Source organism: Bacillus sp. EB01 (assembly GCF_000613125.1).
In the GTDB taxonomy this organism is placed as follows: domain Bacteria; phylum Bacillota; class Bacilli; order Bacillales; family Cytobacillaceae; genus Bacillus_D.
The window spans coordinates 4,983,392-5,098,734 of record NZ_HG964497.1 but is presented as its reverse complement, the minus strand read 5'-3'; the positions used below and the strand labels follow the sequence as shown (position 1 = coordinate 5,098,734).

Here is a 115,343-nt window from a genome sequence, read left to right as displayed (position 1 = left end):
AATAGCTGGTACTGCAATTGCTGCGATAATTCCCAAAACAACGATAACGGCCAACAGTTCAATAAGCGTCAAACCACGTTGATCTTTCATTTTCTTTTTCAAAGCTTTGAACATTTTCCCCGCTCCTTTTAAGGTCTTAAAACCTATGAAATTAGTACCTTCTCATTATACAACAGATTAATTAAGTAAAAAATGGATTTTTGTAAATATATCACTATTTTTAGTAGTTCTTGTCAAATTGATTAAACATCTCGAACATTGGAACCATAATGCTCAAAACAATGGTTCCTACTAACCCTGCCAGTACCACAATCATTAGTGGCTCTATCAGCGACTTCAAGCGGTCTGTCCCTGTATCTACTTCTTTTTCGTAGAATTCTGCCACTTTGTCCAGCATTGCATCAAGGGAACCGGTTTGTTCCCCTATCGATATCATTTGCGTGACGAGAGGTGGAAAGGCCCAGTGCTCATCCATAGGAATTGTCATCGATTGCCCTTTTTCTAAAGAATCCCGTGACTTTTTTACTACCCTTGCAATGACTTCATTTTCAACTACATTCTCAACTATGGACATCGCCTGCAAAATCGGAACTGAACTGGAAAATAACGAACTTAATGTTCTTGTTAATCTTGCCAAAGCTGCTTTTTGCAGAAGCTTCCCGAAGATTGGCATTCTCAGTAACGCATAGTCAAGATAATACTTCGTGTCCTTGTTCCTCTTCATAACAAGTAACGCCCCGCTAACAAATACACCAAGCAATAAAAGGAGCCACCAAAATTGTTGAACAAAATCGCTTGCCGAAAGGACAAACTTTGTAATTCCCGGCAATTCCGCATTCATCCCATCAAACATGTCTACGAAGGTTGGGACGACTGATACGAGGAGAAAAATGACAACCCCAACCGCTATAAAGCCGATGACAGCAGGATATGACAAAGCGGAAACTATTTTCTGCTTAGTATGATGCTGTTTCTCAAAATGCTGGGCTAATCTTTCAAGCGTCCCGTCAAGGTTACCACTCGCTTCTCCAGCCCGGAGCATATTTACAAACATCGGGGTGAATATCTTCTTATGCTTCGTTAATGCCTGCGAAAGCGGGTGTCCTTCCCGCAATTCCGATTCAATCGAAAGCAGTGCTTTTCTTAGCGGTTTGCTTTCAGTTTGCTGAGAAAGAATGGCTGTCGCATCAACCACTGTTACCCCTGCTTTTAACAATGTTGCAAACTGGCGAATATAAATAACAAAATGCTCTAGCTTTACAGGATTCCCAATTGTAATATCCTTTGTCAGAAGTGTTTCTGGGACTTCGCTTATATCAACAACCCGGACCCCATCTTCCTTTAATTTAAGAAGTGCTTCGCGTTTTGAAACAGCATTGATAACACCCTGCCTTGAGCCGCGCCTGTCACGGCCCTCATATTTAAACCTGGCCATTGAAAATCAACTCCTGCAAGTAAGGCTCTGCGACATCCTTGAGGATAGTCCCCCGGTCAATCAATTCTTTAATAGAAGAATCGAGAGTATGCATCCCGAGGGCACGTGAAGTTTGCATAATACTCGCTATTTGGTGAATCTTTTCATTGCGAATCAAGTTGGCAATCGCCGGGTTGTTAACCATGATTTCAGTTGCGGCCCTCCGCCCTGTCCTATCTGCAGTAGGAAAAAGCCGTTGAGAAATAATTCCGACAAGTACTGAAGCAAGCTGTATCCGTATTTGTGGCTGCTGGTTGGGTGGAAATACATCGATAATCCTGTTGATTGTTGCCGGTGCACTTGATGTGTGCAGTGTCCCGAGGACAAGATGACCTGTTTCCGCTGCTGTGATCGCTGTCTGGATTGTTTCAAGGTCGCGCATTTCTCCTACCAGGATGACATCAGGATCCTGCCGGAGCGCCGCGCGAAGCCCATTGGCAAAATTGCCGGTATCGAAGCCAACTTCCCGTTGATCTATAATGCAATTTCCATGCTTATGCAAATACTCAATCGGATCTTCAAGGGTAATAATGTGATTCCGCATTGTCATGTTCATGTAATGAATCATCGAAGCAAGAGTTGTTGACTTCCCGCTGCCGGTTGGACCAGTTACAAGCACGAGGCCCTGCGGCTTTTCCATCAACTTTTTCAACGTATCGGGCATTCCCAATTTTTCAATGGTTGGTATTTTAGATGGCACCGTCCGTAAGGCTATGGCTATACAATTTCGCTGATGGTACGTATTTACCCTAAACCGGGAAACACCTGGTACACTATAGGAAAAATCAAGCTCCCCTTTTTCCTTAAAAATTTGCCACATTGTCTCCGGAATAATTGCCTTAGCCATGCTTTCTGTATCAGCCGGTTTAAGTGGCTCTTTGCCATACCTCTTCAAGTCGCCATTGATTCTTAAAATTGGCGGAACACCTACTGTCAAATGAACATCTGATGCCTTGTGTTCAGAGGCGGCTCTAAGAATCTGGTCTATTTGGTCCTTCATGTTGATCTCCTACTCCAGGATCGCCACTCTAAGTACTTCCTCAGTTGTTGTCAATCCTTGTTTTATTTTTAGCAGGCCATCATCTATTAGAAAAATTGTTTTATTTTTTATGGCAATTTCCTTGAGGCGCTGGATTGATTCCCCGTCCATTATCAGGCGTTTCATGTCGTCATTAATTGGAAGAACCTCGTGCAGTGCAATACGCCCCTTATAGCCGGTCATATTACAGGATGAGCACCCTATTCCACGCGGAACCTTTTCAATTCTGATCCCGCGTTTCGTGAAAATCTCAAGTTCCCGTTTCGACGGTTCGACCATCTCCGCACAATCTCGGCAAACCTTCCTTACAAGGCGCTGTGCTACTATCCCGCTCAATGATGCAGCAACCATGAAGGGCTCTACACCCATATCAATCAGCCTTGAAACCGTACCTAACGCATCATTCGTATGAAGGGTGCTTAGAACAAGATGTCCTGTCAAGGAAGCACGGACAGCAATATCGGCTGTTTCTTTATCCCTGATTTCCCCAACCATTATAATGTTTGGGTCTTGGCGAAGAATAGAGCGCAAACCGGCTGCAAATGTCATCCCGACATTCTGGTTTACCTGGATTTGATTAATTCCTTCAAGCTGGTACTCGACCGGATCCTCAACTGTAATTATATTAACGGCTTCACTGTTCAGCTTGTTTAGAGCAGCATATAGTGTTGAAGATTTACCCGACCCGGTCGGCCCGGTTATTAATACAATCCCAGTAGGCCGCTCTATCATCTCGATGAATCGTTTGTGATTAAGCTGATTGAAACCAAGCTTGGCCAAATCATTCAAGGCGCTTCCCATATCAAGAAGCCGGAGGACAATTTTCTCCCCATAAACAGTTGGAAGCGTGGAAACCCGTAAATCAATAGGATGAAAATCAATATTCAGCTTTATCCGCCCATCCTGAGGGATCCGGTATTCAGTAATATCGAGATTGGACATAATCTTGATTCTTGCAGCAAGAATGTTTTGCATGTTTTTTGGGAGAGTTCTCTCCACCCGTAATACTCCATCTATCCGGTAACGAATCACTACTTTTGTTTCATGCGGGTCGATATGGATATCACTGGCTCGTTGAACAGCGGCATTGATTAGAATCTGGTTTACAAGCCTGACGATTGGTGAATCAAGGTCAGTAACATCATCACTGGCGGTTCCATCCCTGGTCGGAAGCTCGCCAAGAAGTTCTTCAAGACCTTCATCCGTATTGTAATATTTATTGATAGACCGAAGAATGTCATCCTTCGTGGCAATAGCTGTTTCAATATGAAAACCAGTCATTAACCTAAGATCATCAATGGCTAAAAAGTCCATCGGGTCCGACATTGCGATAAAGAGTTTGTCCCCATCTTTTTTAAGAGGTATGATTAAATGCCTTCTTGCTAGCTCCTTTGGAACAAGACTAAAGAGATTTTTATCAAATGGATAGTTAAAAAGGCTGATATGGGGAATACCCAACTGGAACTCCAGCACTTCAATTAGCTGATGTTCAGTAATATATCCACGCTGCACCAATGCTTCTCCAAGCCTTTGTTTCGGTGCTTTATCCTTTAAAGCAGCCTGAAGTTGTTCTTCTGAAATAATTCCTGCTTCGGTAAGCAGATCTCCGAGTCGTTTTCGTGCTTGTCTCATTCAACATCCCTGCTTATTGTTTATTTAGGTTGCTCGTTTGGCTTGCCCCAAAGACCGCCATCATCGCCACTTTCACTAGGCTCCTCAATCGGAGTATCACCATCATCAACTTCAACTGGCAATGTTGATGGGTCAGAGACAGCAGGATCACTTGCCCCTTCTGAAGGTGGAGGCGTAACTGTAACGGGATTCCCTTCAACCGGGTTTGTTCCAGGAGCTGGATCTGTCGTCCCATCAGGCTTTGGGCTAACGGGATTTGTCTGAACTGCAGTCAGCGCCCTAATCTCTACCCTAGGTACAGGAGGATAATAATCCTCGGAGATTGCAACTGTGTCAATCAGTGTTCCATTGCTGTACACTTCTCGGTAAATGGTAATGATTTTTCCTTCTTTACCTTCTTCTTCAATCGTTACCTGGCCAGTTGTTAAAAGAGGACTGTTTTGAATAATCGTTTTTGGCTTAAATGCCTCTTTTCCTTCTGAAACAGCCTTATATTCAAAAAGGAATGGCGTTCCAGTTATGGTTGCATTAAGCCTGTCTCCAGCAAATTCAAAATCCAATTTGAATTCAGTCTCATTTGGGTTATAAAAAGAGAAATCAATTCCCCGCTCCGGCTCAACTCGTGCTTCCGAACCGAGATCGCTATATTCCGGGAGTTCTTTACTAATATTTCGTTCAATTAGGTCAAAATTAGTTCCGAGCACCGCTATGTACACTGCAGATGCCATCATACTGAGCGCGTTGGGTGAAAGGCTCTCCAACTTCTCATTTTCTATATAACGAAGGAATGAAAATTCTGAACCTGCTTGAATTGTAATTCCTTGAAAAGCTTCAACAGCCATTTCGAGTTCGTGGGAAACCTCTTTGACGTTTACAGTACCTGTAGAAATGACTTCAGTTTTCTGAATTTCTCCAACAATAAATTCAGCAAGCTTTATAACCACTTCCCCAGACTGTAAAGACGATGCCGGTTCTACAAGTTTTGCATGAAGGTCATTAAGGTTGATTTCCTTGCCTATAAGCTGGGGAGAAATCATAGTAATCCATTCTAGAATTACCGATTCGTCTACACTGGCAATCAGTGCATTTTGCCGGCCATTGACTAGTGATGTAACGGTTCCTTCAAAATCAAAAGAGAACTGTTCTTTATCCAACTCTATCATTTTTTCTTTGTAAACTAATTTATACTCAGTATTTGCCTGCCACTCTGCCAGGCCAGCCTTTAGCAAATCTAATGCTTCTTTTGGGGATTTCCCTTCAAGGTTAATTGTTCCAACTGCAGTTCCCGGCAGGTATCCTTCGCCACCAGCGAAAAGTGAACCGAAGGCTTTAGCTCCATAATTGGAAAACCCAAATACATAAGCAGAACAAAGGAACATGACGATAAAAAGTTTTACAAATTGCTGGTTTTTTTTCAAAGGAAAAAACCCCTTCCTATTGGGTACCCAAGTATTTCACTATTATGTTTCAGCCTGCTTTATTCCAGCGGCAACCTCAAGTACAGCGGATAAGTATTCCTCTTCGACTTCTATCATAGATCCCTGCACTTCTTTAGATTGATTCGGATCAACAATATCGAATTCCAGCATCGGGAGGGTTTCATCAACAGAACCTGGTTTTTCCTCAGAGATGATAACAGATGGTTCTACCGGAGAAGCTTCCGTACTTATATCGAACCCAATATCATCAAGAAAGGAGACTTCAACCTCATTATCCATGCTCGAAACAGCAATTTCTGATAGGTAAGAAATTTGATAGAGGTCATTTTCATCTATTGATATTTGCAAATCTTCTCCCACCTGAGGAATCTTAGCAGCGATTAAGACATCCTCCCTCTTATCCTTAAAAACTACCTCGTCTAGTTCAGGCAAACGGTGATGGTCATCAGTAGTTTCTTTTTGTATCTGTGGATTCCATCCTTCCACTTGTACTTTTTTAGTATAAAGAAAGTCTCCTAGCTTTCCATTCATGACATAAGCAATTAATCCAGAAAACAAAAACAGCAAAAGGGCCATTTGCCATAGTTCAAATATCCCGTCTCCAAGAGCGGTTACAATGGCCAAAAACGAGGCAATTAGTGCAGTAACAACCTTTCCTTTCGCCGTTAATCCGAGCGGGAGCAGGTATAAAATGGGGATGAGCAATACGAGCGACCCTATACCAAAAACAAATACTTCCATAAAAATCCCCTTTTCCCCTAAAATATACTGCTAGATTTTTCAAATGTTTGCAAAATACCACTGAAATATATAAAATATGACATTTTCCACTTCCAGATTATTGTATAATAAACTTACTAATTAAAAAAGAGGGTGAAGGCCAGAGTGAACAAAAATTCCTTAAATCAAGAGGGATTTACGTTATTAGAAGTTCTCTTATCAATTGTCCTATTAACGATAATAATGACTTCCTTCCTGGGCTTTTTTACCCAGTCGGCGATCTTTAATAAAAAAAATGAGCAAAAGCTAGATACGATGCAGACAGCACAAAGAATTGTAAATATGATTGAAATTAATATAGAGAAACAAGATTTAATTGTTTTAAATTTAATTGATGCCAATGGAATCGTTTTAAATAAACCAAAGTCTTTAACTAAATTGGAGCTTGAACAATATTTAGGTGAACCAATAGCTAGCGACTATACTATTAGTGCTTTGATGGATAATAGTTCGTTTACCATTAATAGTACTACCGAGAATCTAATCATGTTTAAGGTTATTGTTCAAAATCCAGCTGATAGTAATGATAAATCGGAAACATATACTTATATTCGAAGGTGAGCCATGAAAAATGATAGAGGGGTAACCTTAATTGAACTGTTAGCAGCTTTATCACTAATTCTAGTGGTATCCGGATTATTATATGGGGTTTTAATTGGTACAAATAAAAACTATGACACCATCTCCGAAAAAGGAAATCTAAATCGGGAAGCGAACTTAATCTTAGCAACTATAAACAATTACCATCATAAACAAGAACTGCACACTGTTGAAGCTGATAAGTCTGAAACATATGTACTAAAATATGATCCATTACTCAAAAAGGGATTCATTGGAAAGTCATCTGCCACTCTCGTTCCATTACAGCCTGACACGATGACTGTATATGTGGAAATTGATGGTGCAAGCTTTTCTGGAGAAAAGAAGATCAACACCGCTGATCCGCTTTATATTTACTTAAAGGTAGAAAATCATCAAAATCAAACCTACGAAATTGAAACTATTATTAAACAATATTAAGGGGGAAATGTATGAAAAGTGAAAGAGGCTATGCCTTGTTAATAGTTATGATAATAGCTACCTTAACAATGATCTTTGCTCTTTCTCTAAGTGGTTTGGCATTATCAACTAGAGCCCAGCTAAATAAAACAGATAACATTAACAAAGCTACGGACTTAGCAGAAATGGGAGTAACATATTATCAAAAAGTTGTAGAAAAACACGTTAATACTGCTAAAAGCACAGCAGCAACTAAAACTCAGCAAAACTTTTCTGGAAAAACACCTACTCAACAACAACGTGATGATTATTTGGATCAAATCTTCAAAAGTGAATTAACAACCCTCTTACAAACAAATAATGCTCAAGTAAATGTTGATACACCCAATAATAATTTTCAAATAACATTTAAATCCCTTACTCCAAATCCTGAAAAACTAAATGAGTTGATAATAAAGTTTGAAAGTATGGGAGAAACGAACAATGAAAAATTGCCTTTAACGGGGTTCTTTACTATTAAGAAAAGTACAACAAAAAGCAGAGTCGGTGAACTAACTCCTGTCCCTTCTCATTACAAAATTATTGAGAACTATCCAGTAGAACTCTTAAATAAACCACCGAAATTTAAAACAAATAACAACTCTACTTACTTTAAAGGAAAAGTAACAATCCAAGGGAATCGGATATTAACAGTAAATGGAGAGGCATATTTTAAAGACTTGGAACTCCAGGGTTCTGCAGCCATACAAATTAATGGAGATGCAATTTTCGAAAAAGAAATAACGGTAATTGGAAACGCCTATAAAATATGTATCACTGGAAAAACATACTTGCTGGATTCAACAAAGGCTAAGCTTATTTCCTATCCTATCCCTAGAAATACTTGTGCAAAGCCAGACACAAGCGAATGGTTTTTTAATCCAAATGAAGGAATAAAAGTAACATACTGAAAAAGGCTAAAGGCGGACAAAATCCGCTTTAGCCTTTTTGCTTTATAAAAGCCCTTTATTTCACATACGCCGCAACCCTATTCCTGCCAGCCCTCTTTGCCCCAACATAAAGGGCACGGTCGGCATGCCGGAGAAGTGCCAGTGCATCATCTGCGTCATTAGGGGCAGATGCAATCCCAAACGATGCAGTGATCTTTATTGAAAGCTTCTCGCCCTCGATGTTTTCTGTCAGGATAAACGGCCAGCTTGCAATTGACTGTCGGATAAGTTCTGCTAGATTGTACGCCTCCTTGGTAGTTGCCTCTGGCAGGAGTATGACAAATTCCTCCCCGCCATAGCGAGCGACAGTTCCGGCTTCCCCAACAATCCTTTCGATTCGGGACGCTAATTCCCTTAATACTTCATTTCCGCTTTGGTGTCCATATGTATCATTAACCGATTTAAAATGATCTATGTCCAAAATAATCAAAGCTAAACGTTCACGACTGTGCTGTAAAAGCAGATTAAATTCCCTGTTAAGTACCCTTTCAAAATACCGATAGTTATGAAGCCTGGTAAGGGAACAACGCTCACTTTCCTCTTTGGCCTGTTCATAATGGCGGGCATTTTCGACAGCTATGGCATAGTGCGAGCAAAGGATATCGACAATTATAAGGAGCGACTTTTCATAGGCGCGCTTTCGTCTTGATGCTAACACAAGGATGCCCATTGTTTTGCCATTTTTCATCATGGGCACTCCAAGTATGCTTTCCGCGTCATCCGGAACATGGGAACTAACAATATGGGACCATTCCTTTTTAGTTCCAAAAAGGACCGGCTTTCCTGTTCCCCAAACGGTGCCGCTGATTCCCTGATTTTTCTTCATTGCAAATTGGCGATTCGGAAGGACAGTCCCATTCTCGATTCTTCTTACCATCACAAGCTGGTCATTTTCCTGAACTTCGATGACAAATGCATAATCAATCGGGAGCATGCCTGAAAGCTTTTGTAAGAAAAGGTCGGTTACTTCATTTACCTTGCTTTGCTCGGCAAGCTGGTGGCCAATTTCAGCGGCCTTCTGAAGGTATTCGTTGATAACTTGTGTTCTGGAAAAAGCCCTCAGGAGCAGCGCGACGCTAGCAAATGGACCGCCCATTAGTATTAGCGCAGACGATTCCATATCTAAATGAAGCTTATAAAGCACAAATCCAAGCGGGAATGTAATCATCGTGGTTATCGATTCCCAGACGAAATCTTTACCAAAATAAGACTCCTTGGATTTATATACAACTCTTTGGAAAAACATAATAATCAGTTGGTGAAGTACATAATAAAAGAATGCATATGCCAGAGCTATCCAAATTGGATTTCCGCCATCATCAAAGTTTGGTTCGATTTTTCCTCCCATACTAACGTAAACGAGACCGCTGCACAGTGATACTATAAAAAACATTAACGAGTTAAGGGGCAGTCTGAATAGGCCTTCTTTTGGAAGCTTAAGTTTTAAAAGAAGAACAAGTACGGAAACCTGTACTGTTATCATCTCAACGAAAAGGCCATAGCGAAGAAAAACAGCGATGGATACCCATTGGATTAAGAAGACGGGTGTACCATTAATGATCATCGGCATAGAGGCAACTATGGAAGCAAGTGCAAGAAATCCGATAATATCAAGTATGTTTATATCGGCCTGAGGTGGAAAAAAAGTGTATGTAAGTACAAGACCGGGAGGAACGAGCAACAGCCATAACAAGAATATAGCTTTTTTAACCTTTGAATTTACGCTCAATTCCATCCCCCCCTTTTTAACAAATAATCACAATTTTTTAAAATCATTTTATCAAACTTTAAGAAGCTTGTCACAATAATAAGTTTGAATTACAAAATATATTTTCCTAAATATTGGCGAATCTCAGATATAAAATAAAGCGAACCAGTAATGACCAGTACATCATTACCATGAAGTTTTTGCTTTTCATGAAAAATTACACTCTTCCAATCATCTACTGCCGAGTTAGTAGATTTGGTTCCTATTTTAAATAGTTCATTCGCAGTTGCCGCACGCGGGAAGTCAAATGATACAAAAGTAAGGGTTGATGAGACCTCTTCCAGCTGGGCAATCATACTGTCGAGCGGCTTATCTTTCAGCGCAGCAAAGACAATACGGATTTGTTCCTTTCTGAAACGGGATGACAGCTCCTCGACAAGTGCTTGAACTCCTTCGGTATTATGGGCACCGTCAAGGATAATGAACGGATTCTCTGAGACAATCTCCAGCCTCCCCGGCCAAAAGGCATCCTTCAAGCCTTGCCTGATTGCCTGCTCGTTTGCCTTTACCATACCCTGTTCATTTAAATATCCGACAGCAGTTACAGCGAGTGCGGTGTTGGCAGTTTGATGCTCACCAATCATAGTAATTTCCAGGTCATCTAGCTTTCCAAATGGACTTGAGACTGTGAACCGTTCACCACGCTTTGCCCTGCCATGGCCACTAATCATAATCTCATTACCAAGTCTAAATAAGCTGGAGTCCTTGGTTTCAGCTTGTTCTTCCAAGACCTTAAGGGCATCCGATTGAAGGGTTCCTGTAATAGTAGGAATGCCCTCTTTAATAATTCCAGCTTTTTCAAAAGCTATTTCCTCGTATGTATTTCCAAGAATCGCAACATGGTCCAGGCCAATATTTGTAATAATTGAAACCATTGGTTTCAGGATATTTGTCGAATCGAACCTGCCTCCAAGCCCGACTTCAAAAATGGCAAGATCAATTCCCTCGGTCTCGCCAAAATAGACAAATGCCATTGCCGTGATGATTTCAAATTCGGTCGGCCCGCCAAGTTCTGATTGGTCAAGCTCATCAGCCAGCGGCTTAATCCTGTTTGCCAGTTGGAGGATTATTTCGTCCGATACCGGCTGTCCATTAACGCTAATCCGCTCGTTAAAGGTCTCAATGTATGGTGATGTAAAGGTGCCGACAGTATATCCCGCTGCCTCGTAAATCGACCGGAGAAACGTAACAGTTGAGCCTTTTCCATTCGTACCGCCGACATGGATTGATTTCACCTTATTCTCTGGATTGCCTAGCCTTTCCATCATCCATTCCATTCTTGATAGGCCTGGTTTCATGCCCAGCCTCAGTCTCCCATGGACCCATTCGAGTGCTTCATTATAGGTTTGAAACATAGTAATGCCTCCATTTGCAAACATACCGAAGACGAATTCCGCTACGGAATCCGTCTTCAGATTGTCTATTTAAGTCTTATTACCCGCGAAGCTCCTTGATCCGAGCTTCTACGATTGCCCTCTTCTCGGAGTAATCAGCTTCTTTGGCGCGCTCTTCTTCAATCACGTGAGCAGGAGCTTTTTTAACAAAGCCTTCGTTGCCAAGCTTCTTCTGAACACGTTCAACTTCTTTATCAAGACGGGCCTTTTCTTTTTCAAGACGGGCGATTTCTTCCTCGATGTTGATCAGTCCTTCAAGCGGGAGGATGATTTCAACACCGGTAATTACCGCTGTCATTGCCTTGTCAGGAGTTGCGAGCTCGGTGCCAATCTGCAGCTCTTCAGGATTACAAAAACGCTCAATGTAGGCGCGGTTCTTGTCAACCATAGCCAGATAGCTGTCGTCCTTCGCTTTAACAAGCATTTTGATTTTTTTGCTTAAAGGTGTGTTCACTTCGGCCCTGATGTTGCGGACCGAGCGGATGATTTCAACGAGCAGCTTCATTTCTTCAGCCGCGGCTTCATCTGTCAGTTCAGGGTTTGCCTTTGGCCATTCGGCAGTCGTAATTGACTCGCCATTGTGCGGCAGGTGCTGCCAAATTTCTTCTGTGATGAACGGCATGAAAGGATGCATCAGCCTCATTGTGTTATCAAGAACGTATGCCAAAATTGAGCGGGTTGTCTTCTTGGCAGCCTCGTCTTCCCCATAAAGAGGAAGCTTTGCCATTTCAATATACCAGTCACAGAAATCATCCCAGATGAAGTTGTACAGCGCACGGCCGACTTCACCAAATTCATAGCGCTCTGACAGGCGGGTAACAGTTTCAATTGTTTCATTCAGCCTAGTCAGAATCCACTTATCGGCAGTCGATTTTTCACCGCTGAAGTCAATCTCAGCGTAAGTCAGCTCTGCCATGTTCATCAATGCAAAGCGCGACGCATTCCAAATCTTATTCGCAAAGTTCCAGGTTGCCTCAACCTTTTCCGTGCTGTAGCGAAGGTCCTGGCCAGGCGAGCTTCCGGTTGAAAGGAAGTAACGGAGTGAATCGGCACCATACTGGGCGATTACATCCATCGGGTCAACACCGTTTCCAAGCGATTTACTCATCTTGCGGCCTTCCGCATCGCGAACGAGACCGTGGATAAGAACATCCTTGAATGGGCGCTCTCCGGTGAATTCAAGGCTTTGGAAAATCATCCTTGATACCCAGAAGCCAATGATGTCATAGCCGGTAACAAGCACATCGGTTGGGAAGTAACGCTTGTAGTCCGCCGCTTCCGTATCAGGCCAGCCCATTGTCGAGAATGGCCATAGAGCTGAGCTGAACCATGTATCAAGAACGTCCTTGTCCTGTGTCCAGTTTTCTGAATCTGCTGGTGGATTTTCACCAACATAGAGCTCACCAGTTTCATTATGGTACCAAGCAGGAATTCGGTGGCCCCACCAAAGCTGACGTGAAATACACCAGTCACGGGTATTCTCCATCCAGCGCAAATAGTTATTTTCAAAGCGGTCAGGAACAAAGTTTACTTTGTTTTCCTTTTGCTGAAGTGCGATGGCTTCGTCAGCTAGCGGCTGCATTTTAACGAACCATTGTGTTGACAGGTAAGGCTCGACAACAGCATCGCTCCGCTCGGAATGGCCTACCGAGTGAAGGTGATCTTCAATTTTGAACAATACACCCTGCTCTTGAAGGTCTTTGACAATCTGCTTGCGGCATTCGAAGCGGTCCATGCCCTGATATTTACCTGCGCGTGCATTCATCGATCCGTCTTCGTTCATAACAAGGATACGCTCAAGGTTATGCCTGTTGCCAATTTCAAAGTCGTTCGGGTCGTGTGCCGGCGTAATTTTAACAGCACCTGAGCCAAATTCCATATCAACATAATCATCACCGACAATTGGAATCTCCCGGCCAGTGATTGGCAGGATAACCGTTTTGCCGATGAGATGCTTGTAGCGGTCATCTTCAGGGTGAACAGCTACCGCAGTATCGCCAAGCATTGTCTCCGGACGAGTCGTCGCGATTTCAATGTGGCCGGAGCCATCAGCCAAAGGATACCTCATATGATAAAACGCGCCCTGGACATCCTTGTGGATAACTTCAATATCTGAAAGGGCAGTTTTTGTAGCGGGGTCCCAGTTAATAATATATTCACCGCGGTAAATTAGGCCTTTTTCATAAAGAGCAACGAATACTTTTTTAACAGCATCGGAAAGCCCTTCATCAAGAGTGAACCGCTCACGGCTGTAATCAAGGCCAAGCCCAAGCTTTGCCCATTGCTCGCGGATGTGGCCGGCGTACTCTTCCTTCCATCTCCACGTTTCTTCAACAAACTTCTCACGGCCAAGGTCATAGCGTGATTTCCCTTCGCTGCGAAGTTTTTGCTCAACCTTTGCCTGCGTCGCAATTCCGGCATGGTCCATTCCAGGAAGCCATAGTGTATCATAGCCCTGCATCCTCTTCATCCTGGTGATGATATCCTGAAGGGTTGTATCCCATGCATGACCAAGGTGAAGCTTACCGGTAACGTTTGGCGGCGGAATAACCACTGTGTATGGCTTCTTGGTTTCATCATCCTTCGCCTCGAAAAACTTGCCCTTCACCCACCACTCGTAACGACCTTGCTCAATTGATTGCGGATCGTACTTCGTCGGCATGCTAATTTCATTTTGATCCATTTTGATTCCTCCTTATAAAAAGCTGATTAAAAATAGCTCTGATGGTGATTCCACTCTGTTTGAAAAATAAAGGGAGAAATTACCTTTAAATCGGTAAATATTCATATTTCCCTATTAATAAGGGGAGTTTTTCCGCTTATTTAATTAAAACGCAGGGATTTTGCCTTCTTTTGAGAGGTTAAGGGAAATATCTCCCCTTATTTCTGCTTCTTAGGATCCCCCTGCATACAATAGCGGTAAATTCTCCCTCTAATAAATTCTCCACCTCTACGTTAATCAAAAATGAATACAAACAGAGCCAAAATAAAAAACTCCACTCATCCCTAATAAAAGGACGAATGGAGTTCGCTCGCGGTACCACCTTTTTTCCGGCATAAAAAAGAGCCGGCTCTCATGTTTTTAACGGAGTTGATCCGTCTTCCACTACTGGGCACTAGCCGTTGGCGGAAGAAGCTCGAGGGTGACCTTTCCAATGGGCAGCCTGGGAAACCTTTCAGCTGGTAAGTCTCCCTCTCTGGAAAGCATGCGGGTCATTGTACTTTTCCCTGTCTTTGCTTTTAGTTATTAATTTATTTTATATCATATCCAAAAAACCTAGCTTACGTCAATCAGGATGGCCAATTTTTTTAAATTGCATGCGTTTTTTGCGAAAATGGGCATTCACCTATCAAGCTTTCTCATCATACACTTTATAAAGTGAAACTTCCATTAGTATGGCTTTACCACGACTGGTATTCAGTTGAAGAAATTTGGGTGGTTTTTTTAAGCAAAAAGGGGGAAGTGCGGTGAAAAGGAGAAGATTCAACATTTATACTTATCCTCCGTGGGTGAGGACAATTAGAGCGGTTGCAGCCCAGTTCAGCATCCCATTCTGTATCTTTCAAGGAATTCGGACGATTCTGCTGCCAACGACATTTGATGTACTCCTGCTAGCGGGATTAATTTTACTAGCAACTGCCTTATACCTTGAAATCATTTAAGGAGCCAAGTGATGTGGTCACTGGGCTCCTTCTTTTTGTGCCTCCGCCTGGCGGTCCATTTCCGCAAGCCGGATGACAAGATATTCGGTATTTTTCAAATGCCAATATTCCTTTAGCAGCCTTCTGGAAAAGGCATACTCGTTCCGTCCTTTCTCATTGTTAAAATACGCTTCCGCTACTCTTGTGATTTGAAGCGGATGCGCCAGGTAACTATAAAAAAGCAGCTTCTCGTCAGGCTTGAAGGGAAAATACTTAAAATAGTGGGTTGTCGTTGCAACCGCCTCTTCATTTTGCTTCGGCGTGGTCCTGAGCATCTTTGAGATGAACGGAAGTAAATCATGGATAGGCGAACCTAAGCCAGCTCTTTCAAAGTTTATAAAATAACCATAGCCATTCTCGTTATAAACAAAGTGCTCCGGCTTTAATTTTCCATGGACAATGACCATCCTGGCCTTTTCATCATCCTTAGTTTTTTCCTGCCATTCCTGAAGCTTTTCCTTTGAGTATTTCACCGCCTGGCTGATTTCATTGTAATAAAGGCAGAACTGCAGCTCAAACGGCGACATATAGGTTCTCTTTTCGCAAGCTTCAATGAATCCATCCAGGAACTCCTGATTTTTATCATAATGGAGGGTCATTTTTTCAAAATGTTCCGAGCGCTCTTCTTTATCCACCTTTACTTCTCGTGCAGAAAGAGTGTGAAGGCGGGCAAGTTCGCGGACCATCTGCATACTTCTTTCCCTGTATGCCTGCTGCGCCTCGTTCGGCAGCCATGGCATCAGATAATAAAGCCTTTGGCCCGACAAGATTCCATACCTGCCATCAAGAGCCGGATAGATAGGAACAATTCTGTTATAGCCGCGCTGATAGAGGTACTGGACATGCTTGATGAAATCGATCCCTGTATGCGCATCGATAGACTTAAGAGCAAATGACCCTTTGTTGCTGTATATTTTTTTGATATTGCCGAAGTCCTCTATAAAATAAGGTTCAATCCCGTATTGCTGCAACAATGGCGCGAATTCCCTCAACCGGTTTTGTTCATTCATCGGAATTCAGCTCACTTCCGGATTGTAAAATAACAAAACAGTGAGCGAGCATGGTGCCCGCTCAACTGAGATTGCAGTTATTTCTTTGCAAATGCTTCAGGTATATAAAGCACTTGCCCTTCAAAGACATCCTGGTTTATTTCAAGGTTGTTATAGCGGAGTATATTTTGAACCGAGACGCTGTACCTGTCTGACAGGCTGTCAAGAGAATCGCCTTTTTGGACTATGCATACCTTCAACTTTGCATGCCTCTCCTGTTCGTCCCTGCGGGCAAAAAATTCAGTCAGTGACATGCTGTTCTTCTTGGCCTTCTTCTTTTGAACAGGTGGAGACGATGACGATTCATGCTCGACTTCCTCTGTTTCCGCTACCGGAGCGGCAGGCTGTTCAACCTGGGCTGCGCCTTCAGATTCCATCTGGTCTACTGCAGACTGCTGATCCTCAGAATTAGATATGACGTCTTGCTGCTGAGCTTGTTCATGTGCTGCTTCAGGCTGGAAGCCCTGTTGATTATTTACTTCTGGATACTTGGTTACTCCAGGCTGACCGCCTGTTTGGTACTGGGTTGCCTCTGGGTATTGAGCTGCCCCTGGCTGTTGCTGCACCTGCGGTTGAGGTACTGGCGGCTGTGCTAGAGGCTGTTGGAATGGCTGAGCCAGTCCTGGCTGCATTTCGCCCCTCCCTGCCACAGACTGTGCTTGATTCCAATACGACGCAAACGAAGGATTGAATGGAAATGCAGAGAATGTCGCCAGTTCATCGGGATTTTCTTCCGGCATTCTTCTGGCTTCCGCTTCAAAAACCAACTCCTCGTCTTCCTGTTCTTCTTCTTCCTCTTCTTCTTCTTCCTCTGCCGCATATTCTTCTTCGAGTTCTTCCTCAGTCTCGTATTCACGGAGCTGAGCTTCCAGGAAAATTTCTTCTGGCTCCTCTTTCACTTCAGGCTCTCCCGCATAGATGCCGCTAATAATCAGCTCTGCAGTCAGTTTCATGCAGCTTCTTTCCGTAAAAGAATAATCAAATGAATCCACAATTACATCAATATCATAGATGCTTTCAATCCGATTTACCGGAATGGTAATGTCAACGGGGAACCTGTGAGCAAACTCCCAAACCCCCTCCTCACGCCACGCTGCGGACTGGACATATCTTAGAGCCGGCTCAGCTTCATCATATTCCTGCGGCCCATCCCCGTTGCACTCATATTCTCCTGTCAAATCAAGCGCACCACGGATGCTGATGTATCCGTCGCTCTCCTGGACTGTTATGTCCGGGCTCAGCGAAATCGAGACAAGTTCATCGACTTCCTGTCCTTTCCGAAACCATAAGGATTCTTCTAAAGTAAATCGCAAAGACGATTTATTCTCCTGAGACAAAGCGACTCCTCCTTTCATCTCTTTCGTAAAAAATCACCATGTCACTTACACTCTATGAAAATTTTTGGGCGATTATGATTAAAACGAGGAGTCTGGCCCAGGCAAATGTTAAATACCTTCCGTCATAGTGGGATAGGTTGTGATGGAGAGATAAAAACCGTCTTAGTGCATTTTGTTATTGAAGACAATTGGGATTGAGAGGTGCGGGGGGGTTGTAGGTTTCGGGTTGTGGCTAGTGAAAAGTAGTCACGAATTTGTTGCTTTGGTGGTTAGAATTAACTAAATAATTTATGATACCTACCTGACAGTAACTAATCCCTGCACGGCAGTAACTATTTTAGAAAAGGAAATGGCTAGTGATAGAGTGTGAAAACTAACTAAATCCGATGACTAACCGTTGACTATATTCTAGTAAAAAAGAATATGAAACCTGCCTGACAGTAACTAACCCCTGCACGGCAGTAGCTATATCAGAAAAATATTCACTAGTGAAAAAGTGTGGTTTTCCATTCTGAAAACTGAATTTAAAATCAAAAGCCACCCTACCCAACAGCCAAAATAAAAAAAGCACCCCCGATCCAAAGAAAGGGAATGCCTAACTAATTTATTTTAGCTTCGAAAATGCCACTTCAGCAGCTTGAATGGTCTTTTCGATGTCTTCGTCGCTGTGAGCGGTAGACAGGAACAGACCTTCGAACTGGGATGGTGGCAGGAAGACGCCCTGGTTGGCCATTTCCGCGTAGTATTGCGCGAAGAATTCAAGGTTCGATGTCTTGGCAATGTCATAGTTGGTGACTTTTTCGTTTGTAAAGAAAATGCCGATCATAGAACCTGCACGGTTGATGCAGTAAGGGATGCCATGTTTCTCGGCAGCCTCACTCAGGCCTTTTTCAAGCATATCAGCCTTGCGTCCAAACTCTTTGTATGTTTCAGGAGTCAGCTGGCTCAAGGTCGCATAACCTGCAGTCATTGCAAGCGGGTTGCCGGACAGAGTGCCTGCCTGGTAAATTGGGCCGGCTGGCGCGATTTGCTGCATGATGTCGGCACGGCCGCCGAATGCACCTACCGGAAGTCCGCCGCCGATAACCTTGCCAAGGCATGTCAAGTCTGGTGTAACGCCAAAGTACCCCTGTGCACAATTGTAGTCAACGCGGAATCCAGTCATAACTTCATCAAAAATCAACAATGAACCATATTGAGTGGTGATTTCCCGCAAGCCTTCAAGGAAACCTGGCAGCGGAGGAACAACGCCCATATTGCCTGCAACCGGTTCAACGATTAAACCGGCAATGTCTTCGCCGAATTGTTCAAACGCATAGCGGACTGCTTCAAGGTCATTGTAAGGAACTGTAATTGTATTCTTTGCAATGCCTTCCGGTACGCCAGGGCTGTCAGGCAACCCAAGTGTCGCAACACCGGAGCCTGCTTTAATCAGCAAGGAGTCACCGTGGCCATGGTAGCAGCCTTCGAACTTAAGAATCTTGTTTCGGCCAGTAAAACCACGTGCTAGGCGCAAAGCGCTCATTGTCGCTTCAGTTCCGGATGAAACCATTCGAACGATTTCGATGGAAGGAACACGGTCAATAACGAGCTTTGCCACTTCGTTTTCCATCAAGGTCGGAGCGCCAAAGCTTGTACCAAGCTCAGCAACTTGCTTGATTGCTTCAACGACTTTATCGTTTGTATGGCCAAGAATCAGCGGACCCCAGGATAATACATAATCGATGTATTCATTGCCATCAATATCGTAAATTTTAGAGCCTTTACCCCGCTCCATGAAGATCGGTTCCATATTGACCGCCTTGAACGCGCGGACAGGGCTGTTAACACCGCCTGGCAAAAGTTGTTTCGCTTCTTTAAAAGCTGCAATTGATTTTTCGTAAGAGCGCATCACGGTTCCCTCATTTCTCTATTTAAGGATAGTCACTACATTGTCCAGCTTCAGTGCCCGTAGAATAAGCACTTCCGCTTTTCTATTCTTTCAGCCATTTCGCTGCGTCTTTGGCAAAGTACGTTATGATCAGGTCAGCGCCGGCGCGTTTCATCCCGGTCAGCATTTCAAGGACAATTGCTTTTTCATCGATCCAGCCTTGTTGGGCCGCACCTTTGACCATCGAATATTCGCCGCTTACGTTGTAGGCAACAACAGGCAAGTTGAAGTTATTTTTCACATCGCGGACAATGTCCAGATAAGACAGAGCCGGCTTGACGATAAGGAAGTCCGCTCCTTCAAGGACATCGGATTCTGCTTCGCGCATAGCCTCAATCCGGTTGGCAGGGTCCATCTGATAGGTTTTCCTGTCGCCAAATTGCGGTGTGCTTTCTGCTGCTTCACGGAATGGCCCGTAAAAAGCAGATGAATATTTAACAGCGTAGCTCATAATCGGAACTTCAAGGAAGCCAGCTTCATCAAGCCCGGCACGAATTGCAGCCACGAAGCCGTCCATCATATTGGAAGGAGCAATGATGTCAGCGCCTGCTTTTGCCTGGCTGACTGCTGTTTTGACAAGCAGTTCAAGCGACTCGTCATTCAGGACCCGGCTTCCTTCAACAACTCCGCAATGGCCATGGCTTGTATACTCACACAGGCATGTATCCGCTACAACTAGCATTTCTGGGTGGCGTTCTTTAATGAAACGTGTTGCTTCCTGGACAATCCCATGGTCGTGGAATGCTCCGGTTCCGCATTCGTCCTTATCCTGTGGAACACCGAACAGGATGACCGATTTGATTCCAAGCTCAACGACTTCATCAATTTCGGCACCAAGCAGGTCCATTGATACCTGGAACACTCCTGGCATTGAGGAAATTTCATTTTTAATATTCTCGCCTTCAATGATGAACATAGGGTAAATGAAATCATCGACATGAAGATGGGTTTCCCTGACAAGTGCCCTCATATTCGCGCTAGTGCGCAGGCGGCGATGACGTGAAAATTGAAGTTCCATAATTCTTACCTCCGGACTATTTCTGGTAAAACCAGAATCGTATTCTTTTTCTATTGTACTAGCTTATTGAACGCTTTCCAAATATTCGATGGTACTCTCAACCATATTCGCAACTGTATACTGCTCCGGCGACGCATGGACAGTAAAGCCAAATTCAAGCAGCCGCTGATGGGTGACAGGCCCGATACATGCCACAATGCAGCGGTCAACCTCATCCCGAAGTCCATACTCTTCAACCGCTTCCATAAAATGATTCACGGTCGAAGGGCTAGTGAACATGAGAATATCAAGTCCACCCTCAGAAAGGGCTTTTTTTAGGTTTAGTTTGCTCGGTTCAGGAAGTAACGTTTCATATACAACGATTTCATCAGCATACGAGCCGTTTTCCCTGATTGTCATCGCAATAAGTTCCCTTGCCAGATTTCCTTTTGGAATCAGGACCCGGGAACCCGGATTAATATGGGCGATGAACTCTTCGGCGAAAACCTCCGCAACGTATTTGGAAGGTACAAAGTGCGGTCCAAGACCTTTTTTCTCCAAAAGAATGCCTGTCCTTTCCCCGATTGCGGCAACCTTTGGGAGGTGTGCAGGCGATCCTTCCGGGAAGAAAGACAGGAAAGTTTCGACGGTCGTATTGCTTGTAAAAACAATCCAATCATACGATTCCAGTGAATTTAGCACTTGCTTGAGGTTCCCATCCAAGCTAATTGGCTTAAAGGAAATAAGAGGGATTTCGACTGGAATCCCTCCGTACTTTTCAATGAGCCGTGAAAATGATTTGGCCTGGCCGGCCCCCCTCGGTATCAATACTTGTTTACCTGCCAGGGGCTCCGAGGTAATCATTCACTTTCCAGCTCCTCTTTTACTTTATCAATAAGTTCTTTTGCGCCTTTTTCGATCAGGAGGCTGGCAGCCTTTTCCCCAATCTCTTCTGGGTTTGTGCCTGTAACTGTGTCTTTGTAGACTTCTTTGCCATCTGGAGAAGCGACAAGTACGTTAAGTGAAATTTCTCCGTCTTCTTCAGCAGTTGCAAACCCTGCGATTGGCACCTGGCAGCCGCCTTCCATCTTTTGCAGGAAGGAGCGCTCAGCACGCACAGCAAGCGCAGTCTTTTTACAGGTGAATTTTTCAAAAATCTCGAGCAGTTCAGTATCATCTTCACGGCACTCAATTGACAATGCACCCTGGCCAACAGCCGGAATACAGGTTTCGGCATCGATGAATTCAGTGACTACTTCCTTTGCCCAGCCAAGGCGGGAAAGCCCAGCTGCAGCGAGAATAATAGCATCGTATTCGCCGTTATTCAGCTTCTCGAGGCGTGTATCAACATTTCCGCGGATCCATTTGATCTCAAGATCCGGCCGCTTTAAAAGCAACTGCGAGCTGCGGCGCAGGCTGCTTGTTCCAACAACCGCACCTGCAGGAAGGTCCATTAATTTCACGTGGTCTCTTGAAATTAGAGCATCACGATGATCTTCACGGAACGGGATGCAGCCGATTGTCAAACCTTCTGGAAGGACAGCAGGCATATCTTTCATGCTGTGAACGGCCATATCGATTTCTTTATCAAGCATGGCCTGTTCGATTTCTTTTACAAAAAGGCCTTTGCCACCCACTTTTGAGAGCGTAACATCAAGGATTCGGTCCCCTTTTGTGACAATTTCCTTCACTTCAAATTCATACGATGGCCCCGCAATTTCCTTTAATTGCTCGATAACCCAATTTGTCTGGGTAAGCGCCAATTTGCTGCGTCTGGAACCTACTATTATTTTTCTCATATGATGCCTCCTAATCTACGAATACCAAAAGTGGAATGACGACAATTTTCCAAAAAGGAAGAAGTTGATCAACACAAATAGGAAAGCGGCTATATTCCATATCGCAAGCTGCCTGCCTGCAATGTTTTTTACAATTCTCAAATAAAGGTAAACACTATACGCTCCAAGCAAGATGAAAGAGCCAAGCACCTTGGAGTCATACCAGGGCATTTCCGGCACCTTCCAGTATGCCCAATGAAGCCCGAGAATCAGGCTTAGAAGAAGCATAGGTACGCCAATCACTGCATGAAGATAGCTGAATTGTTCGAGCTTGGAAAGATCCGCGATACGGATGAGCCTGGCTCCCCACTTTTTTCTTTTCAACAAATCATACTGAATCATGTAAAGCAGGGAAAATACAAATGACATAGTAAATGCCCCGTAGGACAAAATAGCCATCGTTATATGGATAAGGAGTAGCTCGGAAATGAGCTGCTCGCTAATCAAATGAGATTCATACTGGTCCGGTGTGAAAATATGGATGACCATGATGATGAAACCAAGTATGTTCGTGAAAAATACGATAAAATCCATTTTTAGAAGCCTGTTAATTCCCAGTGAGAGCGTTATCAGTACCCATGTGTAAAAATAAAGGCCCTCGGATATCGTCAGGACAGGAAACCGTCCGGTATTGACCATATAAAAAATTAAGAAGCCCGTTTGCAAAACCCATACAAATGCAAGTAACCAGAAGGCAACCTTATTCGCCTTCCGGTTATGGTGGATAAAATCAAAGAAATATAACAGCACGCTTAAGGCATATAGGATAACCGTCAATTCGTGCAGTCGCGTCATGTGGATGTCAAACATAGACATTACCCCTCTTATGACTGAAAGGAAGCCTGCGGTGCATGAACCAAATCTTTCGCGGTTTCGGCTGCTTTCGATTGTTGTTGCTCCTCGACAAGCTCTTTGATATTAAAGATTGTCATGAACAAATCGAGAGCCTCATCGGCATCAGGGCGCGCGGCCAGTTCTTTTGCCTGGAGGATTGGATCTTTAAGCAGCTGATTAATTATGCTCTTCGTATGCTTGTTCAATACCTTTTTATCCCTATCGGAAAGGTGTGGCAGTTTGCGCTCGATACTGACCATAGTTTCGGACTGGATTACATGGGCTTTTTCCCTAAGCGCCGAGATGACGGGCACAACTCCAAGCGTGTTCAGCCACTGTTTAAAATCAACAATTTCCTTCTCAATCATCATCATGATGGCCGCAGCAGCTTTCTTCCGCTCCTGAAGGTTAGCCTCAACAATTCCCTCAAGGTCATCAATATCATATAAAAACACACTATTCAATTCGGAAATGCGAGGGTCGAGGTCGCGCGGCACTGCGATGTCAACCATGAACAATGGCTTCCCTTTACGTCGCTTTTCAACCTGTTCCATCATTTCCTTTGTAATCACGAAATTACTTGCACCAGTCGAGCTAATTAAAATATCGGCTTCAACAAGTGAATTTTTAAGTTCGAAAAGCTGCTTTGCCTGTCCGCCAAATTTTTCGGCCAGTACAAGTGCTTTTTCATAGGTCCTATTTATGACTGTCACGCCGCCAACGCCAGATCCATGAAGGTTCTGCGCAGCGAGTTCACCCATTTTGCCAGCTCCGAAAATCAGGACATGCTTATCTTCAAGCGATCCAAAAATCTTCCTGGCAAGTTCAACTGCTGCATAACTTACTGATACCGCATTGGCACCAATATCAGTTTCAGCATGGCCACGTTTGGCAACGGTAATAGCTTGTTTAAACAAATGATTGAATACAGTCCCTGTCGTCTTCGCCTCTTGTGAAAGAAGGAAGCTCGACCTTACCTGTCCAAGGATTTGGGTTTCGCCAAGAACCATTGAGTTCAAACCGCAGGAAACATTAAAAAGATGTTCCACGGCTCCATCACTTTCATATATGAATAGGTATGGCGAGAATTCAGCCTGCTCCAGCCCAAACCAATCAGCGAGGAATTCTTTTATATAGTACCGTCCAGTATGGATCTGGTCCACAACTGCATATATCTCTGTCCTGTTGCATGTTGACAAGATGACGTTCTCGAGAATGCTCTTTTTGGCGTTCAGGGCGGCCGTCGCCTTCCCAAGATCATTCGGATTGAACGTCAGTCGCTCACGAATTTCAACAGGGGCGGTTTTATAATTTAGTCCTGCCACTAAAATATGCATGTGTTAACTAACACCCCCAACTTTATCACGTAACTAACTACTGAGATTATATCATGGCCAATTTAGCAGCCAACCTGAAAAATGTGAACAGAAAGCGAAACTCTATGTTAATATTAAGAATAAATTAATCAAAAATTAATAGTTCGTCCCTATGTACATTAGCAAATTTAGCTAGTTTTTTCAAGGATACCTTACTGGAAGCGATGTGAATGAATGAGAACGCAGCAAATATTCCCCGGGGTTATTCTAATCGGCTTCGGAGCTTATTTCTTTTTGGAGCAATCAGGCTTCACAGCATTAAAACAATTCTATACATGGCCTACTCTTCTATTGATTGTCGGAGTTGCTTTTCTCTGCCAGGGCTATTTGGCCAAAGACCATACCTCAATCTTGCCAGGAATCATTCTGGCTGGCTTTGGGCTCCATTTTCATGTGGTAGGGAAGCTCCCATTTTGGCCCCCGCATATCGGGACATTCTTGGCCATTATCGCAGTTGGCTTCTTGCTCCAATACCAAAAAACAGGTAAAGGGCTACTAAACGGCCTCCTATTTCTGATCGTTGCAATCCTGCTTTTGTTCACTGACAAGGTCGGGGTTTGGCTTAGCCTTGTCGAGAGCAGCATTTCACTGATCTGGAAATTCTGGCCGCTTCTTCTCGTCCTTGCCGGGGCGTGGATGGTCCTATTCAGGAGAAAGTAAGCCAAGGTCGTTATATGACCAAAAGTCTGTGAGAGTTCATGTTAAATACATGGCTCTCTTTTTATTAGTGACTTTAAATTCCAGCAATCAACGATAGGTTACTAAGAGCTGCTATCAGTAACTTTATGAAGAGCTTGGCCATCAATAAAGTTACTTAGAGCTTCTATAAGTTACCTTACGATGTGCTCAGTTACCTACAAGGTCACTTAGCTTTTACTTTACCGCATACACCCGTTGATTATTCTATGAAGCTTTCCTTTATGGACCCGCTACAACCTTCTTGCTTAACTCCAAAAAATAAAAGCTGGAGGCAGGCCAAATATGGCTTCCCCCCAGCTTTTTTTATTATTCGCTATTCGTCCTGTTATCTTCTTTCATATAGCTCTTCAGCACTCCCCAGGCTTCATCCCTTCCAAGTCCAGTTTCGGACGAGAACAGTACCATTGGGTCATTAGGGTCGGCATTCAAGGTTTGCTTGACGACCTTCAGATGCTTTTGCCATTTTCCCTTTGGGATTTTATCAGCCTTGGTCGCAATAATAATGCATGGAATGTTATAGTGCTTTAGAAATTCATACATCGTTACATCATCCTTTGAGGGCGGATGGCGAAGGTCGATAATTTGGACGACCGCCTTCAGCTGCTCACGGGACGTGATGTATGTTTCAATCATTTTCCCCCAGGCTTCCCGTTCCGTTTTCGAAACCTTGGCATAGCCATAGCCCGGTACATCAACGAAGTGAAGGATTTCATTGATTAGATAGAAATTCAGCGTCTGCGTTTTCCCTGGTTTCGAGGAAGTCCGCGCCAAATTCTTCCGGTTCAGCATCTTGTTTATAAATGAGCTTTTCCCGACATTCGAACGGCCGGCTAAAGCAAACTCTGGCAAAGCCGAATCAGGATACTGATCCGGCTTGACCGCGCTTATTACTATGTCTGCACTTGTTACCTTCATGCTTTTCCTCCATCCGATAGCGCATGCTTCAGCACCTCATCGACATGGGAAACGAGAACGAATTCCAACTGGTTGCGCACACTTTCTGGGATATCATCAATGTCTTTTTCATTGTCTCTCGGTAAAATAATCTTCGTAAGTCCGGCACGATGAGCGCTTAGGGTTTTTTCCTTCAATCCGCCAATTGGCAGTACGCGCCCCCTCAAAGTAATTTCGCCTGTCATCCCGACTTCACGGCGAATCGGCTTACCCGATAATGCTGAAACAAGCGCAGTTGCAATTGTAATCCCCGCGGAAGGACCGTCTTTCGGAACAGCGCCCTCTGGAACGTGGATATGGATATCATGTTTTTCATGGAAGTCTGGATCGATTCCAAGTTCGGACGCATTTGAACGGATATAGCTAAACGCAGCCTGAGCACTTTCCTTCATAACATCCCCAAGCTTTCCTGTTAAAACAAGCTTGCCTTTTCCAGGGGAAATTGACACTTCAATCTGAAGTGTATCGCCGCCCACAGTTGTATAAGCAAGACCTGTCGCAACACCAACCTGGTCCTCAAGCTCAGCCTGACCATAACGGAAAACTGGTTTGCCAAGGAATTCCTCAAGATTTTTTTCCGTAACAACAACCTTTTTCTTTTCACCAGCAACAATAATTTTTGCGGTTTTCCGGCAAATCTTCGCCATTTGGCGCTCAAGGCTGCGGACACCCGCTTCTCTTGTATAATAACGGACAACCTTCAGGATGGCCTCCTCCCTAATCTGGAGAGTACCTTTTGAAAGACCGTTTTCTTTAATTTGCTTTGGAAGCAAATGATCCTTTGCAATATGGACTTTCTCAACTTCCGTATAACCAGCTATCGTAATGATTTCCATCCTGTCACGCAATGGACCCGGAATGGTCGCAAGGTTATTGGCGGTCGCGATGAACATAACTTTGGAAAGATCATATGGCTCTTCAATGTAATGATCGCTAAAATTGAAGTTTTGTTCAGGGTCAAGCACTTCAAGCATGGCCGCTGATGGATCCCCGCGGAAATCGCTCGACATCTTGTCGATTTCATCGAGAAGGAAAACCGGATTGATTGTACCAGCTTTTTTCATGCCTTGGATGATGCGTCCTGGCATTGCCCCGACATACGTCCGTCTGTGGCCGCGGATTTCGGATTCATCCCGGACACCGCCCAAAGAAACACGGATGAAATTGCGGTTAAGCGAGCGGGCAATTGACTTGGCCAGACTCGTCTTCCCAACTCCCGGAGGTCCCGCAAGGCAAAGAATCGGCCCTCTCAGAGAATTAGTCAGCTTTTGGACTGCCAGATACTCAAGGACACGTTCTTTTACTTTTTCGAGCCCATAATGGTCTTCATTGAGAATTTCTTCTGCTCTTGCGATATCCAGGTCATCTTCGGTCCTTTTTGTCCATGGAATCACAACAAGCCATTCAATGTAATTACGGATTACAGCGCTTTCCGCCGAGCTTGACGGTACTTTTTCATAACGGTCCAGTTCACGGTATGCAACAGCCTGGACTGATTCCGGCATCCCTGCCATCTCAATTTTCTCTGTGAGTTCGGCAACTTCACCAGTTTTTCCTTCTTTGTCACCAAGTTCTTTCTGGATGGCCTTCATTTGCTCACGGAGGTAGTATTCCTTCTGGGTGCGTTCCATTGACCGTTTGACACGCTGGCCAATTTTCTTCTCGAGGTTAAGAACTTCCTTCTCATTGTGGATGATATCGACTACCTTGCTCATCCGTTCCTTCACATCAATCGTCTCAAGAATTTCCTGCTTATCCTTCAGCTTGAGAGGAAGATGGGATGAAATGATATCCGCCATCCTGCCTGGCTCTTCGATGTCTGTAACGGACGCATATGTCTCCGCGGAAATCTTCTTTGACATCTTTATGTATTGTTCAAAATAATCAAGCATTGTTCTCATTAATGCCTGATCTTCAACATCCTTTGTTTCTTTGTCTTCAAACTCCTCAACAGTTACAGAGAAGTATTCTTCCCTGTCATAAAAGGAGACAATCTTGGCACGCTTTAGCCCCTCCACGAGAACACGGATCGTTCCGTTTGGCAGCTTTAGCATTTGCTTTACTTTTGTCAACGTACCCATGTTATATAAGTCATCTTCAGACGGCTCGTCTATCGAAATATCTTTTTGGGTTGTTAAAAATATTAGATGGTCATCGACCATTGCCCGTTCGAGCGCTTGAACCGATTTTTCACGGCCAACATCCAGATGGAGCACCATTGTTGGATAGACCAGCAGCCCTCTAAGCGGCAGGAGGGGGACTTGTTTCTCATTCGTTTCTGCCATTACCCATGCACCTCCAAAATGCATTCATTTATCCCTTTTTAGGGGGAATTTGTCTTTGTTCAATTCTATCTTATTTAAGAAAACGTGTCTAATATATCATCCCTAATCCTTTTAGGTTTAGGCAAGTGTACCCGCCTTCTTAGTATCCTGTTCGAGTTAGTATTTATGTTGTTTCTATTAAAAAATTCTTTTAGAAGAAGACGGAGGGCATTCCTCTTATAAGACTTCCTTGAATCTCCATTGTTAAATACACATTGGGCCGTCAATTATGAGAAGTCTAATCTCAGTTAAAAAAGGAACCTCGGCCAAACGTATCCGAAGTTCCCTGTTCATTTGAGATCTATACAGATTCCTTTTTGGACATTTGAACGGCTGCGGGGATGACAGTTCCGTCCCCTTCAGCAATCACATGAGTTCCGCCACTTTGTGGGACGGCGTTATTTGAAGAATCTTTTTTGAGAGCAAGATCGATTACTTCATTAAAGTGTGTGACCGGTATAATTTCAATACCATCTATCTCATTGAGGATAGACTGCATGTTCTCAGCAGGGACAATCACAGTTTTGGCACCAGCTTTTTTGGCAGCGACAACCTTCGCAAAAACGCCTCCGATTGGTTTTACATGCCCATGGATGGAAATTTCACCTGTCATTGCCACACGGTTATCAACCGGGATTTTATAAATAGCAGAGTAAATTCCAGTTGCCATCGCAATCCCTGCGGAAGGCCCGTCGATTGGGATGCCTCCGGGGAAATTCACATGAATATCAAACTCATCCGCCGGAACTTCCATTGTTCTTAGGACGGTAATAACATTTTCAATCGAGCCGCGCGCCATACTCTTGCGCCGAATCGATTTTCCCTGGCCGCCAATGCTTTCTTCCTCGACAATCCCGGTAATATTGATTGAACCTTTTTCTTTTGCCGGAATGACACTCACTTCAATTTCTAAAAGAGCACCTGAATTAGGTCCGTAAACCGCCAGCCCATTAACAAGCCCTATCGCAGGCAGGTCGTTGATTTTCCGTTCCATTCTCGGTGATGCCTGGCTGGAATGGATAACCCACTCAATATCTTCGTCTTTAATTTCTTTCCTGTCCTGGGTAATGGCAAGCCCGGCAGCTGTTTGAATCATATTGACTGCTTCACGCCCATTTCGTGCATAATTTGAAAGGATTTCAAGGCCGCTTTCATTGATTGCCATCTCAACCTTGTCCGCAGCTTTTTTCGCAACGGTCATGATTTCGTCCTGGCTTAACTCTCTGAAAAATACCTCCATACAGCGAGAACGGATGGCAGGCGGTATTTCATTTGGGGTCCTCGTCGTTGCACCAATCAGCCGGAAGTCAGCCGGAAGGCCATTTTTGAAAATATCATGTATATGGGTTGGAATCGAGGGGTTTTCTTCGTGGTAATACGCACTTTCAAGAAAAACCTTTCTATCCTCAAGCACCTTTAAAAGCTTGTTCATTTGAATTGGGTGCAGCTCGCCAATCTCATCAATGAAAAGAACTCCACCATGGGCATTGGTAACTGCACCCTGTTTTGGCTGCGGAATCCCGGCCTGCCCCATTGCCCCTGCTCCCTGATAAATAGGGTCATGGACAGAACCGATTAGAGGATCGGCAATGCCTCGTTCGTCAAACCTTGCTGTTGTCGCGTCAAGTTCTATAAAGACGGAGGATTGCTGAAACGGTGACTTTTGGTTTCGCTTTGCTTCCTCCAATACAAGTCTCGCTGCAGCAGTTTTACCGACACCCGGAGGACCATACACAATGACATGCTGGGGATTAGGTCCGCAAAGTGCTGCCTTTAACGCTTTAATTCCATCTTTTTGACCTACAATATCATCAAAGGAGGCCGGCCTTACTCTTTCCGCAAGCGGCTCTGTCAGAGAAATCGATCTCATTTTGCGGAGCTGTTCCATTTCCTTCTTAGATTCTTTATCAATAGTGACCTTTTGAGTACGTTGATTCTTTAGCAAATTCCAAAAATACAGCCCGATAATGATTCCGAAGAAGAGCTGTACAAACAAGGCGATTCCCATCCAACTCATCCTTTTCCCTCCTGAACAATACGTTTTCCGTTACTTGTTAGTATTTCCGTTGAAGGGTTCGAATAAACAAAAAGTTACTGAATATTGGAGTGGTAAAAAGTGAGGTTTACAAAGACAGGAGTATGACCCTGCGGAGACCAAAGATTTATAACGTTCCTTGTACAGAATAAAAGAAACACCGTAAGCAGCTAACCTGTTTTTTTGGAGGAACTAGTGTCGAGGACATTTCACTGTCTAAGAAATTGAAATTGTCCGTCGAAAACATATTTCAAGGACATTTCACCCTTAAAAAAATTGAAATTGTACTTGAAACCCTCTTTCAAGGACATTTCATTCCAAAAAAAGTTGAAATCGTACTCGAAAACATATTTCAAGGACATTTCACTCCTTCAAAAATTAAATTCGCACTCGGAAAATTTTTTTCAAGTACACTATTGTTTCTTGAGCCAGCCAGGTACATTTTAAAAAAGCCATTGCCGAAAACAATAAAAAGCTGCCCGGCACAGTGGCCGGACAGCAGTATTTACGTTTAGGCGGATGTACGCTCTTCGTTGATGACGGTGCCTTCCTCATTGACAAGCTTTGGAACGCTGTTGTCTGTGACTGTTTCCTTCGTGATGATACATTTTGTAATATCATCGCGGGAAGGAAGGTCGAACATGACATCCAGCATGATTCCTTCAATGATGGAACGCAAGCCGCGTGCCCCTGTTTTACGCTCAATTGCTTTTTTAGCAATTTCCACTAGGGCACCCTCTTCAAATTCAAGCTCTACCTCATCAAGCTCAAGCATCTTCTGATACTGCTTAACTAGAGCGTTTTTTGGTTTTGTAAGGATTTCAATCAGCGCATCTTCGTCAAGCTGTTCAAGGCTCGCAATAACTGGAAGACGGCCGATGAATTCAGGGATAAGCCCGAATTTCAACAAGTCTTCTGGAAGGACCTTAGAAAGCAATTCCTTCTGGCTGACTTCTACCTGCTTTACATCAGAGCCGAAACCGATGACCTTCTGGCCTAGGCGGCGCTTGATAATCGATTCGATTCCATCAAAAGCTCCACCGCAAATGAACAGAATATTTGTGGTATCGATTTGGATGAACTCCTGGTGAGGATGCTTCCTGCCTCCCTGTGGAGGAACGCTCGCAACAGTTCCTTCAAGGATTTTTAGAAGCGCCTGCTGAACACCTTCACCTGAAACATCTCTTGTAATAGATGGATTTTCAGATTTACGTGCAACCTTGTCAATTTCATCAATATAAATGATCCCTTTTTCTGCCTTTTCGACATCATAGTCGGCAGCCTGGATCAATTTCAGCAAAATGTTTTCGACGTCTTCACCGACATAACCTGCTTCAGTTAGCGAGGTAGCATCTGCAATCGCGAACGGTACATTCAGGATGCGGGCAAGTGTCTGAGCGAGGAGAGTTTTCCCGCTGCCAGTAGGCCCAATCATACAGATATTGCTCTTTGAAAGTTCAACATCATCGATTTTGCTATTGGAGTTAATGCGCTTGTAGTGGTTGTAAACTGCCACAGAAAGCGACTTTTTTGCCTTTTCCTGACCGATGACATATTCATCAAGGATTTCGAGGATTTCCTTTGGCTTAGGAACATCCTTGAACTCGACTTCCTCTTCAGTGCCAAGCTCCTCCTCGACGATTTCAGTACATAATTCAATGCACTCATCACATATATATACTCCAGGACCAGCGACAAGCTTGCGGACCTGATCCTGCGTCTTGCCACAGAAGGAACATTTTAACTGCCCTTTTTCATCATTGAATTTGAACAAATCTTTCACCCCTCTAAAACGGATTCTCTTATTAATAAGCTGCTTATTTGCAGGCTTAAATTTGAAATTTGGGAACAATCTTACAAGCAAAAGGCGTTATGTATTGCATTGTACCACATGATACATGCTTTCTGGAAATGATAACTCTCGCCGATTCCGCCTAAAATCTTCCACAAATTCCGAAATAACCTGCATGGCCAAACGGTATCTCTTGTCCAGCTTCAGCACTACCGTGCGCTTCCGCTTTCCTATGTACTTACTAAAGCTTAACCACATTTAGCATGAATTAAGCCCAATGCCTAAAAACTTTTGATATGTATAATAGATGAAACTTAAGATTTCCGCTGCTGGCGTGGAGCCTTCAGCTTCAATCGAACTGCTGAATTTCTTTAATCCACTTTTTCAATATAAAGTTCTACTCTTATTATAATATGTAATCGCTAAATTGTATAAAACAAGGCACGATAAATCGCGCCTTGTTTTTTTATGTTATATAGAATTATTCAGCAGCAACTGTTTTGCTGTTTTCAACCAGGAAGTCAACTGCCTTATTTTTGTTAAGGTCAGACTTGATGCCTTCAGTTCCGCCAAGAGCCATGATGATGTTCTCTGGAGTCATGTTGTACATCTCGGACATCTTAGTTAGTTCTGCATTAACATCTTCTTCGGAAACTTCGATGTTTTCAGCTTCAGCAATTGCGTCAAGCACAAGGCTTACACGGACACGCTGTTCAGCATCACTCTTCATTTGTTCGCGAAGAGCTGCTTCATCCTGCCCGGAGAACTGGTAGTAAAGCTCCATGTTCATTCCTTGCATTTGCAGACGCTGTTCGAATTCTTGAAGCATACGGTCTGTTTCGTTACGGACCATTGCTTCTGGAACTTCGACTTCTGCATTTGCAGCAGCTTTTTCTACAACAGAATCGCGGACATGATGCTCTTTTTGATGTCCTTTGTCATGCTCAAGGCGTGAACGGATCTTAGCTTTCAACTCATCAAGAGTTTCAACTTCATCATCTACATCCTTGGCAAACTCATCATCAAGTGCAGGAAGTTCCTTTGACTTGATTTCATGAACAGTTACCTGGAAATTAGCTGCTTTGCCAGCAAGTTCTGCAGCATGGTATTCCTCTGGGAATGTTACTTCAACATCCTTTGATTCACCAGCAGAAACGCCTACAAGCTGCTCTTCGAAACCAGGGATGAATGAACCAGAACCAAGCTCCAGGGAATAGTTTTCAGACTCGCCGCCTTCAAATGCTTCGCCATCAACGAAACCTTTGAAATCCATTACGACAGTATCGCCTTCTGCAGCCGCGCCTTCTTCTTTAACAACAAGCTCGGAATGACGTTCCTGCATAGTCTTGATTTCAGCGTCAACGTCCTCTTCGCTTACAGTTGTATCAAATTCAGTTACTTCAAGGCCTCTGTATTCGCCAAGTTTTACTTCAGGCTTTACTTCAACAGTAATTTTGAATACTGCGCTTGAGCCTCTTTCGAACTTCTCAACATCAACTTCAGGACGGTCAATTGGCTCAATGCCAGTTTCGTCAAGTGCGGAAGAATAAGCTTCCGGCAAAAGGTAGTCGATAGCATCCTGGTAGAGTGCTTCAACTCCATACATTTTTTCAAAAAGCGGACGAGGCATTTTTCCTTTACGGAAGCCAGGCGCGTTAACTTGCTTTACAACTTTTTTAAAAGCAATATCAAGAGACTCCGCAACTTTTTCTTCACTTACTTCTACAGTAAGGACACCGCGGTTCCCTTCTAATTTTTCCCAAGTAGCAGACATTTTGTTCCCTCCAACAATCTATTTCCTAATTTACCAATGGTAGAATCGCTCGCTATGTAAGGCATAAGCTGTTTTTACACATTGCAACCACTACATTATAACATACGATTTTGTTCTTTCAACTCTGGGGCCTAAATTATAGGATAAGAAATTTCCTCCACTTTTCTAATCCAACTGGCAGCTTCACTCACATGCTCTGCGATTGTACCGTATTTTTCGGCTAATCTCTCAATATCAGGCTCATTGCCAAGGTAGAGGAGTGCAGTATATTCAAACGCTGCAGCCCACGCAGCTTGATCGGCCGGTAATAATTCGAATGGATACACAGCAAATGCGTGTCGTGCCAACAGGCTTAATGCACTTTCCAGCAAAAGCGGGTCCTGATGCTCAAGAGCCTTGATTAGCTGAACTCCCGCCTCATTATCGTTTGGCTGGGAATGGGGTGGCTTAAGCTCTTCTGGATTTATTTTTTCCAGCATCCCAAACTTCCTTACATTGATAACATTCGTGACTTCCTGCTCTCGCAAGATATTCAACAGCATTGTCTTCAGGAATGGATGGCCCTCTTCGGCTGATAGGAAAGTTGAAATTTCCTCTACAAACGGGCGGATGTTCTGGTTGGAAAGTTTCCCGGCAATTCCTACCTGCTCGTTCAAGTCCGTTTTCGAGAACAAATCCAGGTCTCCCGGTTTGAGTTCTTCCTGATGAGAAGTTTCTGCTTCCATCTCCTCAAGAGGTTGGACAGGTTCCTGTTCCGAGAGCCTCTGACAAAACTGGAGGATTGTGATGAAATGCTCTTTCTTCTCAGCTGGCACCTCCTTTTCCTCAATTAATGCTTCCAAAATTTTCGTGATTTCTTTATATTCATGAAGCTGAATAAGAATCGTGATATACATTTCTACGATCTGAAAATAATCTCCCTGACCGACTATAAGCATTTCCTTGCATAGTTCCTTTGCCTTGTTCAGTGCTCCCGCCTCAAAATAAGCCAGAACGAGCGCGGCCATAACATCCTCATTATCGGAGTCAAGTTCATACCCCTGCTCGAGCAGCTCAATTGCTTCCCGAAATTGTTTATCCTGCAGAGCTTCAATCCCTTTTTCGACTAACCGCCGTTCAACATTTGGAAAAAGGACAATATTGTCTCCATCTTCCTTTTTCATAAAAATCATCCTTTAAGTCATACATGCTTTAGTTGAAAAAAGTTTAGCATGGAGTTTGTAAAAATACAATTTATAGCAGGAGTAACATATATCAAATTTATCTCTTCTATATAGTATTTCAATAAACGTTCCCTACTAACTTCCGAAAAAGATACTTTTAAGCGTAGTATCACGTATAGCTTCTGAAATTCCTTACCCACGGCAAGTTCAAGTAACTATTTTGAGATAAAGAAAAAGCCGGCAGCCTCGTTTTGAGGTTACCGGCTAGTATAGCGTCCCAGGAGAGATTCGAACTCCCGACCGCACGCTTAGAAGGCGTGTGCTCTATCCAGCTGAGCTACTGGGACATGATAAAAAAATAAAATAAAGTTTATTTTACACAAACTGTCTTGATACTATCCCACCCCTGCCTCAGAAAGTTAATTCAAGGAGTCGCTCGGCAGGTGCGCTGATGTTATTCAAAGAAGCATATTCAGCGAGCTGAGTACTGGGACATGATAGAAAAGTGAATCCGTTCGTTTAACGAACATTTTTAATTATAGTAGCCAAGTAAGCAGTTGTCAACAAGTTTTCTCAAAGTTTCTTCAACTGGAAATTTAACGGAAAAAGCGGTGCTCGGTTTGCATCCGCTTTTTCCAGTCTTTTACTGTTTTAAGAGGAATTGCTGTTTGAATTCGGGAAGTTCGCCTTTTTCCAAATCAAAAACATTGACCACTACATGGTCCTCATGAATGCCCAGGATCAGGTATGTTTTCTCCTTAAGCCCTCTTGGCAGCCTGATGCTTCCCGGGTTCACGAACAGGATGCCTCCTGACATTTCTGCACCAAGAAGATGTGAATGTCCAAAGCAGACAATGTCTGCGCCTGCCTCGCGAGCTTTGTACAACAGGCTCATCAATGTCGATTTGACGGAGTATAGGTGCCCGTGTGTCACGAGAATTTTTCTGCCGGCTACCTCAACGATTTCTTCATCTGGATAGCCAGGGTGGAAGTCGCAATTTCCGCCGACGGCGACAAACCCCTTCAATGCCTCGTCATCCTTTGGCAATTCGGAATCACCGCAATGGATGAACACATCCACATCGGGGTGCCTGTCCTTAAGCGTCCTCATCGGAGCTGCCGAGCCATGGCTATCACTTAAAACCAATACCTTTTTCATGCCAAATCAGCACCATTCTTCGAATCAAGCACCACTCGAAGCTTCGATAAGGCATTAGCCCGGTGGCTGATCGCATTTTTCTCTTCCTTTAAAAGCTCAGCCATTGTCCGGCCAAGGCTCGGCACATAAAAAATTGGGTCATAGCCGAAACCGTTTGTGCCGTGCCGCTCTGTAAGAATGATGCCTTCGCATGTACCTTCTACGGTAATCGTCTCTTGTCCTGGAACTGCGAATGCCAGGGCGCAATGGAAGCGGGCAGTACGGTTTTCTTCGGTAGTACCATTTAATTCTTCGAGAACCTTATCAATATTGGCCTCATCGTTTTTCGCTTCTCCTGCATAACGCGCTGAATAAATACCAGGTCGGCCTTCCAGCCCATCGATTGCAAGGCCTGAATCATCACCGATTACTGCCTTACCCAGCTTCTTGGAGATTGTTTCTGCTTTGAGAATCGCGTTTTCTGCAAAGGTCGTTCCTGTCTCTTCTACATCAGGCGCATTTGGAAAATCCAGCAGCGTCAGGACTTTAATGCCCTTTTCTGCAAAAATGGCTTCGAATTCCTTCGCCTTTCCGGCATTTTTGGTTGCTATGATTACTTCTTTCATAGGATCTGCCTCCTAACTACTTTGAAATCCTAGAGTCTATTTTACCCGAAATGTCTGTGCCAAGCGCAATTCTTTGCTGCTCAAACAATTCAACCAGCCCAGCTTCTGCGGCCTCAAGCATTTGATTTAGCTGTTGCCGTGAAAAAGTTGACTCCTCTCCAGTTCCCTGGAGCTCAACAAATTCACCGCTTCCGGTCATGACGACATTCATATCAACCAATGCTTTTGAATCTTCTACATAATTTAAATCAAGAACAGCATGTCCATCCTCAAGAATTCCAACGCTTGTAGCCGCGAGGAAATTGGTTATCGGAAATGGGGTCAGACCCCTTTTTTGGGCGAGACCGTTGAGGGCTAGCGTCATGGCTATAAATGCTCCGGTAATGGAGGCGGTTCTGGTTCCCCCATCTGCCTGGATGACGTCGCAGTCAATCCAAACTGTTCTTTCGCCAATCGCCTCAAGGTCAACAACCGCCCTGAGAGCGCGCCCGATCAGGCGCTGGATTTCCATCGTCCGGCCGGTCACCTTGCCCTTGGACGATTCACGGATGTTGCGCTGCTCCGTGGCCCTGGGAAGCATGGAATATTCAGCAGTAATCCATCCCTTACCTGCGCCGCGCATAAACGGAGGGACTCGTTCCTCGATGCTGGCTGAGCAAATGACTTTTGTGTCACCAACGGAGATTAGAACGGACCCCTCTGGATGTTTTAAATAATTGGTTTCAATATGTATATTGCGTAATTGAAGTGGTTCCCTGCCATCGTATCGCATATGAAAGTCCTCCCTAATTTAGCTCTTAAATGAGTGTCGACCCATTTTTCAAAAAAAGAAAGAAGAGGCGGCTTTTGGGCTGCCTCTTTGATTTTCTCTATATAGTATAACAAATATTGTTTTTTAGAAACTACCAGTATTGACTTTTTCAGGGCGCGTGACCGGCGCTGTCAATTTCTTTCCATCTTCTTGGACGAGTTCGGCCTTGCCATCAACTAGGATGGATACTTCCTTGATGCCATCCAGCTCTGTGAGGGAGAGGACAAGGGCATCCATGAGCTGTTCGGAAATGATTTTTTCTTCAAAGCTGTGGTAGACCGCTTCATTGAAGTTGAGCGTGACTTTTTCGCCTTCAATTTTTGGATCGTCGAGAAGTTTTACCTGGTTCATGAATTCACTTTCAAGGCTGGTTGTTGATGGTCCTTTCGCTAGCTCCTGGACAGCAGCTTCTATGTCGCTGGCGACTGAATTGCTAACGCGCTTTGTCACAGGTACATAGTAGTAGGAGCCTTCTTCGCCGCCAACATAGTAAACTGTGACCGGTCTGGTGTTCATGATATCCGTTACGGTTGAGGAGTCGAGGTTAATACCCGAATCCCTTGACAAGGAATCGCTAATTGGTGTGCCATTGACTGGCATTTCAGTGAGCTCGTGCCCGTTTAGCTTCAGCTTGACTTTGTCAACTGAGTCAAACTGGGTCAATGTCCAGGTGACAGACTGCAGGATTTTCAATTCATCTTCAGGCTGGTAGTTCTTGAATTCCTTTGAAAAATTCACTGTGGCAACTTTGTCATCATTGATGTCGACTGATATGTCTGTGTCCGCTGGAAGGACTGCCCGGAAGCCATTCGGCAGCATTTCAGATACTGGTCCGTTTTCAACAAGGTATTCCAAAGCCTGTCTGGCGATTGAATTTGTTTTTGGCAGCTCGAGTGCCTGGGAAACCACGAAGCCATTTTTATCGATCAAATAGAGCTCTGTTTTAAGAGTGCCTTGTGTTTCTGCCGATTCACCTTCTTCTGGTGTACCTGTTACCCCTTTTTCATTTTCAAAAGAAGTGCTTTTTGGCGGGTCAATCTTTTTGACCGTTTCATTTCCGAATAGGCCGCACCCTGATAGCAAAATCGAAGTGACCAGCACAGCCGATGCCAGCACCTTAGGTTTAGTTGTGGACATGAAAATCCCTCCCGAGACAGTTTGTACTACATGTATACGAGCCCCGGGAGATTTTAGACCAAGCCTTGAAAAATAAAACAGTGGGTTGCTGCTTACAATCTTTAAAAATTGCATTAGTAAAAGTGAAGCTGTGGTTAAGCACACTTTATTACTAGTCGAGACTTTTGATTGGTTAGTTTTCACTAGCAGTACTCGGACACTCACTAGGTAATCAACAGTAAAAACTAGTAGGTCTCCGAGTAGTACTACAAAGGGCTACTTTTCTGAACCACACTTTATTGCCAGTCGAAATTCTTGGTTGGTTAGTTTTCACTAGCAATACTCGGACGCTCACTAGGTAATCAACAGTAAATATGTCTAGTACTACAAAGGAATACTTTTCCGAACCACACTTTATTGCCAGTCGAAATTCATGGTGGTTAGATTTCACTAGTAGTACTCAGACACCTACTAGGTAATCAACAGTAAAAACTAGTAGGTCTCCGAGTAGTACTACAAAGGACTACTTTTCTGAATCACACTTTATTGCCAGTTCAAAATCTTGGTTGGTTAGTTTTCACTAGCAGTACTCGGACATTCACTAGGTAATCAACTGTAAACTAGTAGGTCACCGAGTAGTACTACAAATGACTACTTTTCTGAACCACACTTTATTGCCAGTTCAAATTCTTGGTTGGTTGGTTTTCACTAGCAATACTCGGTGACTCACTAGGCATCCGACAAAAATTTAGTTACACAAACAACTACAACTTGAACCACCTATAATCTCAGATTGAGCCACCAAAAAGAAAAGCCCCCGATTGGGAGCTTTAAGAATTAATCCAATTTAATTGTTTTGACACCAGTTACCTCATAGCCAAGCCATTCTGATGCTATTTTTGAAAAAATAACATCAGAACCGGTTGTGTAAAATTCATGTTTCGGAAGGTCATTATCTTGGTCGATCAATCCGCGATAATCTAGGATTGTGCTCACTTCTCTGGCTGTTTCGTCGCCGGAGCTAATGACTTTGACATCCGTACCCATATACTGCTTGATTAACGGTTCTAGCAACGGATAATGGGTACATCCAAGGATGAGCGTATCGAGTTTTTGTCCCTTTAAGGGCTCGAGAGCCTCGGCGACAATCCGTTCGGCAAGCTCGCCTTTCACCTCGCCGCTTTCTACAAGCGGAACAAATTTCGGGCACGCATGGCTGACGACGGACACTCTGCTGACGAGTGACTTCAATGCCTTTTCGTAGGCGCCGCTTTTTACCGTGCCAATGGTTCCAATGACGCCAACATGATAGTTTTCGGTATTTTTAATTGCTGCCCTGGCCCCTGGATAAATTACCCCAACTACAGGGATATCCAGTTCCCTGCGGATATCGTCGAGGACGGCCGCTGTAGCTGTATTGCAGGCAATGACAAGCATTTTTATGTTTTTGCCCAGTAAAAAACGCGTCAGCTGCCAGGTGAATTTCCGGACCTCCTGGACTGGCCGCGGCCCATATGGGCATCGTTTTGTGTCACCGAGATAAATAATTTGTTCATTTGGAAGCTGGCGTATGACTTCCCTTGCTACTGTCAAACCGCCTACCCCCGAGTCAATAATTCCGATTGGCTGTTTCAAAACCCTCGCCTCATTTTTCCCGCATTTCCTGATGCAATTTTGTCATGTTGTGCTGGAGTACAGCCACTTCTTCAGTAGTAAAGTTTTTTAATGTATCGGTCAGGTATTCCTGCCTTTTTTTAATAACTTCATCGATGATCCGCCCGCCCTCTTCAAGCAGATGGATCCTTACGACACGCCTGTCCTTCGGATCTTTAACACGAACAACAAGTTCATTCTTTTCCATCCGGTCAACGAGGTCAGTGGTGGTACTGAATGCTAAATACATTTTATTGGATAGTTCGCCGATAGTCATGTCGCCATCTTCAAAAAGCCATTGGAGCGCGACGAATTGCGGCGGGGTGATGGTATAGTTGCTGAGCATTTCCCTGCCCTTTTGCTTTATGATACCTGCTATATAACGAAGATCCTTTTCAATTTGAGCAACGATAGCTGGATCCAATTTTTCAGTCCGAACCTGTTCCATTTCTCAACCACTCCCATAAAAAGCCCTGAAGGCTGTTATCCACAATTTCTGCTTACGTTTATTTTCTACTTTTTTCACCAAAAGTTCAAGGAAAACAACAATCCTAGTATAGCATGTACCATTTATAAAAAAATGGAGACCGGCCTCCATGATGGATGCCGGTCCTGATTAGAGCTCGAGCTCTCCCATTCGCAGAAGTTCAACTACTGCCTGTGAACGCCCCTTAACCCCGAGCTTTTGCATTGCATTCGTCATGTGTTTTGTATGCATAACTAAGGGTGTAAGACACCCAGAGGGGTGCGAATCTCCACCTCACCTTCTTTGTTCACATTAATAACTTCTACTATTTGTTTCAACACCAGTTGAAGTTCATCCACTTCTGAAAATTCCAATTTAACAAGTTTTTCTAAGGCTTCTTTTATTTTCTGCTTAATTACCTTCTCATTAACTTCCTGGGTATTTACTTCCGATAAATTCTTCAACCGATTTTGGAGTTCTTTTATCTTTAAGTCTAACTGCTCCTTTTCAAAAACAAATTGCTCTTTATCAACCTCACCTAATTTGAAGTCATTCCTTAATTCGAATAGAAGCTTCCTATTCCTATCTAGTAAGCGTTGGTTTTGTTTAATTTGTTTTTCATTATCTAGGATTCCGGAATCATTTTCGACCTTAATATTTGAACTAACCTCATCAACATTTATTAATGTGCTTAATGATGATTTAAGCTCATGTAACAACGCTTTCGTTAGTTTCTCAAGGGGTATCCAGTATCCATTCGGACATCCTTTTACCCCCATCCTCCTCCGAGATGAGCAAATTAGGTATCTATATTCGTTCTTCTGACCGTCCATACGTTTCTTTCCAGATTTCATTGAAACGAAATTTTTACCACAATGAGCACACTTTATTATGCCAGAAAAAGGGTTAACCTTAACATTACGAACCCCTCCGCGTTTACCACCACCCCTCATTAATCTTATTTCTTGGGCCTTGTCAAACAGTTCCTCATCTATGATGGCTTCCCAGTTGCTTTTTTCAGAATGGTGCCAGGAATCTTTTTCAACTTGGACCAACTTGTTTATCCTGTTATGCATATCGTCCATGTCTTGATATTTTTTCACCTTATATTTGCCAAAGGCATGTAATCCCTTATAGGCCTCGTTTTGTAAAATCCTTTGAACAGTTGTAAGTCCCCAAACTCCTCCCTTAGGAGAAGGGATTCCTTCATCATTTAGATAATTTACAACTGATTTCTCACCCATATTATTGTAAACATACAGGTCATAAATTTTACGGACAATTGAGGCCTCATACTCCATTACCTCCAAAGTCTTCTTTCCATCGATTAAAACCTTTTTATATCCATAGGGTGCTATGGACCCTGTAAAGTTTCCCTGTAAGGCAGACTCCCTGATTCCGCGTTTGGACGCGATACTAATTTGCTCTGATAGTTTTTGGTTTACCGCAGATATGATTGTAAAAATCATCTCATTATCACTTTCACCAGAATCATAGATGTCCTCAATACTTATTAGTCTAAGACCTAGACCATTAACCAATTTGCGTTTCAAAGAGATGGCGTCAAGCGAGTCACGGGAAAATCGCGAAAGTGAAGCGAAAATTATTGTTGAAAAATAACCATTACCTGCATCCTCGAGAAGTTGCTTTATTTCCTCACGTCCAACAATACTTGTCCCGGTAGACCTGTCCTCATAAATATATTCAGGTCTAACTTCAAGGCCGGCATCCATAGCTTTTTGAATACATAAGGACTTTTGATGTTCTGGAGAATCTTTTTGTGACGTTTTTAGTGTAGACACTCGAACATATATAGCTGCAATGTTATTCCTAATCTTCATTGTTTTTATCCCCCAAAAGTAGTCTATAGTTATTATAAGGCGTCGGGACTGTAAAATTTTAGGACCTTTTGATGGCTGATTTTACAATCCCAACCATTAATGTTTTTAATTGTTTGTGATGTTTCTAAGAGTTAGCTTGTTAAATCTTGGTTTGAATTAATCGGACTGGTATATGAGAGATTCTTGTTTTGCGATAAAACTTTATCGATGGTTTGCTTAACAAGCTCGTTCACAACTTCATCAGATGATTTACCGTTTAAACTTGGTAATATCTTAATCTTGAACACTTTTTTTACCACAAAAATCACTCCTCTCTCATACACCTATATGCCTTGGAATCTTTGTCCTATTCAATTCCTATACGTACGTTAAGCACCTCTTTTTCGCTCCTTTAACACCTTAGTTACGGTCTGCTTAACTAGTTCCTGAACTATTTCTTCTGAAGATTTTCGATTAATACTTGGAACAATTTTAATTTTCAAGGTCTTCTTACCCATGTTAAAATCCCTCTCCCTATGAACCTTTTTGGTTCGATTATTTTTTCATTTGTTATGTAGTTGCTTCCTTTGGCTGATGGCTGCTTTCTTCTTGTTGTTGTTAGTATATAAGCGGAAAAATGCATAAAAAAGAGTTGAAATGGTCTTTTTTGCGGTGTATATATACTTACTCTGGAAAAAAACTTTTTCAATATTGAATTTGGAAATTAAAAATGATAGCTGAATATTCTATAAGAAAAAAAACCAATTGTTCTTAGCCAGAACCCTTATGGCTCTAGGAACAATTGGTTTTTCTTGTTGTATCCCTATGCATATGTTTTTTTTATTTGTTGTAACCACATGCCTATACTTCTGCAAATTATTTTTCAAAAAAGGGCTTCCGTATTGTTGAAGGATATCTCGAAATTTACTAAAACAATTTAACAAGCGTAAAAGAAATTTCATTATTTTTAAAAAGGAGGAAAAATCGTGAACGACGACTTTCTGGAGGAGCTATTGAACAATAAGATTATTAAGTTTAGCAGTAATAGAATGCATAAAATATATTATGACATGAATACAGGCACTGAAGTATTTAGAGAATTGAACGTTAGACCCGATGATAAATTATCCCGTAAAGAATCAATTGAATGGGCAAAAAGGAAAAGGGAATGGGAACTGGCTGTTGAATTAACAAAAAAGCGCGGTTTTGTACAAATGAAACGGGCAATGAGGGATGTTACCGGAAGGGCAAGGCAGTATCACTCTCATTTATTTATGAAGTTGATTCCAATTGTATCTTTTGACGAAAAGCCATTGTCTCTGAATGGCAAGTCATTAAATCAAACTAAAATTGCTAAATATTTAGGAGTACAACGAAAGGTTGCTTCAACATTTATTAGGAATATGATTGAACTAGGTATTTTAGAGGAGTGCAAAGGGGGAACAAAAAACGAAATTTTTTATAAACTATGTTCAAAATACATCATTAAAGGGGAATTTGAAGAACCGGAAGAGTATTCTGTTAAGGTATTGCAAAAACAATTAAAACATTATATTGATTTAATTGAAGAAGAAACTGAAAGGTACAAGAAGAAGGAGCGTAAAATCAAAAGAGATTTATATCCATTAAGCCTTCTTTTAGCTCTTCTTCCATATGTTCATTATCAATCCCATATTATTTGCGAAAACAGCAAAGAGGATTTTTTAAAAGAACACACAACCATAAGCGAGGCAATAAGACATAACAAACGGCTAGTAAAGAGGTTAACAGATAAAAAAATATGGAATGAAATGTCCGGACAAAATGTGAAGCAATTGTCGGTTAGGGACAAGCAGAAATTCAACATTTATTTTGAAATACTACTTAAAACAAATGTGATTGCCCTGTTCCAAGGGAGTAACAAAATGTATATAGTGAATCCGAACATTGTCTTTGTCATGTCTTACTTTAAGGATGAAACCTGGACTGAAACACTAAAAAGCTTATTTACCATTGTTGAATCGTTTTGATAAATAGCCTATATGGCTATTTTTTCTTTTTGCTGTCGGGATAATCGGCATAATAACGTATAATATTTATTCTGAAATGTCCGGTGTCAATCGATACAAGGAAGAGAGCCAATTCTTTATGAGTAAATTCTCTTCGCTTTCTTAAGTGCTCTCTTTTTTCTTTTGAATACCTGGTCCCCTTTGGGTCAATTTTATACCTTAACTGTTGTAGTTCATTATCCTTTTTGATTTTCAACTTATTTTGTCCATTCTTATCTAATGGAAATGTTTTTATTCTGTTTGTCAATTCCTTATTTAATTGGTTATATGATAAAGAAGCATATTTTTTCAACCTTTCAGCAGCATACACTTTTCTTGCAGAGTGCGTACTGTATGTCTTACCATCCCTGCTTACTCCTGCGCGTTCCGCAGCGGCACTTATAATATCCTGAACATGTTTAATAGCATTTGTTCTTCCTTTATCATTTCCTTCTCTGTCTTTTACCTGAATAACATAAGCCCCTCCTCTTTTACCTTCGGTTCTATCCTTCAAAAGGGCAGTAGTTTGTTTATCATCCACTCTGACCCATCGCTCTAGACCGCCTTTCCCTTTAATGTAAACGGTAGCTGTTCCGTCTTGACTGAATGTGATATGTTCCTTTTTCATCTTCATAACTTCATGAATTCTGCAGCCCACGCCTCTTTGGATTTGATGAATATCAGCAATTAATTCTTTTTGGGGTGATTTGGAGAGATAGATTTGATTTTGCACTTTTTCAAAATCATGGGAGGTTGCTTTTAAACATCTGGACTCATCGCTCTTACGTTTAATACCTGCGATATTTTTCATTTGAATTAAATCGTTTTTATTTCCTAATTTTAACCCTCTATACACTCCTGATTCCTTTGCTATTGATTGTAATGCATGCAGAGCATGCGGGAACCTTGATAATGTAAAGGCGGAACCGCCTTTCACCTTCATTATATTTTTATCAATCATTTGTTGCATGTACTCGATTCCATGACGGGGTTTCGCTCTGGTTATATCTTTTAATCCATGTGTTTCCTGCAGCCATTTTTCAAATGTTTTCATAATGTCACTATACGTCTTCCAAGTTGCATGTGAATTGTTCACTTTATATGGTTTATTTGAACTATCTATAAACGTTATCTGTTTACTTTTAGCCCACTCAAAAACACGGTCTATTTTTGATTCAAAGTGCTTCTCCAAATACCACCACCTCCGTAAAAGAGAAAAATTAAAATGCGGGTATTTCTAAGCTCTCAAACTGCAAGAAAACGCTCGGTTCCCCACCCTTCATTGGGTGGGGAACCTTACATGTTTTCTTTTGTTTGAATCGCTAAGAAATACGGGGCACTCCTGTTTTTTGCCAAAAAATCATGGCAAAAAACAGTCGTTTAGACCTCCGAGGGAGGTTCTATCGGTTTTTCATTCGAAAAACGATAGAACCCCCTCGACCAGCTAGCTAATGAAAGATATAGCTCCTTTCGCAAGGCTTACTCGATGTTTTCGCTTAGGCACTTATTTCATCCTGGATGAAATAAGTGCCTAAGCGAAAACTTGCCGTCTCCCCAGGGTTAGTCCTCAATAGATGAAGCTGACCCTATCGGCTTACTGTCGAAGCTCGCTCATGTTCAATAAGCCGCATACGCGACAAGGTTTAGAAATAGGTCCCTTAACGCGGGATATACGTTATTACGTTATTACTTTTTTACCTGATTACTTCATATAAGAACATAGTTATTGCACTGAGTTAACTTACAGATGTTTTCCTCCAATCATATTTTTTATTTTGTTAATTCTTATTATTTTCCTTTGAATCTCCTTTTCTTTTAGATTTATGCTGACCGAATTTTTTTAGAGCCCCTTCTATTTTTCAAAAGCTCTAGCATACCCATTTATTTGTCTTTGACAAATTTTTTTTGGTTTAGTTAATTTAATTTTAATTGATTTTATTTTTAAAGGTAAAAATATCCTGATTTTCATACTGGCCAGTTCAATCCCAATTAAAAAGATTACCCTTTCCAGGGTAATCACTGTTTATTACTATCCATAAAAAGTTCCTCCAACAAAACATGAAGAGATATATCTTCATAATTTTCCTCTTTTTCCATTTCTTCTATAAGTTTTAATGCCAATTCATAATATAATTCTTCGTTATAATTAGGTTTTTTAACGCATTCGATTAGCCAGTTTCTAAAACAACTTAAAATTTCTGACAAGGTACCTTTATAGAACTGATAATACCCAGAGCAATCAATAATGCATAGTTTGAAAACTCTTGTTGATTTAATATCTGCTTCAACCGGCACCTTGCCTATGATATACCAGACTGTTCCTTTTAACCTTGCAGCTAAATTAATATATGTTAGAAGCTGATTAATACTAACTTTCTTATAAGACTTTTTATGTTCCATCATTAGAATATGACCATACCAAAAGGCTACAACATCTATATCTCCGACATAAACAGGTGCATTATTGATATCCAGATTCATATCCGATTGTATTTTCCTTATCTCCTTATAAAATATGTCCGTATCAATCCTTTCCAAATAACAATCCACGTTTGTTATTTTCTTTGGAATCGTTATTTCATTAGGTTTATACCTCTTGAAACGTTCTTCAATATCTGTCTGGAAAAGCTGTTTATCATCTCCTATTGTATCTAAAAATGTAAAAACTCTCCTTCTCTTTGAATTACTCGGCAAACTACTTAAACTGTCGATTCCATATTTTTTCATTATCATCCACCTCAATATTTTTTTAACTCCTTATCACAATATGCCAATGCAACTAGTATATGAGCCCCATATAAACAAAGGTTGCAAGAATAGATTTTTTAAAAAATGTAAATACTAGATATACAGTAAAGTTTATAATCACACTTGAATTATAGGAGGAATTATTATTATTAAATGGATAAAAAGTGATGAAAATTTAGAAAATCACCCTCAAAGAGGTTTGATAAGATATTATGCCAGAAGCTTTAATATTCATCCAATCATCATGCAATACTTATTCTTAAATGGCTTTAACGATACTGAGGCAATAAGTAAATTTTTATACCCCTCATCAAAGGAATTCCATGACCCTTTTTTACTTAATGATATGAAAAAGGCTGTAGAACGAATTATAAGAGCTATAAAAAATTGTGAGCCTATATTAATTTTTGGGGATTATGATGCGGATGGCATTACCGCTACATCTTTGCTATTTAATTGTTTAAGGAAATTGGGGGCTAGAGTTAGCTATAGGTTGCCTTTAAGAGAAGAAGGTTACGGGATTCGGCCTGAAACCATACAAGAACTAGGAGATGAAATTTCCTTAATTATTACTGTTGATAATGGTTCCTCTGCACATGAAGCTATTGCTGAAGCAACAAATAAAGGAATAGAAGTAATTGTAACTGACCACCATGATATATTAAGCAACCATCCAAAATGCCTTGCCTTTATCAACCCTAAACGAACTGATAATTTATATCCCTTTCCAAACCTCGCGGGTGTTGGCGTGGCATTTAAACTTGTTCATGCCTTACATCTTGTATCTGGAGACTGTTGGGAAAATGAGTTTAACAACTACATCGAATTAGCAACTTTAGGTACAATCGGTGACCTAATGCCATTAACTGGAGAAAACAGGGTTATTTGTAAGTTAGGCTTAAGAAAATTCAATTGCAATCCGTCTGCTGTTTTTAAGAACATTTTCATAAAGTTATTCCTAAAAAATATTGGAAGTGGTTCAGTTGGTTTTCAAGTTGTTCCACTCCTCAATGCTATAGGCAGAATAGGAAATCCTAACTTTGCTGTGAAAATTTTAACCCAAGAGCTTGTTTCCGATGAGGCCATTTCTACACTTATTGCTTTCAATAAAAAGCGAAAGCTTCTTACAATGGAGCAATACCAAGAATGTGAAAGAATTATTGAGGAACAATCTCTTTTAAACCATAATATCATTCCTGTTTTCGGGGATTTTCATCATGGCTTAATCGGTATTTTAGCTTCAAAAATTGCTGAAAAATATCATAAACCAGCAATAGTTATTTCCAGCAATGGAACTGGCTCATGCCGTAGTGTAGAAGGTACATCTTTCTCAATAATAGATATATTAAACCATTGCCGAAAGCACTTAAAACGTTATGGTGGCCACCAAGCAGCCGCAGGCTTTTCAATCGAACCAAGCCGCAAAAACCTTGAGAACTTCTTTTTAGATTTACAAGATGTTGCAAATCAAGCGGAACCACTAAAAAGTACAAAACAGTATTTCCGTGAATGTCCACCACATATTTTTTCTTCTAGACTTTTTGATGAACTGCAACTTCTAGAACCTTTTGGTATGGAATTCAGTAATCCTATTTTTTACGCTCGTGATGTTCCAATAAAACACGTAGAATTTTTCGGTCATGATGAGGAACATACAAAGTTAATATCAACAAACGGAGATTCCTATCTTCTTTTCAATCAAAAGCCTCCGACACATGGTCGTGAAGTAAGTTTTTATTATTCTTCACCATTAAGCAAAAAAAATGAATTTATTGTGCATACGATTTAAAACACGCTCAAAAGGTCCCTCACCAACCAGAGGGACCTCTTTTATCCAATGCAATAGAGTTTGCTTTTTTATCTAAAGGGAAGAAAAATCTAAAAGGAGGGAAGTACAGTGACAGATACCCATACAACAGAGCAAAGAACCAAAAATATGAGGGCAATAAAATCACAATCAAATCTAGAAAATAGAGCAAGTAAGGCACTTTGGAAAAAAGGTTACCGTTTTAGAAAAAACAGTAAACTTTTCGGAAAACCTGATATTGCACTTCAAAAATATAAAGTAGTAATTTTCATTGACTCCTGTTTCTGGCATGTATGCCCTAACCATAGCAACATTCCTAAGTCAAATCAAGATTATTGGATAAAAAAACTAGCAAGAAATCAAGAGAGAGACCAAGAGGTAAATATGTACTATAAGGATAGAGGCTGGAATTTACTGCGTATTTGGGAACATGAGTTCAAGAAGGATTTTGACGGAACCATTGATAAAATTGCGACCTTCATTAATCAATCAAAGTCCACAAATAAAAAAAAGACCAATAAAGGTCTTTAATTTTCGGTTAATTCTAGCTCTTGCTGACCTTGAACAGGGTTAGCACTTCTAATCTTTCCCGTTCTTTTTTTCTTAGTTTTTCCGGTTAAAAGCATTTCAGATAATTCTTCTTCCCATCTAGCCGGTTCTGTTTCGTACTCAATACCAGCAAAGGTCTTTAGTATTGCTTGAACTATTACTTTTGCACCATCGGGAGGAACCGCCATTCCTATCTGCCTTCTAACACTTTCTTTTCCTCCGATAAATTCATAATCATCTGGGAAAGTTTGAAGTCGGGCACGTTCCCTATTTGTTAACGCTCTAGGTTCGCTATAATGATACATATGGGTACCGCCACCACCGGAACCTGTGACAGTGTAAGATGGGGTGTCAGGGTTCAACCGACGATAAATGTTGGACATTCTGGTTTTTTTTACGTTTAACCGCAGTTCTTCCGGAATATAGTCCGCCCAAGCATTATCCCCTGGTTTTATAATACTGAGCATTTCTACAACTTTTTTATCATGTCTTGTAAATTCATGATTTAAAGCATTTTCCGGAATAACCGGGTTTTCAAGGGCTTGTTTTGATGTTTTCCATTCCTTTGGTTCTTTAAAAGGAGCCTTTGGCACTTTGAAAATTTTATTATGGCGTTTATGAATGCCAACAATAATTATCCTGTGCCTAGACTGTGGTAGACCATATTGTTCAAATCTGTACTTGTGAGGGGTTATGTTATAACCTGATTCTTCCATTTCCTTCAAGATTTGTATAAAAGCTTGTCCACCATTAGCACTCTCTAAACCACCTACATTTTCAGCCATAAACCAATCAGGCTGAAAGTGCTTAAGCACCTTTATTCCATAGGAATACAAAGGTCCGTATTCCCCTTCTAAACCTTTAGATTCACCGACAATACTATAGTCGTTACAAGGAAAACCAAAAGCAAAAGCGTTTATGTCATTTAATTTTGTTATATCTAATTTTCTTACATCTTCAAATATGACAGACGCAGGGTCATTTGGACATATATTATGGCGAAAAGTTTCACAGGTATCTTCATGAAAATCATTAGCCCAAACGTGCTCAACGCTGAATTCCTCACCGTTAGGTCCGGTTATTGCAGCATTTTTTGCACCTAGGGATAATCCGCCCGGCCCACAAAAAAGTTCACCTTTTCGAAAAATCATTTTATACACTCCATCTATATATAGGACTTGTCCCATTATTATACATGAGAGTGTCGAAAATTGACACACTTCGGCTTATGGTAATCTATTAATTTCCTGCATGGTAATCCTTTTATTAGATTCAAACAATTTCTTTAAATCCGCGTGGTCTATCGCTTTCGTTTTATGTCTCCTAAGTAAATACAGCAAGTCCTTTGCCGTTATTGCTGAACCATTTACTCCATTAACTCGTTTAATTTTTTGAATTTGACCATCTATTGTATTTTTAAATCCATATGCAACATATAAGAAAAAAGACAAATTCGGATTGGATTGTTGATATGTAGGGATGTAGTTAATTGTCATCCTGTTATGATGGTCATTGGTAATTGAATATCGGGCATAAGCTTTGGTATCAAAAATACCTGAAAAATTTAAAGGAGACTCTACAAAACCATCTGGATGCAGGTTTTTATTACCAACATGCTGAGCTGAAAAGCCTAACTGAGTAAAAATATCAATTGTTGCCTTTTCGAATTCGGTATCTAATTCCCTAGAACTAGACGCCATTTTTAAGTAAGTCACTTCAAACAAACTGTACGTATCAGGATGGAAGTTCTCCAATGCATGTTCTACTTGTTTTTCACTATAACCAGAAACCTTTGCTAAACCTTTTATGATATCAGGTGTGATTGAAGTAATAAGTTTTTGGGATGCTAAATGGATTAGCATACTTTGAATTCTTCTAGTTTTGAAGATTTCATCAGTTATAACCGATTGTTTTGAGAAATTTCTTGTATCCTTTGTAGCACCTGGCGGAAGGCCATAATTCCGCTGAAAGTTTTCCTTCCAGTAAGGGTTTTTTTCGTCTAATGGCCTTACTTTTGTGTTATCGTTTAGAATACTTCTAACTTCGTCCTTTTTATCCTCGGGGATATAAATCGGGGACTTTGGGCTATCCCTAATTACTAACTGAGTATATTCTAGATAATTAATAAAGACATTAGCATTTGATTTCAGCGCTTCTATAGTTTTTTCAGTTGACCTGGCCCCCTTTGTTGAACTTGGATACAATTCGCCAAAGTTATTTGGCAGAATAACCTCTTTTTGACGGGACTCCAAGATTTTATTTGCGATTTTATCTATTGTCGCGTCTGATTCATCTACACCTTCCGTAAGGACAAAAACTCCCAGCTCATAACTACCCAACTCAATACGTCCGTCCTGGTTCTTCAATCTATCATCAAGTAATAACCTCAATATTAATCGAAAAGGACGAACATTAAATCTTCGGTCAATATTAACTCCGCTTCTTAATGAATAGGGAGATGGGTATTGCAATTTCATAAGCTGGTTCTTAATGATGTCGACCGGTGGTTGTCCAGCTACAAGGGCTTCACCGGCTAATGTTGTACGAATAATTTGTGTCTTAGTTTCTTCGTAAATTAATCCAAGCAGAAATAGCCAAGACTCATAGGTTCTTGCCCCACCTGCTTTTTGGTCTCTCCTATCTCCTTCCCTTTTTATTCCGTATATTTCTAAATCTTCTTCAAACTTCAACTGGCTCTCTAAGTTATCCTTCCAGATTTTATCTGCATTATAAAGTTTAAACAATGTAAGACTGTCAACTACAGGGTAAAGCTTTCTCTTATTTCTAGGGATTTGCCAGTTGTTAATACGCCTTTTAGTTACACCTTTTATCTTCACTTTAAGGCCCCCATTTAATGTTTTTCAGAATAATAAACTTCTATAAATATAACGGAATATCCTGCTAAATAAGATATATTTTTCAGAATTCTCGACAATATTCACTAAATCGGCAATTGAAACCATTTATTTTTTATAATTTGAATTTTGCGTCCCTAATGAGACGGTTTAATATAATTTGATTTTCATTTTTCTGACACAGACAAACAAAATCCTCTATGCTATTACTTAAGTAGGGAGTGATGATTATGGAAAACAATTTACAGAAGGCCATTACACTCTATCAAGAATCCGACATAAAGATTGAAGAAATTACAAAAGCAACAGGGGTCAGTACATATAGTTTATACAAGGCAATTAACAAAGATAAAACCAAAAGAAGGAATCTGCCATTCTGTACCATGGATGCAATGGAAGTGGCATTAGCCCTTTACAAACAAGGAAAGAAAGATGTAAAAGAAATCATTAGCTTCACTGGAGTTAATCAGTATAAATTTTACAAAGCGATTAACAACAGTGGCATTCAAAAAAAAAGAAAATCTGTTGCTACTTCCGAGTGCTTGGCATTAGCACTACAACTGTATGAACAGGGGGAAATGCTTGTAAGTGACATTATTAAGACCACTGGGGTCAATAGTGGGAAATTGTACAGGCACATTAAAAAGAGGAAAGTCAAGACTAGGAACAGGAGGTCAAGGAACACATGAGAGGCAGAGTAGCCGGTCGATACAAACGCGGGTTGGTGAATATTTTTTGACACAGAGCGCTTAAAATTAGGGACTTATCCGTGGAAATTCCATTACAAAAACTAGTTTCTATTAATATAAATGTTTGTATATCAATAAAAATAGACCATCAAAGTTAACTGCATTCTGATGGTCTATTTTCCTTATATTATAAATTGGTGACAGGTAACAATACCCGTCAGCCAAAGGGTTCACTTTACTTTTGTAAAATAAGAGAAAACTAGAATGGAAGATAATCATCATCCATAAAATAATTTTTATAGGCCAAGTTATCATCTAAATAAAATTCTACTTCATAAAATTCAGGATACTTTAAGTTCTCTATGTTAAATGCCTTTGTTCGTTTTGGTTCATACTCTTCATTACTCCAGGTATAGTTTATATCTGTTTGTTTCTCAATAATTTTGAGATAAGCATTAAAATGAACTTTACGACTGCAGACATTGAACGTTATTGTTATTTTTTCTTTTGTCAGGCTTACCTCATCAATATAAGTCCACTTTCCCTCAAAGAAGTTGGTTCTCGTATCAACAACAATAATATCCTTATATTTATCTTGAGTCTTCCAATCCAAAACATTTAAGAATGTCTCCTTTTCAGCAGCACTCCTGCAGACAATTCTTTTTAGATGCTGAAGTGAACACTTTTCCGGAACTATTAATTCTGCATGCCGGTTAAATTTAATGTGCGATTGAAGGAAGGTATCATAATAACCCTCATGATAAACGCTGCTAAATGGCATATTTTTAAAGGATTCAATATCACTGTAGACAGTGTCATTGACTGCCAGATTACCATATGAGAACTTTGATTCATCCATAGTTAGCATAGAAACACTATCAAATAAGAAAAAGACCGGAACGGGACAATGGGCTTTTAGTTCTGTGATTTGATTTGAAGCTCTTATGCCTTCATTATTATATTGTGTCGGGGTTTTTGGCCGAAAATAGAAACGAGCGTACGATTTCCATGAATCCGTTGTGTAATCAATAACATCAGAGCTAGCATTGTCAACCTGCATTAAACCAAGTTCAGTGGCTTTTTTCCTAGAATATACAAACCCCTCAGTAAGAATGTTCTTGGCATTCGCTAAGTCTGTAAAGTGATAAACATACTTTGGAATCCATTTTCTTTTTAGCGGAGATAATCCAGAGCTGATTTCACCGCTAATTAAACCATCTATAACCTGTTTATACTGTTCCCGATTCTTTTTCGACGACATTTGGTATATCCCCCTCGCCAAGGCTTCCAGTATTAATTGCTTTGTATGGTATCACTCTTATTCCTGTAACAAAATCTTTATCATTTGTGTAATTATGAGCTAACTCTACAGGTTCAATATAGTCTAACTTGTTCATTAGCCTTAGCACCAGACCACCAATTTCATCCAAGCCATCTGGCATGTCAAATTCGTGACAAAAACCTATTCTCTTTAAGTAGACCCATAAAGCGTGAAGCTGGGAAAAGGTTGCAAATTTCTCTTCAGTTCCAAGTTTAAACACTATTGATGGATTCGTATCAGGAACTTGTTCATTAGATTTAGCTTCATTATCTAACAATGTTACTTCCCACTTGTCACCTTTGTATGAAAGCAAATTATCAAATAAAATTTTACTTTGTAAATCATCCCAGACCTCATAAAAGCTTAGAGACTCTGGCATGGATTGCAACCACTTCTTTGTTTCTTTAATTTCTTTATGCTCAGGCTTAGAATTACTATCATTTAAATGAATAAATATTTCTATAGGTAATTGCCTTAAATATTTTTCCATTAAAGGCTTTACCTCACTCTCCCAATCCAAACCGCCATTTCCACAACCTAATAGAGGGAAGGAAATTGACGTTATTCCTTTCTCCTGATATGTTTCAACAAACTTTTGTAAACCTTTTTCTATATATTCCAATTTCGAAGGTGAACGCCAGTGCTTCTTAGTAGGAAAATTTAATACCCACTTATGTTCGGATTTATAGAGCCAAAGTTTACCGACCTCCAACAACTTGTCTTCACAGTATTTTTGATACTGTTCAAACATTTCTGGATAAGTTTCCTTAAATCTTTTTGCAATTCCCTTTCCCATAACCCCCACAGTATTTACCGTGTTAACCAATACCTGTGCCGGGCTTTCAAACAGGTCTTTCTTTACGTATGTAATCATTACTATTAAACACCTCAAGTGGTAACCAATTTGTGACTCATTTATTTCATTATATATATATTGTTACTCAAAATAAACTTGAGGAGATTGAAGCGTATATATAATAGGCAGGTTAACCCTTATACATTCAAATCTTAATTATAATTGTTCACGATAAATTCACGTATAACAAACCCTTTACTCGTTTCAGAGAATATCCGAAGTTCTAGCAACTTATTTATTGCCAAATTAAACTCTTTACGAGTTATAGGAGAAAGTTTATGATAGGCCAACTGCAAATTAACTTGCTGAAACAATTTATCGCCACTTATTCCTCTAAATCCATTTTTTTCATACAATTCGGCGGTAATTAAAATTGCCCCTTCCACATTACTAAGTTCAACCTTTACCAAGCCTACTACATTATAAATAATCTGGACAGCAGCAACCGGAACCAACCATGGAAAGCTAAGTCCGCCACCTGCAGCTTGTGCAGAATCGGTAATAACACGTAACAGTTTTCTTAAATTCAATGCTACGTTCCCTGGTCTGTAACTGGCACTGCCGCTCCCAAACAAGTCTCCCCCGCTGTTAAAAACCATTTGTATCGGTTGTTCCTTAATTTGAGGAGGCCTATAATCTAATGCATTCTTCATTTCACTAATAATCATTTCTTTTTCTTCAGGATTTGTGTTTAGTTCAACGTTCACAAACTCTTTAATTGCTTTTGAAATTTTGCTCTCTATTTCATTTTGGCGTTCATAGTTATTGGTCCACATTAAGTTACATCTCCCAATTTATTTAGTAAACTACGATTATATAATAAATTTACCAATTCAAGGAATCTTTAGCAAGTACCTAGTCGCTTTGCACTATTCCCCATATCCTAATTAAAATAGGGTACGCCTCTCTTGGCATACCCATCATTATTTTTGTATTATGCACACAAATTACATTTCATTCGAGATGTGGTTTCTGACCGTCTTTTCGCTTATATATAAATCACCAGCGATGTCTTTGGTTGTTTTGTCCTGTACCAACAGTTCGAATACTTCTCTCTCCCGTTTGGTGAGCAATGGTTTATGGTTGAATCCGGTTTCCTTCAAGTATTGTAACCCTCCTTGCCTTCGCCAGTTGTGAATCGTGGGATGGGTATATATTTAGTCAGGATATAGTATGTAACGATTTCCTTATGAGTGACTAAATTTACTTGATTATTGCTGGATTCTCCGGATTTGAAAGAAGATTTTTCATTTCATCTGTCCAAGGTACTCCTTTGCCAGTTTTCTTGGATATTTGAACCATTGTCCCTCTTCCAGTAAAACAGACCTCCCCTTTCCCGATCCTGCCCATATAATGGATATCGACCGAGGATGTCCCTACCTTATTTGCTTTAACATAAATATCGATGCTTTCATCAAAATAAACTTGCTTTAAAAAATCGCATTGAAGGTCAGCCACCACAGGAATAGTTTCATTGGTTGGCTTTACCCAATCTTGCATGAAACCAATATGCTTAAAGAATTCAATCCTTGCTAATTCAAAGTATGTAAACGGAACTGTATTGTTCAAATGTCCGAACATATCCGTCTCTGAAAAACGAACTTTTACAGGATGATAAAATTGAAACCCCTCGGCCCACTTGTCCATATCTTCAATATAATTAATTCTCCCCATATTGATCCTCCTCTGTTCCTGATAGGTGTGAATGAATAACCATTCATAATTATATAATTGAATGCCATATATGGAAACTAAAAAGAATCTGCCGGAAGGGACCGGCAGATTCTATATTAATTTTTATGCAGATTTTCTACTTTCCAAAACTGCAGGAACTTTGACAGGTTTCTTCTCGTTCTTTTTACCCTTATTGTTTCCGCCTAAAGTTACTACATACGTAGAAAGGGGGGGCACCGTTAATTTATTTCCTTTATGGATAGAAAGAGTTTCTGCACCTGCCTCGATTCCATTTACAAGTACATTCCAATTTCCACTTGCAGGTAAAGTAATCTCAACTGGTTTGGTGTTTCCATTATGAACGACTGCAATTTTTCCAGCTTTATCGCCATTTGCATTACCATCAATCACATAAGCAACAGAACCAGCTGGAGCCTTAAGGAAAGATAAATGTTCTTTAATATCTTCTGCATTTGTCATTCTAAAAGCAGGATGTTCGTTCCGGAGTTCCACAAGGCCTTTGAAGTACTCAACTTCTGCGTCAAATTCACTGCGGCGCTGCCAGTCAAGCTGATTCACTGCATCTGGTGATTTGTAGCTGTTATGGTCTCCGCCTTTTGTGCGCATGAATTCCTGGCCGGCATGGATAAAGGATATCCCCTGAGATGTCAGAACGATTGAGCTTGCAAGCTTATGCATTTGCTTTCTGGTGTCCTCGGAATCTTCCGGATTGGTCAACAGAAGTTTATCCCACAGTGTATGGTTGTCATGTGCCTCGACATAGGTTACTGTCTGCTCCGGATCGTCGGAAAAAGTCTTAATTTCATCAGAGTATTCAATTCCGCCGACAATTCCTTTCTTCATTCGGAGTTCCATGCCTTGCTTGCCATTGACAAAGCCGTTATCCAAGTCCCCAAAGACGCTGCCCTTCAAACCGTCGCGGATATCGTCATTGAAATGCGCGATTCCAGGCATTTTGGAGGCATTCTTCTGGTTCGCTTTCAGCTCTGCAGGCAAGTTCGTCGCCAAATCCCAGCCTTCGCCAATCACAATAATTGATGGATCAATTTCATCAAGAGCCTTGCGTACCTCATTCATTGTGTCAACATCATGGATGCCCATTAAATCAAAACGGAAGCCGTCAATGTTGTACTCTTCAGCCCAATATTTTACGGAGTCGACAATGAATTTGCTCATCATTTTATGCTCGGAAGCAGTATCATTTCCTACTCCAGTTCCGTTGGAAAGGCTGCCGTCTTCGTTGTAACGGTAATAATAGCCAGGCACAAGCTTATGGAGGTTCGATTCAAAAGCACTGAACATATGGTTGTAAACAACATCCATGACAATGCGCAGGTCATTGTCGTGCAGTGTTTGAACCATCTGCTTCATTTCCTTAATCCTTATAGCAGGTGTATATGGATCCGTGGAATACGAGCCTTCCGGTACATTGTAGTTCTTCGGATCATAGCCCCAGTTGTATTGCGGTGTATCAAGCTTTGTTTCATCAACGCTAGCTGTGTTGTAGTCGTACATCGGGATAAATTGGACGTGTGTAACACCAAGATCCTTAATGTGGTCAAGTCCGGTTTTCACACCGTCAGGTCCAGTAGTGCCTGTTTGGGCAACACCAAGGAATTTCCCTTTATTTTCATCGGAAACGCCGCTTTCCGGGTGAATCGTCAAGTCTCTGATATGCGCTTCATAAATAATCGCATCTTCACGGTTTTTAAAAGCTGGCTTATCCTCTCTCCAAACAGATGGATCAGTGGAATTCAGGTCTAGTACAGCGCCTTTGTCACCATTTACCGCAACCGCGCGAACGTAGGGGTCAACGGCTTCATTCCACGTGTCACCGATTTTTACTTTATACGTATAAAGCGTTCCATTCTGGTCGCCATCAAGGACTGCTGTCCAAGTGCCATTTTCCGCACGAGTCATTGGAAGCTCTGTTCCTGCTGGGCTATCCCATTTTTCATAGGTTACAAGCATTGCTTCGCTTGCAGTCGGAGCCCAGAGGCGGAATTTAGTTTCCTCTTTTGTATACGTGTTTCCGAGGTCATTGCCTGGATAATAGAATTTCTCCTCGAATGATTTGCTGCCAATTACTTTACCCAGCTGGACAGTTGCTTCGCCGAAGCCTTCTTTGGCAACTTTATAAACTTTTGCAAAATCCAATTCTTCCTTCGTTGTGATAATGACTTTATTTGTCATATCACCTGCATTGGCATCTGCGGCTTCAATTTTATCAATCTCAGCACCGGTAAGTGTAATGCCATGGTTTGATACAGAGAAAGGAAGATTTGTAGCCAGTGTAATCTTATTCATTTCATCAATAGTAGCTTTGGTGATTTTTGGTGTCCGGTCGACCTTTGCGGGGTTGTCGTAAATCCGTGACTGCCCCTGGACGAGCCATACTTCGGCTTTCCCGTCATCACTGAAATCAGTAATCCATCGATCGCCCTCACCTGGGTCTTTGGCAGTCCAGTCAGACTTCCTGACGATAAAACCAACCTTTGTTGCACCATCGAGGTTGTCTGCCTTAAATACGCCTTGCTTTCCATAAGACGTTGTTTTATCTAATTTGACTGCCTGGCCATCGGATTTGTCTGTCCAAACCCAAATATCCCAGTCGTCATAGTTTAAATCATAACGATAATAATTGAACTTCACTTCAAGTGAGTTATACGTTTTTGGTGGCTCCGCGCCATCTGGGTTGTTTGTATAAACTGTATCGTCGCCGGCTTTTATCCACACTTCATCATTGCCGTCCCAGATGCCTTCGATAAAGCGGTCGCCGCCATCTTTTTCCCAGCTATCGGTACGGACTATAAAGCCGATTTTATTATGATCGCCAGGAACCTTCAGTTCAGCAACTTTCCCAAACTCATCTTCTCCAGTAAATTGGAAAACCTCGCCGCTCATTCCATCCGGCCACACCCATAAGTTCCAATCCTTTGTGTCGCCTGCTTTCGGCTGATAATGGATTTTGATCGAGGTCGTAATTGGCTGCTGTGCGACCTTGACATCAATATTCCTTGGATTTAGGGCGTCAAAGCTGAAAATAAATTCTTCTGAAGTTTCAGGGGTGAATTTCAAATTGTCCCCATCGAGCCATTGTCCATCCATTACATATTTAAATTCAATGGTTTTTCCAGCTTCTAGAGCGATTGGTTCGCTTATCCAAAGCTTCGAGTCGGCATCATAGGTGAGCGGATTGTTTTCTCCATCCCATGAAAGCGGCGCAGAACCGCGCAAGATAACCTTCTCGTAAACTTTATTTCTATCAATCGGCTTGTCACTAAACGATAAGTCGCCAGTGATTTCAAAGATTTCAAAAGACTTGGCAGGTACTGCGAATTTCAGGTCGCCATTGCTGTCGTTTGAAATAGTGTCTTTATTTAGCGAGTCTGTCAGAGTTACATTGGTAATTTCCAATTGGTTGTAAAGCGAATTTACATCAATTTCTTTCGACCCAGCCCCTTTGTTGACAACAACGAGGAATTGGCCCGTTTCATCTGTACGCTCGAATGCAAACACATGCTCATCGGCGGAAAGCTTTTGGAATTCCCCTGAACTCAACGCAGTTTCGCTAGAGCGTAAATTTGCTAGATTGCTATAAAATTCTTTCAGCTGAAGATCCTGCTTTTCAGCATCCCAAGGCATCATTTCACGGTAATAGCGGTCCTTCCAGTCTGAGACAGAATTGTGGCCCTTGCTTTGTGAAAGGCCTACCTCATCACCATAATAGATTACTGGCGCGCCAGGCAGGGTAAATTGCGTTGCAACCGCAAGCTTCAGTTTATCCTTATCGCCGCCGGCTTCAAAAAGGAAACGAGGCTGGTCATGGCTATCCAAAAATGATGCTGTAACGAATTCCCTTGGATAGGTATTGATGTTTTCACTGACCGTATTGCTTAAACCAACCATGCTTTGATCTTTAGCAAACGTATTGACAAGAGCATCTCTCATGCCAAAATCAAGGGCGCCGTCAAGCTCGCCAGCATAGGAATTTATTTTTTCACGGCTGTCCCACACTTCGCCGTAAATAAATGCCTCGGGTTTAAGTTCCTTTACTTTATGGCGAAAATCCACCCAGTAGCTATAGCTTGGGCCTTTTGCATAATCAAGGCGGAAGCCATCAAAATCCAGTTCATCAAGCCAGAAAGGTACGACTTCGTTCAAAATATAGTCGCGCACTTCATAGTTGTTGTTGTTTAATTCAGGGAGCTCAGCAATGCCGGAGAACGAGTTATATTTTTCCGGCCATTGGGTAAATGTGTACCAGTCATAATATTGGCTGCTTTCACCGTTTTTCAGGGCATCCTGGAAAAATGGATGCTGGATAGACGTATGGTTCGGTACAAAGTCATAAACCACTTTTAATCCTTTTGCATGTGCAGTGTCAATGACTTGTTTCATTAAGTTGCGGTCACCGAAATGATCTTCAACTTTTTCAAAATCAGCAGGATGATAGCCGTGGGAATATGGGCCTTCAAATACTGGTGAGAGCCAGATTGTGTTGGCCCCTGTACTCTTGATGTAATCGATTTTATCAAGAACACCCTTAAGGTCCCCGCCCATCCAGCCTTTTAATTGCTCGTCGTAAGGCAGGTCTTTAGTGCCTGGTTCGTCATTTGTCTCGTCTCCGTTGTTGAAGCGGTCAACAAACACATGATAAATGATTGCATTCTTTGCCCATTCAGGGGACTCGAATTGATCAACATAGTACGCAAATTCGGTCGCTCCTTCAGGCACAAGGCTATTTGTGTCGGCAAATTGAGAACTCAAGCCGCCGTCTGCCCATACATCGGCAATGTATTTAACCCGGGTATCATTTCCTTGTTTAGGGATAACACCAGTAAAAACAGTGGTGGTTACACCATTTTCAACAGTTGGCTCGTTTGCAGCGAGGGTGATGGCTTGGCCATTTTCAGCTTTTCCCAGTGCTCCAACTGGCTTTGTACCATCGGTTGTATAGTACAAAGCCCCTTTCGTAACCGTTCCAAAGTGCTTAACGGTTATTGAGACTGACACATTGTCTGCACTTGTTGGCACAGAAGGTGAAAACGAGAAGTTATGGTTAACATCCTTTGCGACCGGTACCGCTTTCCATTCAACAACGGTGTCGGAGTATACTTTCCCTCCTTCAACAAAAGTGGCCGTCCGCTTTTGATCACGCTTTTCAACATACTTGGAATCTCCCAGCGCGTACAAATACTCGAATGTGTCACCTTTATTTCCGGCAAGATCGATTTTCCATTTCCGCTCTTCTACTTTTGTAAGAGACGTAACAGTATAATTAAAACCGTTCAAAGTTGAACCAAGTGTTGGTACTGCCCAGTCCGGTGTCCCTTGAGGAAGAGTGACTTCCAAAGTCATTGATCCAGAAAAGGATGACAAGTCAATCCTGACATCTACAGTTCGTTCCTGGTCGGGATGAAAAATGAATACATAATTACCTGTCTGCGGGGGGGTAAATACAAGATTGCTCCCTTCCATCCAGTTTCCGTCCATAACAAACTTGTATTCTACCTTCTTGCCACCTTCAAGTTCGTAAGCTCTGCTTTTCCAAACTTGTTCTTCAGCGTTCCAAGTGAGGGAATCCTTATCCCCGCTCCAATGTTCACTGAAGGATGGTGCATCACCTCGCAAAACGACAGTATTATACGTTTTCTCTGCCGCTTCAACAAAAGGTGCAAACGGTACCACAAATGTTGAAAACAAAAGCACCACTGTCAAAATGGTTGATATGTACCTTTTCAACGCCATACCCCCTACTATAATAAGTTTGTGAAAACGATTGCACAAACCTGTAAAAAAATAGATTTCATGCAATCGTTTTCATTAAAATCATATCACCCCAAATCCGTTTTTTCAATTTGAAATTTTATAAAAATTTACATTTAAAACTACTTTGAAAACATAGTGAATCCGGCTCGAGCTACATGAAAGTGAAGTTTTTCAAATTTGACGAAAACAGTGAGGAGTTTTCCTGGTTGCGTCGTCGCACAAAAAATTTTCATAGAAAAACCAGCGTTTCCGCTGGTCAATTTTCTTTCTTCGGTTTTGCATAGATAATGTATCTGTCCGGGGCGTTCCCTACAAAGCGGAAGGGATAGCAAGTTGTCACAATCAATTCCTCTTCTTCCCTTTGAAGAGTAATAATAGAAGTGTCATCGGCATCAACGATTTTGGTCCTGGTGATCTCATAGGCGAAATCACCGTGTGGCATTTTAACATGTAACGAATCGCCAATTTCCAGTTCACCAAGTCTCCGGAATACAGTGTCCCGGTGGCCAGAAAGAACAATCTGCCCGTTTTCGCCCGGGTAGTAAGAACCCTTATAATGGCCGACGCCTTTTTTCAGATCATTGGGGTCGGTCCCTTCAACAATGGCTAGTTCGGACTCAATAGCGGGTATATCAAGAATTCCAACAACATCACCAAAACCTGGCTTTAACAGGCCTTTTTCATCCCGTGGAATTTCCTTTGCAGCTGCATTCGCTTTTGGCTCAATCAAATTGCGTGCTTCTTCTAGTGATTCATTTCCCTTAATTTTCGTCTCCGCAAGCTGAAAACCTCCAATACCCAGGGCGACTATTCCTGACAGAATCAACAGGAGCGGAATTATTGTTTTTAGCTTCATTCGCTTGCCTCGCTTCACGGTTAATTACCTTCATTATATCAAAAAGCAACCTGACAGGCATCCGATTAATAGGGGATTCTATGAGTAGCTTTTTTTCTTCTATGACATTCTGTTATAAAAGGTTCTGTTATTATCAATTGTCATTTTCGTGTACGTATGAGAATTCATAAGCGGAGAAATTCCGCTAATGTATATAGAGGCAGCTTAAAAAGCGGATATAAGCGGAGATATTCCGATTAACTGCCCTAAATAAGACAAAACAACTAATTTGAATCATATAACCGAAAAAACACTCCTTATTTTTAAGGGAATATGGCTATTTTTCAATTTAGTCGGAATTTTTCCTCTTATTTTTCAAAACAAAGTAAAATCTACATTCATTTATAACAGAGCCTATAAAAAAAGACTGCCCCATTTTTAGGGACAGTCTTTGGACTATATTATGCGTGGTCGCTTCCGAAGAAGTTCCGGAAAGCCTGGAATGAAGTATCACGGTTAAGTGCTGCGATTGACGTTGTGAGCGGAATGCCTTTCGGGCAAGACTGCACACAGTTTTGCGAATTGCCGCATTCTGAGATTCCACCGTCACCCATAATAGCATTCAAGCGCTCAGCCTTGTTCATTTCACCGGTTGGATGAGCATTGAACAGACGCACTTGGGATAATGGAGCAGGTCCGATAAAGTCGGATTTGCTATTGACGTTCGGGCAGGCTTCCAGACAAACGCCGCATGTCATACATTTAGACAGCTCATACGCCCACTGGCGCTTTGTTTCAGGCATACGAGGGCCAGGGCCTAGATCGTAAGTACCGTCAATCGGAATCCATGCTTTTACTTTTTTAAGTGAATCAAACATCCTGCTTCGGTCAACTTTAAGGTCACGAATAATCGGGAATGTTTTCATCGGAGCAAGACGGATTGGCTGTTCAAGCTTATCAACGAGCGCCGAGCACGATTGGCGAGGCTTATCATTGATAATCATCGAACATGCCCCGCACACTTCCTCAAGACAGTTCATTTCCCAGGATACAGGTGTTGTTTTCTTTCCGTCCTTCGTTACCGGGTTCTTACGGATTTCCATCAGTGCGGAAATGACGTTCATATTCGGACGATATGGAAGGGAAAAGGTTTCTTCATAAGAGTCAGAATCAGGAGTGTCCTGACGTGTAATGATAAAATCTACTGTTTTCTGTGAAGCTGCTGCGGCTCCGTTTACAGGTGTTTCGGTCACTGTTGTTTCAGACATTCGACTCTACTCCCCCTTCTTCTTCGTATAGTCACGCTTACGCGGTTTGATTAGGGATACATCTACATCTTCGTAAGTGATTTCCGGAGCGGACTTTTGGCCAGTGAACTTAGCCATTGTTGTTTTAAGGAAATCATCATCATTACGATCAGGGAATTCCGGCTTGTAGTGGGCACCGCGGCTCTCATTCCTGTTCAGGGCCCCAAGCGTAATAACCCTTGCGAGCTGAATCATGTTTTGAAGCTGGCGGGTAAATGCTGCTCCCTGATTGCTCCAGCGTGCTGTATCGTTAATATTGATATTTTCATAGCGTTCGATTAATTCCTGCAGCTTGTCGTCTGTCTTACGAAGCCTGTCATTGTAACGGACAACTGTGACGTTATCTGTCATCCATTCGCCAAGTTCCTTATGAAGCATGTACGCATTCTCAGTTCCATTCATCGACATAATATGGCTCCATTTCGCTTCTTCCTCGCGAACATGGTTCTCATATACAGACGTATCGACAGCCTCGGAGCTCTTCTCAAGCCCATTGATATACCTTACCGCGTTCGGCCCGGCGACCATGCCGCCGTATACCGCGGACAGTAGCGAGTTTGCTCCCAATCGGTTCGCGCCGTGCTGGGAATAATCACACTCTCCGGCAGCAAACAATCCAGGAATGCTCGTCATCTGATCATAATCGACCCAAAGCCCGCCCATAGAATAGTGGACAGCAGGGAAGATTTTCATAGGAACCTTGCGTGGGTCATCGCCCATGAATTTCTCATATATTTCAATAATGCCTCCGAGCTTGATGTCAAGTTCATGAGGATCTTTATGGGAAAGATCAAGGTATACCATGTTCTCACCGTTAATTCCAAGCTTTTGGCTTACGCATACATCGAAAATCTCACGTGTAGCGATATCCCTTGGAACAAGGTTTCCATAGGCAGGATATTTCTCCTCAAGGAAGTACCATGGTTTCCCGTCTTTATATGTCCAAATCCGGCCGCCTTCACCGCGGGCAGATTCACTCATCAGGCGAAGCTTGTCATCCCCAGGGATGGCTGTCGGGTGGATCTGGATGAATTCACCGTTTGCATAATGTGCACCCTGCTGGAAAACAATTGCCGCAGCAGAGCCGGTATTAATGATCGAGTTCGTCGATTTTCCAAAAATAATTCCAGGTCCGCCAGTTGCCATGATAACGGCATCAGCGGAGAATGAATGAATTTCCATCGAAGTCAAGTGCTGTGCTGTGATTCCGCGGCATACACCATCGTCATCGACTACTGCGCCAAGGAATTCCCAGCCTTCGTATTTCGTAACAAGCCCTGCTACTTCAAAGCGGCGAACCTGTTCGTCCAATGCATAAAGAAGCTGCTGACCAGTAGTCGCGCCAGCAAACGCTGTGCGGTGATACTGTGTACCGCCAAAGCGGCGGAAGTCCAGCAATCCTTCCGGAGTTCTGTTGAACATAACACCCATCCTGTCGAACAAGTGGATGATTCCAGGTGCTGCTTCACACATTGCCTTTACTGGAGGCTGATTCGCCAGGAAGTCCCCTCCGTAAACAGTGTCATCAAAGTGCTCCCAAGGAGAGTCGCCTTCACCTTTTGTATTGACTGCTCCGTTGATCCCGCCCTGCGCGCAAACGGAGTGCGACCGCTTTACCGGCACGAGCGAGAATAATTCAACTGGGGTGCCTTCTTCGGCAACCTTGATTGTCGCCATCAACCCGGCAAGCCCGCCTCCGACAATTATGATTTTACCTTTAGCCATCTAGTTCCACTCCCTATCCTAATTCCAATTCTGTCAGGTACGAACCCTGGTTATGTGTTAATTAAATGAATGCTGTTAAGGCGCGAATTCCAACAAAGGAAAGGGCGATAAACAGGCCGATTGTGAAATAAGTCGCAAGCCTTTGCGAACGAGGAGTCACTGTAATACCCCAGGTAACCAAAAACGACCAAAGCCCATTGGAAAAGTGGAAGATGGCCGAAAGTACGCCAACAACGTAAAAAACAAACATGAATGGCGAACTGAGAATGTCAGCCATCATATTGAAATCAACATGAGCGCCAAATGCAGCCGCAATACGTGTTTCCCATACATGCCAAACAACAAAAATAAGTGTAATGATGCCGGTCACACGCTGAAGCGTAAACATCCAGTTACGGAAAAAGCTGTACCTTTTCGGGTTATTTTTTGCCGTAAACGCAATATAAATCCCATAGATAGCGTGATAAAGCAACGGCAGATAAATTACGACTGTCTCAAGCACAAGCCTGAATGGGAGATTACCCATGAAGTCGGCTGCCTTGTTAAATGAATCTGCGCCATATGCTGCAAAATGGTTCACCGTCAAGTGCTGAATCAAGAATACACCGATTGGAATGATGCCAAGCAGCGAGTGCAGCCTGCGATACAAAAACTCTCTGTTTTCCGCCATAAACATACCCCCTAGTAATTGCGATGATGGCTCCCCTATAAAACTATAAACCTATCATCATTGTGAAAAACTTATGAACCTTTTTTTACATTATTGTGACATGTTCATTTTACCCCCAGTCACGGGGGTCGTCAAGAAAACGGATACAGAAAATCGACTAAAAAACTAAATTTTGAAAATATATTAATATAGAAAAGCAGTTTTTCCACTATCAACTTAAATAGCATTATTGCACCTAAAGGGGTAATAATTTTCATTATATTTGTATATTAGAATATTCTTCCAAGCTCTGATTATTCTTTCACGGTTTTTCCTGACTATAAATTTGTATATAATAGAGTTGTAGAAAGAGGGGAATTTTTTTGAACGAGCAAACTGCATCTGAAGTTAAAGAAACTGAAACTGTAAGCAAATTTGGATATGAATTGATTAGGGAAGTACTTCTTCCCGAATTACTTGGAAAAAATACGCCTGAGCTTATGTATTGGGCTGGTAAACTTTTAGCCAGGAAATACCCATTGAAATCGGTTGATGAAATAAAAGCCTTTTTTGCACGTGCATCCTGGGGCGATTTGGTTGTTCGCAAGGAGAAGAAAAATGAAATCGAATTCGAGCTCTCATCCATTCTGCTTGCTTCACGAGTCCCTTCTAAGGCTGAAACTTATTTCCAGTTGGAAGCAGGCTTTCTCGCTCAGCAATTCGAACTGCAAAAGGGTGTAGTCGCGGAAGCCTTCGAGCACCCGATTAAAAAGGCAAAGGTAGCCTCATTTACAGTTAAATGGGACAGCATGGACTTCATTAAGTAAAATACAAGCAAAACCCCTCTCCGTTTCAGGTGAAAAGAGAGGGGTTTTTGCTTTAAGAGCGGACGCCGGTACCGGCTAGTGAAAACGCATCATGCAGCGTTTCTACGGCTGTGATCATCAGTTTTTCTTCAATTACGACCGATACTTTGATTTCAGATGTGCTGACCATTTTTACCTGAATACCATTATCAGCTAGCACGCTGAACATTTGTGCCGCTACGCCTGGGTTAGAAACCATTCCCGAGCCGACGATGGAAACCTTCGAAAGTCCTGTTTCAGTTTCAATCCTGTCATACCCCAATGTCTTCCGGTTTGCCTCAAGAACCTCAATCGTCCTTTCAAGATCATCGGTTTTAATGGAAAAAGATAGATTTGCAGTCCCTTCCCCGGTCACACTCTGGATAATGATGTCTACGTTCAGTTCGTTTTCTGCCAGCGCAGTAAAAATGGATGGCAAACCTTTTAGCGATTCAGACAGTCCAATTACCGATACCCTTGTTATTTGATCCTCAAATGCGACTCCCCGTACAATAAGATTTTCTTCCATCGATACTTCCTCCTCAATCATCGTTCCGTTTTCTCTTTCCATACTTGACCTGACAACCAGCGGTATTCCATAATTTTTCGCAAATTCAACTGCCCTCGGGTGCAGGACACCTGCGCCGAGATTCGCTAATTCAAGCATTTCATCATATGAAATCGATAGTAATTTCCGAGCATTTTTCACATACCGCGGATCAGTTGTAAACACTCCGGTAACATCCGTATAAATATCGCAGCGGGCAGCCTTTAATGCCGCCGCCAGCGCAACTGCAGTCGTATCGGAACCTCCGCGGCCAAGTGTGGTGATATCACCTGAGTCTGTTACCCCCTGAAATCCTGCGATAACAGCTACTTTTCCAGTCTCAAGTGTTTTTGCAACAACAGAAGGCTCAATGGACTGAATTCTTGCGTTTCCATGAACAGGTTCGGTTTTGATTCCGGCCTGCCATCCTGTAAAGGAAACTGCTTCCTGCCCAAGTGCCTTTAATGCCATGCTTAAAAGTGAAATCGTTACCTGTTCCCCTGTTGAAAGAAGCATGTCCATTTCACGCTTGGATGGCGAAGATGTGATATCCTTTGCCAGCGCAACCAACTGATCCGTTGTCTTCCCCATTGCTGATACAACGACTACTACATCATTGCCGTTCGCCCGTTCTTCAAGAACCCTTTTTGCAACATTCATGATGCGCTCGGGTGTTCCAACAGATGTGCCTCCGAATTTCTGAACAATAATTGCCACTGTTTCCCCTTCTTTCAATCAATTCTAAATTTCTGTTGTTATCTCCACAAATAAAAAAGGGCAATGAGAGAATATCTCATTGCCCGGATACGCAAAATACAAATTTACGCATCTATGTGAGATAGCCCTCCAGGGTGAGTCACCCTGACAATCCTGCATTTATTCAATACAGGACCAGCATGGGATGGAATGGGCCATCCTCAGCTTCGGCGGTATTCCCTTTCAAAATCCTTCTTAGATTCCCATCATCTCCGGATTCTTACTCTTGAAGCCCGCGCCTCTACCTACACTTTAGAAGTTTAAAGTGATAGTATTATGAAATTTCCATCATTATAGCATAGTAAATTAAATTCTGACAATACTATGTGTTCAGCTTTTTTATTAATTCCTCGGCAACTGCTGCCGGAATACCAAGCGCCTGGAATTGTTCCGGTGTTGCCTCTTTCATTTTTTTAACAGAGCCAAAGTTCTTTAATAACAGCTTTTTCCGCTTTTCACCGATTCCAGAAATGGAATCCAGGACCGACTGAAAAGCACTTTTTCCGCGCAACTGCCTGTGGAATGTTATTGCGAAGCGGTGAACCTCGTCCTGAATTCGCTGCAGCAGGTAGAACTCCTGGCTATTTCTCGGAAGCGGCATGATTTCCAGAGGATTGCCAAACAGCAAATTGGATGTTTTATGTTTCTCGTCCTTAACGAGACCCCCAAGCGGAATATCGAGTCCAAGCTCATTCTCCAAAACATCCCTGACTGCCTCAACATGTCCTTTGCCTCCATCGATAATTATCAGGTCCGGTAGCGGAAGCCCCTCTTTCAAAGCACGGGAGTATCTTCTTCTAGCAACCTCGCGCATCGATTCATAGTCATCCGGGCCCTTTACAGACTTAATCTTATACTTCCTATATTCCTTTTTATACGGCTTCCCGTCCATAAACACAACCATCGCCGATACGGGGTCAGTCCCCTGGATATTTGAATTATCGAATGCCTCAATTCGATTCGGTGTATAAATGCCGAGGATCGCTCCGAGGTTTTCGACAGCTTTAATGGTGCGGTGTTCATCGCGCTCGATAAGGGAAAACTTTTCAGTCAAGGCGATCTGCGCATTTTTAACTGCAAGTTTGACGAGGTCCTTTTTCGGGCCGCGCTGAGGCTGTAGTACTTTAACACCTAACAGGGTTTCAGCCATCTGGCAGTCGACGCTATCCTGAATAAGGATTTCCTTCGGTTTGAAGTGGCTCGCCTGATCGTAAAACTGTCCAAGGAAAGTCAGCATTTCCTCCTCAGGCTCTCCGTATACAGGAAAGAGTGAAACATCCCGCTCAATCAGTTTTCCCTGCCTGACAAAGAAGACCTGGACACACATCCAGCCTTTATCGACAGCATAGCCAAACACATCACGGTCCGTGAAATCAGTGGTCGTGATTTTTTGTTTCTCCATTGTTGCTTCAATATTGGCAATTTGATCACGAAATTCCTTGGCACGTTCAAAATCAAGCTGTTCAGCGGCCTCCGTCATCTTCTCTGTAAGTTCCTTTTTGATTTCCTTGTAGCCGCCGTTCAGGAAACGGGTAATTTCGTCAGTCATTCTTTTATATTCCGACTCCGGCACTTCCTTCACACAAGGTGCCAGGCACTGGCCCAGATGGTAATAAAGGCAGACCCGGTCGGGCAAAGTCGCACATTTCCTAAGCGGGTAAATACGGTCCAGCAGCTTCTTCGTTTCATTCGCTGCCTGTACATTCGGGTAAGGGCCAAAGTACTTCCCCTTATCCCGCTTCACCTTCCTGGTAATAATCAGCTTTGGATGCCGCTCCGCTGTCAGCTTAATGAACGGATACGTTTTATCATCCTTCAACATAATATTGTATTTCGGGTCATGTACCTTAATCAGGTTCAGCTCGAGAATGAGCGCCTCCATATTGGAGGATGTAACGATATATTCAAAATCCTCGATCTCAACGACAAGCCGCTGTGTTTTTGCATCATGCGAGCCGGAAAAGTAGGATCTGACTCTGTTCTTTAAAACTTTTGCCTTGCCGACATAGATGATGGTTCCTTGTCGGTCTTTCATTAAATAGCAGCCTGGCTGGTCCGGCAGCAGAGCCAGCTTTTGCTTGATTGTTTCATTCATGTCTGCGGACACCGCCTTCTCAATACTTGTGCAAAAGACTATTATACCGCGTTTTTCACTATTCTACCATAGGGGCGTAGCGGATTGAATTTCGAACTTGTCGAGTCGACCAGTTTTTAGTAGAAAAGCGTAAGCGCCTCGGTCATCGCCGTACAAAATGGAGGGACTTCGACTGAGATAAAGGAATCACGAAGAGCGCAAGCGCATTCGTGCGTGACTTATCGTAGGGAGGAGGCCTGAAGTTTGATAGGCGATAGGCGCTAAAGCTAGACATAAAAAACAGCCCTGGCAAGTTGCCGGGGCTGCTGATTCTTGAAACTTATAGGTGATTTTCGATAACCGCTGTAAGGTTTTCTTTAGGCTGGTAGCCGACAACCTTGTCAACAACTTCGCCGTCTTTCATAAGAAGCAGTGTTGGGATGCTCATAACGCCGTATTGGGACGCAGTTTCAGGATTTTCATCAACATCGAGTTTGACGATTTTTACTTTGTCGCCAATTTCGCCATCGATTTCTTCAAGAACAGGAGCAATCATTTTGCAAGGGCCGCACCAAGTTGCCCAAAAATCTACAAGAACAAGGCCTTTTCCGGTTTCGCCGGAGAAGTTTTGGTCTGTTACGTTTGAAATAGCCATGTTAAGCCTCCTAATTGTTTCTAAAATTCTACCGAAAGTATACCACCATTTTCCTATGCATGCTAATAATTTGTTTCACCTGTATCGTCCCCATTTTCCCGGGGCGGCATTCGGTAAATTTAGGGGAGGGAATATGTTCGGCCTTTGGTTTTTCCTTTGGCTATTAGGTCCATAGACTGAAGCAGCCTCCTAGCAATATGCGGCGAGGGAAGCTTTAAGAGTTCACAACATTCCTGGTTGGATATAAAATTTTTCACAACCAATAAATAGTCTTTTATAACTGTGGTATGGGCATCCTTTGATTGCGCCTTGCACCAGCGGCAATGCCAGTTCACTCCTCTTCGATCCATCGGCCGCTTCTTGCAGGAGGTACACGGCACCGCTATCAGAAGCTCATCCTTCTTCAGACCATAATTTTTAAGGATATCAATGGTTTCGGGAGAATGTGCCTTTTTGAGGAGCCGGGCTGCCTTTTTAATTTCCTTGACTGTAACAATTTCTTTTTTGTAACGTTTCGCTAGTTCCAAAACTTTAAGGGGGAGACTTTTTGCAGTCCCAACGTGCCTTGCAACAGAACCGCTGCTGCAGCGGAATGAAGCCTTTTCACTACTTATAATGGCTAGGTGCTCAATTGGAGGAATCTGAAATTTGTGGCTGGCGAACCATTCTTTCAATTGGTTGGAATGGTTGAGGGCTTGAACGAGCGGATTGTCCGCCCCGGTAGTGGTGTCATGGAAATGAACGGTGAGGACTCCTGTATCTCCGTTAAAATATAATTCATTAGAAAAACTCTTGATCTCAACAACAATGAAAAATTTAGTAGTGAGGATTAACGTATCGATTTGGAAAATGAGGTCCTTGTAGGTAAGACGGAGATCATGTAGGACGAAGTATTCATCGGGGAGAAGTTGGGTGTAGTAATCTGCATCCTGCTCTCCTTTGTATCCTTTTCTGCGGTTTTTCAGGTCTTGTTTTACTTTTGGAACCACTGAATGATTGGGTTCAAGAAATCTCAGTAATGCTTCGAGAGTTAAAATCTTTACCGGGACCCCTCTGGCTTTCAATAACTGCAGATAAATCACTCCTTTTAATTTTCGCTACATTCTTTTCTTCTTTATGATTGGTCGTGAATCCTTTTAAATGGTGTTATAGTCATTAAACAGACACCACTTTTACAATAATTGTAAATTCCATTTTACTCCGCGAGGTCGATTTTACAATATTTGTAAGATTCGCCATCCTCTTAAAATTAATTCAGCGATTTTTTCATTAATTCGAACAGTTTTTAAATTAATTCAGCGGTTTTCAAATTAATTCTCTAAGTGCAGAATATTCAAACAAACGTACTTAAAAAAAACGGATGGTTTTCACCACCCGCCCATTACTTATTATGAATGAACTTTTAATTTCTTGAATTCTTCTGTCAGGATTGGGACTACTTCGAACAGGTCTCCGACAATCCCATAATCTGCGACTTTGAAGATGTTGGCTTCAGGATCTTTGTTGATGGCTACGATGACTTTTGAGTTGGACATTCCGGCTAAGTGCTGGATGGCACCGGAAATACCGCAGGCAATGTATAAGTCAGGTGTAACTACCTTACCAGTTTGGCCGATTTGCAGCGAGTAATCGCAATAGTCGGCATCGCATGCCCCACGGGATGCACCAACTGCACCGCCAAGCACCTGCGCGAGCTCCTTCAATGGCTCGAATCCATCCGCACTCTTAACACCGCGGCCGCCAGCAACGACTACTTTCGCTTCAGAAAGGTCGACACCATCGGTTGCTTTCCTGACAACTTCCTTTACAATCGTCCTTAGATCTTTGATTTCAACAGCGACTGATTCAGCATTTCCACTTGCTCCATCATTTTTCTCAAGTGGAGCAATATTATTAGGGCGGATGGTAGCAAATATGATACCATCTGTCACAATTTTCTTTTCAAATGCCTTTCCTGAATAGATCGGCCTTGTAAACACAAGATTTCCACCCGCCGCTTCAAGGTCAGTTACATCTGAAACAAGTCCGCTGCCAAGCTTTGCGGCAACTTTTGGCGCCAAGTCCTTACCTTGTGCGGTGTGGCCAAAAATGATGCCTTCAGGGCTCTCGGCATCAACGACTGCCAATAATGCCTGGGAATAACCGTCCGGTGTGTAATTTTTAAGCTTTGCATCTTCTACAACGACAACCCTGTCCGCTCCATATTGGAAAAGCTCTCCACTTAAAGCGCTTACACTTTCGCCAATAAGAAGCCCAACTACTTCTCCGCCTTCTGCTACTCTTTTACCCGCTGCAATGGCTTCGAACGTAACATTCCTTAACGAACCGTCACGAACTTCGCCCAATACCAAAACTTTTCTCGCCATAACTCTTTCCCCCTCTATTAAACTACTTTTGCTTCGCTATGCAAAAGCTGGACTAGTTCTTTCACCTGGTCAGCAAGCTCACCTTGAAGGACGCGCCCTGCCTCTTTCTTAGGCGGCAGATAAATTTCAATCGTCTTTGTCTTCGCTTCAACATCGTCCTCTTCTAGGTCAAGATCATCTAATTCCAATTCTTCAAGTGGTTTCTTTTTCGCCTTCATAATTCCTGGAAGCGAAGGATAGCGCGGATCGTTGAGCCCTTGCTGAGCAGTGACAAGCAATGGCAATGACGTTTCGACAACCTCGGAGTCACCTTCAACATCACGGGTTACAGTCACAGTGCCGCCGTTAATTTCGAGTTTAGTGATTGTTGTGACGTATGGAATATCGAGCAATTCGGCTACACGAGGCCCAACCTGTCCTGATCCTCCGTCAATTGCGACATTGCCACCAAGGATTAGGTCAGCTTCTTTGTCCTTTAAAAATTCTGCGAGGATTTTTGCTGTTGTAAACTGGTCGCCATTTTCTACGTCATCCTCGGTATTGATAAGGACCGCTTTATCCGCACCCATCGCTAGAGCAGTTCGGAGCTGCTTTTCAGCTTCCTCAGAGCCAACCGATACAACAGTTACTTCGCCACCCTGTGCATCTCTGACACGGATTGCTTCCTCAATTGCATATTCATCGTACGGGTTGATGATGAATTCGGCTCCATCCTCGTTGATTTTGCCACCCGATATTGAAATTTTTTCTTCAGTATCGAACGTTCTTTTCATTAATACAAAAATATTCATGCCGTTTTCCCTCCCAAAATTCATTCTTCTAAAGATTGAAAAAAATCGGGACAAAAAAATCCCTGTATGGATATCCCCGCAGGGCCTTGTGCCCTGCAGGATTATCATTTTATCCTTTAAAATTCGGCTCCCGCTTTTCAATAAAAGCCTGGATGCCTTCCTTGCCATCTTCGGACATAAACACCTCGCCGAACAGGCCGGCTTCACGTTTTACACCTTCATAAAACTGTTCCGATTTAGAGTAGTTCAGAAGCTCAATCGCTGCCTTCAAAGAACCAGAGCTCTTTTTGGCAATCTTTTTTGCCAGTGTAAAAGCATGCTCCATCAGTTCAGCTTCCGGATATGCGTGGTTGGCAAGTCCATAGTGGACTGCTTCAAGGCCTGTAATCGGTTCAGATGTAAACATCATTTCCGCAGCGCGTGCAAAGCCAACATATCGAGGCAGCCTTTGTGTTCCAGCAAATCCCGGAACAAGTCCCAGCTGCAGCTCAGGAAGACCGAGCTTGGCTGTTTCACTGACCAGCCTGATATGGCAGGCCATCGCAAGTTCAAGTCCGCCTCCCAATGCCGCACCATGGATGGCCGCAATGATTGGTTTCGGGAATCTTTCCATTCTCTCAAAAAGGTCTTGGCCAAGCTTGCCATGTGAAGCGAAGTCGCTTTCCGATTTGATGCTAGTAAACTCTTTAATATCCGCCCCTGCGGAGAAGAACCGTCCTTCTCCATGAATAAGAAGCACCCTGATGTCGTTTCTTGGTTCGACTTCATCCAGTACCGAAGCTAGTTCCTTCAGAACTCCCGAGGAGAGCGCATTTGCTGGCGGACGGGCTATGGAGATTGTTGCAATCCCGCCGTCATCGGTCCATTTTAAAAATTCCATCGTCAATTCCTCCTTACTTGCCATTACTGCTAATCCCATTAAGCAGCAATCTATGAACAGGGCCGCTTAACGCATTTAAATCATACTTCTGTTCATTCATTACCCAGGAAGTCACGGTTTCATCAATTGTCCCAAAGATCATTTGCCGTGCAAGCCTAACATCAAGCCCGTCAGAAAATTCACCATTGTTTTTGCCTTCAGCCAGTATTTTATCAATGACCTGAAGGTACCCCTTCAGAACTTCATTGATCCGATGGCGAAGTTCCTTGTTGGATTGCCTGAGCTCCAGCTGGGTAACAATGGCAAGATGATGATCTGTCGACAGCAAATTGAAATGGGAATTCACCAACAGTAATAACTTCTCTGCGGCCGTCCCTTTTCCTGCCATCATCGCCTCAATTTTTTCTATGTAGGTTCCCATCTTTTCTTCAAATAAAGAAATCAGGATATCTTCCTTGTTTTTAAAATACAAATAAATCGTACCGTCCGCCACGCCAGCCTGCTTGGCAATCTTTGAGACTTGGGCCTGGTGATAGCCATGTTCCGCTATTACAACAACGGCGGCATCAATGATTTGCATGTATTTTGGTTTATTTTTCTTCAACCCCGATCCCTCCTCCTTGAAGAAAAAATACGTTTTTTAAAATGAATGACCATTCATTCATAATTTTATTTTAAATCCCCGGCTCTTTACCTGTCAAGCCTCCTGCACTGTTCCTAATTGAACTTTCCCTCACTATCATAACATAAACTAAAATCAATCACATTTACTGCCACAGTGACGGATACTTTTAAGTTTCATTTTCTACATAAAACAAGAAGCCGCATAAGCGGCCCCTCTTTAGGCATGCTTCTGTTCTTCCTCGACAAGCTTTCTTTTTTCCTCATCAATCAGTGCACGCCTGAGGATTTTTCCGACAGCGGTTTTTGGAAGTTCTTTTCTGAATTCATAAATACGCGGGACTTTAAATGAAGCAAGGTGCTTTCTGGCAAATTCATCGAGATCCTTTTCAGTCAGGGTAGCTCCTTCTTTTGCGACTACATACGCCTTAACCGTTTCCCCGCGGTATGGGTCTGGTACACCTGCCGCTACAACTTCCTGGACATCTGGATGTTCGTAGAGAACTTCCTCAATTTCACGCGGATAGATGTTGAAGCCGCCTGCAATGATCATATCCTTTTTCCGATCGACAATATAGAAGTATCCATCTTCATCCATATAACCGAGGTCACCAGTCAAAAGCCATCCATCCTTCAGCGTCATTGCCGTATCCTCAGGGCGGTTCCAATAGCCCTTCATGACCTGGGGACCTCTTACGGCAATTTCACCAATTTCACCTGCGGGCAGCCGCTCGCCATTCTCCATGGAAAGGATGGCCGCGTCAGTATCTGGCCATGGTACGCCAACACTTCCTTTTACCCTCGGGCGGTCCCAGAGGAAATTAGAATGGGTTACAGGTGACGATTCTGTCAGGCCATACCCTTCAACAAGTTTTCCACCCGTTACTTTTTCAAATTTCTCCTGTACTTCAACCGGTAGCGGTGCCGAGCCGCTTATACAGGAATCAATGGATGAGAGGTCGTATTTTTGAATATCGGGATGGTTCAATAATCCTATATAAATTGTTGGGGCACCCGGGAAGAGTGTCGGCTTTTTCTTTTGGATTGTTTTCAGTGTATCCTCTACATCAAATTTTGGCATAAGAATGATTTCATTGGCTTCGATTATGGAAAGAAGGAGGACCGTTGTCATCCCGTATACATGGAACAATGGCAAAATCCCCAGTACCCTTTCTTTCCCCCTCTGACACTTATACATCCACTTTCTGCACATGGTTGTGTTTGCAATAAGGTTTTTATGCGTCAGCATGACACCCTTTGGGAAGCCTGTTGTTCCTCCGGTATATTGAAGGAGTGCAAGATCTTCTTCAAAATCAAATGGAAAGGCCTCAATTGGGCCAGCTGGCCGTTTCATGATTTCGGTGAGCAGATGGTCACTGCCTTCGTGCTTTACATTTACAACTATCCCGTACTGTTTTTTCTGGATGAATGGGTAAATTAGGTTTTTCGGGAATGGGAGATAGTCTTTGATAGCGGTTACAATTATGTGTTTTAAATTAGTCTGCTTCATGACCTTTGAAACACGCGGGTACAAAATATCGAGGGTAACAATAGCAAGAGCACCGGAATCCTTCATTTGGTATTCAAGCTCGCGTTCTGTGTACAGGGGATTCGTCTGAACTACGATACCGCCTGCCATTAAAATCCCGAAGAAGCTAATCACTGCCGCGGGTGTATTAGGCAGCATCACTGCGACACGATCCCCTTTGCCAATTCCTATAGACTGAAGGTAGGATGCCAATTTCTGAGCCGACTCTCTTACTTCGCTGAATGTAAGGTTCTTACCCATAAAGTGAATTGCTGTTTTATCTGGAAACTCATCAGCAGCCTTCAGTAAATACTCATGCAGCGGATCTGTAGGATAATCTAGCACCGCTGGTATCTCTTCGGGATAATGTTTTAACCACGGTTTGGTTTCGTTCATAAGCGCCTCCTTATTGGTGAATTTTTTTAAAATTCTTTCTTTTCTCTTCCCACTATTATAATCTATTCATGCCAATACGACAAACAGAATATATTGACCTATGAAAATAGGATTAGAGAGCTGTACAAATTATTTATAAGGGCGAAAAAATAAGGCTGTTCCAATAGTACTTATTGGCGCCATTTTTTGTTGGTTAATTAGTATCAGTGGATTTCCGCTCTAGGCGCTTCGCTTTCCGCGGGCGGTCGGGAAGCCCTGTCTAGCTGCGGCTCCTAGCTCCTCGAGGTCGCTATGGTCCCTCAGCTGAAGTGAAAGAGCCACTTCTGCTTCAGGCCCCCCACAAGAGTATGCTTCGGAAGCATAGACATCGCACGAAGAAAATGCGTTTTTTGCATTTTCGAGGAGCGCTTGTCGGAGCTGGGCAGTCGCCTCGCTTTTCTGTCTCCTCTGCGCTTTAAGCGCCTGTGGGGTCTCCCCATGACCCGCTTTTCCCGCAGGACGTTGAATATCCTCCCCCGAAAATACATCGCAGGAGAAAATGCGGTCTTTGCATTTTCGAACGAGTCTCGCGCCTTCCGCTTCAATCAAAAAAAGTTACTGCATAAAAAATAAGAAAGTTTCCTTTTTAAGCATCACAACAAATAACCAAAAAGAATGTATTTTTATATATTCGTAAACTAACATTGGCCAGCTTGTTCTTCAAATGAATATAAAACTCATCCCATAGTAGGCCGTCCTCCTAGTTTAGAACAGAGATAAACCCACCCCAGAATGTGCTGAAATTCATTAAAAACCAAAAAGCAATCTTCAAAAAATAAAAGCTGCCCCAAAAAAGTCGTCATTCAACAACCCTTTGGGACAGCGGCTCACCTTATGCAAAAAACGCCATATAAATTACGCCAATCAGGAAAAAGAGGCCACAAAGAGCCAGTAATACCTTCCCCAGTGTTTCCACTTTACTTTACCTCGCTTTAAATACCGGATCCGATAATAAACGATAATCCGATAGAAATAACCATTGAAATAAAACCAACGGCCATGTTGCCTTTCTCAATTTCCTGATCCACATTGAACTTCGGGGTCAGGAACTCGAAAATGAAATATCCGCAAAGAAGGAGCGCAAAGCCATACACACCCCAGCCAATCATTGATAGGACAGAACTATGTTCAAGGATGGCGTAGCGGAATATGTTTGCAATCCCAAGGATTTTTCCGCCTGTCGCCATGGCTACAGCCATATTCCCTTTTTTGATTTCTTCCCAGTTGTCATACTTGGTTACCAACTCAAATACAGCAAGGGATAAGACCAGGAAGAGGACAACGACACTATAATAGGCTGCAATTTGAATATATTCATTTTGCCAGAATTGATCCATACCGGTATTCTCCCCGAATTTATTTAAACTCTGCTATCGTTACTCCAGTTCCGCCTTCACCTGCATCGCCAAACCGTATTTTTTTGACTGAACGGTGGTTGCGAAGATATTCCTGGACTCCCTGCCTTAATGCGCCTGTCCCCTTGCCATGGATGATTGAAACCCTAGGGTAGCCGGCCAATAGTGCGTCGTCGATGTATTTTTCTACTTTCATCAAGGCATCTTCATAACGTTCACCACGTAAATCCAATTCAAGGCCTACATGTGAATCGCGCCCTTTGACAATCGCCATCGGCTTGATCTCCTTCGGCTTAGGTACATTAATATACTCCAGGTCCTTTTCAGCCACTTTCATTTTCAGGATACCGATTTGGACCTGCCATTCATTATTCGAAGACTTTTCAATCAGGGTTCCCTTCTGGTCAAAGGTGAGTACCTTTACTTCATCCCCTGGTTTTAAAGTATGCTTCGCTGCTTTCTTCGCACCCGGTTTTTCTGTCTTCTTCACCTCTGGTGCGGCTCCGGCCAACCGCTGCCTTGCATCAATCAGTTCATGTTCTTTGATTTCCGCATTCTTTTCTAAGCGCATTTTTCTGAGATCGGCGATAATGTCTTCTGCTTCACGGGTTGCATTTTCAACAATTTTGCGAGCCTTCTCGGCCGCTTTTTCCATCAATGCATCCTTCTGGTCATAATACTCGACAACCTGCTTTTGAAGGTCGGAATGCAGCTTTTCAGCCTGGCGCAAAAGATCATGGGCATCAGCCAGTTCTTCCTCGGCTTCACGCCTGCTTGTTTCCAATGATGAAATCATTTTATCGATTTGCGAGCTATTCTCGCCAACATGCGATCTTGCGCTGGCTATGACGTTCTCATTCAAGCCGAGCCGCTTGGAAATTTCAAACGCATTGCTTCGTCCGGGCACCCCAAGCAGAAGCCTGTAGGTCGGGCTCAATGTCTCAATGTCAAACTCGACACTTGCATTCATTACACCTTCCCGGTTGTAGCCATAAGCCTTCAATTCAGGGTAGTGAGTCGTCGCAATCACCCGAGTCCCGCGACTGTGCACTTCATCAAGAATGGAGATCGCCAGGGCAGCTCCCTCCTGCGGGTCTGTTCCGGCACCAAGCTCATCGAATAAGACAAAGCTGTTGCCATCCGCCTTATTCAGGATGTCGACGATATTGACCATATGTGAGGAGAATGTACTTAAGCTTTGCTCAATTGATTGTTCGTCGCCGATATCTGCATATACCGCAGAGAAAACGGCCAACTCGGAGCCGTCAAGAGCAGGAATCTGCAAACCGGACTGAGCCATGAGCGTACATAGACCAACCGTTTTCAAAGTAACGGTTTTTCCGCCCGTATTGGGCCCTGTAATGACAATCGTAGTGAAATCCTTCCCAAGCACGATATCATTCGGCACAACCACATCGGCACGAATTAAGGGGTGGCGAGCCTTATAAAGAGCAATTCTGCCTTCATTGTTCATCCTCGGTTTAGATCCTTTAATCGAACGGCCATAACGTGCTTTTGCAAAAATAAAATCAAGCTCGCCAAGCACCTCGGTTATTTCTTCTAACTCAGAGCTATGGTCAGCAACCTTTGCAGAAAGTTCGGCAAGGATTCTCTCAATTTCAAGTGATTCCTTTACCCTGATGTCCTGCACTTGATTATTGAGTTGGACGACCACTTGCGGCTCAATGAACAGGGTTTGTCCGGATGAACTTTGATCATGGATAATGCCGCCATAATGGGCCCGATATTCCTGCTTCACCGGGATGACGAACCTGTCATTTCGGATTGTGATGATGGCATCGGAAAGCATTTTCTGTGCATTTGATGAACGGATCATGCTTTCAAGCTTTTCCCTAACCCTTGCTTGATTCGAACGCAGTTGCTGGCGGAGTGCCCTCAGTGTTTCACTGGCTGTATCAAGAACTTCTCCGCTTTCTTCGATTGCCATTTTGATAGCCTGCTCAAGATTCGCAAGCGGAACAATCCTGCTTGTATAGCCTATCAGGTGCGGGACCTTGCTATTTTCATCATCCAGGTTTTCTATAAAGCGTTTGATTTGCCTGCTGGCATGTACTGAACTGGCAACCTGGACTAGTTCCATTGGACTTAAAGTTCCGCCAATAACGGATCGTTTAATATGGGCCCTGATATCATGAATGCCAGAAAGCGGCACATTTCCCTTAAGCCTTAATGCGGTCGTCGCCTCATCCGTTTCTTCCTGCAGACGCTCAACTTCGTGATAGTCCGTTGAAGGAACGAGCCTTGACAGCTTATCACGCCCGAGCGGGGATGAAGCAAAATCTGATAGCTGTTCCCTGACCTTGAAAAACTCAAGGACTTTCATTGTTCTTTCCTGCATGGAGAAGCTCTCCTTTATCTGTATGCTGCTGTTTTTGTGAATACAGTGGCAGCTTAATTTATCAATTACGGTGATGCAAAAATTGGAGCAGTTCGTCTAAAGTATACGTATTCAGGACTGAACTGCCTTTAATCCAGCCTTTCCTGGCGGCGGCAACTCCGATTTGCATATGGTTCAACATCGCTACTTTGTGGGCATCTGTATTAATTGCAATCTTTACGCCAAATTCCTGGGCTTTCTTCAAGTATTCGTAAGAAAGGTCAAGCCGATGCGGATTTGCATTCAGCTCCAGTGCCGTATTTGTTTCCTTTGCCAGGTCCAGCAGCATGTCAATATCAACATCGTACCCAGCCCTGCGTCCAATCAGCCTTCCAGTAGGATGGGCAATTATATCGACATGTGGATTCTCAAGCGCCGTTCTCAGCCTTGCCATGATTTTCTCCCGAGGCTGTGAAAAGGCAGAATGGATTGATGCGATAACGATATCAAGTTCCCCAAGCAATTCGTCGTCATAATCGAGAGTCCCATCTGGCAGGATATCCATCTCAACTCCGGAGAGAATTTTGAAATCGTTATATTTGGCATTTAGGCGGCGTATATCTTCGTTCTGCTCCCGGAGCCGTTCCGGAGTCAGTCCATTGGCCACCTTTAAAAATTGTGAATGGTCGGTAATGGCGATATAGCTATACCCCATTGCCCTGCACGCTTCAGCCATCTCTTCAATTGTGTGGGCTCCATCACTCCATGTCGAGTGCATATGAAGATCGCCCTGGATTTGTTCAACGCCAACCAGTCCGAACTCCGGTGTGTATTTCTCCACTTCAGTGCCATCTTCGCGAATTTCAGGAGGAAAGAAAGGCAAGCCGAAATAGGCGTAAAACTCTTCCTCTGTATTAAAAGTCTTTACACCCGACTCTGTTTCAACCCCATATTCGCTGATCTTTTCCCCGCGTTCCTTAGCAAGCTGCCTCATTCGAACATTGTGGTCCTTTGAACCGGTAAAATGGTGGAGGGCAGTCGCATATTCATCACTTGAAACAAGCCGGAAATCGGCTGATATATCATAGTCGAACCCAAAGGTGATCGAGACCTTAGTATCTCCTGCACCGATAATTTCCTTTATATCCGGAAGTCCCAGTAGCTGTTGCCTTACCGATTCCGGGTTGCTTGTGGCAATGATGAAGTCAAGGTCCTTGACTGTTTCAGCCCATCGGCGAATACTTCCGGCTCTTGAAAATTTTTCAATATCGTTCATTTCAGATAGTTGCATTTCAATTTTCGCGGCAATTGGCAGCATATAAGCTAGCGGAAGACGTTCTGGACGTTCGCCCGCTTTTTCGATGGCAGCCAGGATTTTCTCTTCGGACTTTTTCCCGAAGCCCGGTAATTCCGAAATTTTATGCAGCCGGCATGCTTCTTCCAGATCTGCGATATCCTCGATGCCGAGAAGATCATGGAGCTTGGCGAGCTTTTTACCGCCTAGGCCTGGCAGCTTTAATAGCGGAACTAACCCTGCAGGGACTTCTTCCTGCAATTCCTTAAGAACGGAGGAGCTGCCTTCCTGAATAAATTCTTCTATTACCGCAGCCGTCCCTTTGCCTATACCGGATATAGCTGTAAAATCAGTAATTCCGGAAAGGCTCCGATTATCTGTTTCCAATGCAAAGGCTGCTTTCCTGAAAGCCGATACTTTAAACGGATTTTCCCCTTTAAGTTCCATATAAACAGCAATGGTTTCAAGCAGTCCAATTACATCTTTTTTATTTTTTTCCATTGTTAGTACCCACCATCCCTTCATTACGTTTAAGCAAGCGAAAAGTTCCATTTGAACAACATAAACCGCACGCGCCCTGTGACAGGCAAAGAGCCGCCTGTCCCTGCGATGATTATTCTCAGTAGTTTTCCTTGGTGGCAACGCCGTTCAACTAAACTAAACTTTTTAAGCAGAAGGCTGTGTTAATGGAGATTGTTGTTTTTAAAAAGAGTTGATGAAGCGGAAGGCGCGAAGACTCCTACGGGAGAAAAGGTCAGTGGGAGACCCCACAGGCGCTCGCGCCGAGGAGGCTCCCAGGCCGCCCGTGGAAAGCGAAGCGCCTGGAGCGGAAATCAACAATGTTGTTTAACACAGCCAAACAGAAAAGAAAAACTCCTCTGCTGTCAGAGAAGTTCAAGCAGCAATATTGTCAATCCACCATTCCTTGAGCTGCTGTGAAAGAACTGGAGTGTGTTTGATCATACCTTCAGCCAGGACAGAATCCTTCATAGCCTCCTGAATGAAGCCCATCGGAACAAGCGCCCCGATATACAATAATAAAAACAAAATCAAGTAAACTTCCAGGAAGCCAAGTGCTCCCCCCGCCCAAATATTTAAATGTTTTATAATTGGCAGGTGGGCAAGAAAATCGAGCATTGCGCCGATGATCTGAATCAGCACCTTTACTGCGATGAATATAGCGATGAAAGCAAATGCCCGGTAGAAAGCATCTTCCGCCCCTGTTGCTGATGTCAAAACAGAAAGTGGCGATGTTTCACCAAGTGACGGATATGGAACCCATAGCTTGAGCCTTGGCGCGAGGATATCATAATACTTATAAGCAACTATGTATGCAACGATAAATCCAATTAAATGAATAAATTGCAGAATGAAACCCCGTTTTAGGCCGATAAAAAAACCCATAATGAATAAAAGAATTATAGCTAAATCCAGCATTCCCCTTTAACCCTTATCCCTTTCCGTTTCTGATTTCAGCTTTTCCAGCTCGTCTCTAATTTTAATAAAATCATTTACAGCATTAACCGCGGTCAGAACAGCCAGTTTATTCACATCTAACGAAGGATTCTTGGAACTGATTTCCCGCATTTTGTCATCGACCAGTGATGCCACCAGCCTGACATGGCTTGAGCTTTCCGGACCGATTATGACATATTGCTGGCCAAATATATCGACCGTTGTCCTATTTTTATTTACATTTGACACATAACTGCCTCCATTCAAAGAATCCTAATCCCTATAATACCAGAACCCGCTTTTCTGTAAAAGTGTAACCGACTATTTCCCAGCTTCAAGCATGGATTTTGTCATATTGCGCTATTTTTTTGTACTAATCTATTACATTTTTTTCGTGGATTAATCTCCTCATCCTGAACGACGATTAATCCACTAAATGGGGTTTCGTAGATTAATCTCCTCCACTCGACCCACGATTAATCCACTAAATGGGGTTTCGTGGATTAATCTCCTCCATCTGACCAGCGATTAATCCACTAAAACTAGCCGTAAAGCCTGATAATACTGGTAAAAAGTATGCTACAATAAGCTGACAACAAACCATAAAGGAGTGCACTGTTTTGGGAACTGCCGTCATTACCGTAACAACTGAGCAAATCCATAAATTGAGGGAACACTATTCCCGTTTTATTATAGAGAAGCTGCCGCAGGGCAGTGTTTTCGCAGCCAAAACTCCTTCCTGTATGGTCACTGCCTATAAATCAGGGAAAGTACTATTTCAGGGTTCCGGCGCTGAAAACGAAGCCGCTCAATGGGGAAATCCCGCTTCGAGCCCAAGTGCCGCAGGCTCAAAAAAAACTACTGCAAAAAAGCCGGCTCCCGGTTCACACCTGCCTGCTGGCTTCAACCTTTTATCAGTAATCGGTTCAGATGAAGTAGGTACCGGTGACTACTTTGGGCCGATTACTGTTGTCGCCGCCTATGCCCGGAAACAGGATCTGCCGCTTCTAAAGGAACTTGGTGTCCGTGATTCAAAGGACTTAAATGATGAAAAAATTATTGCAATCGCCAAGGACATAAAAGATGTGATTCCCTATAGCCTGCTGACTCTCCATAACGAAAAGTACAATGAGATGCAGCAGTCAGGTATGTCTCAAGGCAAATTGAAGGCGCTTCTACATAACCAGGCTATCGGACATGTCCTTAAAAAAATAGCTCCTGAAATGCCAGATGCTATTTTAATTGACCAATTTGCTGAGGCCGGGATTTATTACAACCATTTGAAAGGCCAGAAGGCAATTATCCGCGACAAGGTCTTTTTCAGTACAAAGGCTGAAGGGTTGCACTTATCCGTTGCAGCAGCATCGATCCTTGCGCGCTATGCATTTATCCGGCACTTTGAAAATCTTTCAGCGGAAGCAGGGTTTCTAATACCAAAAGGAGCTGGACCAAAAGTAGATGAAGCCGCTGCAAAGCTAATATTGACAAAAGGGCAACAGGCTCTTCCGAAATTTGTGAAGCTTCACTTTGCCAATACTCAAAAAGCAAAGCATCTAGTCGCCAAAAGAAGAAGCAACCACTAGTGTTTTGGCATTAAACAGTACATTATTCGATACTATTTCAGTATAATTGGGGGCAATTAGAATCCCTACCTTATTACCTTAAGCAAAAAGAGTTGGGAGATGAACTCCCAACTCTTTTGTATTTTCATGCATTAAGCTCTCAGGACTGCCCCTGCTTTTTCTTCCAATGCCCTTAACACCTTGTTATGGACCTTCGTTACCTCTTCATCCGTAAGGGTCCGCTCCGGATTAAAGTACTTCAAAGAGAACGCAATCGACTTTTTGCCCGCTTCCATGTGCTCGCCTTCATAAAGGTCAAACACGTCAGCTTCCTTAAGAAGAGGTGTCCCGCTCTCAATGATAATACTGCGTAGGTCTCCAGCCGCAGCTGCCGTATCAACGACGAGTGCAATATCCCTGGTGATGGAAGGGAAACGTGGGATTGGTTCGTAGTGCAGTGGTTCTTTATCCGCCTCAAGCAATGCTTCGAGCTTAAGTTCAAGTACATACGTATCCTTTAAATCCAGTTCTTTTTGCAAAGTAGGATGAACTTGGCCCACAAAACCGATTCTTACTCCATCCAACAGGATTTCAGCGGTACGGCCAGGATGCATGTTATCCAGCTGAGCAGCCGCGTAGGTGACTCGTTCTCCAAGACCGAGCTTTTCAGTAAGGCCTTCAACCACGCCTTTTAGAACAAAGAAATCAACAGGTTTCTTCTCTCCCTGCCATGGATGTGAATGCCATAGGCCAGTTATTGCCGCAGCAAGATGCTCCTCTTCGGCAGGCAGCTCTTCGCCTTTTGAAAGGAATACTGCGCCTACTTCATAGACTGCAAGGCTGTCTGCCTGGCGGGCACCGTTGTATTTCAGCACTTCAAGCAATTGAGGAAGAATGCTGAGTCGAAGCTGGCTGCGCTCTTCACTCATCGGCATGGCAAGCTTGATTGGTTCTGTTTTTTCAAGAGCAAATTGGGAAACTTTTTCTTCACTTGTTAACGAATAAGTTATTGCCTGATATAGACCCGCACCTTCAAGGTAATTCCGGACAATCCTGCGCTTAGCCTGGTATGGAGTTAACTTTCCTGCCAGCTGCTCGCCGGAAGGCAAGGTTTGCGGGATGTTGTCATAGCCATATAGGCGAGATACTTCCTCGTACAGGTCCTCAGGAATGGTGATATCCCCTCGACGAGTTGGAACAGTTACAGTGACGTCAGTTCCTTCTACAGTCGTTTCAAAGCCTAACCGCGCAAAAATTTCGGTAACATCGGTTATTGTCAATTCCATTCCAAGGAATGAATTCATTTTTACCGTATTAAGTGTAACAACTGCAGGCTCAATACTTAAAGTATCGGCTTCAACTGACCCTTCCAGAACCACACCTTCAGCGTATTCTGCCATTAATGCTGCAGCGCGTTCACCAGCAGCACGTACACGGTTAGGATCGACTCCTTTTTCGTAGCGGGAACTTGCTTCACTGCGCAGGCCATGGTCTTTTGAAGCCTTGCGGATTGTGCCTCCTGTGAAATAAGCCGATTCAAGCAGGACAGTTGTCGTATCAGAGGTTACCTCTGAATTAGCTCCGCCCATTACACCAGCAATTGCAACCGGTTCTGTGCCATTTGTAATAACAAGGTGGTCAGGTGTAAGCGTTCTTTCTGCATCATCAAGGGTAACAATTCTTTCACCAACACGCGCACGGCGGACAAGAATTTCCTTTGATCCAAACCTGTCATAATCAAAAGCATGAAGAGGCTGGCCATATTCAAGCAGGATGTAGTTGGTAATGTCGACAACATTGTTGTGCGGTCGAATACCAGCCGCCATCAAGCGTGTTTGCATCCAAAGTGGAGACGGACCGATTTTAACGTTTTTAATTACTTTTGCAACATATAACGGGTTGTCTTCTGGTGCTTCAACGGAAACTTTAATATAATCTGAAGCTTTTTCATCTGACTCACTTAACTTTGTTTTAGGAAGCTTAACCTCTCTGCCCAAAATGGCTGCCACTTCGTAGGCAACACCGAGCATGCTCATTGCATCTGCACGATTGGGTGTCAGGCTCAATTCAAGAACCTGGTCATCCCTATTCAATGCCTCAATCGCGTCTTCACCAGGTACGGCGTCAGCAGGGAAAACGAAGATGCCCTCTGCATATTCTTTCGGGACGATTTTCCCTTCCATTCCAAGCTCCTGAAGTGAACAAATCATTCCGTTGGATTCCTCACCGCGCAATTTCGCCTTCTTGATTTTAAAATTGCCTGGCAGAACAGCACCTGTTTTAGCTACAGCCACTTTCTGACCCTGTGCCACGTTCGGAGCACCGCAAATGATTTGAACCGGGTTTTCTTCTCCAATATCAACTTGGCATTTGCTTAATTTATTAGCATTGGGATGCTGTTCACGCTGGAGTACATGCCCGATAACGACACCGCTGATTCCTTCATTAAGGGTTTCTACACCTTCAACTTCAATCCCGCTTTTTGTAATTTTTTCAGCTAACTCACTAGCTGACACTCCGGATAAATCAACATAATCCAGAAGCCATTTATATGAAACAAACATTTATAGGACCTCCTTTTTAAAATAAACCTTCCTTCAGTTGCGACACTCGCTGATAGTTATTTGGAATCAATAGGAACAATTCTCTCACTGGAAGCTTAGCTGCCTCTTGATGCTTGAAAAATTTATTCCTGCTCTGAGAACTGCTTAAGGAAACGAATGTCGTTTGTATAGAAATGGCGAATATCGTCAATTCCGTACTTTAGCATCGCGATTCTCTCCGGTCCCATTCCAAAAGCGAAACCAGTGTATTTTTTAGAGTCATAGCCAGCCATTTCAAGCACGTTCGGATGAACCATCCCGGCGCCTAAAATTTCAATCCAGCCTGTTCCCTTACAGACGCTGCAGCCATGACCGCCGCAAATTTTACAGGAAATGTCCATTTCAACTGACGGCTCAGTAAATGGGAAAAAGCTAGGGCGAAGCCTGATTTTCCTGTCCTCACCGAACATTTTCTTAGAAAACTCAGCAAGGGTTCCTTTAAGGTCGCTCATCCGGATGTTTTCACCAACAACAAGCCCTTCAACCTGGGTGAATTGATGTGAGTGAGTCGCATCATCGTTATCACGGCGATACACCTTGCCCGGGCAGATGATTCGGATCGGCCCTACTCCACCCTGCTTTTCCATCGTCCTAGCCTGGACAGGGGATGTGTGGGTGCGCATAAGGATATCTTCGGTTATGTAAAATGAATCCTGCATATCACGAGCCGGATGGCCTTTTGGCAGATTTAGGGCTTCAAAGTTATAGTAATCCTTTTCGACTTCCGGCCCTTCAGCAATTTGGTAGCCCATTCCGATGAAAAGGTCTTCGATTTCTTCAATAATTTTTGTAAGAGGATGAGGGCTGCCTGTCTTGACCGGACGGCCAGGCAGGGTTACATCAATTGTTTCGGAGGCAAGGCGCTCATTGACGGCTGCTTCTTCAAGCTGTACCTGCTTACTAGAAATAGCCTCTTCGATCGCTCCCCTTACTTCATTGACGAGCGCACCCATTTTCGGGCGTTCCTCAGCGGATAACTTGCCCATCCCGCGCAGCACCTCGGTGATTGGTCCCTTTTTTCCGAGATAAGCAACACGGACATCATTTAATTCCTTCAGATTTTGTGCCTGTTCAACTTTTTCAAGTGCTTCAGTTTGCAATTCTGCAAGTCTTTCCTGCATGTGATTTTCCTCCTCATTTAGAATCCATCGATTGTTATCCGCATGGGATAATGTAGGCAATAAGCAAATGTTCCTCTCATATTAAGAGCCAGTGGAATTTTACTTTCATAGCTTTAATCTTATAGCCTTCCTGTTAGCGCAGCACCGCCTCTTTTCCACACAAAAAAGCCCCTCCCAATAAAGGGACGAGGCTTTGTGATCGCGGTACCACCCTTGTTAACAACGTATGTATGCACATTCGTGTTCACTTCATTGAAATAACGGATTTTAGCCGGTACACCTTTACATTCTTGGCGAATGGTCCCGGTGTCAACTCTGGAGGTGAACGCACACTTCCCTGCCCTAAAAATGCTTTCAGTCTCGGCACTTTTTCCCTTTAAAGGCGGTTTAATGAAGGTGCTCTTCTCCGTCATTGTTTTTCGATTATGAATTTAGTTGCTATTATAGCGTAAATTCCGCAGCGATTCAAACGTTTGCTGAATTTTTCAAGGAATAAAGGAGAATCCCGGCTGCAACCGCAACATTTAGAGACTCACTTTTCCCATAGATTGGAACATACAAATTGTCATCCGTAATAGACAGCAGGTGTTTGGACACTCCGTTGCCTTCATTTCCGACCAGCAGGGCAAATGTGCTGCCTGGCGCTGCATCTGTATATGTTCGGGCGTTCTCCAGTGCTGTTCCGTATACCGCAATGCCCTTCGCCTTCAGCTTCGGGATCCACTCATCAAGCTTTCCTGTTAAAACTGGCAGGTGGAAATGACTTCCCTGTGCAGAACGAAGTACCTTTGGATTGTAAATATCAACACTGCCTGCCCCTACTATGACCGCGTCAATACCGGCTGCATCCGCAGTCCGTATCATTGTTCCAAGATTCCCCGGGTCCTGGACAGCATCCAGTAATAGAAACGTATTGGCATCAGCCAAGCTGTCATTAACGAATTCTTGCTTGCATACAGCAAGAATTCCCTGGGGGGTTTCGGTTTCCGATAGGCTTTTGAAAATTTCCTTTGATACGATTGTAATCGGGGTATCCTTATAATCCATTCGATGGGGAATATCGGTTTCATCCGCAATAATTAGTTCAACTACAGTACCTGAATCTTTAAGTGCTTCCTCCACCAAGTGAAACCCTTCTGCTAAAAAAAGGCCAGTCCTCTCACGCTCTTTTTTCATCGCAAGTTTTTTCCATTGTTTCACCTGTGGGTTTTGGGCAGATTGGATGTGCTTCACTTTCTCTTCCGCCTTTCTCTAAACTCATTTTCTAATTATAGCCTATTGCAAATACATATTAAAACCATGAAAAGAAAAAGATAGTAAAGAACATTAAAAAGGAGGGATAAACCATGGATTTAAATTTACGTGCAGCTGTCATCCATAATATTGCGAACAATACCCAGCAGGAGCTTGAGGATACAATTGTCGATGCCATTCAAAATGGTGAAGAAAAAATGCTTCCGGGCCTTGGCGTGCTTTTTGAAATCATTTGGAATAACTCTTCCGAAGAAGAAAAAAAGGAAATGCTTGAGGCGCTTGAAGGCGGGTTAAAGAAATAATTGCAAAGCCGTGCCATTTAAATTCACACAAAAGCTCCCCGGCAATTGCCAGGGAGCTTTCCTATTAACCCAATTTAATGTTTTCTACAGTTTCTGCATCAAGCCGCTTAATAACTTCAACAATCAGTTTGACTGTGTTTTCATAATCATCGCGGTGAAGCATCGCTGCATGAGAATGGATGTATCTCGTAGCAATTGTAATAGCCAACGCCGGGACACCGTTATGCGAAAGATGGATGGCACCAGCATCCGTCCCGCCGCCAGGAACCGTATCGAATTGATAAGGAATGCTAAGCTCATCTGCGGTATCAGTGATAAAATCGCGAAGCCCCTTATGAGATACCATTGATGCATCATAAAGAATGATTTGCGGGCCTTTACCCATTTTTCCAAGTGCTTCTTTCTCAGTAACCCCTGGTGTGTCACCGGCAATTCCGACATCGACGCCAAAGCCGATATCAGGCTCAATTTTAGCAGCTGCTGTCCTTGCGCCGCGCAGGCCAACTTCCTCCTGGATTGTACCAACTCCATATACCACGTTCGGATGCTCCACATCTTTCAACTGCTTCAGGACATCAATGGCCACCGCACAGCCAATCCGATTATCCCACGCTTTTGCAAGCAGCATCTTTTCGTTTTTCATGACAGTGAATTCAAAGTAAGGAACGATCATATCGCCAGGGCGGACTCCCCACTCGGATGCCTCATCCCTGCTTGTCGCACCAATATCAATGAACATATCCTTGATTTCGACCGGCTTTTTCCTTTGTTCGGCCGTTAGGATATGAGGGGGCTTTGACCCGATAACACCCGTCACCTCACCTTTGCGGGTAACGATTGTAACACGCTGGGCGAGCATGACCTGGCCCCACCAGCCGCCAACAGGCTGGAAGCGAATAAAGCCCTTTTCATCGATTTGTGTAGCCATAAAGCCAACTTCATCCAGATGGCCGGCTACCATGATTTTCGGTCCGCCTTCCTTGCCTGTCTTTGTGGCAATCAAGCTGCCAAGCCCGTCAGTGGTGATTTCGTCTGCATATGGCGCTATGTAATCTTTCATAACCTCGCGGACTTCCCTCTCATTGCCAGGGATGCCCTTTGCATCGGTAAGTGCTTTTAGGATTTGCAATGTTTCATCTAATTGTTGTGCCATACGATTGACCCCCTTCTTTTTATAGGTTTATGCAAGGCAGTATAGTAAGAAAGCTTGCACATCTCTTTGCCCGTTCATTATACAAAAAGCCTGGCTATTTGTAAAAATATTCTGTTAATCAGTACTCCTATTACCTTTTAAAGTATAAAACATTTTTAAATAAATTATCCTTCCATAGCACAACCCAAACTAAAAAATCAGATAATCGCCCTCCCGGTATAGGAATGCGATAACTTCTGCATCCCGCCCAATCTGGCTTAATGAATCTTATTTGAATTCAAAAAGAGCAGCTGTTATTCCTGCTCTTTCAGTTAATCTTATATAATTTTTAATTCATTGTCCTTTTTAGCAGTTGCAGCGTTTAAATATCTAGTTTCTTCCAGTGGTTACGAAGCTCAATTATTCTGGTGATCATAGTTTTGTCTTCTAGCTCATCAAATACATAGGGATCTGGCCATATGTTTACCTCTATGATCCAGGGAAAAAAGTCCCGATCTAAACCAATGTCGAGTCCGATGGCATTCAAGTTATATAATTGGCCAATTTGTTCTCCGAGTTTCCTGAGCTTGTTCTTATATGCAACCAATTCTTCGCCATTCATATGCTTAGCTAATAAGGGTTCTACAGGATATACCTTTCCGTTGCTGTGGAAGTTAGTGACAATTCTTTTCGGGTCGGCCACGCGTCCTAGCATGCCAGTGACTTCATATTTCTGATCTGGGGTCCGCTGTACCATGATCCGCAAATCAAAAATGCATCCTTCGTACTTTAATAAATGAATTCCCTTTTGAATAATATATTTTTTGTTTTTTGTTTTCCGCTTTTGCATTATATCTTTGATCTCTTTGTCTAATGATGCAAATAAATCAGCAAACGTATCATAGGTGTAAATTCTCGTCTTCCTCTGAAACGTATACTCATTGGAACCATCTTCTTTCTCCACACGCTCCACTCTGATTACACCCCTGCCAAAACTCCAATTGTCGGGCTTGACATATACCATTCGGTGCCTGTCTAGCATATCTGACAGGTTTGTGGGGTTAAACCACTTTGTTTCCGGAACAAATTGGCGAAACTCACTTTGGTTTTCCAAAACATTCTTTAGTGTCCATTTACTCCTTTTTCTTTTCGTTTTGGACTCCACAGGTCTCTCTCCACGGTACCCTGTAAAGTTGGATTCGATTTTTTTATATGTGTCCATATCGGTTTTTTTAAAACTTTTAAACCGAGGCTCAAGATTAACCTCAATCAACCAGGGCTTTAAGTTTTCATCGTATCCAATATCAAAACCTAGTATTTGAAGTTGATTGCACTTTTCGGATAATCGATTGGCCATTTTAACCACCAGTTTTTCAAGCTTTTCTCGGTATACGGGAATTTCTTCCTCTGAAAGGAAGCAACCCATGACTTGTTCATACCGCATTGGGATTCCGCTACTCGAGTAGTTCGTCACGATTTTTGCTGGATGCCCTGCTCTTGCTACAATTCCTGCTGGTTCCCACTTTTTTGTTTTCTTATTTAGCTGGACAATGACTCTTATATCGAAAAGTCTGTCTTCATATTTTAGCAGCGGGATGCCCTGTTGAATCATATACCGGCCCTTTGCCCGCTTTTTAGTTTTTTGAATCTTCTCAACCTTCCTTTTTAACGATGAATATAGTTTTCCAAATGTCGTAAATGTTTTGATTTTTTTTACATAATGATACGTATAAATTGGTTCTTTTCCGTCTTCGCCCTTTTGGACCTTAATAATGCCGCTCCCTCCAGTACCGAGGGAAGGTTTGACAAATACGGCTTGATGCTTTTCTAGCATACTCATAAGATTTTTTTTATTTAGCCACTTTGTTTCGGGGATATAGCCCTTTATTTCACGATTATTTATCAATACCTTTGTTTTTTGCCATTTGCTAATTAACTCTTCAAAGGAGATCATGATGCACCTTCTTTTTTACGATTTTAAAAAAAATGCCCGTTTTTAAAACCCTGCCAATGCACCGGCGTACACCAATGGAGCAGCCACTACACGCCTATACATTTTGCGGTCTTTAATAGTTTTTAAAGGGCTGTTATGATTATGTGATCGGTTATTAAGCTCAATAATCCATACACGTAAATTGGAATCAACCATGACGTCGAAAGCCACATCTCCATAGTGGACGTTCTTATCATCGAGCTCCCTACAGACTTTTTTACACATGCCAATTATCTCTTGCTTTTTCCCTCTCGCCGCTTTTTTGCTTAACTTATAAACCTCCCTCAAAGCTTGGGAAGTAGGAAGAAAATAATCTGTTAAGACCCGGTTTGTAGCTATACTCCCTTTAACTCCTATTCGCGCATAAGTTCCACTGCATTTCCATGTCTTTTCTTTGTTTTTCTGGAGAATTACCCTGAACACTATATTTCTATCAAGGTCACTGTTCATGATTGGCTGCTGTGCTATATACGGCGTATTATTAAGAGATTCCAGGAAAGCGGTAAAATTTCCATAGTCTAAATGTTTTGTTTGGTTTCCTACATTTTTAACTGCATATTGATCTCCTTCCAGCGTCACGGTATAAATCCCTGCCGCCTTCATTCCCCCAGCGGGTTTTAAATATATACATTTAAACCTCCCAAGCATGCCGACAACTCTGTCTTTTTCCTGCAGCTGTACCGTTTCCGGAAAGTAATGACTGACCTCAGGCGAATCAGACAATTTATCATAAAGCTCCCATTTATTTAATAATGGATAGTTAAAGGCTTTCCCATCCATCAACTCTGATAATTGATCGAGTGCTGCCGCTTTCCCTCTTCTAAAAAGCACCTCCGGGAAAGGGAATCGGCCTGGCATCCAAGTTCCTTTTATATCCGGACCACCTGTATAAAAATAGTACCCATTGATTGTTTTGTTCTCAAAATCAATGGAATCTGCTGAGGCTATAATAAACAGCCCGCCTACATCCTTGTAACAAGCAGTGTATTTTTTCAGCTTCCTTAGCCTTTTTGAAGTAATCTTTTTTGCCTGTTTATTGAATATAAAAGCAATGACGGGACCAACATAAAAGGTATCCCGTTCAACCCTCCACTTGAAATCCACTTCAAATAACATTGAAAACGTCTCGGCAAATTGTCTATGGATCCCAATGATTTCACTTCCAATAGTAGTGGAAAATTTGACATTTACTTCTTTTTTAAACCCCCCGAAGGCGAAGGTCATGGTTTTATTTGTTTCATTAAAATCATTTTGCATACACTGTGGAAGTATCAGATCGCTTTCTCCAATGCCCTCCATATAACAAAAGCGCATACTCATCCTCCTTTAACACTTCATCTATAACCTATGTGACCATGTGTTTTCTGCCTGTGTTTTTTCATTACTTTTATCTTTTCTAACAACCCGATTTCCCCCGAACTAATAGGTGGCTGCATTCGATCTAAAATGGACAAAGTGCCCATTCCATGCTGCTGAAAAAAATAAAATAGTAGCGAATCATGTAAGAAAGGTAGGAAAAGAATGGGAGTAAGATATGATTGCTTAATCTCACCAGATGTTGTCCTGGAACCATTACTCCTGGGGAAGTAGTCAATATTATCTTTAGGTTAAACGTCCTGGGTGGTTGGGAGAATTGTAGAGTGTTGCTCCTGGCAACACTGGTGCTACTTGTGTTTTAAGTGCTAATAGTGCATCTGGAAGTTTTGGGACAGCCCACGATTAATCACCGCTCTAGGTTACACCTCCGCCTGTAAATAAAAAAGCATCCAGCGAACTGGATGCTTTCTCTACCATTTTGGCTCGCAAATTATTTGCTCTTCAAAATATCTGTATCCAGGAACTGGATTCCACAAATGCAAGTAATGTATATTTTAATAAATAGTAAAGTTTTCTCCAACTTTACTAGGTCACCAAGCAGCTTCGTAGGTTCTTATATGTTGTACGGTCGTAGTAATGACAGTTTTGCGAAGGAAGACCCTTTATCTAGGTATCGATTCGACTGTCCGTGTACTCTTATTTTATGTGCAGGTTGGGAGTTGGTGATTTTCTGTAATTAAAATAATTAATGCTGATTCGCCAGGTACTCCGCGTATTTCACTGTCCTTTTCGCCACCTCAAATTCCCTGTGCTGCGAACCCGGCCTCCAATTGACCTCAAAAACCCAGAGTTTATGCTGCGAATCAATCCCCACATCAATACCGAGTTCGTCAAACCTGCGTATAAAAACCTCCTCCAGATGGCTGGAAAAGGTATGCGCGAACTGTTCAAGCAGCCTCTTGATATTGAAATATTCGTCACCAAATTGATCCTTTAGGAATGAATCCAATTCTCCGCGATACCCTCCGCCGCTGATATTACTAATCAGTTTTCCACTTCCGCTGATCCTCGGATAAATAAGATTTATTTCCCACTCACCCAGCCCATTTTTCTGAACATGAAGCCGAAAGTCATATGTCAGGCCACTGCGGGTTTTACATTCAATAAATGGCTGGAACAAATATTTTTGTTCTTTCTTTAGCTCTTCAATTAATAAATGGAACTGGGATGAATCAAGTACCTTCTCTTCAGTTCCGTCTATAATGTTAAATTCACCCTCATTTATTTCCTTCACAAATAAAATTTCTTTGCCCTTGTTTCCCGAAAATGGCTTGATGACAATTCTCTGTCCCTGGTCCAAAAGCTCAAATAATCGCTCCGTTTTCTTTAAAGGGAATGTAGGAATTAGAAAACGTGCGAAATCGCCCTTTTTCTGGACTGCCCGGTACACCTTCATTTTGTTGGGTACAGGTTGACTGGTGAATGGAATCATTTTTTTTAATTTCCTGTATATGTTCTTTTGCCAAACTGTCCTCGGCCTGCTGATATTAATAACTACTTGAGGGAGGTTCATTGTTCGCTGCTCCCATTTGCCTTTGCTGTAAACCCAGCCTTCTATTTTCCGAGATTCAAGGTTAACTCCCCGATAAGAAAAGTAAACAAAAGGAATTCCTTCCATTTTTGCAGCTGCTGCGCAGGCATATGCCTTTTTTTCATGGTTAGGCTTTTTCCTGTAGTGAAGCATACCGATTAATGTCACATAAATCCCTCCTTTATAGGGGTTCCATGAAAAATTTAATTTCCTTTGCTGCCATTTCAGCAATCTTCTTTGCTTCAGGAAAACTCTCTGCGGAAGCAATCACATAAGCATATCGTTCTCCTAATGAATAGGGAGGAGTTAAAATAGCTCCTTTTCGGGGTTTTACATAAACTTCTTTAACGCCCTCAAGGGATAAGGCCCGATTCTTCCCCGTAACCCTCAAAAGCATCCCCCGTGCTGCTACAGTAATGAATTGGGCAAATACATGTTTGTGTTTACTCTGTGTCAGGTCAGGCTCCTGTCCAAGGTGTATTTTGATAATCTCTTGTACCAGATTGATACCGGTGCCTTCGTGCAGGATTTGATTCATGGCACCGCCCGATACCCTTGGATTGATTTCAATTAGCTTCCACTCCCCGTTTACCCATCTCATTTCCAAATGGCACGAACCCATGGTCATATCCAGGGTCGAAAGCACTTTCTTTACGACAGACTCCAGCTTCTCGTGTTGTGTTTCACTAAGTGAAGCCGGATAGTGATAGCCTGTTACAATAAACCGATCATTTTTGGAGATGAACTGTTCAATAACACCAACTATTAGAACTTTTCCTTCCCATACAAGAACTTCGATTAAGAATTGAGGGCCATTTAAATATTCTTCAATTAAAATAGCCTGTTCAGGAAACTGTTTCCTTAATAATTGAATTCCTTGTTCAAGCTCTCTCTCTGTTTCAGCTAAAATGACATCCTTTGACCCATTTGACTGGGGATATTTAACAATGAGCGGAAGAGAATGTTCAAATCGTTCTACCACTTTTTCGGCTGGTTCCTCAGATGGAATGACTATAAAAAATGGATTCATGTCCAGGTCTTGCAGTGCTTTCCTAACCCTGGTTTTCTCCTCCATTTTGTATATCGCTGCGGGTGAGGGGTGCATAAGACCCAATTCAATTGACAGGAGTGTGGCAGTATACACAAAGGGATCCACCAAACTTAGGCAGGCTTTGATATTTTTCCCTTGTCTCTTCAACAAGCCAAGCTGCCCTTTAAGGCTTTCCCTGTTTTGCAAATCTTCAAGGTAAACCATCTGGTGCACATCTGGGAATTCTTCTCTTTGTTCGATAAATTTTTCCCTGTCTGTAAAAAGGACCGTAAAAAAACCCATCTGTTCTGCTGTTTTAATAGCTTCTCTGCTCGTTCCGGACTTATTGCTTCCGATAAAAATAATGGTATCCATTTTTTCATCCCCCGATTTTCTTAAAAGGAGTTCCTAATTACCTTATTCAATTTCTTTATTGGGGTGTATGTACACATGGAACCAAACACATCAAGGAAATTAGTGAGGATACCATAATTTGAGGCGAAATGTTTTATTCCGTAACTGTATAAACTCTATCCTTATCTTTGCAATAGACAATCTTTGTCTTTTCCGGGTGTAATTCCAGTTATTTGCCTAGGGCTTCCTTCAGATTCCGCGTCGCCACGGACACCCTTGCCTTTGGCTAATGGTTCGCATATCCCAAAGCCTATAGTGAACTTTCACCGCCAAGTTTCTGGCACACAAGTAAAAGGGAACCGGTTTGGCCGTGTTCCCTTTTAGATTTCTAGCATAAAAGTCAGGTAATCTGTGATTCACAGATTTTCCAGAGGGTTATATAAGATCTCTTTTTAAAAAAGTTCCGGAAAACGTTTCCTGATTTTTTGAATTCTTCTCTTATTTTTTATCAGATTTTTCTTAACGTAGTCTTGTTGACGTTTCCCTTTACCTCTATATTTCCTTGTATTTTCCCCATGATTAACCATGTACACTGCCATCCGGCCTGTCAAGTGCTCAAGCTTTCTGCCGTATTCTTCGGCGACATTTTTATAATTCTTATGGCGTTCAAATTTTGAAAAATAACTATTCCTGTCTTTAGGATGTAAAAGAAATTCATTTTTTTTGAAGTACATAATTGCACATGAACCACTTTTGCGCCAAAACGAATTACACCGGGCGATTAATTTATTTGTGACATCATATATATAACCTTTTGTGATAAGATATCCCCTTTTATTATCATCCTTCAGAACAGTTTCAACCAATGATGGATCCAAAATATCATCTGCGTCTAAATGCATATAATAAAGGGATTCATACGTTGCTTGCCTCAATGCTGTTCCAATCATTTGTTTTTTTCTCCCTTTATCTCGGCCAATTTCCTTTACGTTGTTTGGAACTGGAAAACCGGCCAGGAGCACTCGTACATCAAGGCCAAAATAATTAACTGGCGGATATTCATGAGCTGCAAGATAAATAACAAAATTTTTATTTTTTTGCCTGGAAAGAGAATATAACGTGGTTTCTAGATTCTCACAAACTTTTTTCCAGTCCTTGGACACTGCTTTAGCCCTAAGAGGAATTCCAAAAACAAAGCTCGGATGTTTGTTAACAAAATTATCATTTCTCTTAACCTCTGCTTTCCCAATGTTCCAGTAAGGGCGCACACCGTCATGCGGGAAAAATCGTGTTTTCACAGAGTATTTCGAATGAGGAAAAAGAGTTTTATTTAGCTTTAATTTGGATTCCCGAGGTGCAGAAAACCAAATGGGAAGATAGCGTTCTTCATCGAAGTCATCACTCCGTTTATTTGGCCACTTTTTACCCGTATGCGTCAAGAGCCACTGGACGGCTTTTATTAGGCTGGACCCTTTGCGGGATTGATAAGCCCATAAGTCCGTGCCCCATCTTCCGGCAATTTCGGTCATATAGATCCAGCCTTGCAGATTAAAACAACAGTAGTGGGCGGGCTGGGTCCGAACCAGCTCTTTAGGCTGTGCACCGTCTGGCGCAAATTGTGTTTCAATTCTGGATTGAGCTCTTACAATAGCTTCATATAAGACCGGGTTATCATCAAGGAAGTCTGCAATAGCAGCAACCTGCAGATCATAATAGGTTCCATGGTTATTATCCGATAGGCGTTCCCCTTTCCCTTGAGGGGAATGGATAAGCCAATCAAGATAACTTGACAGCCAATCTTTAAAACGTATAAGGTGTTCCTCAGGGATTGTATTCGCCTTGCAAAAAAGGCGGACAGCATCCAAATAAAAGTAGATATCCTTCATTTCAATAATCCCTTTGGTGGTCCCCTGATTGTTATTTCTGCCCCTTCTAACCTGAGCATATTTTAAATGAGGATTCATTTTGGTAGCGGGATTAACAAAGAATCGATAGAGAATTCGTGAGCCATGTTCCGCATATTTCTTTTCGCCAGTAAAAAACCAGGCTAGGGCAAGTGTGATAGAGTCATCAAATACCCGTTGCAGACGGGTTCGGTCATATTTATCACTTTCAGGCTCATACAGCCTTGTACCTGGAACTCTCCTCCCGTCCCGCCTAACATAAGGCAGGCCATCTTTTTTCTTTTTATTTGGCCACCAGTAGGGTGCAGGGTGCCAATAATCGTTTATTATACCGCTAGGGGGAAGGGATTTTTTATCAGTTACTGAATACGGCTCCCTTGTTAATGCCTCTTCAGCATCATCTAAAAGTCTGGTAATCAAAGGCATTTCTGCACCATCAAGAAACATACTCTTCTCCTTCTCGAGTATGTCCATCTGATAAAATAATAACTCTCGACCGCTCTTTCGTTTTGCTATCTTATCTCTGTCTATCGCGCGAATGGTGTTAATGATGGCCTCTGTTCGGGCAAGATTTCTTTGCTTAAAACTCTGTTTTGTATCCTTGTCCAGCACTTTATTCCCAGAAAACATTCTTGCTGCCCATCCTGCAAATCCAAATTGCCCTGCTTCAGGTGATTTTGGACTTCGAACCTGGTCCCATGGGTCGTCCTTCCACTTGTCCCATTTACCTGGAATACCCAACCTCCAGAACAATTCCACTTTGTCCCGCCGGCCATATGGAAAATTCTCATTGAATTCTTCTTTTGAATCACTTCTAAAGATTATTTGCGGTTCTTCAACCGGGCTGGGAGTGAAATTTTCTGAGACAAGCTGAGAGTTGTCTAATACTCTAGCCATCGGGACTGCAAAGTATTTCAGGTATGGTGACTTTCTTATACCTTTACGAATTTCCCTCCAGGCGGAAGAAGTGATAAAACAATTGCCATCCCAAGGCAGCACCCACTTTGCACGCATTTTACCATCACGCAGTGCGATATTCCGGGCACCATTCACGTTCATTACATAATTGATTTTAAGCCTATAGGCTGCTGCAATAGCATTGTTTTTTTGTTCAGACTTCAGACCTTCAAATTCTTTTGTTGCAAGAAATCCAGGTTTTTTAAAGCCATTAGTATCCCAGCCAATTTTTTTATATTCGTCTAAAAAAAATGGCAGATGAATAAATTGTTGATTATACTCCTGCAAGAGTTTTACTATTGTTTCTTCTTCCTCTCGATCAATAATCCGGTTAACAACCCACCGTTTCTCACAATCTTCAAGGTTAGGCTCATTTTCAAGCAAAAATTTTAAGTTATCAAACGTTTGCCCTTCTTTTTGTCTTGGATATATATCGTTTCCAATTATCCTATAAAGAACAAAGGTGTCCGCAACACTATCCAAACCTTTATCCTTATATTCCTCCTTTAACCTTGCGGCTTCCTTGTGGTCGTGCTGTAGCATAGCTGGATTTTTCTTCTTATTAGATAAGGGCTTTGGGCTTCGCGAGGAACCCTTCTTACTTTTGTCTTTTTTTGTTTTTTTTGTATTATGCACTGTATCACCATCCTTTCCAGAATAAGTACAGATTCAAAATGGGAATGTTTATCAAGCAATAATAAGGGTTAACGCGGGGATATCCCTCTTAAAAACTCAAAACGTTTAATTCTTTTGGATATTCCTCAAAAATTGCCGGTAGCTCTTTTTCATTCTTTTTAATCTCGTCTCCCATCGAAGACCACAGTGATGCATGATATTGGGTTTTGGGGCAACATCTTTTCGATTAGGTCTGCTATTCCACTTAAGATGCAGGAATCCAATTTTCGAGGTGTATTTTGTTGGTCCTTCATAGCCAAGTATTTTAACATTTCTGTTTTTATAGCCCAGAAGGTTTAAAAACGCTTGTTGATCCCACCAGCCCTTGCGACGCTTCTTTTTAAACTTCCAAATATGCTCTAAAATCTCCAGCGCTGCAGGATCCCGTTTAACGACGATAACACCGCTATTAGGAAATAGAGGATCTCTTCCGAAATAACTCGTCATATAAACGACATGATTGGATGATAATTCTTTCCGTATATCCTCCGATGGATCCACGATTATAGTATCGGCATCCATCCACATTACAATTTCATAGTATTTTAATAGATTGTATAAAAGGAATACTTTATGTTTTTTAGCCTTTTGTTTTGGAAGAAGGAGTTCTTTAAAAAACAAAGTGTCAATGTTATGAAGTTGGCCGTAATATTCAACCGTTGGTTTCATTATTTCCATTGAAGCAACATGGTCTGTACCTGTTGCTAAACAACAAATAACCATATTACTTTTAGGCTTTAACTTAAAATCGTACGATGGGATCATTTTATCTCTCCTTCATGAGGTCCCTTACTTCATAGCAGCCAGGCTCATTAAATACTTTTCATATTCGCTGTTTAATAACGGTTATTGCCAGTAACTCTAGTTGAGCATTCGAAATGGAAGTCAAATGGAAGCTCACTTCCTCTATAATAATAAGTTTCACTCTCTCGTTACCTTAGCCGCCAATGAAGGAACTTTTCATTGTTGTTTTAGTGTATTCACTTGCTGGATATCTTGCTTAGGTGTTTATCCTCTGTTTAATTGGACATCCGTTTGATTTTCCAGTTATGGCCCTTCTATTATGAATGAAGTCCATTTTCTGTAAATCAAATCACTTGGCAGGACTTGTATTCATATAATAAGAAGAAAACTTTATGGGAGGTCTGAAATATTGGTATCGCTAATTGCCTGCACAATACGGGATATTATGATGGATAATATATTTGAAAACTTTGATAGACAACTATGGGCTGATAAAGAATTAATCATTATATTAAATAATGACAATATGGAGCTTAATAAATGGAAGGAACGGGCACAAAACTATCCGAATGTGTCGGTATACCAGCTTCGGGAAGAAAAAACGCTGGGTGAATGCTTGAATTTCGGCATTGAAAAAGCTAAATTTGATCATGTTGCAAAGATTGATGATGATGATTATTACTCACCCTATTATCTAACAGAGGCGATGGAGATTTTTGATACAACGGACGCACAATTGGTAGGAAAGGGAAAGTCTTTCATGTACTTTGAGGAAAAAAAACTTCTAACAATCCGCCAATTAGGAAGTGAAAATAAACCGGGGAAAAGCTCGCTAAAAGGAGGCACACTTATTTTTAAAAAGGAGCTCTACCCGAATTTGAAATTTCCATCAAGGAAGGGTTCAGGTACCGACAGCAAATTTGTAAAAAGATGCAAGGAGAATAATGTTAGAATCCATACAACCAGCAGATACAATTACGTCTATCTAAGACGCTCAGATAGCAATTCCCATACATTCTCAAGATCAAATAAAGCACTTATAAAAAGGAGTAAAGTAATTGGAAAAGTGAAAAACTATATTCCAAAAATTACAAAGCCAATGGGAATTGGATTTAGTAAAGAAGATAAGGAATAGTAGTTAGTCATTGTCTCCATAATAGAAAAAGGGCTGTTCAAATCTTTGAACAGCCCTTTTTCTATTACATCCGGCTTGGATGGCACTTCTAAATTCAAGTTATGCCAGACCCCTTGTCACTTCCTGCTTTTCCATGCATATTTGAAATCAGAAATTACTCCGCGTATAAATGGCATTGGATCATCAAAACGAAATGATGCAAACGATTTTACTCCGGTAAAAGAGTTTATCCATTTACCAAAGCTCATACCGCCCTTTTTACGTTTCTCCAAAAAGCCTAACAAATATCGCGGAAAGTGGACCCATTTTATCCCCTCCTTTTGATTTAATTCTTTTGGAGGATTTTGGCCGGTTGCCATTAGGTAATATAGATAGGAAAAATCGATTCCTGATGCAAATGACAAACTGTTGGATACTGTCGTCCGGGCATTTATTTCGATAAATTTAAGAGTGCCATCCCGTGGATCCACTTTATATTCTGCATGCGCCAAACCAACAAAATTAAGTGTTTTAAAGAATGATACTCCCAAATTGACGAGTTCTTCATTCTTTTCGCTTTTAACAAGGACGCCTGATCCAAATATGGGTGGATATTGTTGAAGTTTTTGGCTAGAGAACAAACCGATTAAATCCATTTGTTTATTAAAAAGAGTTGCTATTTCGTAAACACAATGATCGTCACCGGGGATGAATTCCTGTATCATTAATTCGCCGAATTGTGCATAAAACGGGTACAAGGTTTTTAACTGAGCTGCGCTTTCAATAATAATTGCCTTTTTATTCAACCGCTTACGGTAATCGGCTGAGAATACAGGTTTTAATATACATGGAAAAACAAGACCATCCATAATATTTTCCAATTGGTCTGGATTTTCTATAAAAAAAGTTTTAGGGGTCGGAATGTTATGCTTGAGAGCTAGATTATAAGTTTGTCTTTTATCTAATACAGATTGGATTAAGGAATGATCTGGCATAATGAATAAAAAGTATTCAGCTAACTGATCTCTGAACTTGGAAATAAATAAAACATAATCATCGGACCCTGCGAATAGGACAGCTTTGTATTTCAAATTTTCCCCTGTTTTAATTAAATGGTCTAACAGTTTATCTTCTTCATATATTGGGTGTGGACAAGGTCCACATATGGCGTGGAGAGTTCTTCCTTTTTTATATTTTGATAAGACATCATATGCAAAAACCTTAATGCCTTTTTGTTTTAAACTGCGGATGATTCCCAGACCATTTATGCTTAAATCTAAAACAACTGCAGGAAGGTCATGCTTAGGTTTTTGATTCTTTGACATTTTCAAAAACATTCACTCCTAAACTCAAAGGATAGGAATTGAGAAAATCAAACTTACCCATTTTATTTGTTTCTTTTGGGCTGGGGTATGTTCATCTATTAATCAACAAATCAAATAGTTTAATTAAATGCGGATATTGTTTGTACGAATCAATTTCATTTCTTTGATTAATAATTCGGGCTTTTCTTTTTCGGTCTTCCTGGATACCCACACTTTGCATTAAGTTTATGACCTGCTTGCCCTGGGAATCCAAGATTGCTGCTACTTGCAATAACTCAACAATACATTGGTTAAATTCTTCATACATTCCAGGGAACTTCCTTTTTAGGGAATAATGTTCATTCATGATGAAATTCATGAATGTGTAGTCTTCTTTTTGAATAGATTTTAAGGATCTGATGCAAACATCCAGAACGGGATGCTTTTTTTGAAAAAGTACCCGGTTCTTTTTTCCTTGCTTTGAGTAGCCTGCCACTATGGGGTGCTCCTGGTGGTAGCGAATTAATTCCGGTTCTACAACAAACGTAACACCAGCTTTTTTTAATCGGAAAGCCAAATCATGGTCTTCTGTTCCCCAACCCTTATAATCTTCATCATAACCACCAATCCTGTCAATTGTGTCTTTTTTTACAGAAAGGTTACCAACACAAGCCAGCCAATTTATATGACTAAAATCAAAATGATCTCCTAATTGTTCCAAAACATTATTGGTATGCTTTTTTGTAATGGACAGCATCTCTAATTGCGAAAAGTTTCTGATGTCTTCCTTTTTTAAAAGGATGCTTGGAGATTTGATTCGTTTAACATATCGACCAATATTTTTTGAATGGATTTTTTTCCCGAGCAGCTTCGAAAACCATCTTCTGGTGAGCTTTTTTTTAAGTAACCTGGAAAGATCTTTTGTTTGTTTTGAATTAAAATCTGGAAAGAGACATGAATAAAGTTTATGTCGTTTCCTCCCGCCGATTACTACTGCATGATCCTTTGATTGATGATGCTTTAAATGATTTTCAACATATTTAGCATCAACAATCATCTCCGCATCCAAAAAGATAACAACTTTACCCTTGGCTATCCGGAGTCCTTTATTCCTGGTAGCGGCGAGACCTAAATTCGACTCATTGCGAATGTATTTAAACTTATAACGTGGAGAGAACTGCTTAAGGAGCGGGGTATCATCGGTAGAGGAGTCATCTATTAATATGACTTCCATCTTAGACAAATCATACGTTTGATTCTCTAAAGAGAACAGACAAAACAAATTTAAAGGGTAACGGTTAAAGGACGGAATAATAATGCTAACATCCATATAATGACCCCTTTCAACAGTTTTCTTAAAACCGTTTTACACAAAAATTTTATCGGTCCACAAGCAAGTCGAATAATGCGATTAAATGTCTATAACTCTTAAAGGATTCAATTTCACTTCTTTGCTGCATGATTCGTTCCTTCCTTTCACTGCCTGCTTCAATACCTGTCTTCGCCAAAAGATTCTTAATTGCTTTTTTTTGTGCTTTTAATTTTGTGATTTCTAGGAGCATAAGAATAATAGAATCCTGAAAATCAGTATACCTTCCAGGAAACTTACCCATAAGTAATATATATTCCTCTAGAACCTTTTCCGCAAATACGTAATCAAATTTCTTGATAAATTTAAGAGATCTTATACAAACATCTAGCGTTCGATGTTTTTGTTGAAAATACAAGAAATTTTTCAACTGTTTCTTTTTTTTATTTCGAGGTACGGCATGTTCTTGGTGATATCGTTTCAATTTTGGGTCTACTTTAAATTTTGCTCCAGCTTTATATAGCCGGTAAGCAAACTCCCTATCTTCTTCTCCCCACTGGGTAAATTTTGGGTCATATCCTCCTGTTTTTATGATGAAATCTCTCCTCAAGGAAATATTACCGAGGCAAGCCATCCACGCTATTGGACTGGTTTCCAAACGATTTCCCAGTCCTTTCAATATATTTTTCGTTAGTTTTTTTTGTACAGTATACGGTGCTAAACTTCGGAAATCTGTAATATCCTTTTTACCAAGAAGAGGAATTGGAGCGTTTATTTTACGCGTAAACGGCCGAAGTTTTTCGCCTTTCATCACCTGTTTTAATCGTGCCCTTACCTTTTTGCTTTTTTTGGCGAGAACTTTTAGTTCTTTTATTTGCGCAGAATTAAGCTCAGGGAAAAGGTAAGAATACATTTTTACACCTACTCCACCTCCAATGACAACTGTATTTTCCTCATTGAGATGGTGCCGATAGTTATTTTTTACATATTCTGGATCGGCGACCATTTCTGAATCCAAAATAATAATAATCTCTCCTTTAGCCTCCTTGATTCCTTTATTTCGGGCAGCTGCTAGGCCCAAATTATCACTGTTACGAATATATTTAAATTTATAAGGGGGCTGATAATCTTTAAGAAGGGGGGTATGATCCGTAGATGCATCATCAATTAAAATCACTTCCATTTTAGTCAGGTCAAAGGTCTGTTTCTCCAACGCATATAAACTTAGGAGTAAATGAGAATATCGGTTAAAAGATGGCATGATTATACTAACATCCATATGTTCACCTCCCTCAAAAATACTATTTGCTACCCTTTTTGTTTATCGGTTTAGCTGGTATCCCGGCCACCGTATCGAAAGCATTTACATCTCTAATAACTACTGATCCCATTCCGGCAAGTGAACCTTCTCCTATCGTAATCCCTTGTTTTAAAATTACTCCAGGAGCGATCCAGCTGTTTTGCATAATGGTTGTATTCCCCCCCAGATGTGTTTGATGGGTAATCATTCCATGTTCATTAATGACCACATCATGAGATATGTGATTTAAGTTGCCAATCTTAACATTCTTTTTTATGACTGTATCGGATAACTTGCCTCTTGCTATTACTGTATTACTTCCTACTTCAACATAGTCACCTAATTTAACTCCTCCAAGATGGGGAAATTTCACATATTCTCCTTGTAAGTTCTTTTGATAACCAAACCCATCTGCCCCTATCACAGCTCCGCTGTGGATGATGCAATTTGAACCAATAGATACATTATTGCCGATAACCACATTGTGAAAAATCCTTGTTCCTTCATCGATACATACGTTGTCCCCTATTATGACACCATGACCAATATATACATTTCTGCCTATTTGAACATTATTCTGGCTAATTACCGCTGTATCGGAAATGCCTGTAAGTGTCGGTTTGGGAAAAAATTCATTCACCACGACAGCAAACGCATCCCTCGGATTTTCAACAGGAATAAAAACGATTCCTGCATGTTCAGGAACAACAGCTTTAACGGAGCAAATGACTGCTGCACTTTTTATAGTCGACCACTCAAAAGTCTGAGCTTCCATTCTTGATAAAGTGTTTGCTTTTGAATCATATATTGAAGAAAAACCTGTGATGACCAAGTCTTTGTTAATTTCCCCTTTGGCCGGTTGGGTGAGCAATTTGTTTTCCCTTAAAAAATCTAATAAAGTGCCTAGTTTAAGCTTCATCTCCATCTAAAAATCCTCCCCAACTCCGAGAATCTTCCTGGCTTCTTTTGGTGTGGCAATCTCTCTGTTTAGGTCAGCCGCATATTGTGCCAACCTTTCTACTAGCTGAACATTATTCCTTGCCAGCTCACCGTATTTGAAATAAACGTTATCTTCCAGCCCGGTTCTAATATGCCCCCCTTGAATAATACCTAATAAATTCATGGGTAACTGCCCCTTGCCCACAGCTGCAATTGACCAGGTACTATTTGATGGAATGCTCTCTGTTAAATGAAGAAGGTTCTTGGCATTGGCTGGAATACCTCCTGGAACCCCCAGCACAAACTGAAAGTGCAAAGGCTCTTGCAATAGTCCTGATTTAGCCAGCTTTAAAGCTTGGTCAATCATTCCAAAATCAAAAATCTCTATTTCTGGTTTTATTTTGTATTCATTTATCTTTTCTGCAAGCCTGCGAACAAATGCAGGAGAATTAATCATGACACTGTCTTTGCGGTTCATGGACCCCGGTGTGAAAGTCGCCATTTCTGGCTTACAGACAAGGTGATTCCATCTGTCTGCTTCAACCCCTTTTTGTCCCCATCCTGTAGTAGTTAAATTGATAATAACATCGCACCGTTCCCTAATTTTCTCCACTATCTCTTGATACAGGTCGACACGCTGGCTTGGAGTACCATCGTTTTCACGGGCATGAATATGGGCAATCGAAGCACCTGCTTTCCAGCATTCATAAACGTCATTTGCGATTTCATCAGGTGTTATGGGAAGGTATGGGTTATCTCTTCTTGTTGTAACGCCGCCAGTAACAGCAGCAGTGATAATCATTTTCTCCAAGTTTTTCGCCTCTCTTTTGATTTCTAGACAATTTTATTTGCCCTTACTTCCATATTCTTCTTATAACCTCAAACGCTTCTGCATGTTCCAAACCCACTGTCATCCCTCTTACCGATGCTAAAGACTTAACACCTTCATAAGAGCGCGGATGAGGATAAGGGCGCATTTCCACATCATACTCCTTCAGCGCGAGAAGTTTATCCTGCAAGGTATCCGAAATATTAACGAAATAATTAGGCTTAAATGTTCGATCATTCGTTTGCTCCGTCCATTCACTCGAAGAGACGGTCTCGAAACAAAGAAGTTCAACCATCGTTTTACCAGGAAGCGGCCGTGCAGCCGTTAATACTGCCTGGTAAGTGACCTGATGATCTTTATTTAAATCTCCATAATGATGAGTGAGAATCATCTCAGGATTGTAGATGTCAAGTAACTTTTCAATTTCTTTCGTAATTTGATGGAGGGGGATTGTATGCATCCTCAAATTAGGAAGTTTAAGAAAATGAAACTCCTTTACACCAAGAATCTTGTTAGCCTGTTCTATACACTTTTCAATACGATGCTCTTCTTCTTTGCGGCCCTTTGCAGTAATAATGGTAACGACTTCGTATCCACTGTTTACCAATTTCTTGATCGTACCACCACACCCCAATATTTCATCATCCGGGTGAGAAACTATGACAAGAACTTTTTTCTTCAAAATTATCACCTCTAACTGTAAATTCAGCGACTTATTCGAAACCGCTTTATAGGACGAACGAGCCTTTTCAATAAGATATTCAAGCACTCTGGCAAACTAAATTTCCTCTGCGGATGACTTCTGGCCATTCCCCTGCTCTTCTTGCGGTCCTCCACTGAACTATCATCGACTGAAAAAGTCCATTCTTTTTAAAGTTTATATAAAAAAGAAGGCTGAATTATCGAGGGATTCCATCCCGCCACATCGATTATTTGCAGCTTTTTAACGAGTCTTCTAGCATTGTTAAAGTTTCCGTAGCCTGTGAAGCATTGTTTTCAGCTGAGTAGTCTTTTTCATCGCCCATTTCCTTTCATGTTAATCCTTGAAAGGCTGATTATCATTACACAATCCAACCCCATTCGGAATAAGCCTTTTTTAAAACGGGCCCTTACAAGTAACAATACATATTATGTCAGAGGCATGTTTTGGTCCGGGCTTTTCATGATTTTATAAACACACCTATAAAGCATGAGGTTTGGCCCCATGCTTTATAACCGTAAGGCATAGATTTCTTGCAAATTACCAATTAGAAGTAAGATAGAAGTAAGAATGATGGAAGATGAAAAAATAGGTTATGGGGTAAATTTTGAATGGATTGGCATCGATCAATTAATTCAAAATAGATGTACAAGTCCGGCATTTTACTCGAGTAGCAGAACAATTATCCTTTTCCCATTTGTGTACATACAAGTTACGATCTACAAGCGTTAGTTAAAAGTTCCTTTAAAGATCTGTACACGATTAAGAGCGTTAATGAATTTAGGATCAGATGCATGCGGGGATGGTGGCTTGCACAGATTTAACGATAAATTAAGACTTGTGGAGAACAAAAAAGTACAGTTTACTGTTGAAGGCACACCGCTAAACCACATTTTTCCAATAACCGAATTATGCTTTGTTTTGCAAGCTGACTTTAAGCGGTCTGCTTCTCTTTTCATTTTATTAGGTTTCCAGTCAGCATAAAAAACTTTAATAAATTTAAGTCAAGATAGTTTCCAAGCATATCGGTATTGAATATAAATACATAAAATCAAGGTATTTGAGAGAAGGGCTTAAATTTTGAAATCTGTTGTTTTTATCGAGACAAATCGATATGGCTCCAGTATGGAAGGAATGATCACTGCTGGAAAACTCGGATACGATGTTCATTTAATTACAGCAAAGAAACGTTATCACGAAGAACGGATTCCGGAAATAAACGCAGTACATTTTATAGCGGATCTAAACGAAGAAAACATCAAAAAAACAATCACCGAAATAAAAAGAGATAAAGATGTATTACTCATTATTAGCTTTGTGGATCCTTTCGTTTCACTAGCCGCAAAAATGAATCTTTTTTTTTGCGGGGGAAACATAGATCATGAAGCATTAAGAATAATGGAGAACAAGATTTTCTTTAGATCCCATTTATCGCACCTCCAATCTTCACCCAATTACCAAATCATCCATGATTATACATCGTTGAATAATTTGTACCTTCAACTTAAAGAAAATTATCCCATCGTTCTCAAATCGCCCTCATCCTCCGGCTCAAGGGACGTGTATTTCATTCATTCAGAAAGTCATTTAAAAAACAGAATAAAATTTTTAAAAAGAAAAAAACCAAATGAGGATTTGCTTATTGAAGAGTATCTTGAGGGGACTCAATATATTGTAGAAGCAATTGTTTACAACGGGGAAATTCAAATTGCAGCTATTATTGAACAGGAAATTACAAAACAATTTAAATTTATCGTAACAGGTTACAGTATTTCACCTGTTATGGATACAGAAGCAGTCGATGGCATAGTGGAAGTTACTTGCTCAATCCTTAAGGAACTTAAATTTGAAAATGGGAATTGCCATCTGGAACTTCGAAATGTAAATGGAACCTGGAAACTCATAGAAATCAATCCCCGTATTTCCGGAGGGCCGATAAATAAATTAATCGAATACGCTTACGGGTTTAACTATACCGAGCAAATAATAAATCTTTACTTGGGAAAAAAGCCGGTTATTGAATCGCAATGGAAACAATTTGTCCATGCTCATTTATTTACAGTCAATCAAGTAGGTAAATTAGTAAAAATGACTGGATTGGAGGAAGCCCAAAAGGCACGGGGCATCATTGATATTTTTATAAAAGCAGAACAAGGGCAAATTCTCTCCCCTCCACTATCCATGGGTCATAGGTATGGGTATGTGATTGCAAAAGGGAAAACAAAAGAAGAGGCCAGAAGCCTTGCGATATCGGCTTCAAAAAAGGTTAAATTTGAATTGGCTCCCTATAAGGGTTAAGCGAGGTGAAATCATGGATAAATTGAATAATAAACGAAATACATGCTTTGGCGAACTTCTAGAAAGAATGAAGGAGGTAAAAACACCTTGTGGTGTATATATAAAAAAGGGGAATCTCTTTAAGTTTCCGGCAAGCCATTCCTACTATGATTGTGTGCTTACTCCTGTATTTAAGATAATGAGGGTTGAGAAAAAAACAGGTTGCATAGAACTATCACCACTTATTCCGATTGATATTGAAGGCTGCCCATCAGACCTTTGCGAAGATTTATTCTCTCTGGTAGAAACAAATGACAGTTTCACTTTCCAGCTGGACTGTATATGTGGAATAATAGGCCTCCCCGCTGAATTAGTAAATCAATGTTTACCTCCGATTGAGCCCAAATGCTAAAAGGCTTTCATTTAAAGCCTTTTAGGATTTTTATAGGACCCGGATAAAGGGTCCTTTTAAATTGAATGAAGCTTAGCCCGAAGTTAGCTTCTCAATACTACCAAATGAATTTCGCATTGATTTTTTGATTAATACATTTGTGTTCGAGTCTGTTAATTGTGTTAATAAATCAACTAATACATCTTCATCCTCAAGGACCGTTATATTTTTCTTGTCAATACCTAACTTAAGAGCTCTGCTCGCAGTGAATTTTGATTCCTTCCCTACAGAAATAGGGCTTATCTCTTATTCATGTGATTAAACAAGCAATTAAGCAATGTAAAAATTACTTTTATTTTATTCCTGAGGACCCGAATCCATTCATACCTCTCTTGGATTCGGAAACTTCAGTAACTTCCTGTACTTCCACCTTTGCGACTGGTGCAATGATAATCTGTGCAATCCTCATTTGCTTTTCTACCAGGAATTCTTCTTTTCCATGATTGATTAAAATAATTTGTATTTCTCCCCGGTAGCCTTCGTCAATCGTCCCGGGACTATTTAGTACCGTCACGGCATTCTTTAGAGCCAAACCGCTCCTCGGCCTCACCTGTGCTTCCGTGCCCTCTGGAAGTTCCAAAATGATGCCTGTACGAATTAATTCAGCTTCTCCAGGCCTGATTATCTTTTCTTCCACTGAATACAAGTCGAGCCCAGCATCTCCAGCATTTGCCCTAAATGGCAATTTCGCATCCTTATGTACTAATTTCACTTTTAACGTATAATCCATGTTTGAATCTCCTCCAACACGCACTATGTGCCCGTTTTCTTCATCCATGTCTCTGTATAGGTACATAGAAACCATATTTTGTTTATAAAAATTTCATTGATAAATAAAGAATGGCCACGATTTCAAGA

General features: G+C 41.9%; 92 protein-coding genes, 1 tRNA gene, 3 pseudogenes, 1 riboswitch and 1 other annotated feature (2 of these 98 running past the window's edge). Of the genes and pseudogenes, 16 read left to right on the top strand and 80 right to left on the bottom strand.

Translation table 11 applies throughout. The annotated features are described in order from the left end of the window. From TY16_RS24020 to TY16_RS23995, 6 genes are all read right to left on the bottom strand, one after another. Nucleotides 1-114 carry the 5' end (the start) of a type II secretion system protein gene (locus tag TY16_RS24020; protein WP_043934230.1) on the bottom strand. It extends 294 nt beyond the left edge of the window, so the window shows 114 of its 408 coding nt (coding positions 1-114); its start codon is at nt 112-114; the stop codon falls past the left edge of the window. Nucleotides 115-220: 106 nt separating this feature from the next. Continuing rightward, entirely contained in the window at nt 221-1,435 is a 1,215-nt protein-coding gene (locus TY16_RS24015) for a type II secretion system F family protein (protein WP_043934229.1), read from the bottom strand. Beyond that, complete coding sequence (locus tag TY16_RS24010; RefSeq protein WP_043934228.1) at nt 1,422-2,474, bottom strand: type IV pilus twitching motility protein PilT; 1,053 nt, start codon at nt 2,472-2,474, stop codon at nt 1,422-1,424. Before TY16_RS24010 ends, TY16_RS24015 begins: the two co-directional genes overlap by 14 nt. 9 nt (nt 2,475-2,483) lie before the next feature. Then, nucleotides 2,484-4,145: a GspE/PulE family protein gene (locus TY16_RS24005; RefSeq protein ID WP_043934227.1), complete on the bottom strand. Its 1,662-nt coding sequence runs from the start codon at nt 4,143-4,145 to the stop codon at nt 2,484-2,486. 20 nt (nt 4,146-4,165) lie between these two features. Then, nucleotides 4,166-5,563 (bottom strand): G5 domain-containing protein, encoded by a 1,398-nt coding sequence (locus tag TY16_RS24000; protein WP_043934226.1) that lies wholly within the window; start codon nt 5,561-5,563, stop codon nt 4,166-4,168. 42 nt (nt 5,564-5,605) lie between these two features. Next, nucleotides 5,606-6,325 (bottom strand): hypothetical protein, encoded by a 720-nt coding sequence (locus TY16_RS23995; RefSeq protein ID WP_043934225.1) that lies wholly within the window; start codon nt 6,323-6,325, stop codon nt 5,606-5,608. Nucleotides 6,326-6,469: 144 nt separating this feature from the next. Here TY16_RS23995 and TY16_RS23990 point away from each other — a divergent pair, with 144 nt between their 5' ends. Genes TY16_RS23990 through TY16_RS23980 form a run of 3 tightly spaced genes read left to right on the top strand, consistent with a single transcriptional unit; the run spans nt 6,470 to nt 8,313 of the window. Then, entirely contained in the window at nt 6,470-6,925 is a 456-nt protein-coding gene (locus tag TY16_RS23990; protein WP_043934224.1) for a PulJ/GspJ family protein, read from the top strand. Nucleotides 6,926-6,928: 3 nt separating this feature from the next. Next, entirely contained in the window at nt 6,929-7,384 is a 456-nt protein-coding gene (locus TY16_RS23985; RefSeq protein ID WP_043934223.1) for a PilW family protein, read from the top strand. A gap of 11 nt (nt 7,385-7,395) precedes the next feature. Continuing rightward, entirely contained in the window at nt 7,396-8,313 is a 918-nt protein-coding gene (locus tag TY16_RS23980) for a hypothetical protein (RefSeq protein WP_043934222.1), read from the top strand. 55 nt (nt 8,314-8,368) lie between these two features. Here the strand turns inward: TY16_RS23980 and TY16_RS23975 are convergent, their stop codons facing one another. The 3 genes from TY16_RS23975 to TY16_RS23965 form a co-directional block, all read right to left on the bottom strand. Next, nucleotides 8,369-10,087, bottom strand: a complete 1,719-nt coding sequence (locus TY16_RS23975; RefSeq protein WP_081773093.1) for a sensor domain-containing diguanylate cyclase — start codon at nt 10,085-10,087, stop codon at nt 8,369-8,371. Between the two features lie 83 nt (nt 10,088-10,170). Beyond that, nucleotides 10,171-11,475, bottom strand: a complete 1,305-nt coding sequence (locus TY16_RS23970; protein ID WP_043934221.1) for a bifunctional folylpolyglutamate synthase/dihydrofolate synthase — start codon at nt 11,473-11,475, stop codon at nt 10,171-10,173. Nucleotides 11,476-11,554: 79 nt separating this feature from the next. Continuing rightward, nucleotides 11,555-14,197: a valine--tRNA ligase gene (locus tag TY16_RS23965; protein WP_043934220.1), complete on the bottom strand. Its 2,643-nt coding sequence runs from the start codon at nt 14,195-14,197 to the stop codon at nt 11,555-11,557. 327 nt (nt 14,198-14,524) lie between these two features. Beyond that, nucleotides 14,525-14,758 (bottom strand) — a binding site (T-box leader). Between the two features lie 224 nt (nt 14,759-14,982). Here TY16_RS23965 and TY16_RS23960 point away from each other — a divergent pair. After that, entirely contained in the window at nt 14,983-15,177 is a 195-nt protein-coding gene (locus TY16_RS23960) for a hypothetical protein (RefSeq protein WP_043934219.1), read from the top strand. 17 nt (nt 15,178-15,194) lie between these two features. Here TY16_RS23960 and ysxE read toward each other — a convergent pair whose 3' ends face one another. From ysxE to hemA, 8 genes are all read right to left on the bottom strand, one after another. Then, nucleotides 15,195-16,226: a spore coat protein YsxE gene (gene ysxE, locus TY16_RS23955; RefSeq protein ID WP_043934218.1), complete on the bottom strand. Its 1,032-nt coding sequence runs from the start codon at nt 16,224-16,226 to the stop codon at nt 15,195-15,197. Nucleotides 16,227-16,303: 77 nt separating this feature from the next. Continuing rightward, the gene (locus TY16_RS23950; RefSeq protein WP_043934217.1) at nt 16,304-17,602 is read right to left on the bottom strand and encodes a LysM peptidoglycan-binding domain-containing protein; all 1,299 of its coding nucleotides are present in this window, start codon (nt 17,600-17,602) and stop codon (nt 16,304-16,306) included. Between the two features lie 604 nt (nt 17,603-18,206). Beyond that, nucleotides 18,207-19,493 (bottom strand): glutamate-1-semialdehyde 2,1-aminomutase, encoded by a 1,287-nt coding sequence (hemL, locus tag TY16_RS23945; protein ID WP_043934216.1) that lies wholly within the window; start codon nt 19,491-19,493, stop codon nt 18,207-18,209. 82 nt (nt 19,494-19,575) lie between these two features. Beyond that, the gene (gene hemB / locus TY16_RS23940) at nt 19,576-20,550 is read right to left on the bottom strand and encodes a porphobilinogen synthase (protein ID WP_197028444.1); all 975 of its coding nucleotides are present in this window, start codon (nt 20,548-20,550) and stop codon (nt 19,576-19,578) included. A gap of 63 nt (nt 20,551-20,613) precedes the next feature. Further along, entirely contained in the window at nt 20,614-21,393 is a 780-nt protein-coding gene (locus TY16_RS23935; RefSeq protein ID WP_043934214.1) for a uroporphyrinogen-III synthase, read from the bottom strand. Continuing rightward, entirely contained in the window at nt 21,390-22,328 is a 939-nt protein-coding gene (hemC, locus tag TY16_RS23930) for a hydroxymethylbilane synthase (RefSeq protein ID WP_043934213.1), read from the bottom strand. Before hemC ends, TY16_RS23935 begins: the two co-directional genes overlap by 4 nt. Before the next feature lie 15 nt (nt 22,329-22,343). Then, a complete protein-coding gene (locus TY16_RS23925; RefSeq protein ID WP_043934212.1) occupies nt 22,344-23,177 on the bottom strand; it encodes a cytochrome c biogenesis protein in 834 nt (277 codons plus the stop codon). A gap of 14 nt (nt 23,178-23,191) precedes the next feature. Next, entirely contained in the window at nt 23,192-24,538 is a 1,347-nt protein-coding gene (gene hemA / locus TY16_RS23920; protein ID WP_043934211.1) for a glutamyl-tRNA reductase, read from the bottom strand. Between the two features lie 213 nt (nt 24,539-24,751). On the opposite strand from hemA, the gene TY16_RS23915 reads away from it, so the two are divergent. Then, nucleotides 24,752-25,237, top strand: a complete 486-nt coding sequence (locus TY16_RS23915) for a LiaI-LiaF-like domain-containing protein (RefSeq protein ID WP_043934210.1) — start codon at nt 24,752-24,754, stop codon at nt 25,235-25,237. Between the two features lie 345 nt (nt 25,238-25,582). Here the strand turns inward: TY16_RS23915 and yihA are convergent, their stop codons facing one another. The 16 genes and pseudogenes from yihA to TY16_RS26450 form a co-directional block, all read right to left on the bottom strand. Next, entirely contained in the window at nt 25,583-26,191 is a 609-nt protein-coding gene (gene yihA / locus TY16_RS23910) for a ribosome biogenesis GTP-binding protein YihA/YsxC (RefSeq protein ID WP_043934209.1), read from the bottom strand. Continuing rightward, entirely contained in the window at nt 26,188-28,515 is a 2,328-nt protein-coding gene (gene lon / locus TY16_RS23905) for an endopeptidase La (protein ID WP_043934955.1), read from the bottom strand. The genes yihA and lon overlap by 4 nt, the downstream gene beginning before the upstream one ends. A 340-nt stretch (nt 28,516-28,855) precedes the next feature. Next, nucleotides 28,856-30,571 carry an ATP-dependent protease LonB gene (gene lonB / locus TY16_RS23900; protein ID WP_043934208.1) on the bottom strand — a complete coding sequence of 572 codons (1,716 nt, stop codon included), beginning with the start codon at nt 30,569-30,571 and terminating at the stop codon, nt 28,856-28,858. 529 nt (nt 30,572-31,100) lie between these two features. After that, on the bottom strand, nt 31,101-32,363 hold the full coding sequence (gene clpX / locus TY16_RS23890; protein WP_043934206.1) for an ATP-dependent protease ATP-binding subunit ClpX: 1,263 nt from the start codon (nt 32,361-32,363) through the stop codon (nt 31,101-31,103). A gap of 499 nt (nt 32,364-32,862) precedes the next feature. Continuing rightward, nucleotides 32,863-34,155 carry a trigger factor gene (tig, locus tag TY16_RS23885; RefSeq protein WP_043934205.1) on the bottom strand — a complete coding sequence of 431 codons (1,293 nt, stop codon included), beginning with the start codon at nt 34,153-34,155 and terminating at the stop codon, nt 32,863-32,865. Nucleotides 34,156-34,286: 131 nt separating this feature from the next. Further along, nucleotides 34,287-35,318 (bottom strand): tetratricopeptide repeat protein, encoded by a 1,032-nt coding sequence (locus TY16_RS23880; protein WP_043934204.1) that lies wholly within the window; start codon nt 35,316-35,318, stop codon nt 34,287-34,289. A gap of 273 nt (nt 35,319-35,591) precedes the next feature. Then, nucleotides 35,592-35,665: transfer RNA gene (locus tag TY16_RS23875), tRNA-Arg, on the bottom strand. A 296-nt stretch (nt 35,666-35,961) separates the two neighbouring features. Then, nucleotides 35,962-36,477 (bottom strand): metallophosphoesterase, encoded by a 516-nt coding sequence (locus tag TY16_RS23870; RefSeq protein WP_043934203.1) that lies wholly within the window; start codon nt 36,475-36,477, stop codon nt 35,962-35,964. Beyond that, nucleotides 36,474-37,082: an XTP/dITP diphosphatase gene (locus tag TY16_RS23865; RefSeq protein ID WP_043934202.1), complete on the bottom strand. Its 609-nt coding sequence runs from the start codon at nt 37,080-37,082 to the stop codon at nt 36,474-36,476. The genes TY16_RS23870 and TY16_RS23865 overlap by 4 nt, the downstream gene beginning before the upstream one ends. Nucleotides 37,083-37,098: 16 nt before the next feature. Beyond that, nucleotides 37,099-37,854, bottom strand: a complete 756-nt coding sequence (rph, locus tag TY16_RS23860) for a ribonuclease PH (protein WP_043934201.1) — start codon at nt 37,852-37,854, stop codon at nt 37,099-37,101. Between the two features lie 123 nt (nt 37,855-37,977). Beyond that, entirely contained in the window at nt 37,978-39,030 is a 1,053-nt protein-coding gene (locus tag TY16_RS23855) for a GerMN domain-containing protein (protein ID WP_043934200.1), read from the bottom strand. Between the two features lie 816 nt (nt 39,031-39,846). Beyond that, on the bottom strand, nt 39,847-40,644 hold the full coding sequence (racE, locus tag TY16_RS23850) for a glutamate racemase (protein WP_043934199.1): 798 nt from the start codon (nt 40,642-40,644) through the stop codon (nt 39,847-39,849). A gap of 10 nt (nt 40,645-40,654) precedes the next feature. Then, on the bottom strand, nt 40,655-41,110 hold the full coding sequence (locus TY16_RS23845; RefSeq protein ID WP_043934198.1) for a MarR family winged helix-turn-helix transcriptional regulator: 456 nt from the start codon (nt 41,108-41,110) through the stop codon (nt 40,655-40,657). Between the two features lie 168 nt (nt 41,111-41,278). Continuing rightward, nucleotides 41,279-41,368 (bottom strand): annotated as a pseudogene (locus TY16_RS23840) (hypothetical protein); the annotation flags it as partial. 14 nt (nt 41,369-41,382) lie between these two features. Then, complete coding sequence (locus tag TY16_RS23835; protein ID WP_043934196.1) at nt 41,383-42,969, bottom strand: recombinase family protein; 1,587 nt, start codon at nt 42,967-42,969, stop codon at nt 41,383-41,385. Nucleotides 42,970-43,100: 131 nt separating this feature from the next. Then, the gene (locus tag TY16_RS26450) at nt 43,101-43,268 is read right to left on the bottom strand and encodes a hypothetical protein (protein WP_155922310.1); all 168 of its coding nucleotides are present in this window, start codon (nt 43,266-43,268) and stop codon (nt 43,101-43,103) included. Nucleotides 43,269-43,934: 666 nt separating this feature from the next. Here TY16_RS26450 and TY16_RS23830 point away from each other — a divergent pair. Continuing rightward, nucleotides 43,935-44,957, top strand: coding sequence for a hypothetical protein (locus TY16_RS23830; protein WP_043934195.1), 1,023 nt, complete (start codon nt 43,935-43,937; stop codon nt 44,955-44,957). Nucleotides 44,958-44,973: 16 nt separating this feature from the next. On the opposite strand, the gene TY16_RS23825 is transcribed toward TY16_RS23830, so the two are convergent. Next, nucleotides 44,974-46,167, bottom strand: coding sequence for a site-specific integrase (locus TY16_RS23825; protein WP_052342850.1), 1,194 nt, complete (start codon nt 46,165-46,167; stop codon nt 44,974-44,976). A gap of 824 nt (nt 46,168-46,991) precedes the next feature. Next, nucleotides 46,992-47,702: a hypothetical protein gene (locus TY16_RS23820; RefSeq protein WP_043934194.1), complete on the bottom strand. Its 711-nt coding sequence runs from the start codon at nt 47,700-47,702 to the stop codon at nt 46,992-46,994. A 220-nt stretch (nt 47,703-47,922) separates the two neighbouring features. On the opposite strand from TY16_RS23820, the gene recJ reads away from it, so the two are divergent. After that, nucleotides 47,923-49,512, top strand: coding sequence for a single-stranded-DNA-specific exonuclease RecJ (gene recJ / locus TY16_RS23815; protein WP_231505668.1), 1,590 nt, complete (start codon nt 47,923-47,925; stop codon nt 49,510-49,512). Between the two features lie 108 nt (nt 49,513-49,620). Then, nucleotides 49,621-50,061, top strand: a complete 441-nt coding sequence (locus TY16_RS23810) for a very short patch repair endonuclease (protein ID WP_043934193.1) — start codon at nt 49,621-49,623, stop codon at nt 50,059-50,061. Here TY16_RS23810 and TY16_RS23805 read toward each other — a convergent pair. Both TY16_RS23805 and TY16_RS23800 read right to left on the bottom strand, forming a co-directional pair. Continuing rightward, the gene (locus tag TY16_RS23805; protein WP_043934192.1) at nt 50,058-51,230 is read right to left on the bottom strand and encodes a DNA cytosine methyltransferase; all 1,173 of its coding nucleotides are present in this window, start codon (nt 51,228-51,230) and stop codon (nt 50,058-50,060) included. The genes TY16_RS23810 and TY16_RS23805 overlap by 4 nt on opposite strands. Before the next feature lie 75 nt (nt 51,231-51,305). After that, a complete protein-coding gene (locus tag TY16_RS23800; RefSeq protein ID WP_043934191.1) occupies nt 51,306-52,916 on the bottom strand; it encodes a restriction endonuclease FokI C-terminal domain-containing protein in 1,611 nt (536 codons plus the stop codon). Between the two features lie 248 nt (nt 52,917-53,164). On the opposite strand from TY16_RS23800, the gene TY16_RS23795 reads away from it, so the two are divergent. Continuing rightward, nucleotides 53,165-53,623, top strand: a complete 459-nt coding sequence (locus TY16_RS23795) for a hypothetical protein (protein WP_043934190.1) — start codon at nt 53,165-53,167, stop codon at nt 53,621-53,623. Between the two features lie 259 nt (nt 53,624-53,882). On the opposite strand, the gene TY16_RS23790 is transcribed toward TY16_RS23795, so the two are convergent. From TY16_RS23790 to TY16_RS23745, 11 genes and pseudogenes are all read right to left on the bottom strand, one after another. Further along, nucleotides 53,883-54,884: a DarT ssDNA thymidine ADP-ribosyltransferase family protein gene (locus tag TY16_RS23790; RefSeq protein WP_043934189.1), complete on the bottom strand. Its 1,002-nt coding sequence runs from the start codon at nt 54,882-54,884 to the stop codon at nt 53,883-53,885. Further along, nucleotides 54,853-55,818: a macro domain-containing protein gene (locus TY16_RS25465; protein ID WP_052342848.1), complete on the bottom strand. Its 966-nt coding sequence runs from the start codon at nt 55,816-55,818 to the stop codon at nt 54,853-54,855. Before TY16_RS25465 ends, TY16_RS23790 begins: the two co-directional genes overlap by 32 nt. A gap of 134 nt (nt 55,819-55,952) precedes the next feature. Beyond that, nucleotides 55,953-56,576, bottom strand: coding sequence for a hypothetical protein (locus TY16_RS23780; RefSeq protein ID WP_043934188.1), 624 nt, complete (start codon nt 56,574-56,576; stop codon nt 55,953-55,955). A 171-nt stretch (nt 56,577-56,747) separates the two neighbouring features. Then, nucleotides 56,748-56,903, bottom strand: a complete 156-nt coding sequence (locus tag TY16_RS23775) for a helix-turn-helix domain-containing protein (protein ID WP_043934187.1) — start codon at nt 56,901-56,903, stop codon at nt 56,748-56,750. Nucleotides 56,904-57,003: 100 nt separating this feature from the next. Next, nucleotides 57,004-57,474 (bottom strand): acyl-CoA thioesterase, encoded by a 471-nt coding sequence (locus TY16_RS23770; RefSeq protein ID WP_043934186.1) that lies wholly within the window; start codon nt 57,472-57,474, stop codon nt 57,004-57,006. Between the two features lie 123 nt (nt 57,475-57,597). Beyond that, a complete protein-coding gene (pulA, locus tag TY16_RS27235; protein ID WP_442853262.1) occupies nt 57,598-60,507 on the bottom strand; it encodes a type I pullulanase in 2,910 nt (969 codons plus the stop codon). A gap of 624 nt (nt 60,508-61,131) precedes the next feature. Beyond that, a pseudogene (locus tag TY16_RS27360) lies at nt 61,132-62,856 on the bottom strand (alpha-amylase family glycosyl hydrolase); the annotation flags it as partial. 667 nt (nt 62,857-63,523) lie between these two features. After that, the gene (locus tag TY16_RS23760) at nt 63,524-64,123 is read right to left on the bottom strand and encodes a class D sortase (protein ID WP_043934185.1); all 600 of its coding nucleotides are present in this window, start codon (nt 64,121-64,123) and stop codon (nt 63,524-63,526) included. A 440-nt stretch (nt 64,124-64,563) separates the two neighbouring features. Beyond that, on the bottom strand, nt 64,564-65,370 hold the full coding sequence (gene sdhB, locus TY16_RS23755) for a succinate dehydrogenase iron-sulfur subunit (RefSeq protein ID WP_043934184.1): 807 nt from the start codon (nt 65,368-65,370) through the stop codon (nt 64,564-64,566). A 6-nt stretch (nt 65,371-65,376) separates the two neighbouring features. Next, nucleotides 65,377-67,134, bottom strand: a complete 1,758-nt coding sequence (gene sdhA / locus TY16_RS23750) for a succinate dehydrogenase flavoprotein subunit (RefSeq protein WP_043934183.1) — start codon at nt 67,132-67,134, stop codon at nt 65,377-65,379. A gap of 61 nt (nt 67,135-67,195) precedes the next feature. After that, nucleotides 67,196-67,804: a succinate dehydrogenase cytochrome b558 subunit gene (locus tag TY16_RS23745; protein WP_043934182.1), complete on the bottom strand. Its 609-nt coding sequence runs from the start codon at nt 67,802-67,804 to the stop codon at nt 67,196-67,198. A gap of 362 nt (nt 67,805-68,166) precedes the next feature. Here TY16_RS23745 and TY16_RS23740 point away from each other — a divergent pair, with 362 nt between their 5' ends. Then, nucleotides 68,167-68,610, top strand: a complete 444-nt coding sequence (locus TY16_RS23740; RefSeq protein WP_043934181.1) for a YslB family protein — start codon at nt 68,167-68,169, stop codon at nt 68,608-68,610. 52 nt (nt 68,611-68,662) lie between these two features. On the opposite strand, the gene TY16_RS23735 is transcribed toward TY16_RS23740, so the two are convergent. The 14 genes from TY16_RS23735 to zapA form a co-directional block, all read right to left on the bottom strand. Next, nucleotides 68,663-69,892: an aspartate kinase gene (locus TY16_RS23735; protein ID WP_043934950.1), complete on the bottom strand. Its 1,230-nt coding sequence runs from the start codon at nt 69,890-69,892 to the stop codon at nt 68,663-68,665. A 114-nt stretch (nt 69,893-70,006) separates the two neighbouring features. Further along, nucleotides 70,007-70,183, bottom strand: a riboswitch (Lysine riboswitch). A 70-nt stretch (nt 70,184-70,253) separates the two neighbouring features. Next, on the bottom strand, nt 70,254-72,026 hold the full coding sequence (gene uvrC, locus TY16_RS23730) for an excinuclease ABC subunit UvrC (protein WP_043934180.1): 1,773 nt from the start codon (nt 72,024-72,026) through the stop codon (nt 70,254-70,256). Between the two features lie 319 nt (nt 72,027-72,345). Further along, the gene (gene trxA, locus TY16_RS23725; RefSeq protein WP_043934179.1) at nt 72,346-72,660 is read right to left on the bottom strand and encodes a thioredoxin; all 315 of its coding nucleotides are present in this window, start codon (nt 72,658-72,660) and stop codon (nt 72,346-72,348) included. A 119-nt stretch (nt 72,661-72,779) separates the two neighbouring features. Continuing rightward, entirely contained in the window at nt 72,780-73,742 is a 963-nt protein-coding gene (locus TY16_RS23720; RefSeq protein WP_081773090.1) for a nuclease-related domain-containing protein, read from the bottom strand. Between the two features lie 306 nt (nt 73,743-74,048). Beyond that, nucleotides 74,049-75,026 (bottom strand): electron transfer flavoprotein subunit alpha/FixB family protein, encoded by a 978-nt coding sequence (locus TY16_RS23715; RefSeq protein ID WP_043934177.1) that lies wholly within the window; start codon nt 75,024-75,026, stop codon nt 74,049-74,051. 17 nt (nt 75,027-75,043) lie between these two features. Next, nucleotides 75,044-75,817: an electron transfer flavoprotein subunit beta/FixA family protein gene (locus tag TY16_RS23710; RefSeq protein ID WP_043934949.1), complete on the bottom strand. Its 774-nt coding sequence runs from the start codon at nt 75,815-75,817 to the stop codon at nt 75,044-75,046. 109 nt (nt 75,818-75,926) lie between these two features. Then, nucleotides 75,927-76,697: an enoyl-CoA hydratase gene (locus tag TY16_RS23705; protein WP_043934176.1), complete on the bottom strand. Its 771-nt coding sequence runs from the start codon at nt 76,695-76,697 to the stop codon at nt 75,927-75,929. Nucleotides 76,698-76,710: 13 nt separating this feature from the next. Further along, the gene (locus TY16_RS23700; protein WP_043934175.1) at nt 76,711-77,301 is read right to left on the bottom strand and encodes a TetR/AcrR family transcriptional regulator; all 591 of its coding nucleotides are present in this window, start codon (nt 77,299-77,301) and stop codon (nt 76,711-76,713) included. Nucleotides 77,302-77,538: 237 nt separating this feature from the next. Then, a complete protein-coding gene (locus TY16_RS23695) occupies nt 77,539-79,242 on the bottom strand; it encodes an AMP-binding protein (protein WP_043934174.1) in 1,704 nt (567 codons plus the stop codon). 971 nt (nt 79,243-80,213) lie between these two features. Further along, the gene (locus TY16_RS23685) at nt 80,214-80,618 is read right to left on the bottom strand and encodes a DUF350 domain-containing protein (protein WP_043934172.1); all 405 of its coding nucleotides are present in this window, start codon (nt 80,616-80,618) and stop codon (nt 80,214-80,216) included. 19 nt (nt 80,619-80,637) lie between these two features. Then, nucleotides 80,638-82,995, bottom strand: coding sequence for an endonuclease MutS2 (locus TY16_RS23680; protein ID WP_043934171.1), 2,358 nt, complete (start codon nt 82,993-82,995; stop codon nt 80,638-80,640). Nucleotides 82,996-83,056: 61 nt separating this feature from the next. Beyond that, nucleotides 83,057-84,769: a DNA polymerase/3'-5' exonuclease PolX gene (gene polX / locus TY16_RS23675; protein WP_043934170.1), complete on the bottom strand. Its 1,713-nt coding sequence runs from the start codon at nt 84,767-84,769 to the stop codon at nt 83,057-83,059. A gap of 393 nt (nt 84,770-85,162) precedes the next feature. Continuing rightward, nucleotides 85,163-85,705, bottom strand: a complete 543-nt coding sequence (locus TY16_RS23670) for a CvpA family protein (protein ID WP_043934169.1) — start codon at nt 85,703-85,705, stop codon at nt 85,163-85,165. Between the two features lie 6 nt (nt 85,706-85,711). Then, the gene (gene zapA, locus TY16_RS23665) at nt 85,712-85,972 is read right to left on the bottom strand and encodes a cell division protein ZapA (protein WP_043934168.1); all 261 of its coding nucleotides are present in this window, start codon (nt 85,970-85,972) and stop codon (nt 85,712-85,714) included. Between the two features lie 371 nt (nt 85,973-86,343). Here zapA and rnhC point away from each other — a divergent pair, with 371 nt between their 5' ends. Then, nucleotides 86,344-87,306: a ribonuclease HIII gene (gene rnhC / locus TY16_RS23660; RefSeq protein WP_043934167.1), complete on the top strand. Its 963-nt coding sequence runs from the start codon at nt 86,344-86,346 to the stop codon at nt 87,304-87,306. A gap of 131 nt (nt 87,307-87,437) precedes the next feature. Here rnhC and pheT read toward each other — a convergent pair whose 3' ends face one another. The 3 genes from pheT to TY16_RS23640 all read right to left on the bottom strand — a co-directional run bounded on the left by pheT (nt 87,438) and on the right by TY16_RS23640 (nt 92,242). Continuing rightward, nucleotides 87,438-89,849, bottom strand: coding sequence for a phenylalanine--tRNA ligase subunit beta (gene pheT, locus TY16_RS23655; RefSeq protein ID WP_043934166.1), 2,412 nt, complete (start codon nt 89,847-89,849; stop codon nt 87,438-87,440). Between the two features lie 122 nt (nt 89,850-89,971). Next, nucleotides 89,972-91,009: a phenylalanine--tRNA ligase subunit alpha gene (gene pheS / locus TY16_RS23650; protein ID WP_043934165.1), complete on the bottom strand. Its 1,038-nt coding sequence runs from the start codon at nt 91,007-91,009 to the stop codon at nt 89,972-89,974. 465 nt (nt 91,010-91,474) lie between these two features. Continuing rightward, entirely contained in the window at nt 91,475-92,242 is a 768-nt protein-coding gene (locus TY16_RS23640; protein WP_043934163.1) for a TrmH family RNA methyltransferase, read from the bottom strand. Between the two features lie 113 nt (nt 92,243-92,355). Here TY16_RS23640 and sspI point away from each other — a divergent pair, with 113 nt between their 5' ends. After that, nucleotides 92,356-92,565: a small acid-soluble spore protein SspI gene (sspI, locus tag TY16_RS23635; protein WP_043934162.1), complete on the top strand. Its 210-nt coding sequence runs from the start codon at nt 92,356-92,358 to the stop codon at nt 92,563-92,565. A 64-nt stretch (nt 92,566-92,629) separates the two neighbouring features. On the opposite strand, the gene TY16_RS23630 is transcribed toward sspI, so the two are convergent. From TY16_RS23630 to TY16_RS23600, 7 genes are all read right to left on the bottom strand, one after another. Beyond that, the gene (locus TY16_RS23630; RefSeq protein WP_043934161.1) at nt 92,630-93,718 is read right to left on the bottom strand and encodes a M42 family metallopeptidase; all 1,089 of its coding nucleotides are present in this window, start codon (nt 93,716-93,718) and stop codon (nt 92,630-92,632) included. A 361-nt stretch (nt 93,719-94,079) separates the two neighbouring features. Further along, nucleotides 94,080-95,651 carry a YheC/YheD family protein gene (locus TY16_RS25460; RefSeq protein ID WP_052342847.1) on the bottom strand — a complete coding sequence of 524 codons (1,572 nt, stop codon included), beginning with the start codon at nt 95,649-95,651 and terminating at the stop codon, nt 94,080-94,082. 42 nt (nt 95,652-95,693) lie between these two features. Then, nucleotides 95,694-97,004: a YheC/YheD family endospore coat-associated protein gene (locus TY16_RS23620; protein ID WP_043934160.1), complete on the bottom strand. Its 1,311-nt coding sequence runs from the start codon at nt 97,002-97,004 to the stop codon at nt 95,694-95,696. A 748-nt stretch (nt 97,005-97,752) separates the two neighbouring features. Further along, nucleotides 97,753-98,766 (bottom strand): YheC/YheD family protein, encoded by a 1,014-nt coding sequence (locus TY16_RS23615; RefSeq protein WP_052342846.1) that lies wholly within the window; start codon nt 98,764-98,766, stop codon nt 97,753-97,755. 13 nt (nt 98,767-98,779) lie between these two features. After that, nucleotides 98,780-100,003 carry an ATP-grasp domain-containing protein gene (locus TY16_RS23610; protein ID WP_043934159.1) on the bottom strand — a complete coding sequence of 408 codons (1,224 nt, stop codon included), beginning with the start codon at nt 100,001-100,003 and terminating at the stop codon, nt 98,780-98,782. Between the two features lie 431 nt (nt 100,004-100,434). Then, a complete protein-coding gene (locus TY16_RS23605; protein ID WP_052342845.1) occupies nt 100,435-103,479 on the bottom strand; it encodes an alginate lyase family protein in 3,045 nt (1,014 codons plus the stop codon). 105 nt (nt 103,480-103,584) lie between these two features. After that, nucleotides 103,585-104,283, bottom strand: coding sequence for a putative nucleotide-diphospho-sugar transferase (locus tag TY16_RS23600; RefSeq protein ID WP_052342844.1), 699 nt, complete (start codon nt 104,281-104,283; stop codon nt 103,585-103,587). Between the two features lie 388 nt (nt 104,284-104,671). Between TY16_RS23600 and TY16_RS23595 the strand changes: the two genes are divergently transcribed. Further along, nucleotides 104,672-105,397 (top strand): glycosyltransferase, encoded by a 726-nt coding sequence (locus TY16_RS23595; protein ID WP_043934158.1) that lies wholly within the window; start codon nt 104,672-104,674, stop codon nt 105,395-105,397. Between the two features lie 116 nt (nt 105,398-105,513). On the opposite strand, the gene TY16_RS23590 is transcribed toward TY16_RS23595, so the two are convergent. The 6 genes from TY16_RS23590 to TY16_RS23565 all read right to left on the bottom strand — a co-directional run bounded on the left by TY16_RS23590 (nt 105,514) and on the right by TY16_RS23565 (nt 111,739). Next, nucleotides 105,514-106,701 (bottom strand): carboxylate--amine ligase, encoded by a 1,188-nt coding sequence (locus TY16_RS23590; protein WP_043934944.1) that lies wholly within the window; start codon nt 106,699-106,701, stop codon nt 105,514-105,516. 91 nt (nt 106,702-106,792) lie between these two features. After that, on the bottom strand, nt 106,793-108,010 hold the full coding sequence (locus TY16_RS23585) for a glycosyltransferase family 2 protein (RefSeq protein WP_043934157.1): 1,218 nt from the start codon (nt 108,008-108,010) through the stop codon (nt 106,793-106,795). Between the two features lie 49 nt (nt 108,011-108,059). Beyond that, entirely contained in the window at nt 108,060-109,268 is a 1,209-nt protein-coding gene (locus tag TY16_RS23580; protein WP_043934156.1) for a glycosyltransferase family 2 protein, read from the bottom strand. A gap of 22 nt (nt 109,269-109,290) precedes the next feature. Further along, nucleotides 109,291-110,214 carry a UDP-3-O-(3-hydroxymyristoyl)glucosamine N-acyltransferase gene (locus TY16_RS25455; RefSeq protein ID WP_052342843.1) on the bottom strand — a complete coding sequence of 308 codons (924 nt, stop codon included), beginning with the start codon at nt 110,212-110,214 and terminating at the stop codon, nt 109,291-109,293. After that, a complete protein-coding gene (locus TY16_RS23570) occupies nt 110,215-111,030 on the bottom strand; it encodes a 3-keto-5-aminohexanoate cleavage protein (RefSeq protein WP_231505727.1) in 816 nt (271 codons plus the stop codon). Between the two features lie 52 nt (nt 111,031-111,082). Then, nucleotides 111,083-111,739, bottom strand: a complete 657-nt coding sequence (locus TY16_RS23565) for a PIG-L deacetylase family protein (RefSeq protein WP_043934154.1) — start codon at nt 111,737-111,739, stop codon at nt 111,083-111,085. A gap of 713 nt (nt 111,740-112,452) precedes the next feature. On the opposite strand from TY16_RS23565, the pseudogene TY16_RS27355 reads away from it, so the two are divergent. From TY16_RS27355 to TY16_RS23555, 3 genes and pseudogenes are all read left to right on the top strand, one after another. Beyond that, nucleotides 112,453-112,530 (top strand): annotated as a pseudogene (locus TY16_RS27355) (3-hexulose-6-phosphate synthase); the annotation flags it as partial. Between the two features lie 307 nt (nt 112,531-112,837). Continuing rightward, the gene (locus tag TY16_RS23560) at nt 112,838-114,055 is read left to right on the top strand and encodes an ATP-grasp domain-containing protein (protein ID WP_043934153.1); all 1,218 of its coding nucleotides are present in this window, start codon (nt 112,838-112,840) and stop codon (nt 114,053-114,055) included. Between the two features lie 13 nt (nt 114,056-114,068). Further along, the gene (locus TY16_RS23555; RefSeq protein ID WP_043934152.1) at nt 114,069-114,446 is read left to right on the top strand and encodes a CotY/CotZ family spore coat protein; all 378 of its coding nucleotides are present in this window, start codon (nt 114,069-114,071) and stop codon (nt 114,444-114,446) included. 331 nt (nt 114,447-114,777) lie between these two features. Here TY16_RS23555 and dut read toward each other — a convergent pair whose 3' ends face one another. Together dut and TY16_RS23545 are read right to left on the bottom strand one after the other, a co-directional pair. Further along, complete coding sequence (gene dut / locus TY16_RS23550; protein ID WP_043934151.1) at nt 114,778-115,215, bottom strand: dUTP diphosphatase; 438 nt, start codon at nt 115,213-115,215, stop codon at nt 114,778-114,780. Between the two features lie 82 nt (nt 115,216-115,297). Continuing rightward, nucleotides 115,298-115,343, bottom strand: the end of a protein-coding gene (locus TY16_RS23545) for a DUF1294 domain-containing protein (protein ID WP_043934150.1). Its footprint extends 227 nt past the window's final position; 46 of the gene's 273 nt are visible here — the last part of the coding sequence; its start codon lies beyond the right edge, outside the window — the gene reads right to left on this strand; the stop codon is at nt 115,298-115,300.

What these genes read in the sequence shown, in the direction of transcription:
- TY16_RS23760 (WP_043934185.1), bottom strand. Translation starts at nt 64,123, where the DNA reads ATGAAGCTAAAAACAATAATTCCGCTCCTGTTGATTCTGTCAGGAATA.
- rph (WP_043934201.1), bottom strand. Translation starts at nt 37,854, where the DNA reads ATGCGATACGATGGCAGGGAACCACTTCAATTACGCAATATACATATT.
- TY16_RS23590 (WP_043934944.1), bottom strand. Translation starts at nt 106,701, where the DNA reads ATGTCAAAGAATCAAAAACCTAAGCATGACCTTCCTGCAGTTGTTTTA.
- pheS (WP_043934165.1), bottom strand. Translation starts at nt 91,009, where the DNA reads ATGCAGGAAAGACTTGCAGAATTGCAAACTGAAGCACTTGAAAAAGTT.
- TY16_RS23600 (WP_052342844.1), bottom strand. Translation starts at nt 104,283, where the DNA reads ATGATCCCATCGTACGATTTTAAGTTAAAGCCTAAAAGTAATATGGTT.
- TY16_RS23915 (WP_043934210.1), top strand. Translation starts at nt 24,752, where the DNA reads ATGAGAACGCAGCAAATATTCCCCGGGGTTATTCTAATCGGCTTCGGA.
- dut (WP_043934151.1), bottom strand. Translation starts at nt 115,215, where the DNA reads ATGGATTATACGTTAAAAGTGAAATTAGTACATAAGGATGCGAAATTG.
- TY16_RS23845 (WP_043934198.1), bottom strand. Translation starts at nt 41,110, where the DNA reads ATGGAACAGGTTCGGACTGAAAAATTGGATCCAGCTATCGTTGCTCAA.
- TY16_RS25465 (WP_052342848.1), bottom strand. Translation starts at nt 55,818, where the DNA reads ATGATTACATACGTAAAGAAAGACCTGTTTGAAAGCCCGGCACAGGTA.
- TY16_RS23975 (WP_081773093.1), bottom strand. Translation starts at nt 10,087, where the DNA reads ATGGAATTGAGCGTAAATTCAAAGGTTAAAAAAGCTATATTCTTGTTA.
- lon (WP_043934955.1), bottom strand. Translation starts at nt 28,515, where the DNA reads ATGGCAGAAACGAATGAGAAACAAGTCCCCCTCCTGCCGCTTAGAGGG.
- TY16_RS23620 (WP_043934160.1), bottom strand. Translation starts at nt 97,004, where the DNA reads ATGCGCTTTTGTTATATGGAGGGCATTGGAGAAAGCGATCTGATACTT.
- uvrC (WP_043934180.1), bottom strand. Translation starts at nt 72,026, where the DNA reads ATGAATGAAACAATCAAGCAAAAGCTGGCTCTGCTGCCGGACCAGCCA.
- trxA (WP_043934179.1), bottom strand. Translation starts at nt 72,660, where the DNA reads ATGGCTATTTCAAACGTAACAGACCAAAACTTCTCCGGCGAAACCGGA.
- TY16_RS23795 (WP_043934190.1), top strand. Translation starts at nt 53,165, where the DNA reads ATGGAAAACAATTTACAGAAGGCCATTACACTCTATCAAGAATCCGAC.
- TY16_RS23820 (WP_043934194.1), bottom strand. Translation starts at nt 47,702, where the DNA reads ATGAAAAAATATGGAATCGACAGTTTAAGTAGTTTGCCGAGTAATTCA.
- TY16_RS23790 (WP_043934189.1), bottom strand. Translation starts at nt 54,884, where the DNA reads ATGTCGTCGAAAAAGAATCGGGAACAGTATAAACAGGTTATAGATGGT.
- hemC (WP_043934213.1), bottom strand. Translation starts at nt 22,328, where the DNA reads ATGAGAAAAATAATAGTAGGTTCCAGACGCAGCAAATTGGCGCTTACC.
- TY16_RS23780 (WP_043934188.1), bottom strand. Translation starts at nt 56,576, where the DNA reads ATGTGGACCAATAACTATGAACGCCAAAATGAAATAGAGAGCAAAATT.
- TY16_RS25455 (WP_052342843.1), bottom strand. Translation starts at nt 110,214, where the DNA reads ATGGAGATGAAGCTTAAACTAGGCACTTTATTAGATTTTTTAAGGGAA.
- hemA (WP_043934211.1), bottom strand. Translation starts at nt 24,538, where the DNA reads ATGCATATTTTAGTGGCAGGACTAAATTATAAAACCGCCCCTGTTGAA.
- TY16_RS23865 (WP_043934202.1), bottom strand. Translation starts at nt 37,082, where the DNA reads ATGAAAGAAGTAATCATAGCAACCAAAAATGCCGGAAAGGCGAAGGAA.
- polX (WP_043934170.1), bottom strand. Translation starts at nt 84,769, where the DNA reads ATGGAAAAAAATAAAAAAGATGTAATTGGACTGCTTGAAACCATTGCT.
- TY16_RS23880 (WP_043934204.1), bottom strand. Translation starts at nt 35,318, where the DNA reads ATGAAAAAGGAAGATGGAGACAATATTGTCCTTTTTCCAAATGTTGAA.
- TY16_RS23835 (WP_043934196.1), bottom strand. Translation starts at nt 42,969, where the DNA reads ATGAAGATTAGGAATAACATTGCAGCTATATATGTTCGAGTGTCTACA.
- sspI (WP_043934162.1), top strand. Translation starts at nt 92,356, where the DNA reads ATGGATTTAAATTTACGTGCAGCTGTCATCCATAATATTGCGAACAAT.
- TY16_RS23925 (WP_043934212.1), bottom strand. Translation starts at nt 23,177, where the DNA reads ATGTTTGACATCCACATGACGCGACTGCACGAATTGACGGTTATCCTA.
- TY16_RS23610 (WP_043934159.1), bottom strand. Translation starts at nt 100,003, where the DNA reads ATGGATACCATTATTTTTATCGGAAGCAATAAGTCCGGAACGAGCAGA.
- TY16_RS23715 (WP_043934177.1), bottom strand. Translation starts at nt 75,026, where the DNA reads ATGGCGAGAAAAGTTTTGGTATTGGGCGAAGTTCGTGACGGTTCGTTA.
- hemB (WP_197028444.1), bottom strand. Translation starts at nt 20,550, where the DNA reads ATGGAACTTCAATTTTCACGTCATCGCCGCCTGCGCACTAGCGCGAAT.
- TY16_RS23980 (WP_043934222.1), top strand. Translation starts at nt 7,396, where the DNA reads ATGAAAAGTGAAAGAGGCTATGCCTTGTTAATAGTTATGATAATAGCT.
- TY16_RS23670 (WP_043934169.1), bottom strand. Translation starts at nt 85,705, where the DNA reads ATGCTGGATTTAGCTATAATTCTTTTATTCATTATGGGTTTTTTTATC.
- TY16_RS24010 (WP_043934228.1), bottom strand. Translation starts at nt 2,474, where the DNA reads ATGAAGGACCAAATAGACCAGATTCTTAGAGCCGCCTCTGAACACAAG.
- TY16_RS23585 (WP_043934157.1), bottom strand. Translation starts at nt 108,010, where the DNA reads ATGGATGTTAGCATTATTATTCCGTCCTTTAACCGTTACCCTTTAAAT.
- TY16_RS23580 (WP_043934156.1), bottom strand. Translation starts at nt 109,268, where the DNA reads ATGGATGTTAGTATAATCATGCCATCTTTTAACCGATATTCTCATTTA.
- sdhA (WP_043934183.1), bottom strand. Translation starts at nt 67,134, where the DNA reads ATGGCTAAAGGTAAAATCATAATTGTCGGAGGCGGGCTTGCCGGGTTG.
- TY16_RS24015 (WP_043934229.1), bottom strand. Translation starts at nt 1,435, where the DNA reads ATGGCCAGGTTTAAATATGAGGGCCGTGACAGGCGCGGCTCAAGGCAG.
- TY16_RS23965 (WP_043934220.1), bottom strand. Translation starts at nt 14,197, where the DNA reads ATGGATCAAAATGAAATTAGCATGCCGACGAAGTACGATCCGCAATCA.
- TY16_RS23555 (WP_043934152.1), top strand. Translation starts at nt 114,069, where the DNA reads ATGGATAAATTGAATAATAAACGAAATACATGCTTTGGCGAACTTCTA.
- TY16_RS23970 (WP_043934221.1), bottom strand. Translation starts at nt 11,475, where the DNA reads ATGTTTCAAACCTATAATGAAGCACTCGAATGGGTCCATGGGAGACTG.
- TY16_RS23745 (WP_043934182.1), bottom strand. Translation starts at nt 67,804, where the DNA reads ATGGCGGAAAACAGAGAGTTTTTGTATCGCAGGCTGCACTCGCTGCTT.
- hemL (WP_043934216.1), bottom strand. Translation starts at nt 19,493, where the DNA reads ATGCGCTCTTACGAAAAATCAATTGCAGCTTTTAAAGAAGCGAAACAA.
- TY16_RS23770 (WP_043934186.1), bottom strand. Translation starts at nt 57,474, where the DNA reads ATGGGGAGAATTAATTATATTGAAGATATGGACAAGTGGGCCGAGGGG.
- TY16_RS23680 (WP_043934171.1), bottom strand. Translation starts at nt 82,995, where the DNA reads ATGCAGGAAAGAACAATGAAAGTCCTTGAGTTTTTCAAGGTCAGGGAA.
- TY16_RS25460 (WP_052342847.1), bottom strand. Translation starts at nt 95,651, where the DNA reads ATGATCTCCTTTGAAGAGTTAATTAGCAAATGGCAAAAAACAAAGGTA.
- TY16_RS23995 (WP_043934225.1), bottom strand. Translation starts at nt 6,325, where the DNA reads ATGGAAGTATTTGTTTTTGGTATAGGGTCGCTCGTATTGCTCATCCCC.
- TY16_RS23705 (WP_043934176.1), bottom strand. Translation starts at nt 76,697, where the DNA reads ATGGAATTTTTAAAATGGACCGATGACGGCGGGATTGCAACAATCTCC.
- sdhB (WP_043934184.1), bottom strand. Translation starts at nt 65,370, where the DNA reads ATGTCTGAAACAACAGTGACCGAAACACCTGTAAACGGAGCCGCAGCA.
- lonB (WP_043934208.1), bottom strand. Translation starts at nt 30,571, where the DNA reads ATGAGTTGGATGGGAATCGCCTTGTTTGTACAGCTCTTCTTCGGAATC.
- TY16_RS23805 (WP_043934192.1), bottom strand. Translation starts at nt 51,230, where the DNA reads ATGATTTTTCGAAAAGGTGAACTTTTTTGTGGGCCGGGCGGATTATCC.
- ysxE (WP_043934218.1), bottom strand. Translation starts at nt 16,226, where the DNA reads ATGAATGAACAAAACCGGTTGAGGGAATTCGCGCCATTGTTGCAGCAA.
- TY16_RS23985 (WP_043934223.1), top strand. Translation starts at nt 6,929, where the DNA reads ATGAAAAATGATAGAGGGGTAACCTTAATTGAACTGTTAGCAGCTTTA.
- TY16_RS23630 (WP_043934161.1), bottom strand. Translation starts at nt 93,718, where the DNA reads ATGGCACAACAATTAGATGAAACATTGCAAATCCTAAAAGCACTTACC.
- TY16_RS23695 (WP_043934174.1), bottom strand. Translation starts at nt 79,242, where the DNA reads ATGAACGAAACCAAACCGTGGTTAAAACATTATCCCGAAGAGATACCA.
- TY16_RS23855 (WP_043934200.1), bottom strand. Translation starts at nt 39,030, where the DNA reads ATGTCCACAACTAAACCTAAGGTGCTGGCATCGGCTGTGCTGGTCACT.
- TY16_RS23570 (WP_231505727.1), bottom strand. Translation starts at nt 111,030, where the DNA reads ATGATTATCACTGCTGCTGTTACTGGCGGCGTTACAACAAGAAGAGAT.
- yihA (WP_043934209.1), bottom strand. Translation starts at nt 26,191, where the DNA reads ATGAAGGTAACAAGTGCAGACATAGTAATAAGCGCGGTCAAGCCGGAT.
- pheT (WP_043934166.1), bottom strand. Translation starts at nt 89,849, where the DNA reads ATGTTTGTTTCATATAAATGGCTTCTGGATTATGTTGATTTATCCGGA.
- tig (WP_043934205.1), bottom strand. Translation starts at nt 34,155, where the DNA reads ATGTCTGCTACTTGGGAAAAATTAGAAGGGAACCGCGGTGTCCTTACT.
- TY16_RS23710 (WP_043934949.1), bottom strand. Translation starts at nt 75,817, where the DNA reads ATGAATATTTTTGTATTAATGAAAAGAACGTTCGATACTGAAGAAAAA.
- TY16_RS23685 (WP_043934172.1), bottom strand. Translation starts at nt 80,618, where the DNA reads ATGGATCAATTCTGGCAAAATGAATATATTCAAATTGCAGCCTATTAT.
- TY16_RS24005 (WP_043934227.1), bottom strand. Translation starts at nt 4,145, where the DNA reads ATGAGACAAGCACGAAAACGACTCGGAGATCTGCTTACCGAAGCAGGA.
- TY16_RS23935 (WP_043934214.1), bottom strand. Translation starts at nt 21,393, where the DNA reads ATGATTACCTCGGAGCCCCTGGCAGGTAAACAAGTATTGATACCGAGG.
- TY16_RS23870 (WP_043934203.1), bottom strand. Translation starts at nt 36,477, where the DNA reads ATGAAAAAGGTATTGGTTTTAAGTGATAGCCATGGCTCGGCAGCTCCG.